A 98,073-nucleotide genomic window follows, 5' to 3' on the forward strand; every position below is an offset into this window, starting at 1 on the left:
CGATGGTAGTGTGGGGTCTCCCCATGCGAGAGTAGGGAACTGCCAGGCATCAAATAAGCAGAAGGCCATCCGGAAGGATGGCCTTTTTGCGTTGGTGCGAAAAAGCAACGCCGGATGGCGGCTGCGCCTTATCCGGCCTACAAAAGAACAATCCCCCACCGAATGACACGAACCCGTAGGCCCGGTAAGCGCAGCGCCACCGGGCAACACCGCGCGCACAACCCCCATCCCAAAATACTCCCGCTACAGCTAATCCTAATTTGTTACCTTGCTAACAAAAAACGTGATAGATATCGCAAAATAATTAATAACAATTATATAACATTTCGTTCACTGAAAAATTTATCTGCGTGACGAGTTACGCCCGGTAAGACAGATAAAACACCTGTAGCAGGAGCATAATTATAATGACCGAAACCAGCGTAGCCACCGAGCAGTCGCTCACCGATCATGATACCCGTCGCCGGGTTATGGCCATCGTCGGGGCTTCATCAGGGAACCTTGTCGAATGGTTTGATTTTTACGTCTATTCCTTCTGTTCTCTCTATTTTGCCCACATCTTTTTCCCAACCGGAAATACCACGACTCAGTTGTTACAAACGGCGGGTGTTTTTGCCGCAGGCTTTTTAATGCGTCCCATTGGCGGCTGGATGTTTGGCCGCATTGCGGATCGTCATGGGCGTAAAAAGTCGATGCTGATCTCAGTCTGCATGATGTGCTTCGGCTCTCTGGTCATTGCCTGCCTACCGGGATACGACACGATCGGGACCTGGGCTCCTGCGTTACTTCTGCTGGCACGGTTGTTCCAGGGGCTCTCTGTAGGCGGGGAGTACGGCACCAGCGCAACGTATATGAGTGAAGTCGCGGTAGAAGGACGTAAAGGATTCTATGCCTCATTCCAGTATGTCACGCTGATTGGTGGCCAACTGCTGGCGCTGCTGGTTGTCGTGCTTTTGCAGAATGTCCTGAGCAGCGAAGACCTGCACAGTTGGGGCTGGCGTATTCCATTCGCAATGGGGGCGGTGTTAGCGGTTGTGGCGCTGTGGCTGCGTCGTCAGCTGGATGAAACATCACATAAAGAAACGCGTACGCTGAAAGAAGCCGGTTCCTTCAAGGGCCTGTGGCGTAATCGTAAAGCCTTCGTCATGGTGCTCGGTTTTACTGCAGGTGGCTCGTTAATTTTCTACACCTTCACCACCTACATGCAGAAGTATCTGGTTAACACCGCCGGGATGGACCCGAAAGTTGCCAGCATCATTATGACTGCTGCACTGTTTGTCTACATGCTTGCCCAGCCGCTTTTCGGCCTGCTCTCTGACAAAATTGGTCGCCGCGCATCCATGCTCTGTTTTGGTTCACTGGCGACGCTGTTTACTGTACCGATTCTCTCCGCACTGCAAAACGTCACCTCCCCGTTTGCCGCTTTCGCACTGGTGATGTGCGCACTGTTGATAACCAGCTTCTATACCTCAATTAGCGGGATCCTGAAGGCTGAGATGTTCCCGGCGCAGGTTCGCGCGTTAGGGGTGGGGCTATCATATGCCGTAGCCAATGCCTTGTTTGGCGGTTCAGCGGAGTATGTTGCACTCTCACTGAAATCATTTGGCGTGGAGTCGGCCTTCTTCTGGTACGTCACCGCGATGACCGCGCTGGCTTTCCTGGTGTCACTGATGCTGCATCGCAAAGGAAAAGGATTACGCCTGTAGGCTTAATGTTGTGCCAGCTGCCACACCGTATAGCCGGTTGTGGCGCCGGCAACATCCCACGCAAAATCTTTCCAGCTCCAGCCGCTCCCTGCGGGGCGGCTATCCCACAGTTCTTTTGATGCCCCCAGACTCAATGAAAACATCACCCCTAATGCGGCGCTGCGATCGCGGTTAACGCCCTGGTGCTGGAAGTACTCATTGCCGGCAGCGGAAAGCATCGCTGAGCCAATAAAGTGTTGAGCTTTATCCTGCCCGCTCCAACTGTCGTTGGCCATATGGCTGCAACCGCACAGAGTGAAAAGGGCAATCAGAGAAAGGAGGGTTCGCATAAATCTCTCCTGAAAAAAAGCCCCGCACTGGACGGGGCTGATATTTAGAGGATACGGCTGATAAGGCGATCGATACGGATGCGGCGCAGACGGCGGATCAGCTTGCGCACTTTTACCGGATAATCAGCGATACTTTGCAGGTCGCGGTAGTGATTGACCACGGTAGTATGGGCGCGAATCAGCTTCAGCTCTTTCTCGCGTTTTTCCCGCAGTTTATGTTGCGGGTCATGGATAAGCACGGCGTTTTCGAGATCCAGACGCCAGGCGCGTGGATTAAGGTTGTTACCGGTCAGCAGCATCCACTCGTCATCCACCCACATCCCTTTCAGGTGATAGCTGTTATCGCCATCTTTCCACAGACGCACAACGAGCTGGTCTGTGTTGACGTAGTACTGTAAACGGCTCAGGAATCGACGCAGGTTGATTTCATACAGATACGGGAGCGCGCCGATAATTTTAAACGGTTCATTTTCCGGGATGAAGAAATCGTTCGCCGTTTTATCGCCAACGATAATTTCAACCTTTTTGCCTTCACGCAGCAGGCGAATGATATTGCGCACCAGTAGCGCAGGCAGGTTGAAATAAGGTGTGCAGATCGTCAGCTTGTGCTCTGCGCACGGCATCAGATGGAAAATGGTTTTATTCAGCAGGCTGGTTTTACCCAGACCAACCAGCGGCGTAACGGAGAGTTGTTCGTCGTCGGCGTTGCCCAGATAATGGTATCCCGTATCGCGCAGTTCCTGGCGATAGAGGCGAATATCGTTTTTAATTTCCGGGCTTTTCGGGCGGCAGCTATCATCGAGACGGTTAACGCCACGACCTTCCACTAAATTTTGCCCCACCCAGTCATACATGATGTCCGCCATCTGCGGGTTACGAATGCACTGATAGCGGTCGTAACGATATTTATCATGCTGATGGAGATAGACATCATTGATGCTCGCGCCGCTGTACAGCACGCTGTCATCAATAATAAAGCCTTTGAAATGGAGAACGCCCAACGCTTCGCGGGTATTGATTGGCACACCATACACCGGCACGTCCACACCCGGGTTTTCATGCGCCATGCGGCAGTACCAGTCGGCGTTAGTATTCGACGCCGCTGCGCCAATACGGCCACGCTGAGCGCGATGCCAGTCAACCAGTACTTTCACTTCCAGCTCAGGCCGTTGACGTTTTGCATCGTACAGCGCCTGTAAAATCGCCTTCCCGGCATCGTCCTGTTCCAGATACAGCGCGACGATGCAAATGCGTCGCGTAGCGCCGGCTATCTTTGCCAGCAGCGCTTCCCGAAAATCGGCAGGCGCGTAGAAAAACTCAATATCATCAACTGACTGAGAAAGCTTGGGTAGCTGGGCAAGGTGTTGTTGATGTTTATTACGCTTAAATTTTGACAACATCACAGTGCGTTTCTTCTCTGTTTTAGTGAAGGGTCCTCTGTACCAGGCAGACGACGTAAGCGGTCAATAATACCATCTCTGTCGGTCAAGGGTAGTATTTCCAGCAACTTAGTCATGACATAGCTTCAGAGAAAGGCTAACTATGCCATCTTCAAGTTGAATATCCACGTCAAAGCCCAGCTTCCGCGCCAGGGCTATCATCCCACGGTTGTTGGGCATAGTAATGCCGTTTAAGCGTTGCAGACCGTGATCGCGCGTATAGTTGATTAACTTTTCCAGCAACCGTCCACCCAGCCCTAATCCTTTCAGGTCAGAGCGCACCAGCACCGCAAATTCAGCATCGATATTGTCAGGATCGGAAATAGCGCGCGTTACGCCGAGGATCTCCGTCTGTTCAGCGGTAGTGTGTACCGCAACGAAAGCCATTTCACGATCGTAGTCGATCTGGGTCATATTCGCTAAATCATCGTGGGTAAATTCGTTGATCTCGCTAAAGTAGCGGTAATAAAGATCTTCCTTCGTTACCCGGGCGATGAACTGCTGCAAAAGCGGCTCATCTTCAGGAAGAATCGGGCGAAACAGACAACGTTCGCCATTTTTCATGGTGACCCATTCTTCAAGCTGCTGCGGATACGGCCTTACCGCCAGGCGGCTTTCGCTGTCGCCTTCATACGGCGCGATATCCAGCGTCACGTCCAGCGCGGTAAATTCATTACCTGTGGCCAGCAATGGGTGAATATCCAGCCGCTGAATTTCCGGGCAATCAACAATCAGGTTTGAGACCTGAACCAGCAAACGGCTCAAGCCGGGAATATCCAGCGGTCGCAGCGCGCTGCGCCCACGAATCTTTTTGCTCTTAATCGCCTGAATCACCAGATAGCGCGCCAGCGTCATATTCAGCGGCGGCAGAGCGACTACAGCCTGTTCTTCAGGTCGCCACTCCACGCCACCTTCACCCAACATAATCAGCGGGCCAAAGACCGGATCATGTTCCACCACCACGCGCAGTTCCTGTGCGCCTGCGCGGTTAGCCATACTTTGTACCAGCAGGCCGTCAATGCGCGCCTGTGGCCAGGTCATTTTAACGCGATCGAGAATCGCATCCGCCGCCTGTTGCACTTCCGCCGGGGTACGCAGATACAGCATCACCCCCTGAACTTCCGATTTATGTGGGATGTCCGGTGAGCGCAGTTTCAGCGCCACCGGATAACCAATTTGTTCGGCGATATGTACCGCTTCCGCGCTGTCAGCGGCGATCCAGGTGGGAAGCGTGTGCATGCCGTACGCCTGCAACACAGGACGCACTTCATGTGTATCCAGCGCGCGGATACCGCTATCGATAGCCTGCGCGAGCAGTTCGTGAACCTGCGCCGTGTTGGCCGTTAAATTCTGTGGCAGTGCGGGCGTTTCCCGCAGCTGTTTCTGGTTCCGGCGATATTCCACCATATGCATAAATGCCGTAATCGTGCCTTCCGGCGTACGATAGGTGGGGATGCCCGCGTCGCTGAAGAGGCGTCGCGCCTCGATAGAAGAGTACTCACCACACCAGTTGGTCAGCACGCTGATGTAGTGCCCACGTGGATGGTGTTTAATCGCGTCAATTAACGCTACGGCGCTTTCAGTGCCGGTTGCGGTGGCGCTGGGTGAGTGAATCACCAGCAGCGCATCCAGATCCGGGCTGTCGAGTAATGTGTTGACTGCAGCGATGTAGCTCTCGATGCTGGCATCATCACGCAGATCCAGCGGGTTTCCGGCCTGCACGGAATCCGGCAGTCGTTCAGTCAATCTGGCTCGCGTTTCATCGCTGAGGGTCGCCAGTTTGCCGTTGCGCGCCCACAGTTGATCGAGCGCCAGCGCGGCCGGGGCAGCACCGTTGCTGATAATCATTAAACGCTCGCCGCGCAAAGGGCGCATATGGCTTAAGGTTTCAACGGCGGAGAAAAGTTCGTGAGTATCGCGCACGCGCAGCAGACCGGCGCGCTGGATCGCGGCGTCCCAGGCGGGATCCAGACCCGCGTTGGCGTGAAGCAACCGCTGCGCCGCCGGGCTACGTCCGCTCTTAATCACAAGAATGGGTTTGTTACGTGAGGCGCTACGGGCGGCGGAAACAAAGCGTCGGGCGTCACTCAAATGCTCCAGATAGAGCAGAATGGCGCTGGTTTTGCTGTCGCGCGCGAGGAAATCGAGCAGGTCGTCCACATCGATATCCAGGCTATCACCGAGCGCAATAAAGTAGGAGAAGCCCATCTCGCGCTGCTGCGCCCAGTCAAGAATGGTATTGGAAACGGCCGCGGACTGCGAAATAAATGCCAGTTTGCCTTTGCGAATCGGCACCGGTGAAAAACTGGCGTTTAGCCCCTGCCAGGGCGCTAAAAGCCCCAGACTGTTTGGCCCTAAAATGCGCATTTGGTAGCGTGCCGCGCAAGCTGATAATTCGGCAAACTGTTCGGGCGGTGAAGAGAGAATAATGCAGGTTTTGCATCCTTTCTCGCCCAACGCTTCCAGCAGTTCCAGATTGCGTTTGGCATGTGTGCAGAGTACCGCGAGATCGGGGGAAAAGGGCAGGCTGGCGATGGTCGGCCAGGCCAGCACGCCGAGCACCGCTTTCCAGGAGGGCGTAACGGGCATAACAGGGCCGTTAAACCCACCCGCTAATAGATTTCGCATCATCAAAAAGCCGGCGCGCTGCGGCTTCATGGATGCGCCAATTACGGCAATCGATTTTGGTCGAAGAAGTGCTTCCAGCCCACGTTGACTCATTCCGGCTTCCCTCAGGTATAAGCATCCGTATGAGTCTAAACGCTTTCCTCGCGTTGTGCTGTGATGCTTCCCTTATGCTGGGTTTTTCCCGCCAGATAACGGGTACGAAAACGCGTAAAATGTTCGCCTAACGCGTGAGCGGCGTCGGTATCACCCGCCAGGTCGAGCAGCGCCATCGCCACTTCGGCGGTGCAGTACTGACCATCCGCGTGCGCTTCCCGCAGGCCATAGGCGGAAACGCGCGACAAATCGACCGAAATCACCGGGAAGTTATCCAGCCAGGGGCTCTTGCGAAACATTTTGCGCGCTTCGGTCCAGGTGCCGTCGAGCATAATAAACAGCGGCGGTTTGCCTGTTTTCGGCGCGGCGATCACTTCGCGATCTGTTCCGGCGTAGGATGCCGGGAAAACGACCATCGGCTGATAGGCGGGATCGCGTACCAACTCCAGCAGCGCGGAAGGCGGCTCGGTGCGTGACCACTGAAATGCGGCAGTATTCGGAAGAATGTCTGCTATCAGACGTCCCGTGTTACTGGGTTTCATGGGCTCAGTATCGAACATCACCAGACAAAAACGGCTGGTGGCGGAGCTGGGGTGCAGGGTTTCGCATAAACACTGTTTAAGCGGCAGCAGGCAACGTTGGCAGCGGCGAACACGATTGCCGCGGGCGAGGAAAGGGCGCGTGGCGCGGGCCAGGCGTTCAGCCCGGAGTTGCAGTACAGCGTTTGGAGTCATGGCAATAGCGTAGAAAAAGGCTATTGTCGCAGAGGTGAAAACGGGGCACAAGATGCGCCCCGTAGATGTTATGCTTCGAGGGCCTCGTTAAGCCAGCTCTCGAAAGGCGCTTTCGGTACTGCGCCATTGAGCATGTCGATCATTTCGCCATTTTTGAAGATCATAATGGTCGGGATGCTGCGAATGCGAAAACGGGCGCTGAGCTCGCGTTCGGCCTCAGTGTTCACTTTCACAAAGCGCATTTTGCCGCTGCGCTCTTCCGCCACATCTTCAAATATTGGCGCGAAATTGCGGCACGGGCCACACCATGGCGCCCAGAAATCAATAACGACAGGCAAATCGTCCTTCAGCAGCTTATCCAGCGTGGCGTCGGTGGCGTTGATCACATCGCCATCAAACAGATCATGACCACAGCGTCCACATTTCGCCGCATCGTTTACACGATCTTCAGGTATGCGGTTAAGAGCCTGACAGTGGGCACAAACGGTATTCATAACTAACCTCTGGGTAGTAGGGTTGCCGATCGGCGAGGTCGCCGGATGTTTCTGTAATGTTACATATTATCGATGAGACTGTTTTATTCGACAATGCGGTTTACTCAATGGGTACAATAGTCACCGTCTTTGATATGAAGTAATGGCTATGCGCTACTACATCAGGTAATCTGCGCGCTTCGCGCAGCGCAGGTGGAGAAAAATATGAGCGACGAACTGAAGAACAAAAACGGCAAAGTCAAAGTGATGTATGTCCGCAGTGACGATGACTCGGATAAACGCACCCATAATCCGCGTACAGGAAAAGGCGGTGGCCGTCCTGGTACACGTGCCGAAGGTGGTCGCCGTCCTGCCCGTGACGACAGAAAAGGCCCGAACCGCGAACGCAGTCGCGAACGTGACGATCGCGGAGAACGCGATAGCTCACCGTGGCGCACGGTTTCCCGCGCCCCGGGTGATGAGACCCCGGTAAAAGCCGATCACGGTGGCATTAGCGGTAAAAGCTTTATCGATCCGGAAGTCCTGCGTCGTCAGCGTGCGGAAGAGACGCGCGTGTACGGTGAAAACGCCTGCCAGGCGCTGTTCCAGAGCCGTCCGGACGCCATTGTACGCGCCTGGTTTATCCAGAGCGTAACGCCGCGCTTTAAAGAAGCGCTGCGCTGGATGGCGGCAAACCGCAAAGCTTACCACGTGGTCGATGAAGAAGAGCTGGCGAAAGCGTCCGGAACCGAACACCACGGCGGCGTATGCTTCCTGATCAAAAAACGCAGCGGCACGTCCGTACAGGATTGGGTCGCTAAAAGCGGCGATACCGATTGTGTGCTGGCCCTGGAAGATGTCGGCAACCCGCACAACCTGGGCGCGATGATGCGTAGCTGTGCGCATTTCGGTATTAAAGGCCTGCTGCTGCAGGATGCTGGTGTGCTGGAATCCGGCGCGGCAATCCGTACCGCAGAAGGCGGCGCTGAGCACGTTCAGCCGATCACCGGCGATAGCTTCATTGATGCGTTGGATGATTTCCGCAAAGCAGGTTACGCCATCGTGACCACCTCCAGCCACGCGGGTACGCCGCTGTTTAAAGCTGAGCTGCCGAAGAAAATGGTGCTGGTGTTAGGCCAGGAGCGCGATGGTCTGTCTGATGCAGCCCTGTCGAGCGCCGATCTGAGCATATCGATCGACGGTACCGGCGCGGTTGAAAGCCTGAACGTCTCCGTGGCAACCGGCGTACTGCTGAGTGAATGGTGGCGTCAGAATAAAGCCTGAGCGTAAGCCATAATAAAATGCCAGCATCGCGCTGGCATTTTTTTTACTCGCTTTCCGCCGGCAGCACCGGCATCCAGTCGATGGGCGCTTCACCGCGTTGTACCAGCCACTCGTTAGCCTGCACAAAGTGGTTGCAGCCAAAAAAGCCGCGATGGGCAGAAAGCGGTGACGGATGCGGGGCTTTCAGCACCCGATGACGCTGTGTATCGATAATCGCACCTTTCTTCTGGGCATGCGATCCCCACAGTAAAAAGACCACGCCTTCCCGATGTTCGTTAATCAGGCTGATCACTTTATCGGTAAAGGTTTCCCAGCCGAGGCTGGCGTGAGAATGCGCCTGACCTGCACGCACCGTCAGCACCGTGTTAAGCAACAGCACGCCCTGGCGCGCCCAGCTTTCCAGATAGCCATGCTGAGGGCGGGTAAAGCCCGGAATTGAACCTTCCAGCTCTTTATACATGTTCAGCAGCGACGGCGGCGTGGCAATACCTGGGCGAACAGAAAAGGCCAGCCCGTGCGCCTGACCCGGCCCGTGGTACGGGTCCTGACCTAAAATCACTACTTTTACATCGCTCAGTTCAGTGAAGCGAAAGGCGTTAAATACATCTTTCTGCGGCGGATAAATCGTTGTGCCTGCCTGGCGCTCATTCGCCACCGTTGCCAGTGTGTTCAAAAAATAGGGTTGTTGCTTCTCATCGGCCAGCACATCGTGCCAGGTTAAAGGGGCGCTCATCTCGCTCTCCTGGAAATTGTCATGGGGATAGCTTAACTGCTTCTTTCTCCATCACAAAATCGGTCAGTGGGAAAAGCATGCTCTCCCTAAAAAAAGTTGAAAATTTACTGATAAAATTTGGTATGGCAAGGTGGTGTAACTTGATATAAAACAAGTAAATTAGCGCATGACCACTTTTGTGGTGTGGTTTTTATTGATTTAAATCAAAGAATACGGGGTGTTTGAGGGGTATATATACACTCAAGCAACAATGGTTTTACCAATTGGCCGGGAACTGGCCGGTTAAAACGAATATGAATAGCCTAAGGGAGGCATCAAATGATTACTGGTATTCAGATTACTAAAGCCGCTAACGACGACCTGCTGAATTCTTTCTGGCTGCTGGATAGCGAAAAAGGTGAAGCTCGCTGCCTGGTTGCCAAAGGTGGTTATGCAGAAGATGAAGTGGTTGCTGTGAAAGCACTGGGCGACATCGAATATCGTGAAATTCCGGTTGAAGCGAAACCAGAAGTTCGCGTAGAAGGGGGCCAGCACCTGAACGTAAACGTTCTGCGTCGCGAAACCCTGCTCGACGCGGTTGAACATCCGGAAAAATATCCGCAGCTGACCATTCGTGTTTCAGGTTACGCAGTACGCTTTAACTCTCTGACGCCTGAACAGCAGCGCGACGTTATCGCCCGTACTTTCACGGAAAGCCTGTAAGTTTTCAGAGGCAGAAAATCAAAACGCCGGGGAGACCCGGCGTTTTTTTTACTCTTCTGTAGACTGAGGTGGCGTACCGCTTGGCTTACGACGCTTACCAACATTCTTCGCGTCGCGATGGCGTACTTTCACACGCGGTTTGTCTTTATCTTTCTCTTTTTTCTTCTCTGCACGTTTTGCCAGTACTTTCTTGGACGGCTTACCGGTCATTTTTTCGCTAGGTGCACGCGTCGTTGGGCGCAGTTCATCGATGACGCGCGCTTTCAGCGGCTCTTCAATGTAACGACCAATTTTCTGCAGCAGCAGGTGGTCATGCGCTTCAACCAGAGAAACCGCCGTACCTTTACGACCCGCGCGGCCAGTACGGCCAATGCGGTGAAGATAGGTATCGCCGGTGCGCGGCATATCGAAGTTAATCACGTGGCTGACATCCGGAATATCAATACCGCGAGCGGCAACGTCGGTCGCAACCAGCACGTTTACGCGGCCTTCCGTCAGACGCTTGATTCCTTCGGTACGCTTGATCTGCGCCATTTCGCCTTCGAGATAACAGTTGTTTATCCCGGCAGCACGCAGCATTTCGGCAAGTTCATGCACACGCTCACGTTTACGCACAAACACGATAGCGCGCGTCATATCTTCTTGTTTCAGAAGGTGCTTAAGCAGCTCAACTTTGTGCTCCAGGTTATCTGCCCGGTAGTACCACTGATGAATTTTTTTACGTTCACGCGTGGACGGGTTAGCAGAAACTTCTACCGGGTCTTCCAGCAGTCGCTCGGCAAAATCTTTAATCGCATCGCCTTCAAGCGTGGCGGAGAAGAGCAGCGTCTGCTTACGCCAGCGGGTTTCCCCGGCGATATGTTCGATATCCTGCGCAAAGCCGAGATCCAGCATACGGTCGGCTTCGTCAAGAATTAAGGTCTCGACGGCGCGGCAGTCAAAGTTCTCTTCTTTGATGTACTGCAACAGGCGACCGGTGGTGGCAACCACGATATCCTGGTTTTCGCTGAAGACTTCAGCGTGATTCATGTACGCGACACCGCCGGTAATGGTGGCAATATCGAGATGGGTATTTTTGGCCAGCTCGCGCGCGTGGTCGGCAACCTGCATCGCCAGTTCACGCGTTGGCGTCAGGATCAAGATGCGCGGCGGGCCGGATTTTTTGCGCGGGAAGTCGAGCAGATGCTGCAACGCAGGCAGCAGATACGCCGCTGTTTTACCGGTGCCGGTGGGCGCAGAACCCAAAACATCACGTCCATCGAGCGCAGGCGGAATGGCGGCAGCCTGGATGGCAGTCGGGCGTGTAAAGCCTTTGCTCTGGAGGGCGTCCAGCAGGCTTTCATCAAGTTCAAGTTCGGAAAAAGTCGTTACAGTCATTGTCTACCTCAGTGTGAGGCGGTGATTATAGACGTTACGGCTCTAATCTTCATCTGTTTGTATGGCTATCTGTTCTCAGGTATTGTGCTGAGCCAAAACCGAATACGTAAAATAACTATGTCTGACTCGAAACCCACGCTGCCTCGTAATGGATTTACCTTCAAAAAATTTTTTGTCGCGCATGACCGTTGTGCCATGAAAGTGGGCACGGACGGCATTTTGCTGGGCGCATGGGCGCCGATTGCCCATGTAACGCGCGTGCTGGATATTGGCACGGGAAGCGGATTGCTGGCGTTAATGCTGGCACAGCGCACCGAGGCGAATACGCTCATCGACGCCGTTGAGCTGGATGAAAATGCCGCAGAACAGGCGCGTGAGAACGTCGCGCAATCTCCGTGGCCGCAAAAAATTGCCGTCCACACGGCGGATATTCAGAGCTGGGTCGCGAGCGTTAGGAGTCGCTATGATCTGATCGTCAGCAATCCGCCTTACTATGAGCAGGGCGTCGAGTGCGCCACGCCGCAGCGTGAGCAGGCGCGCTACACCACATCCCTCGATCATCAAACGTTGCTGACCTGCGCGGCGGATGCCATTACGGAAGAGGGATTTTTCTGCGTCGTATTACCGGAAAACATCGGCCAGAGTTTTACCGAACTGGCTATGTCGATGGGCTGGCATTTACGTCTGCGCACGGATATCGCCGAATATGATACCCGCCCGCCGCATCGGGTCCTGCTGGCATTCTCGCCACAAAACGGTGAGGCCTTTAGCGACCGAATGGTGATTCGTGGGCCAGAGCAGCAATACTCCGAAGCGTATACCGCGCTGACCCAGGCATTTTATCTCTTTATGTGAGTGAGCGGCGAGAGCACGGATGGGCCGGAATCCTGCATGAGATCCGGGTAATCCAGCGTGTAGTGCAGGCCGCGACTCTCTTTACGCATCATCGCACAGCGGACAATCAGTTCCGCCACCTGTACCAGATTGCGCAGTTCCAGCAAATTATTAGACACGCGAAAGCGTGAATAGTACTCGTCGAGCTCCTGCTGAAGCATGGTAATGCGACGCAGGGCGCGCTCGAGCCGTTTCGTGGTGCGCACAATGCCGACGTAATCCCACATCAGCAAACGTAACTCATGCCAGTTGTGCTGAATCACCACTCGCTCGTCGGAATCATCCACCCGGCTTTCATCCCACGCAGGCAGATTTTCCACCTGACGTGTGCTGGCAATCCGTTTGTTGATATCTTCCGCCGCTGACCAGCCATAGACCAGACACTCCAGCAGGGAGTTAGAGGCCATACGGTTTGCACCATGCAGGCCGGTATAACTCACTTCGCCGATCGCATACAGGCCGTCAACGTCGCTGCGTCCGTTATCATCCACCATCACGCCGCCGCAGGTATAGTGCGCAGCCGGAACAACAGGCACAGGCTCTTTTGTCAGGTCGATACCCAGCCCAAGCAGTTTTTCATAAATCATCGGGAAATGGTGGCGGACAAATTCTTCGGGCTTATGGCTGATGTCCAGATACATACAATCCGCGCCGAGCCGTTTCATTTCATGATCGATAGCGCGCGCCACTACATCGCGCGGCGCAAGCTCGCCTCGTTCATCGAAATCAGGCATAAAGCGCGTCCCGTCCGGGCGCTTAAGCATAGCGCCTTCTCCACGCAGCGCTTCGGTAAGCAGGAAGTTGCGCGCCTGCGGGTGGAACAGGGCGGTGGGGTGGAACTGATTAAACTCCAGATTCGCCACGCGGCAGCCCGCACGCCAGGCCATGGCGATGCCGTCGCCCGATGAGATATCCGGGTTAGTGGTATACTGATAGACCTTGGATGCGCCGCCCGTCGCCAGCACCACCGATTTTGCTGCGCACGTTTCCACGCTCTCTTTATTACGGTTCCAGATCCACGCGCCCACAACGCGGCGCGTACCGGGCAGGCCAATCTTATCGGACATGATCAGGTCTACGGCATTGCAGCGCTCAATCACCCGAATATTGGGATGATTCAGCGCCTTGCTGACCAGCGTGTTTTCCACTTCTTTGCCGGTGGCATCGGCCGCATGCAGAATGCGGCGATGGCTGTGGCCGCCTTCGCGCGTCAGGTGATAGCTCGCTTCGCCGTTGCTTTGTAATTGCGTATCAAACAGCACGCCCTGGTCAATCAACCACTGGACGCAGTTTTTGGCATTGCTGGCCACGAACGACACGGCGTCGCGATCGCAGATCCCGGCGCCTGCGATGAGCGTGTCCTCAATATGAGATTCGATACTGTCGGTTTCATCAAAAACGGCTGCAATACCACCCTGTGCGTAGAAGGTTGAACCTTCGCTAATCGGGCCTTTACTGAGCACAATGACAGAATGCTGCTCGGCAACGCGCAGCGCGAGAGATAAACCGGCAGCACCGCTACCGATGATCAGGACATCACAGGAGAGATCTGGAAGAGTGTTCATGATGGTTTGTTTAATTTACTAAACACGGTTTGGTCAGCATAGCATCATAAAACGCGTTGGCGCACACATTTTTTTAGCGGAAGTTGTAACGGCTAAACATAACAACCTCGGAAGGGACTTTGTAAACGAAGGAAAATATTCGAATCTCTGACTCCGGAAACCCGTATTTATGGTGAAATAAAAGGCGCGTTACGTTACTCTTGCGAGAATTGCGTTTTTCTTTCGCAACTTAGACAACGTAGTGCATGCGTAGACTTATAATGAGAGACAATGAACGGTCTACAACTGACAAACAAAAAACAAAGGCGTAACGGAACTTTACAATCATCAGACACTCTAACCCTGTGCTTGCTCATAGTGCAGTAACGGAGTGGCGTTTTGATTACGCATTGGAATAGGGTTTGGGGAGACATTACCTCGGATGAGCGAGCAGTTAACGGACCAGGTCCTGGTTGAACGGGTCCAGAAAGGAGACCAGAAAGCTTTTAACCTACTGGTGGTGCGCTACCAGCATAAGGTGGCGAGCCTGGTTTCCCGATATGTGCCGTCAGGTGACGTTCCTGATGTGGTGCAAGAGTCTTTTATAAAGGCCTATCGTGCGCTGGATTCATTCCGGGGGGATAGCGCTTTCTATACGTGGCTGTACCGTATTGCTGTCAATACGGCAAAAAATTACCTGGTTGCTCAGGGGCGACGCCCACCGTCCAGCGATGTGGACGCAATGGAAGCAGAAAACTTCGAAAGTGGCGGCGCACTGAAAGAAATTTCGAACCCTGAGAACTTAATGTTGTCAGAAGAACTGAGACAAATTGTTTTTCGCACCATTGAAAGCCTTCCAGAAGATTTACGCATGGCAATTACCCTGCGAGAGCTGGATGGCCTAAGCTATGAAGAGATAGCTGCAATTATGGATTGCCCGGTTGGTACTGTTCGTTCCCGTATCTTCCGTGCGCGAGAAGCTATTGATAATAAAGTTCAACCGCTTATCAGGCGTTGACGGTAGCGGGATACTGGAAAAGGTATTAGGCATGCAGAAAGAAAAACTTTCCGCCTTAATGGATGGTGAAACGCTGGATAACGAGTTGCTTGTCGAATTAACTCGTTCGCCGGAAATGCAAAAAACCTGGGAGAGCTATCATCTCATCCGTGATTCGCTTCGCGGCGATACGTCGGATGTCCTTCATTTTGATATCTCTTCTCGCGTCATGGCTGCCATCGAAAATGAGTCCGCTGCTGCCCAGGCGACGCCGCTCATTCCTGAAGCCCAGCCAGCACCGCATCAATGGCAGAATATGCCATTCTGGAAAAAAGTCCGTCCGTGGGCGAGCTCACTTACCCAAATGGGCGTTGCGGCTTGCGTATCGCTTGCAGTTATTGTCGGTGTCCAGCACTATAATGGGCAATCAGATTCTACTCAGCAGCCCGAAACACCGGTTTTTAATACCTTACCGATGATGGGTAAAGCAAGTCCGGTTAGCCTGGGCGTGCCGTCTGATGCCACTGCGGGTACTGGTCAGCAACAGCAGGTTCAGGAACAACGCCGTCGCATCAACGCAATGTTGCAGGATTATGAATTGCAGCGCCGCCTGCATTCTGAGCAACTTCAGTTTGAACAGGCACAAACCCAGCAGGCTGCTGTTCAGGTGCCGGGCTATCAAACTTTAGGAACGCAATCGCAGTAATGAAGCAACTTTGGTGTGCCATGTCCCTTGTGGCTGGCAGCCTGTTCTTCTCTGTCAACGCCTCGGCTGATGTCTCGTCCGGGGCGTTGTTGCAGCAGATGAATCTGGCCAGTCAGTCCCTCAACTATGAGCTGTCATTCGTCAGCATCAATAAAGCCGGTGTCGAATCGCTACGCTATCGTCACGCGCGTTTGAATAATCAGGCGCTGGCGCAGCTTTTGCAGCTCGATGGTCCGCGTCGCGAAGTGGTGCAACGCGGCAATGAAATCAGCTATTTTGAGCCGGGCCTCGACCCGTTTACGCTCAATGGCGATTACATCGTCGATTCCCTGCCGTCGCTGGTCTATACCGACTTTAAACGCCTGGCGCCGTACTACGATTTTATCTCCGTTGGCCGCACCCGTATTGCCGATCGCTTATGCGAGGTGATCCGCGTTGTCGCACGCGATGGAACCCGTTATAGCTACATCGTCTGGATGGACTCTGAAAGCAAACTGCCGATGCGCGTTGACCTGCTCGATCGCGACGGCGAAACGCTGGAGCAGTTCCGCGTCATTGCGTTTAACGTGGGCGATCAAGTGGGTAGCAGCATGGATAAACTGGCGAAAGCCAGCCTGCCACCGCTGCTCTCCGTTCCGGCGGGCAGTAAAGTGAACTTCAACTGGTCGCCGACCTGGGTGCCTCAGGGCTTCAGCGAAGTCTCCAGCAGCCGCCGCACGTTACCTACTATTGATACCGCCGTGGAGTCTCGTCTCTTCTCGGACGGCCTGTTTAGTTTCTCCATCAACATCAGCCGGGCCACGGCCAACAGCAGCGAACAAATGCTGCGTACCGGTCGCCGCACGGTGAGCACCACCGTGCGCAACCAGGCTGAAATCACTATCGTCGGTGAACTGCCGCCGCCAACGGCGAAACGTATTGCCGACGGTATTAGCTTCAAGGGCGCACAATGATTAAAGAGTGGGCGACCGTTGTCTCCTGGGAGAACGGCGTAGCGAAAGTTCACTGTGACGTGAAAGCCTCATGCAGCAGCTGCGCGTCACGCGCGGGCTGCGGCAGTCGCGTGCTGAATAAGCTGGGGCCACAAACCAGCCACACCATTATCGTCCCCAGCGCCGAACCGTTGGTGGCAGGGCAAAAAGTGGAACTGGGAATCAGCGAAAGCAGCCTACTGGGCTCGGCTATGCTGGTTTACCTGTCACCGCTTGTAGGGCTGTTTATCATGGCCTCTCTGTTCCAGGTGTTGTTTGGCACAGATATCGCCGCCATGTGCGGGGCGCTGTTAGGCGGTGTGGGCGGCTTTTTGTTGGCGCGCGGTTTTTCGCCGACGCTTGCGAAACGCGAAACGTGGCAACCGGTCATTATTAGCGTTGGCCTGCCGCCAGATCTCCTGCGCACCTCAACTTCTTCTGAATTGAGCCAGTGATCGCACTGGCTTTATTTTTATTTACATCTGGTATGAGAAAGCCGTGAGCGGAACCGCTATGCTTGCTGGAAGAGCATTTCCTGGTTGCGCAGTTGTAGTGTAGAATGCGGCGTTTTCGAACGACACAAACGTCAGGCACAGAACAGCGGCCTCAAAGTATTCGTAAGGCATAATTATCTTAATATATGAAGAATATACGTAACTTTTCGATCATTGCACATATCGACCACGGTAAGTCGACGCTGTCTGACCGTATCATCCAGATTTGCGGTGGCCTTTCTGATCGTGAAATGGAAGCCCAGGTTCTCGACTCGATGGATCTGGAACGCGAACGCGGCATTACCATTAAAGCGCAGAGCGTCACCCTGGACTTTAAATCAGCTGATGGCGAAACCTATCAACTGAACTTTATCGACACCCCTGGTCACGTCGACTTCTCCTACGAAGTTTCCCGTTCTCTGGCTGCCTGTGAAGGCGCACTGCTGGTGGTTGACGCCGGGCAGGGCGTAGAGGCGCAAACCCTGGCGAACTGCTATACCGCCATGGAAATGGATCTGGAAGTGGTTCCGGTTCTGAACAAAATCGACCTCCCGGCAGCCGATCCTGAGCGTGTGGCGGAAGAAATTGAAGATATCGTCGGCATCGACGCGGCGGACGCTGTGCGCTGCTCTGCCAAAACCGGCGTCGGTGTCACCGACGTTCTGGAACGTCTGGTGCGCGATATTCCGCCGCCGGAAGGCGATCCGGAAGGCCCGCTGCAGGCACTGATCATCGACTCCTGGTTCGATAACTATCTGGGCGTAGTGTCGCTGGTGCGTATCAAAAACGGCACCATGCGTAAAGGCGACAAAATCAAAGTAATGAGCACCGGTCAGGTCTATAACGCTGACCGTCTGGGCATCTTCACACCGAAACAGGTTGACCGTACCGAGCTGAAATGCGGAGAGGTGGGTTGGCTGGTGTGCGCCATTAAAGACATTCTGGGCGCACCGGTTGGCGATACGCTGACTCAGGCGCGTAACCCGGCTGACAAAGCGCTGCCAGGCTTTAAAAAGGTTAAACCGCAGGTTTATGCGGGCCTGTTCCCGGTAAGCTCTGACGATTACGAAAACTTCCGCGATGCGCTGGGCAAACTGAGCCTGAACGACGCCTCCCTGTTCTATGAGCCGGAAAGCTCTACCGCGCTGGGCTTCGGCTTCCGCTGTGGCTTCCTCGGTCTGCTGCACATGGAGATCATCCAGGAACGTCTGGAACGTGAATACGATCTGGACCTCATCACCACCGCGCCGACCGTAGTGTACGAAGTAGAGACCACCAACAAAGAGGTCATCTACGTCGACAGCCCGTCCAAGCTGCCGCCGCTGAATAACATCGCGGAGCTGCGTGAGCCGATTGCCGAGTGTCATATGCTGTTGCCGCAGGAGTATCTCGGTAACGTTATCACTCTGTGCGTGGAAAAACGCGGTGTACAAACCAACATGGTTTACCACGGCAAACAGGTTGCGCTGACCTATGAAATCCCGATGGCGGAAGTGGTACTCGACTTCTTCGATCGTCTGAAGTCAACGTCCCGCGGTTATGCGTCGCTGGATTACAACTTCAAACGCTTCCAGGCGTCTAACATGGTGCGTGTTGACGTTCTTATTAACAGCGAACGTGTGGATGCGTTGGCGCTGATCACGCATAACGACAATGCCCCGTACCGTGGTCGTGAGCTGGTTGAGAAGATGAAAGAGCTGATCCCTCGTCAGCAGTTTGATATCGCGATTCAGGCGGCCATTGGCAACCACATCATCGCGCGTTCTACGGTGAAACAGTTGCGTAAAAACGTTCTGGCGAAATGCTATGGCGGTGACGTCAGCCGTAAGAAAAAGCTGCTGCAAAAACAGAAAGAGGGTAAAAAGCGTATGAAGCAGGTCGGTAACGTCGAACTGCCGCAGGAAGCTTTCCTCGCCATTCTGCACGTCGGAAAAGACGGTAAATAATCCTTAAGGAGTTGGCATGGCGAATATGTTTGCCCTGATTCTGGTGATTGCCACACTGGTCACGGGCCTTTTGTGGTGCGTTGATAAATTTATCTTCGCGCCCAAACGTCGGGAACGTCAGGCTGCGGCGCAGGTCGCAACCGGAGATGCGCTGGACAAAAAAACGCTGAAAAAAGTAGGCCCGAAACCGGGCTGGCTGGAAACGGGCGCGTCCGTATTTCCGGTGCTGGCGATTGTGCTCATCGTGCGTTCTTTTATTTATGAGCCGTTCCAGATCCCATCCGGTTCAATGATGCCGACGCTGTTAATTGGTGATTTTATCCTCGTGGAAAAATTCGCCTACGGCATTAAAGATCCTATTTACCAGAAAACGATTATCGAAACGGGTCACCCGAAACGTGGCGATATTGTGGTCTTTAAATATCCGGAAGACCCGCGCCTTGATTACATCAAACGTGCGGTAGGTCTGCCGGGTGATAAAGTCACTTACGATCCGATCAGCAAAGAAGTCACGATTCAACCGAACTGCAGTTCCGGCCAGGCTTGCGGTAACGCACTGCCGGTCACCTACTCGAACGTTGAACCGAGTGATTTCGTGCAGACCTTTGCCCGTCGTAACGGCGGCGAAGCGACCAGCGGTTTCTTTGAGTTGCCGAAAGGTGAAACCAAAGAAAATGGTATTCGCCTGACCGAACGTCAGGAGACGCTGGGCGAGGTGAATCACCGCATTCTGACCGTGCCAATCGCGCAGGATCAGGTCGGCATGTACTATCGCCAGTCGGGGTTACAGCCGGCTACGTGGATTGTGCCGCCGGGTCATTACTTCATGATGGGTGATAACCGCGATAACAGCGCCGATAGCCGTTACTGGGGCTTCGTGCCGGAAGCGAACCTGGTCGGGAAGGCGACGGCCATCTGGATGAGCTTCGAAAAACAGGAAGGTGAATGGCCGACCGGCGTACGTTTAAGCCGTATTGGCGGTATCCACTAATTCTTGTCAGACCGATGCGGGGGCATGAGTGCCTCCGCATAAATTATTTAGCAGTTAAATCTCTCCAAACTAACGACATCCCTTGTCGTTGCGTATAGAATATCCCCCCGAAGTTACACATGTCTTTCTTAATAGACACGGCACACGAAACCGTATTGGTGCTTTCAGATCTGTTTCGTGTGCTGAATTTTTGACGCATTCATTTATTGGTATCGCATGAACCCCATCGTAATTAATCGGCTTCAACGGAAGCTGGGCTACACTTTTGTTCATCAGGAGTTGTTGCAACAGGCATTAACCCATCGCAGTGCCAGCAGCAAACATAACGAGCGCTTAGAATTTCTGGGCGATTCCATTTTAAGCTACGTGATCGCGAACGCCCTTTATCACCGCTTCCCGCGTGTGGATGAAGGCGATATGAGCCGTATGCGCGCGACGCTGGTTCGCGGTAATACGCTGGCGGAAATCGCCCGTGAATTCGAACTGGGCGAATGTCTGCGTTTAGGGCCGGGCGAGCTGAAAAGTGGCGGCTTCCGCCGCGAATCTATCCTCGCGGATACGGTTGAAGCATTGATTGGCGGGGTGTTCCTCGACAGCGATATTCAGAATGTCGAGAAGTTAATCCTCTCCTGGTATCAAACGCGTCTGGACGAAATCAGCCCGGGCGATAAACAGAAAGATCCAAAAACACGCTTGCAGGAGTATCTGCAAGGCCGCCATCTGCCGCTGCCATCTTATCTGGTGGTGCAGGTGCGTGGGGAAGCACACGATCAGGAATTTACTATCCACTGCCAGGTTAGCGGCCTGAGTGAACCGGTGGTTGGCACAGGTTCCAGCCGTCGCAAGGCGGAGCAGGCTGCCGCCGAACAGGCGTTGAAAAAACTGGAGCTGGAATGAGCAACGACAAAACTTACTGCGGATTTATCGCCATCGTCGGTCGCCCGAACGTCGGCAAATCTACCCTGCTGAACAATCTGCTGGGGCAGAAAATTTCCATTACTTCGCGTAAAGCGCAGACCACCCGTCACCGCATTGTCGGTATTCATACGGAAGGTGCGTATCAGGCAATCTATGTCGATACCCCTGGCCTGCATATGGAAGAAAAACGCGCCATCAACCGCCTGATGAACAAAGCGGCAAGCAGCTCTATCGGTGATGTTGAACTGGTGATTTTTGTCGTGGAAGGCACGCGCTGGACGCCGGACGACGAAATGGTGCTGAACAAACTGCGCGAAGGCAAAGCGCCGGTGATTCTGGCCGTTAACAAAGTCGATAACGTGCAGGAAAAAGCAGATCTTCTGCCGCATCTGCAGTTCCTCGGCAGCCAGATGAACTTCCTCGACATCGTGCCGATGTCTGCGGAAACCGGGCTGAATGTCGACACCATCGCCGGGATCGTACGCAAACATCTGCCGGAAGCGATTCATCACTTCCCGGAAGATTACATCACCGATCGTTCTCAGCGTTTTATGGCGTCTGAAATCATTCGTGAAAAGCTGATGCGCTTCCTGGGCGAAGAACTGCCGTACTCCGTTACCGTGGAAATCGAACGTTTCGTGGCTAACGAGCGCGGCGGTTACGACATCAACGGCCTGATCCTCGTTGAGCGTGACGGGCAGAAAAAGATGGTGATTGGTAACAAAGGTTCCAAAATCAAAACTATCGGTATCGAAGCCCGTAAAGACATGCAGGAAATGTTCGAAGCCCCGGTTCACCTGGAACTGTGGGTGAAAGTGAAATCCGGCTGGGCCGATGACGAGCGCGCACTGCGTAGTCTTGGCTATGGCGATGATCTTTAAGTTTCTCATACCCTATGGCTTTCATGGTGCAGGAAGGCGGCAAGAGTGTGAATCTCCAGGTGCTTACATTAGTAAGTGACTGGGGTGAACAGTCGCAGCCAACGCACCTGCGGCTTGAAAGACGACGGGTATGATGGAAGGCTGGCAGCGCGCATTTGTCCTGCATAGTCGCCCCTGGAGCGAAACCAGCCTGATGCTGGACGTCTTCACGGAAGAGTCGGGCCGCGTGCGCCTTGTTGCCAAAGGCGCCCGTTCCAAACGTTCCAATCTAAAAGGCGCGCTTCAGCCTTTTACCCCCCTGTTAGTTCGCTTTGGCGGGCGCGGTGAAGTCAAAACCCTGCGCAGCGCGGAAGCCGTTTCGCTGGCGCTCCCCCTGAGCGGCATTACGCTTTACAGCGGCCTTTACGTTAACGAACTCATTTCCCGCGTGCTGGAGCACGAAACCCGTTTCTCTGAACTTTTCTTCGATTACCTGCACTGCATTCAGGCGCTGGCGGGAACCTCGGGTTCGCCTGAACCCGCGCTGCGTCGCTTTGAGCTGGCGCTGCTGGGGCATCTGGGATACGGCGTCGATTTCCTGCACTGCGCAGGAAGCGGCGATGAAGTGGATGACACCATGACCTATCGCTATCGTGAAGAAAAGGGCTTTATCGCCAGCGTCGTAATTGATAACTACACCTTTACCGGCCATCAGTTGAAAGCGCTGGCCAGCCGCGAGTTTCCGGATGTGGATTCGCTGCGAGCCGCAAAACGCTTTACCCGTATGGCGCTGAAGCCGTATCTTGGTGGCAAACCGCTAAAAAGCCGGGAATTATTCAGGCAGTTTTTGCCAAAGAAATAACCCCCCTGAACCAGCACAGTACTGAATATAGTGCATAAACGGTCCCCTCTCCCTCCGGGAGAGGGCCAGGGTGAGGGGAAAACGAATACCGAACTAAAAAACCGAGGATTGTCATGGCTGATTTACTGTTAGGCGTCAATATTGACCACATTGCCACCCTGCGTAACGCGCGCGGCACAGCGTATCCGGACCCGGTTCAGGCGGCGTTTATCGCCGAACAGGCTGGTGCGGACGGCATCACCGTTCACCTGCGGGAAGACCGTCGTCACATCACCGACCGCGACGTGCGTATCCTGCGTCAGACGCTCGATACGCGCATGAATCTGGAAATGGCGGTCACCGAAGAGATGCTGAACATTGCCGTCGAGACCAAACCGCATTTCTGTTGCCTGGTGCCGGAAAAGCGTCAGGAAGTGACCACTGAAGGCGGTCTCGACGTTGCTGGTCAGCGTGACAAAATGCGCGATGCCTGCAAACGCCTCGCCGACGCAGGTATTCTGGTATCCCTGTTTATCGATGCCGATAACGAGCAAATCAAAGCTGCGGCAGAAGTCGGTGCGCCTTATATCGAAATTCACACGGGTTGCTATGCCGATGCGGAAACCGACGCCGAGCAGGCGAAAGAACTGGCGCGTATCGCTCACGCGGCAACCTATGCCGCAAGCCTGGGGCTGAAAGTCAATGCCGGGCATGGCCTGACTTATCACAACGTGAAAGCTATCGCGGCGCTGCCAGAAATGCACGAACTGAATATCGGCCACGCCATCATTGGCCGCGCGGTGATGACCGGTCTGAAAGAGGCCGTTGCCGAAATGAAACGCCTGATGCTGGAAGCGCGTAAATAATGGCGATTCTTGGGCTCGGAACCGACATTGTCGAGATTACGCGTATCGACGAGGTGATTGCCCGCAGCGGCGATCGCCTCGCGCGTCGGGTATTAACCGACAATGAGTGGGCTATCTGGGAAACGCATCAACAACCGGTGCGTTTCCTGGCCAAGCGTTTCGCGGTGAAGGAAGCGGCAGCGAAAGCCTTTGGAACGGGCATTCGTAATGGCCTGGCGTTTAACCAGTTTGAAGTCTACAACGACGAAATGGGGAAACCGAAACTGCGCCTGTGGGGCGAAGCGCAGATTCTGGCGGAAAAAATGGGCGTGGTGCACATACACGTCACCCTGGCGGATGAACGTCGCTATGCCTGCGCGACGGTCATTCTGGAAAGCTAGATTTTGTCGGCGTGATGCAACGTCACAAATTTATCCCACAACTGTTCTTCGCTCTCGATGTGTGCCGGATCTTTTAAAATCGTATTCGGGATCGGGCACACTTTCTGACAGGTAGGCGTCTCGTAATGGCCGATGCACTCGGTGCAGCGATCGCTATTGATCTCATAGATGCTATCACCCATCGAAATGGCTTCGTTCGGACACTCCGGTTCGCACATATCGCAGTTGATGCATTTTTTGGTGATTAACAACGCCATCAGGAAACTCTCAGAAACAACCTATTCGGGCCGCGCATTATACGCGCATTTTCTGTGCAGACCATACTTTTTCCGGGGTAATCCGCTAAACCAACTTCTTCACCAGCGCTTCACTATGGCGAATGCGATCCGGCGCATTTTCCAGATCCTGCTGCACCAGCCCCATAAACAGCACATCCGCCAGCATCATCTGCGCGCTGGTTGAGGAAATCGCTGCGCTGCGCGTGGCCTGTTCTTCCGCAATGGTATAAAGGCAGTGCGTGGCGCGCTGCTGGAGCGCATTGGGTGAAAATCCGGTGATGGCGAGAATTTTGCCACCCGCGCGCAGGGTTTCATCCGCTGCCAGATTTATTTCGCGGCGCTCGCCGGAGTAGGAAATTGCTAACAGCAGGTCGCCTTCGCTCAGCGCCTGAACGCTGGCGAGCAGGGCGTGCATATCCAGCTCGGCGACGGCGTTAAGGCCAATTTTCATCAGTTTCCAGCTAAAGTTGCGCGCCACCAGGCCCGAGGCGCCAATCCCGGTCAGTACGATGCGCCGTGCGCCGCGCAGCATGTTCACGGCCTCCAACAGTTTCTCTTCGTCGTTGACGTCGAGTGAGGCATGCATTGCGGCAACGTTATCTTTAATGAGTTTTTCGCCCACCAGACGCAGTGGATCGTCACCGCGAATCTGGTTATGTACCGGAATAGAGTGCGGATTCGGATTGCTGGCCAGGGCTTCGCTCAGCGCCAGTTTCAGGGCCGGAAAACCTTTAAAGCCCAGTTTTTGCGCGAACTTCACCACGCTGGATTGGCTGACACCCGACTGGCTCGCCAGCTGCTGTGAGCTGAGATGACGCGCCAGGTCAGGCTGCGCCAGGATAAAATCGGCCAGTTTTTTATCACTTTGCGCCAGTTGTGGATATCGCTGGCGAATACGGATTAAACAATTCATACGCTCCTCAAGGGCAAAATTACGCTACCTCTCCCGACAACAATTCTGCTCGCCTGAAAGAATTATTATTCGATTATAACGGATTAACCTGAATTAAATATTCCATCTGGCGCAAAATATTGAACACTTTTTGCATCCCGCCGTTGAGGTGATGTTTCCAGAAATCACCCGCGCTATCTGTTACGCTTGTAATGAGTTAACGGAAATTCATTGCTTAAAGGAGTCTGGTTTGGCAAACGACCCCCGTCGAGTTATTTTTTTCGACCTGGATGGCACCCTGCATCAACAGGATATGTTCGGCACGTTTCTGCGCTATTTGCTGCGGCGACGGCCCCTCAACGCATTGCTGGTGCTGCCGCTGCTGCCGATTATCGGTATCGCGCTGCTGGTAAAAGGGCGCGCTGCGCGCTGGCCAATGAGTTTGCTGTTGTGGGGGTGTACCTTTGGACACAGCGAAGCCAGACTGCGCGCGCTGGAAGCGGATTTTTCCACGTGGTTTCGGGCGAATGTGGTGGCTTTCCCGGTGGTGCATAAGCGCCTGACCGAATACCTCATCAGCACCGATGCCGATGTATGGCTGATTACCGGCTCGCCGCAGTCGCTGGTGGAGAAAGTCTATTTTGATACGCCCTGGCTGCCGCGCGTGAATCTTATCGCCAGTCAGATAACCCGGGCTCATGGCGGCTGGGTGCTTTCGCTGCGCTGTCTGGGGCATGAAAAAGTCGTGCAACTGGAGCGCAAAATCGGTACGCCGCTGCGTCTGTTTAGCGGTTATAGCGACAGCAAGCAGGATAACCCGCTGCTCTATTTTTGCCAGCATCGCTGGCGGGTAACGCCGCGCGGTGAACTTCAGCGGCTGGAATAGTGGGTAATCTTATTCTCTCTATGTATAATGCGCCCCGATTTATCATCTGGAGTGCCCACTTTGTCCGACAATGAATTCAACCATGAATACTGGATGCGCCATGCGCTTACGCTTGCGCAGCGCGCCTGGGATGAAGGAGAAGTGCCGGTTGGCGCGGTGCTGGTGCTCGATAATCAGGTGATTGGTGAAGGCTGGAACCGCCCGATTGGTCGGCACGATCCGACGGCCCACGCCGAAATTATGGCGCTGCGTCAGGGCGGCATGGTGCTGCAAAACTACCGCCTGATTAACGCCACGCTGTACGTTACGCTGGAGCCGTGTGTGATGTGCGCAGGCGCAATGGTGCATAGCCGCATTGGACACGTCGTGTTTGGTGCGCACGATGCCAAAACCGGTGCTGCCGGGTCGTTAATGGATGTCCTGCATCATCCGGGAATGAATCACCGTGTCGAGGTTACGGCAGGCGTATTGCGCGATCAATGCGCTGGAATGCTAAGTGATTTTTTCCGCGAACGCCGGGAACAAATCAAGGCACTGCGCAAAGCGCAGAAAGCTGAAAATCAATGACGGGGATGTGCGGCATCGACCAGTTCGCTTGACGTCGATCCCTGCACGCTGTGCAGATAATCGCGTGGCGACAGGGAAATGAACGGTAAGAAGTCAGCATTGTTGCGGTTCAGTTCATCCATCGTTACCGCCGGGTAATCGGCGGCAATCGCTATCTCCTGAGCCACTTTCTTCTCTTTCTCCGCCAGATACCCCACCAGGCTAATTTGATACTTACGGATATTTTCGACATAGGCATAGGCCTCATGCCCGCGCGCATACCCGTAAGTAAGCTTGCTGTAATAAGGTTTTTGGCTGAGCAGCGGCAGGCGCTGTTTTACATCCGTCCAGCTGTCCGGGTTGCCTTTCTGCTTGACCGTTAACGCGCGGGCATCAAGCATATGCGCGTACCCCATATTATAAGCGGCGAGGGCAAACCAGATTTTCTCATCCTGCGGCACCGTATCCGGTACTTTCTCCATCATATCCAGCAGATATCGCATGCCGCCGCCAATGCTTTGTTCCGCATCGGTACGATCCGTCAGACCCAGGCTTTGGGCGGTATTTTTGGTGAGCATCATCAGGCCGCGCACGCCGGTGGGGGAGGTTGCCAGCGCATCCCAGTGCGACTCCTGATACGAGATAGCCGCCAGCAGTCGCCAGTCTATCTCTTTGGCGTATTTTTCAAACAGCGGCTGAAGGTCAGGCAATACGTTATCGACGGCGCGCAGGAACGACCGCGTATCGACATAATCGAAATCGCCGCCATGCCCCAGATATTTCTCTTCCAGGCGGGCGAGGGTGCCGTCTTCATTTATGCTGTTGAAATAGTCGAGCATCGCGGCGGAAAGCGTGTCGTCTTCGTCGTTAACGCTAAACCAGGTCACCGGCTGCTCGTCGGTGATATCGAGCGCCACGGCCAGTTCCGGGTGAACGCGCTGGAACAGACTGATGGCCACCGAATCTGCGATGGTGTAATTCAGGCGGCCCGCCAGTACATCTTCCATTAAGGCTTCGCTGCTGCGCTTTTCATCCACTTGCCAGCTGATATCGGGATACTTCGTCTCTTTCAGTGCCTGAAGGTCGTTGATCACCGCATGTCCTGGCGCAATGGAAAGATTATCGGCGTTCAGTTCTCCCAACGAGCGCGGGCGATAGCTGCCGACGCGATACACCACCTGCTGAGAAACGGAATAGTAGGCCGGGCCAGCGTGGTAGTTTTTGACGCGCTCGCTGTTATAAACCAGGCCTGCAGCCAGCAGGTCTGCTTTGCCATTGTCGAGATCGTCAAACAGTTCGCTGATATTCTGTCGCACGGTCACTTTCAGCTTAACACCGAGGTAATCGGCAAACTGTTCAGCAAGGGCGTAGTCGAGTCCGTACTCTTTATCGTCAACGCGAGAGTAGGTTAAAGGTGACACAATGGTACTGACGCGAAGTTCCCCCCGCGCCTGAATGGCGGCAATGCGATTGGCCGGTTGGTTGATCCATGTAATGGAGGGCCAAAGGGCTGCTGCTAACAGCAGTGCAACGATGCCGATCAGCAGATAATTAATCTTTAATTTTTTCAAATAGTTAATTCTCTGCGCTAACAAAATCACTGTGTGCAGTGACCATAAGAAGACTATGGTCTGGAACAGAATGAGCGGCATTTTGCTTAAGATTACGCCAGTTGGCAACTAATTCGAGAGATACGTCACATCTATTGGTAAAAGCAGGAAGTGATTTTATTTCTACGCAAACGGTTTCGTCAGGGCGCAGGATTAACTATAATAGCGCCCGTTTTCCCCCCTTGCGCACACTGAAAGCTTAGAAGACGAGAGACTTATGATGGAAATTCTGCGTGGTTCGCCTGCACTGTCTGCATTTCGTATTAACAAACTGCTGACGCGTTTTCAGGCAGCCAACCTCCCGGTAAGCAATATTTACGCTGAGTATGTCCATTTTGCCGATCTGGATGCTCCGCTTCACGACGAAGAGCACGCCAGACTTGAACGTCTGTTAAAGTATGGCCCGAGCCTCAGCAGCCATACGCCATCCGGTAAATTACTGCTCGTGACTCCCCGCCCTGGCACCATCTCCCCCTGGTCTTCAAAAGCAACCGACATCGCCCACAACTGCGGCCTGACTCAGGTTCTGCGCCTGGAACGCGGTGTGGCCTGGTATGTGGAAGCCTCTACGCTTACGGCGGAGCAGTGGCGTGACGTGCCGGCGATGCTGCACGATCGCATGATGGAAAGCGTCTTCGACTCGCTGCAGGATGCGGAAAAACTGTTTGCTCATCATCAACCCGCCCCCGTATCCAGCGTCGATCTGCTGGGCGAGGGGCGTCAGGCGCTCATCGACGCCAACCTGCGTCTGGGGCTGGCGCTGGCGGATGATGAAATCGACTATCTGCAGGATGCCTTTACTAAGCTTGGGCGCAACCCGAACGATATCGAACTCTATATGTTTGCGCAGGCTAACTCTGAGCACTGCCGACACAAAATTTTCAATGCCGACTGGATTATTGACGGTGAACAGCAGCCGAAATCGCTGTTCAAGATGATCAAAAACACCTTTGAGACCACGCCGGATCACGTACTGTCTGCCTATAAAGATAACGCCGCGGTGATGGAAGGGTCTGAAGTCGGCCGCTACTTTGCCGACCACGAAACGGGTCGCTACGACTTCCATCAGGAACCGGCGCATATCCTGATGAAAGTTGAAACCCACAACCACCCAACGGCAATTTCTCCGTGGCCGGGCGCGGCGACCGGTTCCGGCGGTGAAATTCGTGATGAAGGTGCCACCGGGCGCGGCGCAAAACCGAAGGCCGGTCTGGTCGGTTTCTCCGTTTCTAACTTGCGTATTCCGGGCTTTGAACAGCCGTGGGAAGAAGACTTCGGTAAGCCGGAGCGCATTGTTACCGCGCTGGACATCATGACCGATGGCCCGCTGGGCGGCGCGGCCTTTAACAACGAATTTGGTCGTCCGGCGCTGAACGGCTACTTCCGTACCTATGAAGAGAAAGTGAACAGCCACAACGGCGAGGAATTGCGCGGCTATCACAAACCGATCATGCTGGCAGGCGGGATCGGCAATATCCGCGCCGATCACGTGCAGAAGGGCGAGATCACCGTGGGTGCGAAACTGGTCGTCCTCGGCGGCCCGGCGATGAATATCGGCCTTGGCGGCGGTGCAGCCTCTTCCATGGCCTCCGGCCAGTCTGACGCGGATCTCGATTTCGCGTCCGTTCAGCGCGATAACCCGGAAATGGAACGTCGTTGCCAGGAAGTGATCGACCGCTGCTGGCAGCTTGGTGACGCGAACCCGATTCTGTTTATCCACGACGTCGGCGCAGGCGGTCTTTCTAACGCCATGCCGGAACTGGTCAGCGACGGTGGACGCGGCGGTAAATTCGAACTTCGCGACATCCTGAGCGACGAGCCGGGTATGAGCCCGCTGGAAATCTGGTGTAACGAATCGCAGGAACGTTACGTGCTGGCGGTTGCGCCTGAGCAGATGCCGCTGTTTGATGAACTCTGTCAGCGTGAACGCGCACCGTATGCGGTGATTGGCGAAGCGACTGAAGAACTGCACCTCAGTCTGAATGACAAGCACTTCGACAATCAGCCTATCGACCTGCCACTGGACGTGCTGCTGGGCAAAACGCCGAAGATGACCCGCGACGTCACCACCCTGAAAGCGAAGGGCGACGCGCTGGTTCGCGAAGGCATTACCCTTGCCGATGCGGTTAACCGCGTTCTGCACCTGCCGTCCGTGGCGGAAAAAACCTTCCTCGTCACCATCGGCGACCGTACCGTCACCGGCATGGTCGCGCGCGATCAGATGGTCGGCCCGTGGCAGATCCCGGTGGCTAACTGTGCGGTGACTACCGCCAGCCTCGATAGCTATTACGGTGAAGCGATGGCGATCGGTGAACGTTCTCCGGTTGCGCTCCTCGACTTCGCCGCGTCTGCCCGTCTGGCAGTCGGTGAGGCGCTGACCAACATTGCGGCGACGCAAATTGGCAATATCAAACACATTAAACTGTCGGCTAACTGGATGTCTGCCGCCGGTCACCCTGGCGAAGACGCCGGTCTGTATGAAGCAGTGAAAGCTGTGGGTGAAGAGCTTTGCCCGGCGCTGGGCCTGACGATTCCGGTGGGTAAAGACTCCATGTCGATGAAAACCCGCTGGCAGGAAGGTAACGAACAGCGTGAAATGACCTCGCCGTTGTCGCTGGTGATTTCCGCGTTTGCTCGCGTGGAAGATGTGCGTCATACCATTACGCCACAGCTTTCTACGGAAGATAACGCGCTGCTGCTGATTGACCTTGGGAAAGGCCATAACGCGCTGGGCGCCACCGCGCTGGCGCAGGTTTACCGTCAACTGGGCGACAAACCGGCCGATGTACGTGATGTCGCGCAGTTGAAAGGCTTCTACGACGCCATTCAGGCGCTGGTTGCAGAGCGTAAACTGCTGGCTTATCACGACCGTTCCGACGGCGGCCTGCTGGTGACGTTGGCGGAAATGGCCTTTGCCGGTCACTGCGGTGTTGAGGCGGATATTGCTTCACTTGGCGACGACCGTCTGGCTGCACTGTTCAACGAAGAGCTGGGGGCGGTGATTCAGGTTCGCGCGGCTGACCGTGAGGCGGTTGAAGCGCTACTGGCTAAACACGGCCTGGGCGATTGTGTACATTATCTGGGTAACGCCGTAACGGGCGACCGCTTTACGCTGACCGCCAACGGCCAGCCGGTCTTTAGCGAAAGCCGCACCACGCTTCGTATGTGGTGGGCGGAAACGACCTGGCAGATGCAGCGTCTGCGTGATAACCCGGAAAGCGCCGATCAGGAGCATAACGCGAAAGCCAACGATAACGATCCGGGTCTGAACGTTAAACTGACTTATGACATCAGCGAAGATATCGCTGCGCCGTACATTGCGAAGGGTGCACGTCCTCAGGTGGCGGTACTGCGTGAGCAGGGCGTTAACTCCCACGTTGAAATGGCGGCGGCGTTCCAGCGTGCGGGCTTCGATGCCATCGACGTGCACATGAGCGACCTGCTGGCCGGTCGCACCGGGCTGGCGCGTTTTGATGCGCTGGTTGCCTGTGGCGGTTTCTCTTACGGTGATGTGCTGGGCGCGGGTGAGGGCTGGGCGAAGTCCATCCTGTTCAACAATCGCGTGCGTGATGAATTCGAAACTTTCTTCCATCGTCCGCAAACGCTGGCGCTGGGCGTGTGTAACGGTTGCCAGATGATGTCTAATCTGCGCGAGCTGATCCCGGGCAGCGACCTGTGGCCGCGTTTTGTGCGTAACAACTCGGACCGTTTTGAAGCGCGTTTCAGCCTGGTCGAAGTGACGCAAAGCCCGTCGCTGCTGCTGCAGGGGATGGTGGGTTCACAGATGCCGATTGCCGTTTCTCACGGTGAGGGGCGTGTGGAAGTGCGTGATGCTGCGCATCTGGCGGCGCTGGAAAGCAAAGGGCTGGTGGCACTGCGCTACGTTGATAACTTCGGCAAGGTGACGGAAACCTATCCGGCGAACCCGAACGGTTCTCCGAACGGCATCACCGCGGTGACCAACGAAAGTGGTCGCGTCACCATCATGATGCCGCACCCGGAACGCGTCTTCCGTACCGTGGCGAACTCCTGGCACCCGGAAAACTGGGGCGAGGATGGTCCGTGGATGCGTATCTTCCGCAATGCGCGTAAGCAGTTAGGTTAAGAGACAGGGCCGCGAAAGCGGCCCTTTTTGTTGGATGACCGCAATCATTCGCATCGACGTGTAGGCCGGATAAGGCGCAGCCGCCATCCGGCGTTTTCAAGTGTCGTGAATGACAGACAATCCTTATTGTAGGTGTCTCTAAATGGCGACATCTAACTCATTGATTAAAATCTATTTTATTTAACGATGCATAAAGTGTTGCTAATCAGCGACGCAAAGAACAAAAAGTAATCATTTGCTCAAAGATTGATAAAATCAATATTATCTTTAATTATCATTAAGTTAACATTTTATCTTCCATGTTGGCACGCAACCTGCATTAATATGCTCAGTGGCTCATTCACCTTCTTATGTCAGCCCCTTCGGGACGTGCTACATAAACTTCGAATGACGCACAACAAGGTGCCTGCCGTCCAGCTTCTGATATCTTTGCATATCAACCATCGGGCGAAACGTTGAGTTAGGCACCGCCTTATTCCAGAACAAAGCCGGGTTTCGACCCGGCTTTGTTATTTCTGCCTTTCCCCGCGTCACTTCCTCAGTTAGCATCCCTACAGGTTGATTTTTTGGGAACTCCTTGTGAAACGCGTCTCTCTTTCTCCCCGTTCGCTGCGACAATTGGTTATGCTGGCCTTTCTGCTGATCCTGTTGCCGCTGTTGGTGCTGGCCTGGCAGGCATGGCAGAGCCTGAATGCGCTTAGTGCTCAGGCCGAAAAAACCAACCGTACCACCCTGATTGACGCGCGCCGCAGTGAAGCAATGACCAACATTGCGCTGGAAATGGAGCGGAGTTATCGCCAGTACTGTGTGCTTGATGACCCGACCCTGGCGCGGGTTTACCAGAGTCAACGTAAGCGCTACAGCGATATGCTCGACGCGCATGCGGGCGTGCTGCCTGATGAAAAACTGTATCAGGCATTAAGACAAGATCTTAACGATCTGGCCCAGTTACAGTGTCTCAATAGTGGCCCGGAAAAGCTGGCGGCAGCCAGGCTGGAAGCTTTTGCCAGTGCCAATACCGAAATGGTCCAGGCGACGCGTACGGTGGTCTTCTCGCGCGGTCAACAGCTACAGCAGGAAATCGCCGAACGCGGCCAGTTCTTCGGCTGGCAGGCGCTGGTGTTGTTTCTTGTCAGCCTGGCGATGGTGCTGCTGTTTACGCGCATGATTATCGGCCCGGTCAAAGGCATTGAGAGTATGATTAATCGCCTGGGCGAGGGGGAAACCCTCAAAGAGGGCGTCACGTTCCGTGGCCCGCGTGAACTGCGATCCGTCGGCCAGCGTATCGTCTGGTTGAGCGAGCGGCTCTCCTGGCTGGAATCGCAGCGCCACCAGTTTTTGCGCCATCTCTCCCACGAACTCAAAACGCCGCTCGCCAGTATGCGTGAAGGGACTGAATTGCTGGCGGACCAGGTTGTCGGCCCACTCACGCCGGAGCAAAAAGAGGTGGTGGATATCCTTGATGATAGCAGCCGCAATTTGCAAAAGCTGATTGAGCAACTGCTGGATTACAACCGTAAACTGAGCGATGGCGCGGTACCCATGAGCCGCGTCGAGCTGGCCCCGATGGTGGAAACCGTTGTTTCTGCGCACAGTTTGCCGGCGCGAGCTAAAATGATGCATACCCGGGTTTCTCTGGAAGCCCCGGCATGCCTGGCCGAATCGACGCTATTGATGAGCGCGCTGGATAATCTCTACTCCAATGCGGTGCACTATGGTACTGAATCCGGTAACATTTATATCCGTAGCCACGTCTTCAGCGGGCGAATCGCTATTGATGTGGCCAACACAGGGACGCCGATCCCGGATGCCGAAAAGGCAATGATTTTTGAGCCCTTTTTCCAGGGCAGTCGCCAGCGAAAAGGGGCCGTAAAGGGCAGTGGTCTGGGGTTGAGTATTGCCCGCGATTGTGTGCGCAAGATGCACGGCGAGCTTCATCTTATTGACGATAGTGCGGGCGATATCTGTTTTCGCATTGAACTCCCTGTCCCCGGGCCGGATAAAACAAACTCATGACTACATATCGGGTGCATATGTCCCACTTTTTAAGTACGCGCGTCGTACAGGGCGCCCGCCGTTTCTGGCTGTCGGGCTTATCCTGTTTGGCGCTCGTTGGCTGTAGCGCTGGCCTCACGCCTCATATTGGCGTCAGCGAAGAGAAAATTCCCCACGAACAGGTGGCGGATTACCTTTCCACCACCTGTGACGAACTCTGGACGCTTGACGGCTCCATTGCGGAGAACAATCCGTTGTACTGGCTGCGCGGCATGGATTGTGCCGACCGTCTAACGCCTGCACAGGCGCGGGCGCAGGCTAACCAGTTGGGCGATGCGAGCTGGTCTGATGCCTTCAAGCGCGGTGTGCTGCTGGCGAATGCGAAAATCACGCCCCCCGAACGTCAACTGATTGTTTCGCGTCTTGATGCGCATAGTGCGCAAATTCCGTCACGTATTCGCCCGCTGTATCAGGTGTGGCGCGATAACCAGATGCTCCAGCTAAAACTCTCTGATGAGCGCACGCGCTACAGCAAGCTACAGGAGTCGAGCGATGCCGCGATGGATGAACTGCGTCAGCAGCAGCAGGCGCTAAAGGGCGAACTTGATCTGACAACCCGCAAGCTGCAAAACCTGACCGATATTGAGCGGCAGCTCTCCAGCCGTAAACCCTCGTCCGGCTTTAACCCGGACAGTACACACGGCACGGATGCGCCTGCTGACACGGAGGATAAACAATGACACCACGGAAAACGGCCCGCCTGTTGCTGGTGGATGACGACCCGGGGCTACTGAAACTATTGGGTATGCGCCTGACCAGCGAAGGCTATCAGGTGGATACCGCAGAGAGCGGGCAGCAGGGGCTGCGTGTACTGGCAAAAGAGCGTATCGACCTGGTTATCAGCGACCTGCGGATGGATGAAATGGACGGTTTGCAGCTGTTCAGTGAGATCCAGAAAGTGCAGCCGGGGATGCCGGTGATTATCCTCACCGCCCATGGTTCGATTCCTGACGCGGTCGCCGCGACACAACAGGGCGTGTTTAGTTTCCTGACCAAACCGGTCGACAAAGACGCGCTCTATAAAGCCATCGATGAAGCGCTGGCGCGAACAGCTCCGGCGGTAGATGAGCGCTGGCGGGAATCGATTGTGACCCGTAGCCCCATTATGTTACGGCTGCTGGAGCAGGCGCAGATGGTGGCGCAATCAGACGTGAGTGTGCTGATTAATGGCCAGAGCGGCACCGGGAAAGAGATTCTGGCGCAGGCGATTCACAACGCCAGCCCGCGCAACAGTAAGCCATTTGTGGCGATAAACTGTGGCGCGCTGCCGGAACAGTTGCTGGAATCAGAACTCTTCGGCCACGCGCGCGGGGCCTTTACCGGCGCGGTAAGCAACCGGGAAGGGCTGTTTCAGGCGGCGGAAGGTGGCACGCTGTTCCTGGATGAAATCGGTGATATGCCTGCCCCGCTGCAGGTCAAACTTCTGCGTGTTTTACAGGAGCGCAAGGTGCGCCCGCTGGGCAGCAACCGCGATCTCGACATTAATGTGCGGATTATCTCCGCGACCCACCGCGATTTACCGAAAGCGATGGCGCGCGGTGAGTTTCGTGAAGATCTCTTCTATCGCCTTAACGTGGTAAACCTCAAAATTCCAACGCTTGCCGAGCGCACGGAAGACATTCCGCTGCTGGCAAACCATCTGCTGCGTCAGTCCGCCGACCGACACAAACCGTTCGTACGCGCGTTTTCTACCGATGCGATGAAGCGATTAATGGCGGCCAACTGGCCGGGAAACGTGCGACAACTGGTGAACGTGATTGAACAGTGCGTGGCGCTGACCTCGTCGCCGGTGATCAGCGACGCGCTGGTCGAACAGGCGCTGGAAGGTGAGAACACCGCGCTGCCAACCTTTGTGGAAGCGCGTAATCAGTTTGAACTTAACTACCTGCGCAAGCTGCTGCAAATTACCAAAGGGAATGTGACGCATGCGGCGAGAATGGCGGGGCGTAACCGCACGGAGTTTTACAAGCTACTTTCACGCCACGAACTGGATGCAAATGATTTTAAAGAGTAGCACCGTACTTTTGCGTGATTTATGATACGGTGAGCAACCGGTTACGCGACTGAAAAACAGGAACACCATGAAAAAAATTGATGCGATTATTAAACCCTTCAAACTGGATGATGTACGTGAAGCGCTGGCGGAAGTCGGTATTACCGGGATGACGGTAACGGAAGTGAAAGGCTTTGGGCGTCAGAAAGGCCACACCGAGCTCTATCGCGGTGCGGAATACATGGTGGACTTCCTGCCGAAGGTCAAAATTGAAATCGTGGTCAGCGACGATATCGTTGATACCTGCGTGGATACTATTATCCGCACGGCGCAAACGGGTAAAATCGGCGACGGCAAAATCTTCGTCTTTGACGTGGCGCGCGTGATCCGTATTCGTACGGGTGAAGAGGACGACGCGGCGATTTAACGCCGCATCTCCCTCACCCTAACCCTCTCCCGCAGGGAGAGGGAATGGTTTGTGCAGGCGTCAATTCTTGCGCTGGTTTTCTCCCTCTCCCTGTGGGAGAGGGCGGGGTGAAGGCAAAATTACAGCACCTTATGCGGCCCGAAGCACTCGTAATGAATGCTTTCCGGCTTCACGCCCAGCTCAACCAACTGCTTCGCGGCGAATTGCATAAAGCCGACCGGGCCACAGAGATAAAACTGCATCGCCGGGTCGCTGAACGCCCCTTCCATCGCGCTTAAATCCATCAATCCTTCGCTGTCAAACGCGGACGCCTGACGATCTGCCTGGGTCGGTTGGCGATACCAGGTGTGCGCGGTAAAGCGCGGCAGGCTGGAACCCAGGGTTTTCACTTCGTCGGCAAAGGCATGCACATCGCCATTTTCCGCCGCGTGGAACCAGTTTACCTGGGCGGTATGGCTGGATTTCGCCAGCGTGTCGAGCATCGCCAGCATCGGAGTCTGACCGACACCGGCGGAGATGAGCGTCACCGGGGTGTTGTTTTCCACGGACATAAAGAAATCGCCCGCAGGCGCCGCCAGATGCACCACATCGCCGACATTCGCAGCGTTGTGCAGCCAGTTTGAAACCTGACCGCCGTCTTCGCGTTTCACCGCAATACGGTAACCTTTGCCATCGGCTTTACGGGTAAGAGAGTACTGACGAATCTCCTGATGCGGGAAGCCTTCCGGTTTCAGCCACACGGCCAGATACTGGCCTGGCTGATAATCCGCGACTGCGCCGCCGTCCACCGGTTCAAATTCAAAGCTGGTGATGAGGGCGCTACGCGGCGTTTTCGCCTCAATATGGAACGGGCGCGTGCCTTCCCAGCCGCCGGTTTTGTTCGCATTCTGCTGGTAGATTTCCGCTTCACGGTTGATAAATACCCCCGCCAGCACGCCGTAGGCTTTACCCCATGCGTCAAGCACGTCCTGACCCGGGCTGAACATTTCGTCAAGCGTCGCCAGCAGGTGCGCCCCCACGATGTCGTACTGCTCAGGCTTAATCTGGAAGCTGGTGTGTTTCTGCGCGATTTTCTCAACCGCAGGCAGCAGGGCCGGCAGGTTTTCAATATTGCTGGCATACGCGGCAATGGCATTGAACAGCGCCTCGCGCTGGTCGCCGTTGCGCTGGTTGCTCATATTGAAAATCTCTTTCAGTTCCGGGTTGTGGGTAAACATCCGGTCATAAAAGTGGGCGGTGAGTTTGGGGCCGGTTTCAACCAGTAGGGGAATGGTAGCTTTGACGGTAGCAATGGTTTGAGCATCTAGCATGGCAGGCTTCCTTTTAGGATTATCTATTGTTGCATGTTAAATGCATCTTATAAAAATACCCCTGCAATGTAAATGGTTCTTTGTAACAATGCATCACGATAGTTACAACGTGAAGAATTTGCATCACAAACCTGAAAAGATATCCGTTGAAATTTGGCGAACCTTTATTCCTCAAGCCCTTGTGTGGCGTGGAGGAAAACGTTTGCGTAAAAACGTTTGTCAAGACCTGTTATCGCAGAACTAATCAGTTATACTGTTGGCCGTTGTCCATCAGGGCTTAAAAAATTTACTGTTAGCTGAGTCAGGAGATGCGGATGTTAAAGCGTGAAATGAACATTGCCGATTATGATGCCGAACTGTGGCAGGCTATGGAGCAGGAAAAAGTACGTCAGGAAGAGCACATCGAACTGATCGCCTCCGAAAACTACACCAGCCCGCGTGTTATGCAGGCACAGGGTTCTCAGCTGACCAACAAATACGCTGAAGGTTATCCGGGCAAACGCTACTACGGCGGTTGCGAGTATGTGGATATCGTTGAGCAACTGGCTATCGACCGCGCGAAAGAGTTGTTTGGCGCCGATTACGCTAACGTTCAGCCGCACTCTGGCTCTCAGGCTAACTTTGCGGTCTACACCGCTCTGCTGCAGCCGGGCGATACCGTTCTGGGTATGAACCTGGCGCAGGGCGGTCACCTGACTCACGGCTCCCCGGTAAACTTCTCCGGCAAATTGTACAACATCATCCCTTACGGTATTGATGAGTCCGGTAAAATTGACTACGAAGACATGGCGAAGCAGGCCAAAGAGCATAAACCGAAGATAATCATCGGTGGCTTCTCGGCTTACTCCGGTATCGTTGATTGGGCAAAAATGCGTGAAATCGCTGACAGCATCGGCGCATACCTGTTTGTCGATATGGCGCACGTTGCGGGTCTGATTGCCGCGGGCGTTTATCCGAACCCGGTTCCTCATGCGCACGTCGTGACCACCACCACCCATAAAACCCTGGCGGGTCCGCGTGGCGGCCTTATCCTGGCGAAAGGCGGTGACGAAGAGCTGTACAAAAAACTGAACTCCGCTGTCTTCCCAAATGCGCAGGGCGGCCCGCTGATGCATGTGATTGCCGGTAAAGCGGTAGCATTGAAAGAAGCGATGGAGCCTGAGTTCAAAGTTTACCAGCAGCAGGTTGCGAAAAACGCCAAAGCGATGGTTGAAGTGTTCCTGAACCGTGGCTACAAAGTGGTTTCCGGCGGTACTGAAAACCACCTGTTCCTGCTTGATCTGGTGGACAAAAACCTGACCGGCAAAGAAGCTGACGCCGCCCTGGGCCGCGCCAACATCACCGTCAACAAAAACAGCGTGCCGAACGATCCGAAGAGCCCGTTCGTGACCTCCGGTATCCGTATCGGTTCTCCGGCAATCACCCGCCGTGGCTTCAAAGAAGCGGAAGCGAAGGAACTGGCTGGCTGGATGTGTGACGTTCTGGACAACATCAATGATGAAGCGGTTATCGAGCGCATCAAAGGTAAAGTTCTGGATATCTGCGCACGCTTCCCGGTTTACGCATAATTCTGTTTTGCCGAATAAGAAAAGGCCGCGCAAGCGGCCTTTTTTGTGCCCGTCATTTTGCCGGATGGTGGCGTAAACGCCTTATCCGGCCTACAAATGAGCGCGTAGGCCTGATAAGCGCAGCGCCATCAGGCATTTATCTACCGGCGATCCAGCGAAATCGCGCCCGGCCCGGTCATCGCCAGCAGCAGGAAACCGCCCGCAATACTGACGTTTTTCCAGAAGTTAATCATATTCGGTACCACCGCATCACCCGTCATATCCCAGTAATGGTGGCCAATCACCGCCGTACCCAGCGTATAGAAAATAAAAATAACCGCCAGCGGGCGCGTGAAGAAGCCCAATACAATCAGAATGGCGACCGGCACTTCCATAATGATGGCGATAATTGCTGACAGGGTTGGCACTGGCGCGCCCGAGGACGCCATATATTGAACCGTGCCGTCGAAACCCAGCATTTTCGGATAACCGAAAAGGATAAACAGCAGTACGAGAGCGATGCGCGCGATAAGCAGCATCAGCGAACGCGATGAGCCAAAGTCGAAATAACGTAGCGTGTTCATAGTCTTCCATTGTGTTAAGACGTGTTCTTAAAACGTAATACACAATGCGACACTCTGCCACGCGACGCGCCGTTATGTTTACTGACTTACAGCGACTTAAGTGCAATGCTCTCATTGATTAAGGCATCAATCGAAAGCGATTTCCCTGACTGAATCAATTTGCGCAGTACGCGTACTTCGCGCCCCTGATTAAGCGCCACAGCCCCAACCAGCGCCCCATCGCGCAGTTGGAACCAGATAGCTTTTCGCTCATCCGGGTTACCGCGACAGATCCAGTTTTCGCTCTGCATCTCGCCCACAAATTGCAGGTTATCGCTGAATTGATCGGTCCAGAACCAGCCCGGCGTGGCGACGGGAAGCGGCTGATCCAGCATCGCTGCCGCAGCAGTTTGCGCCTGAAAGTTGGCATTTTCCCAGCTTTCAATGCGATGCAGGGAACCGTCCGGTTGACGCGTTATCGCTACGTCACCCGCGGCGAAAATAGCGGGATCGGACGTCATACCGCGAGTATCCACCACGATACCGTTGGCCGTTTCCAGCCCGGCATCGCGGGCAAGAGCGTCGTTCGCCACAATACCGACGCCGTAAATCACCGCATCGGCCTGAAGCTGTTCGCCGCTCTGTAATGTCAGGGTCAGCGTATCGCCTGCATCTACGTGTTCAATCGCGCTGTTGAGCAGCAAACGTACACCCGCCTGCTGATGGCGATGAATCAGATAATCGCGTACCGGCGGCGGGGCGTTTCGGCCCATCACGGTAGCCGCAAGCTCGACGACTGTAACCTGACAACCGCGCTGGGTGGCGCTAGCCGCCAGCTCAAGGCCAATGGTTCCCGCGCCGACAATCACCAGTGATTTTTCGGCGTCCAATACCGGGCGCAGACGTTCAGCATCCCCGGCATGACGCAGCGTAAAGCAGCGCTCGCCCAGCGCATCCAGCATCGGCAGAGGACGCGCCGCCGCCCCGGTGGCTATCAGCAATTTCGTCCAGCGGTAGCGTTGACCGTCCGCCAGTACCACCGTTTTAGCCTGACGATCGAGCTGGCGGATTGTCACGCCCAGATGCAACTGCACATTATTTGCCAGCCACCAGTCGGCGGCGAGGACCGGCTGCAACTGCGGGTTATCGTCAAGCAGCATCGCTTTCGACAGCGGTGGGCGTTCATAGGGCAGTTGTGGTTCATCGGAGAAAAGGTGTATTTCGCCGCCAAAACCCAGCTGGCGCAGCGAGGCAGCCGCCATTGCCGCTGCCTGACCACCACCGATAATGGCAATAATTTCGTTATTCATGGCGGCTCCTTAGAGATCGAGTCCGGCGGCAACGTGGCGAATGCCGCGAATGCCCAGGCCCGCGTCGGCGTTAATCATCACGCCACTCAGTGCCCGATTATTACGCCGTGACGCCAGCATCACGTAGGGCCCGGTGAAGTCCGCCGGGTCGGGGAAGAATTGCAGCGGCAGAATAGCGGCGATTTTTTCCGGCGTCAGCGACTGCATAATCGAGGTATCGCTTTGCCCCAGCGCCTGCGGGCCGCGCAGGTCGCTCGCCATCCCGCAAGGGCCGACGCCGTTGACACGTACCTTTGGTGCCAGTTCATAGGCCAACTGACGAATTAAGCCCGTCGCCGCGTGTTTGCTGGCGGTATACAGCGGGCCACCGCCGCCCGGATACCAGGCAGCGTTGGAGAGCGTGAAAATGATGCTGCCTTCGCTGGCGATCAGCGCCGAAGCGCAGGCTTTCGCACCCAGCAGATAACCGAGCACGTTTACGTTAAACAGCTCGTGGAAGCCGCTCTCCAGCGCGTCGGCAGACGTATTCACCAGCGAGGCGTTATGATCCCAGATGCCTGCGTTGCCAATAAAACAGTCCAGCTTGCCAAACTGCGTCAGCGTCTGGTCAACCGCACGCTGATAATCCGCGTAACAGGTGACGTTACCCTCAACCGCCAGCACATGCTCGCCAAAACGCTGGCGCAGGCTGGCCACTTTGGCGCCTGACAGTTCGAGTGTGGCAACCTTCGCGCCCTCTTCAATAAAGCGCTCGACCAGCGCCAGCCCCAGGCCGGAGCCGCCACCGGTGATGAAAACCACCTCATCTTTTAAATCACTCATGATGCCTCCTGCGGAATATCAACAAACACGTCGTCGCCTTCCACATACACCGGATAGGTGGCGATGGCATCGGTTGCGGGCAGACACAGCGCTTTTCCGGTTTTCAGGCAGAAACTTGCGGCATGAAGCGGGCATTCTACGGTGGCATCGTCTTCCAGATACCCTTCAGACATTGACGCGTTACCGTGGCTGCAACGGTCGTTAATGGCATAAAACTCCCCGCCGACGTGAAACAGGGCGATAACGGGGGATGTTTCCAGCCGGAGCGCTTCGCCCTCCGGCAGCTCCGCAGTGGAGCAGGCAAATACACGGCTCATCAGAACAATACACTCAGGTTGTGGGAGGTGATCACCGCCTGGTCAAGCACGATTTCGCGTGCCAGCAGACGCCACTGTTCGCCATCCAGGCGGCGCACTTTGTCAAAGCGCGTTCCGATGTAAAAGGTTTCATCGCGCTCTTTTTGCGCGCGATAAAGCAAATAATTCACGCGTACAGCAAACACATCCGGCTGCTCTGTTTCGCTCACCTGGATATTGCTAACCATATGGCGCGTGCGTGACGGCGGCTCCTCGGCCCAGGCCATGCCGGTTTCCAGACGGGCGATCCGGCGCTCAAGCTGATCTTTGTTATCGTTGAAGATCCAGGTGGTTGGCGGCTGTTTACCTTTACGGCGATCGCGAGTTTGCGCGTTGACCGTGGTACGCATGGTGTAGACGATCTCTTCATCAAGCTGTTCCAGCCAGTCGCGGAAACGCCAGTCGTCGAGAAGTGAGGCTTCCAGATAGAGAAACTGGGCGATGCGATGATGCAGTTCTAAAGAGACGGGATTGCTCATTTCATCACCTCCTGCTGGTAGGCAGCGGTTTTCTCATTCACTTCCTGCCAGCTTTCGCTGGCGAGGAGATCGGCCCAGCGCTGATACATCCCGCGCGCGGCGGTTTCTGAGAAGATGTAGTTGGTAATGCCCGGAATACCGTCTTCGCGACGTTTTTCCTGGCCCAGCCCCATTTGCAGACAAAGCTGGCTATTACGCGCTTTGTTACCCTTAAGCAGCTTCTGGATTTCACACCAGTTTTCCGAGTCATCCTGTTCCAGGAAGCCTGCGGGACCGAAGGCGCGGGTGGCGCTGTTTTCAAAGGCCGCTTTCACCTCATCAGAGGCGGCTTTGTCGGTGATACAGAAGGCCCATACTTCCACCTGATCCGGGCCGCGAGGGTGCCAGACGCGCAATGTGGCGGTGCCGTTCAGCCAGGAGAGCGTCGGGAAAATATTGTTATGACCAGCCAGGCGCAGGGCGCGCACTTTGCCCAGCCGTTGTTCGGCTTCGTCGTAGGTTTCGCGGTAATAGCTGGAGACTGCGCCATCCACCCAGACGTTGGCGTCTGGTTTTTCGGTGAAGAAAAAGCCGCTGCCGTGCCCGTCCTGGCCGAACTGTAAGGCATCTTTCGCCGTTTCCCACACCGGGCGGGCGGTCTGGCCGTCGCCAAGATGTTTATCACTGCCGTCATCTTTCGCCCCCAGCACCTGTACGGCGGAGGCGTGGCTGAAGAGGGCGTGATACTGGTCGCTGGCGAACTGTTCGGCCGGGAATTTCCAGTTACAGTTGATCACCCATTTCTGCACGCCGCCGACAATTTCGGTGCCGCCTTCCCGACGATCCAGCATGCCGTCGAGATACCACTTCATGTCGCCCAGATAATCCAGCAGCGGCGGAGCGGAGGAATCCCAGTTGGCAAAAATGAGCCCCTTGTAGCTTTCTACACAGGGCACTTCGTTTAACCCCCAATGGGATTTACACAAACCCTGCGGATAGGCGCGTGGCTCCAGCGGTACATCAATCAGCTCGCCGTTAATGCCGTAAGACCAGCCGTGGTAGGGGCAGGTGAACGCTTTGGTATTGCCGCAATCGGCATAGCTCACGCGCATGGCGCGGTGACGGCACTGGTTCAAAAAGGCTTTGATGCTGCCGTCTTTCTGGCGCACGACAACGACCGCGTCTTCGCCCATATAGGTATTAAAAAAGTCGCCCGCTTTCGGGATCTGGCTTTCGTGCGCCAGAAACAGCCAGCAGCGGCCAAAAATGCGTTCAAGCTCCAGTTGATAGATGTCAGGATCGGTGTAAATGCGCGGGGTGACGCTCCCGTTGTGGGTGTCGATCAGAGAGTAGATGTCTACAGGTGTTTTCGTGGTCATATCGTTATCTCGTGGGTAAGAGGTATTGACCTTCTGGTTTTTGTGTCTTTACTATGTTGCTAATTGGTTGTTGTTATGTGAAATACTTAATTTCTACTGACTGAGACGTTTTATCTATGACAGGGAAAAGGGCATGGAACTGAGACACCTTCGCTACTTTGTAGCGGTTGCGCAGGAGCTGAACTTCACGCGTGCGGCGGAAAAACTGCATACCTCGCAGCCGTCGCTCAGTAGTCAGATTCGCGACCTGGAGCAGTGCGTGGGCGTCTCGCTGCTGGAAAGAGATAAACGCAAAGTGACGCTGACCACGGCCGGTGAATGCTTTCTTACCGATGCGCTGGCGATCCTTGACCAGGCGGAGCAGGCGAAAGCCCGCGCGCGTAACGCCGCGCTTCTGGGGAATCATCTGGTGATTGGTTTTGTGCCCTCGGCGGAAGTGAATTTGTTGCCGAAGGTGATGCCGCTGCTGCGCTTGCGTCAACCCGAAACGCAAATTGAACTGGTGAGCCTGATAACCACTCAGCAGGAAGAAAAATTGCGCAGCGGCGAGCTGGATGTCGGCCTGATGCGCCATCCCATCTACAACCCGGAAATTGATTATCTGGAGCTGTTCCATGAACCGCTGGCAGTGGTGATGCCCGCCACGCATCCGCTGGCGCGTGAGCGCAAAATTAGCGCGGCACAGCTGAACGGTGTCGATTTTATCAGTACCGATCCCGCCTATTCCGGCGCGCTGGCGTCGATCGTCGATAAATGGCTTACCGATCAGCAGTGTCAGCCGAAGATTGTGCAGATGGCGACCAATATTCTGGTCACCATGAATCTGGTGGGCATGGGGCTCGGGGTGTCGCTGATCCCCGGTTACATGCAGAGCTTCAACACCGGGCAGGTGGTGTTTCGCCCGCTGGCTGATGATGCGCCGACCATTGCCCTACTGATGGCGTGGAAAAAAGGCGAGCTGAAACCCGCGCTGCGCGATTTTATCGATATTGTGAAGACGCGGTGTGAGTTGCTGTAGCTCTCACATTTTTGTGAATCCGGTGTGCGATCATCGAAAATAGGTGATGGAGATCACGATTTTTAACCCGTATTCGCGCCAGGCAAACGTTTTACCGCCAGACTGTCGCCTCCATTCTGGAGGAAATCATGGTCTTGCACTCAACGCGTTGGCTGGCGCTCAGTTACTTCACCTACTTTTTCAGCTACGGTATTTTTCTGCCCTTCTGGAGCGTCTGGCTCAAGGGCGCGGGGCTAACGCCTGAAACTATCGGCGTTCTGCTTGGCGCGGGGCTGGTGGCGCGTTTTCTTGGCAGCCTGCTGATTGCGCCGCGCGTCAGCGATCCCTCCCGATTAATTAGCGTGTTGCGCATTCTGGCGCTGTTAACCCTTCTGTTTGCGATGGCCTTCTGGGCCGGTAGCCACGTTGCCTGGCTGATGGCGGTAATGATTGGCTTTAACCTCTTTTTCTCACCGCTGGTACCGCTGACTGATGCGCTCGCCAATACCTGGCAAAAGCAAATCACCATGGATTATGGCCGGGTGCGCCTGTGGGGCTCGATTGCCTTTGTGATTGGCTCGGCGCTGACGGGCAAACTGGTGAGCTTGTTTGATTATCATGCCATCCTTGTACTGCTGAGCTTAGGGATAGCTTCAATGCTGCTCGGTATGCTGCTGCGACCATCGGTAATGCCGCAGGGTGAATCACGTCATCAGGAAGCGGCGGGGTGGCCAGCATGGCGAGCGCTGGTGCTGCAGAGCTGGCGCTTCCTCGCCTGCGTGTGCCTGTTGCAGGGCGCGCATGCGGCCTACTATGGTTTCAGCGCCATCTACTGGCAGGGCGCGGGCTATTCGGCATCGGCTGTGGGATATCTCTGGTCGCTCGGCGTGGTGGCGGAAGTGGTGATTTTTGCTCTGAGCAAGAAAGTCTTCCGTCGCTTTAGTGCGCGCGACCTCCTGTTGTTGTCAGCGGTATGCGGCGTGATCCGCTGGGGGATCATGGGCTGGACCACGGAACTGCCGTGGCTGATTGTTGCGCAAATTCTGCACTGTGGCACCTTCACCGTTTGCCATCTGGCGGCCATGCGCTATATCGCCGCGCGTCAGGGGAGCGAGGTGATTCGATTGCAGGCGGTGTACTCTGCGGTAGCGATGGGCGGCAGTATCGCGGTGATGACCGTGTTTGCCGGTTTCCTGTACCAGCATTTGCACCAGGGCGTATTCTGGGTGATGGCGCTGGTCGCGTTGCCGGCGTTGATCCTGCGTCCGAAAGCGGTAGCCGCTTAAGCGTCGAGGACCTTGCTGATGTGCTGCCGCTGATGATCGCTTAATGGCCGATCGGCATGGATCAGCGGCGGTGAAAAGAGCGGCAGGGCGACAGCATAAGGCGACACCACCAGGCTGACGCTTTTCGGCGCGCCCTCTTTCTGGAAGGTTCGCGCCGCCAGATATTTTACATTGAGCGGCAGCAACGTGAGCTCCCGAAGCTGCTGCTCAATTTCCTGCTCCAGCGCCGGATTATCGCCCGTCAGCAACACCACTTCTTTCTCATGTAACTCGCTCTCCTGCATGAGCCCCGCGCCAAAAATAATGGCAATCAACGCCGCTTCTTCATGGCTGAATTGCAGGGTATAACGCGTCTCAAAATCGACCAGCGCTTCGCGTGTGGTGCGCATTAAGCGCGGATAGAGTCGATAAATCTCTTCAGTAAGTTGGCTATCAATACCGATGCCGAAAATACAGCGATTCAGCGCCTGCGCCAGGTGAATATAGAGCTGATCGCGCAGGCTTTGCTCATTACCCAGTTGTCGGCCTGCCAGTTGCTGGAAGCGGTCGATTAGTTGATCAATGGCCAGGTGTAACTGACGGTCCTGCGCATGACCATCGTAAACGGGGTTTGGCGTGCGCATCAGCATAAACAGCAGCGCCAGAAATTGTTGTTCGCTGCAGTGAGGCTGCTGGTGAATGCGACGCTGCCAGTGGCGAACAATCTCGGCGGCTACCTGAAACTCCTGGGTGGTACGGGTCCAGGTACTTTGCAGCGAGTTGAAGGAGGGGCTCTCTCCCTGATGATGCTGAAGCAGGCAGTATTGCAGATAGAGGCGCAAAAACTGCGTGTCGCGGCACTCGAACTGGCGTTGCAGGCTGCGCCCGCAGCGGTTTACCAGCGCTTGCAAATTGGTGTCGTCATACAGCGTGCGGGCAATGCCCTGCTGTTTAAGGTACGTTTTAAGCGCCGGAGTAAAATGCTGGCTAACAAAATGTGGGCATAAACGGAAGGCACGCCGCAGCCAGTGCAGCAAGCACAGACGTAAATCGAGCGTGGTGCCTTCAATCCGATAGCTGCCGTCCGCTCCGCTGGCAATCGCCAGACGATGGTAACGCTGGATCTCCTCCTCCGTCTCGGCTATATCTTGCCGGGCAGTTGTTGCATCAACACCATTCACCTTGCCAATGAATTCGGGCGTAATGGTGTGGCCGGGGAGGTAGAACATCAGCAGCACCTGGCAGCGGCGCTGTGGACTGGAAAGCACAGATGGAGGTTCCATGAGCGTCATCATCTGAAAGATTCCAGTTTGCGTTTTTGATAAGAATAGCTAAAGGATAGTCTTTCGTCGGCGTGCTCAGCCTGTTTACGTAAGGAATATCGGCGTCGGTCACAGAATTTTTCACTGAGGAACGGATGAAGAGAGTGAAACAAAGCGTAAGTCTGGTATTTTTCGCGGTTTTATCGCTTAGCGTCCAGGCGCACCCGCACAGTTTTATCACCCTGACGACGGACGTTGTGGCGCAGGATGGGCAGATAAGCGGGCTGAAAATGCGCTGGGTAATGGATGAATTAACATCAGCAGACCTGTTATATGACGCCGGAAAGGCTAAACCGGGTGACGAAGTGTGGAAAAAGCTGGCGGCGGAGGTGATGGCCAACGTGCTGGGGCAGCATTACTTCACTGAGTTCTGGCACAACGGTAAAAAGGTGAAATTTGATAATCTGCCCGCTGATTATGGCCTTGCGCGGGAGGGGCATCAGGCGGTACTGACGTTCACACTGCCGCTGGCGAATCCGCAGAAGTTAGCGGGGCAGACCTACACCTTCTCGACGTTTGACCCGACCTATTATGTCGATATGCACTATGAGAATGACGGTGATGTCTCGTTACCCGCGAGTTTGAAATCCACCTGCAAACTGGCGGTGCATACGCCGCAGCCCAGTGACGAAATGATGTCTTATGCGTTGTCGCTTGATAAAGAAGACGCACCGGATGAAGACATGGATCTCGGTAAACAATTTGCCCAGAAGGTGACGTTAACATGTCAGTGAACGCTCTGGTAAAACGCCCGTCACGCCGTTGGCTGGCGCTCTGGCCGCTGGCCATTTTTCTGCTACTGAGCGTGCTGGCGGGTCTGTGGCTGTGGCAGGCATGGCCGCAAGTGATGATAAAAAGCATCATCTGGCAGCGCGATGTGAATCAGCAGATGAGCGGCCTGCTCAAATCGGTGGCCGAAAATCCGACGCATGCAGGCGGTTCGTTGCTACTGTTTAGCTTTCTTTACGGCGTGCTGCATGCGCTGGGCCCAGGGCACGGTAAAGTCGTGATAGCTACCTGGCTGGCTACGCATCCTTCAAAGCTCAAATCAAGTATCGGGCTGACGCTGGCCTCGTCACTGTTACAGGGACTGGTGGCGATTGGCCTGGTGGTGGTCGTGCTTCTGTTGTTGCAACTCCCCGCAAGACAATTGCACGTTAGCGGATTCTGGATGGAGAAAGCGAGCTACGCGCTGGTGGGGATTCTGGGCCTCATGCTTTGCTGGCGGGCGCTAAAAAAATTGCGCCTTCTGATGCGCAAGCCTGCGTTTACGGCCTTTAAGCCTGTTCATGTCCATGATGAACACTGCGGCTGTGGGCACAAGCATCTGCCCGATCCGGAGCAAATTCGCAGCGGTGATGACTGGCGCGCGCGCCTGATGGTGGTGCTCTCGATGGGGTTACGCCCCTGCTCCGGTGCGATTATGGTTTTGCTGTTCAGCAAAGTGATTGGCGTATTTGTCTGGGGAATGGCGTCGGCGCTGGCGATGGCGGCGGGCACGTCACTGACTATCTCTTCGCTTGCGCTGTTGGTGCACAGTTTCCGTCAACTGGCGGTGCGGCTAAGTGGAAATCGTGCGCCGGTATTGTGGCGGCAGGTAGGCTGGACCACGCTGGCATTGGCTGGTGGCGCGCTATTGATTATTGCTGCGGTGGTGATGTGGGTGAGCGCGGTGCCGGTGGGGCGGGGAATGCGTCCGTTTTAAAAGTCGGATGACGGATAGTCAGGCAATGATGCGGTATTTTTTGTAGGCCCGGTAAGCGTGAGCGCCACCGGGCACAACAATCGCTTAGCGCTTCAGCGCTTCGCTCAACTGGTCACGCATGTTCGCCAGCATCGCTTTCACGACGCGCGCGTTACCCGCAACCACGTTGCCGGTCATCATGTAGTTGTGACCACCGGTGAAGTCGCACACCAGAGCACCCGCTTCACGCGCCAGCAGTTCACCTGCGGCGAAGTCCCACGGCTTCAGACCGATTTCGAAGAAACCGTCTACGCGGCCTGCGGCAACGTAAGCCAGATCCAGTGCAGCGGAACCGGTGCGGCGGAAATCGGCACATTCGGTGAACAGGTTACCGAGAATGTTCATGTACGCCGGGGCGTGTTGTTTGGCTTTGAACGGGAAACCGGTCGCCAGGATGGTGCCATCGAGGTCACGCGCAGTGCTGCAGCGCAGGCGGTAGCCGTTCAGCTGTGCGCCCTGACCACGGGTAGCGGTAAAGAGTTCGTTACGCATTGGATCATAAACCACCGCAACTTCAGTACGGCCTTTGATGCGTACAGCGATGGAGACCGCGAAGTGCGGCAGACGTTTAACGAAGTTGGTGGTGCCATCCAGTGGATCGATAACCCATTGTACATCCAGATCTTCGCCAACATGTTCACCGGTTTCCTCGGTGATGATGGTGTGCTGCGGGTAAGATTTGCGAATGGTTTCGATGATAATGGCTTCAGCCGCTTTATCAACGTTGGTCACGAAATCGTTGCTGCCTTTCTGGCTGGTTTCAACAGAATCTGGCGTTTCGTAATGTTTGGCAATCAGGTTACCCGCCTTGCGCGCTGCGCGCACGGCGATGTTCAGCATCGGATGCATCAGGTTACTCTCACTGGATGTTAAAGAACGGGGAAAAACGGCGCATATCATAACAGCGAATTCGGACTCTGTCTTCGGTTTATGGTAATATGGCCGAATAATCTTTAGACGAAGAAAGACAATGCTGCAAAATATTCGAATTGTGCTGGTTGAAACCTCTCACACCGGCAACATGGGCTCAGTGGCCCGTGCGATGAAAACCATGGGCTTAACCAACCTTTGGCTAGTGAATCCATTGGTAAAACCTGACTCCCAGGCCATCGCCCTGGCCGCCGGAGCCAGCGATGTTATCGGTAGCGCCAATATCGTCGATACGCTCGATGAAGCACTGGCGGGTTGCAGCCTGGTGGTGGGCACCAGCGCGCGTTCGCGCACGCTGCCATGGCCGATGCTCGACCCGCGCGAGTGCGGGCTGAAAAGCGTTGCTGAAGCAGAACACGCCCCGGTGGCGCTGGTGTTTGGTCGTGAGCGCGTGGGCCTGACTAACGAAGAATTGCAAAAGTGCCATTATCACGTCGCAATCGCCGCTAACCCGGAATACAGTTCGCTGAACCTGGCGATGGCGGTGCAGGTTATCTCTTATGAGGTCCGCATGGCATGGCTGGCGGCCCAGGAAAGCGGCGAAGCAAAAGTTGAGCACGACGAAACGCCATATCCGCTGGTTGATGACCTGGAGCGTTTCTATGGTCACCTGGAACAAACGCTGCTGAGTACCGGTTTTATCCGCGAGAACCATCCGGGGCAGGTAATGAACAAACTGCGTCGTCTGTTCACGCGCGCGCGCCCGGAAAGCCAGGAGTTGAACATCCTGCGCGGGATTCTGGCGTCGATTGAGCAGCAGAATAAGAAGTCATAAGGGCCACCCTCACCCTAACCCTCTCCCTGAGGGAGAGGGGACAGACTGTGCATCGTGTTCTCCCTCTCCCTGTGGGAGAGGGCCGGGGTGAGGGCATCAGACCGCACTGAATGTTAAATACCTGACTAAATTACTCAAGTAAATAGTTGACCATTTTACTCGGGAATGTCAGACTTGGTCCTGCTATGCAATACCCACACATATATTATTAAAAACCCCGGGCAGGGGCGAGTTTGAGGTTAAGTAAGACATGAGACTGACATCTAAAGGGCGTTACGCCGTGACCGCGATGCTGGACGTTGCACTCAACTCCGAAGCGGGCCCGGTGCCGTTGGCCGATATTTCAGAACGACAGGGAATTTCACTTTCCTACCTGGAGCAACTGTTCTCCCGTCTGCGTAAAAATGGTCTGGTATCCAGCGTTCGCGGTCCTGGCGGCGGTTATCTGCTGGGTAAAGAAGCTAACCATATCGCGGTTGGCGAAGTCATCAGCGCGGTTGACGAATCCGTCGACGCGACCCGTTGCCAGGGTAAAGGTGGTTGTCAGGGCGGTGATAAATGCCTGACTCACGCGCTGTGGCGTGACCTGAGCGATCGCCTGACCGGCTTCCTGAATAATATTACGCTGGGCGAACTGGTGAATAATCAGGAAGTGCTGGATGTGTCTGGTCGTCAGCACACCCATGAAACAACGCGCAACACCCGTGCGCAAGACGCCATCGACGTCAAACTGCGCGCGTAATATAAATATCCGCGCGACGGATAATAAAGAGATTTCAGAATCAGGCCGGAGCGTACCGCGCTCCGTCTCCTCGGTCGTACATCCAGCCGATAGCCTGATTCCTTGCATTGAAGCGATGTACGGAGTTTAAGAGCAATGAAATTACCGATTTATCTCGATTACTCCGCAACCACGCCGGTGGACCCGCGTGTTGCCGAGAAAATGATGCAGTTTTTAACCCTGGACGGAACCTTTGGTAACCCGGCCTCCCGTTCTCACCGTTTTGGCTGGCAGGCTGAAGAAGCGGTAGATATCGCCCGTAATCAGATTGCCGATCTGGTTGGTGCGGATCCGCGCGAAATTGTCTTCACCTCCGGTGCAACGGAATCTGACAACCTGGCAATTAAAGGTGCAGCCAACTTTTATCAGAAAAAAGGCAAGCACATTATTACCAGCAAAACCGAACACAAAGCTGTGCTGGACACCTGCCGTCAGCTTGAGCGTGAAGGTTTTGAAGTCACCTACCTTGCCCCTCAGCGCAACGGTATCATTGACCTGAAAGAACTCGAAGCGGCGATGCGTGATGACACCATCCTCGTTTCCATCATGCACGTGAACAACGAGATCGGTGTGGTACAGGATATCGCGACCATCGGCGAAATGTGCCGTGCGCGCGGTATTGTTTACCACGTTGATGCGACCCAGAGCGTGGGCAAACTGCCTATCGACCTGAGCCAGCTGAAAGTTGACCTGATGTCCTTCTCCGGCCACAAAATCTATGGCCCGAAAGGCATTGGCGCGCTGTACGTGCGTCGTAAACCGCGTATCCGCATCGAAGCACAGATGCACGGCGGCGGTCACGAGCGCGGCATGCGTTCCGGTACTCTGCCTGTTCACCAGATCGTCGGCATGGGCGAAGCTTACCGTATCGCGAAAGAAGAGATGGAAACCGAAATGGCCCGTCTGCGCGGTCTGCGTAACCGTCTGTGGAACGGCGTGAAGGATATGGAAGAAGTTTACCTGAACGGTGACCTTGAGCAGGGCGCGCCAAACATTCTTAACGTCAGCTTCAACTTTGTTGAAGGTGAATCGCTGATTATGGCCCTGAAAGACCTGGCCGTTTCTTCCGGTTCTGCCTGTACGTCTGCAAGCCTCGAGCCATCCTACGTGCTGCGTGCGCTGGGCATGACCGACGAGCTGGCACACAGCTCTATCCGTTTCTCTTTAGGTCGTTTTACTACCGAAGAAGAGATTGACTACACCATTCAACTGGTTCGTAACTCCATTGGCCGTCTGCGCGACCTTTCTCCGCTGTGGGAAATGTTCAAACAGGGCGTGGATCTGAACAGCATCGAATGGTCACATCACTAATCGGTAGATAAGAGGAATTCAATCATGGCATACAGCGAAAAAGTTATTGATCATTACGAGAACCCACGCAACGTTGGCTCCTTCGACAACAGCGATGAGAGCGTAGGTAGCGGCATGGTTGGCGCGCCAGCGTGTGGCGACGTGATGAAGTTGCAGATCAAAGTCAACAATGAAGGTATCATTGAAGACGCGCGTTTCAAGACCTACGGCTGCGGTTCTGCCATTGCGTCCAGCTCGCTGGTTACCGAATGGGTAAAAGGCAAGTCTCTGGACGAAGCTCAGGCAATTAAAAACACCGACATCGCAGACGAGCTTGAACTGCCGCCAGTGAAAATTCACTGCTCTATCCTGGCAGAAGACGCGATCAAAGCCGCCATTGCGGATTACAAAAGCAAACGTGAAGCAAAATAAGAATTGAGGTTTTGTTATGTCGATTACATTGAGCGACAGTGCAGCAGCGCGAGTCAATACCTTCCTGGCCAACCGCGGTAAAGGGTTTGGTCTGCGTCTGGGCGTGAGAACTTCCGGCTGCTCGGGTATGGCGTATGTACTGGAATTTGTTGATGAACCTGCGGCAGAAGATACCGTGTTCGAAGACAAAGGCGTGAAGGTGGTGATCGACGGTAAAAGCCTGCAATTCCTCGACGGCACTCAACTGGACTTCGTCAAAGAAGGCCTGAACGAAGGGTTTAAATTTACCAACCCGAACGTCAAAGATGAGTGCGGTTGCGGCGAAAGCTTTAACGTGTAACTGAACGTCACCAACCCCACCGCAGGCCTTCTGTGGGTGGGGTTTTGTTTTATTTACCCTGAGATTGTTATGGATTACTTCAGCCTCTTCGGGTTACCCGCCCACTATCACGTCGATACTCAGGCCCTTGCGACCCGTTTTCAGGATCTGCAACGTCAGAACCATCCCGACAAATTCGCCAGCGCCAGCGCAGCCGAGCAATTGGCCGCGGTGCAACGTTCCGCAACCATTAATCAGGCCTGGCAAACGCTACGCCATCCGCTGCCGCGCGCAGAATATCTGTTGTCGCTGCACGGTTTTGATTTAGCCAGCGAGCAGCACACGGTGCGCGATACCGCTTTTCTGATGGAACAACTGGAACTGCGCGAAGAGCTGGACGAGATTGAACAGGCGAAGGATGAAGCACGTCTGGAAGGGTTCATTAAACGCGTCAAAGCAGTGTTCGACACCCGCCATCAACAGATGGTGAAAGAATTAGACGATGAAGCGTGGGAGACGGCGGCGGATACCGTGCGTAAACTGCGTTTTCTCGATAAACTGCGCAGCAGTGCTGAACAACTCGAAGAAAAACTGCTCGACTATTAATTTCGGAAGCTCAATATGGCCTTATTACAAATTAGTGAGCCTGGTCTGAGTGCCGCGCCGCATCAGCGTCGTCTGGCGGTTGGCATCGATTTAGGCACCACCAATTCTCTGGTTGCGACGGTCCGTAGCGGTCAGGCGGAAACACTGGCTGACAGCCAGGGTCGTCACCTGCTGCCCTCTGTTGTCCATTACCAGGCGCAGGGCCACGTCGTGGGTCATGACGCGCGCGCCAATGCCGCGCAGGATCCTGCTAACACCATCAGTTCCGTCAAACGCCTGATGGGCCGCTCGCTGGCCGACATTCAGGCGCGTTACCCGCATCTGCCGTACCAGTTTGAGGCGAGCGAAAATGGCCTGCCGATGCTGGTTACTGAGGCCGGTGTGCTGAACCCGATTCGCGTCTCGGCCGATATCCTCAAAGCGCTGGCGGCGCGGGCGACTGAATCGCTCGCCGGTGAACTCGACGGCGTAGTGATCACCGTTCCGGCTTACTTTGACGATGCACAGCGTCAGGGCACCAAAGACGCCGCGCGTCTGGCGGGCCTGCATGTGCTGCGTCTGCTTAACGAACCGACCGCTGCGGCAATTGCCTACGGGCTGGATTCCGGCCAGGAAGGCGTAATTGCCGTCTATGACCTGGGCGGCGGGACGTTTGATATCTCTATTCTGCGCTTAAGCCGCGGTGTGTTTGAAGTGCTAGCCACCGGCGGCGATTCTGCGCTCGGCGGCGATGACTTCGACCATTTGCTGGCGGACTATATTCGCGAACAGGCAGGTATTCCCGATCGCAGCGACAACCGCGTTCAGCGTGAACTGCTGGATGCCGCTATCGCCGCTAAAATCGCCCTGAGTGATGCTCAGAGCGTGACGGTTGACGTTGCAGGCTGGAAAGGCGATATCACCCGCGAACAGTTTAACGACCTTATTTCCTCACTGGTTAAACGCACCCTGATGGCCTGCCGCCGCGCGCTGAAAGATGCGGGCGTGGAAGCGGAGGACGTGCTGGAAGTGGTGATGGTTGGTGGTTCAACGCGTGTTCCGCTGGTGCGTGAACGCGTGGGTGAATTCTTTGGCCGCACGCCGCTCACCTCTATCGACCCGGATAAAGTTGTTGCTATTGGCGCGGCGATTCAGGCCGATATTCTGGTGGGTAACAAGCCAGACAGTGAAATGCTGTTGCTGGATGTTATCCCGCTGTCGCTCGGTCTGGAGACCATGGGCGGCCTGGTGGAGAAAGTCATTCCGCGTAACACCACCATTCCGGTGGCGCGCGCGCAGGAGTTTACCACCTTCAAAGATGGTCAGACGGCGATGTCTATTCACGTGATGCAGGGCGAACGCGAACTGGTGCAGGATTGCCGCTCGCTGGCGCGCTTTGCGTTACGGGGTATTCCGGCGCTGCCGGCGGGTGGGGCGCATATTCGCGTTACCTTCCAGGTGGATGCCGACGGGCTGTTAAGCGTGACCGCGATGGAGAAATCCACCGGGGTGGAATCTTCGATTCAGGTTAAACCGTCCTACGGTCTGACCGATGGTGAAATCGCCACCATGATTCAGGATTCCATGAGCTACGCCGAGCACGATGTTAAAGCCCGTATGCTCGCGGAGCAAAAAGTAGAAGCAGCACGCGTACTGGAGAGTTTGACCGGTGCTCTGGCCGCCGATGCCGCGCTGTTAAGCGCCGCAGAACGTCAGGTCATTAACGAAGCCGCTGCGCATCTGAGCGCGGTTGCGGAAGGCAATGACACTGACGCCATAGAACAAGCCATTAAAAACGTTGATAAACAAACCCAGGAATTCGCCGCTCGCCGTATGGACAAATCAGTCCGTGCTGCGCTGAAAGGCCAATCCGTGGACGAGGTTTAATATGCCAAAGATTGTTTTTCTGCCCCACCAGGACCTGTGTCCGGATGGTGTAGTTGTGGAAGCTGAGACCGGTGAAACCATTCTGAATGCGGCGCTGCGCAGCGGTATCGAGATTGAACACGCCTGCGAAAAATCCTGTGCCTGCACCACCTGCCACTGCATCGTGCGTGAGGGTTTCGATTCTCTGCCAGAAAGCACTGAAGATGAAGACGATATGCTGGATAAAGCCTGGGGGCTGGAGCCGGATAGCCGTCTGAGCTGTCAGGCGCGCGTCACCGACGAAGATCTGGTAGTCGAAATTCCGCGTTACACAATTAACCACGCACGCGAGCACTAACAGAGGATAGTATGGGACTGAAGTGGACTGACAGCCGTGAAATCGGCGAAGCGCTTTACGACACCTTCCCGGATACCGATCCGAAGACCGTGCGCTTTACTGACCTGCACCAATGGATTTGCGACCTTGAGGATTTTGATGATGACCCTCAGGCATCAAATGAAAAAATCCTTGAGGCAATTCTGCTAGTCTGGTTAGACGAAGCTGAATAAGTCACATATCGGGCTGCCTTCGGGTGGCCCGTTTACTAATAAGGATAACTAAAATGACCGAAGCGATGAATATTACGCTTACCACGCAGCCAGCCGATGCGCGCTGGGGCGAAAAAGCGACTTATAGCATTAATGATAATGGAATCTCTCTGCACCTGACCGGTAAGGACGACCTTGGCCTGATTCAGCGCGCGGCGCGTAAAATTGATGGTCTGGGCATTAAACACGTGGCGCTGACCGGCGAAGGCTGGAGCGCCGATAGCGCGTGGGCTTTCTGGGCCGGTTATAAAGGGCCGAAAGGCACGCGTAAAGTGGAATGGCCAGAACTGGATGACGCGCAGCGTCAGGAGCTGGATAACCGCCTGACCATCATCGACTGGGTGCGTGATACCATCAACGCCCCGGCGGAAGACGTCGGCCCGTCACAGTTGGCGCAGCGTGCGGTCGATCTGCTGTGCAGCGTGGCTTGCGATCAGGTCTCTTATCGTATCACCAAAGGTGAAGATCTGCGCGAGCAGAACTACATGGGGATTCACACCGTAGGCCGTGGCTCCGAGCGCGCGCCGGTACTGCTGGCGCTGGACTACAACCCAACCGGCGATAAAGACGCACCGGTCTATGCCTGCCTGGTCGGCAAAGGCATCACCTTCGATTCCGGCGGTTATAGCCTGAAGCAAAGCGCGTTCATGGACTCGATGAAGTCTGACATGGGCGGTGCGGCGATGGTTACCGGTGCGCTGGCGTTTGCTATCACTCGTGGCCTGAACAAACGTGTGAAACTATACCTGTGCTGCGCCGATAACATGGTGAGCGGCAACGCTTTCAAACTGGGCGATATCATTCACTATCGTAACGGTAAAAACGTTGAAGTGATGAACACTGATGCAGAAGGGCGTCTGGTGCTGGCCGATGGCCTGATTGACGCGTCTGCGCAGAAACCAGAGCTGATTATTGATGCGGCGACCCTCACCGGTGCGGCGAAAACCGCGCTGGGTAACGATTATCACGCGCTGTTCAGCTTCGATGATGGCCTGGTCAATCGCATGATGGCGAGTGCGGCTGCGGAAAACGAACCGTTCTGGCGCCTGCCGCTGGCGGAGTTCCACCGCAACCAGTTGCCGTCCAACTTTGCTGAACTGAACAACACCGCGAACGCCACTTATCCGGCGGGTGCTAGCACGGCGGCGGGCTTCCTGTCTCACTTCGTTGAAAACTATCACCAGGGCTGGCTGCATATTGACTGCTCCGCTACTTATCGCAAAGGCGCGGTAGAGCAGTGGGCCGCCGGCGCGACCGGGCTGGGCGTGCGTACGATTGCGAATCTGCTGACCGCTGAATAATCTTTGTGGCTCCTCACCCTAACCCTCTCCCTCAGGGAGAGGGGAGTGCTCTGTGCGGTTTTCTCCCTCTCCCTGAGGGAGAGGGCCGGGGTGAGGGGGAAACCGACATTCTGGAACCCACTATGTCCGAAACCAAAAACGAATTAGAAACCCTGCTTGAGCAGGCGGCGACCGAACCGGCACATCGCCCGGCGTTTTTCCGCACGCTGCTGGAATCCACCGTGTGGGTGCCTGGTACAGCGGCTAAAGGCGAACAAATTGTGGAAGACAGCGCACTCGATTTACAGCACTGGGAAAAGGATGACGGCACTTCCGTTATTCCCTTTTTCACCTCGCTGGAAGCCTTGCAGCAAGCCGTTGAAGAGGAACAGGCGTTCGTGGTCATGCCCGTTCGCACATTGTTTGAAATGACCCTCGGCGAAACGCTGTTCCTCAATGCCAAACTGCCGACCGGAAAAGAGTTCACCCCGCGCGAAATCAGCCATCTGATTGGTGAAGAGGGAAACCCGCTCAGTACCCAGGAAGTGCTGGAAGGCGGCGAATCGCTGATCCTCTCCGAAGTGGCGGAGCCGCCTGCCCAAATGGTGGATTCGCTCACCACGCTGTTTAAAACCATCAAACCGGTGAAACGCGCGTTTATCTGTTCAATCAAAGAGAGTGCAGAAGGCGAGGCGAACCTGCTGATTGGTATCGAAGCAGACGGTGATATTGAAGAGATTATTCACGCCGCAGGCAGCGTGGCGACCGATACGCTACCGGGCGATGAACCGATTGATATCTGCCAGGTGGTAAAAGGGGAAAAGGGAATCAGCCACTTTATTACCGAACATATCACGCCGTTCTACGAACGCCGCTGGGGCGGCTTCCTGCGTGATTTTAAACAGAATCGGATTATCTAAGTTCGAGGAAGGCCGCCCCGCAGGGCGGCATCCTGGCTTACCTGCCCATTACATTGATTGCGTTGCGAAAAGCGTAGCCTGAAAGATCCCAGTCTTCGTTAACGTGAGCAAACAGCGTGCTGGTTACAATAAGCACGATACAAACGTATCGTTTCATTGCGCGGTCCATGCAAAGACCGCATCACGGCAGCACCACTGGCGATAATGACGCGATAGCAAGTACCGGATAGTACCTGCGCTTACGGCCACGGAACATCCTCTCCAGAAGCCAGTGCCCGTTTGCGAGACGGCGGAAAGGGCCGTTTAAATAATACCCTCTTTTTGCAAGGTTAATCCATAAGTGGACTTGACTTCAGCGCTCTGAAAACGGATTATTTCGTTACCGGGTAGTACCTGCGTTGCTTTCGCAACACAACCCGCTGGAAAGGCCGCGAACCAGACCAGCAATAAAAAAACCGCCTTTTTATGGGCGGTTTTTTTATTGCTGCAATGCGCGTTACTTCACCGGCTCAACCGGCAAGTCATCGCGTGCGCCCCATTCGCTCCAGGCACCGTCATACAACGTCACATCATCGGCTTCTAGCGTCGCCAGCGCCAGCACAACCACTGCTGCCGTTACGCCAGAACCGCAACTGGCAACGATTGGACGGTTGAGGTCAACGCCTGCGCGATCAAAAATCGCGGTTAATTCATCAACGGTTTTCAGCTCACCGTTGAAGACTAAGTCGCCCCACGGCACGTTACGCGCCCCAGGAATGTGCCCACGACGTAAGCCCGGGCGTGGCTCGTCAACTTCGGCGTTAAAGCGTGGTGCCGGGCGGGCGTCGACGATTTGCGCAGTGCCTTCGTGGCTAATTAGCAGCACGTCGGTCAGGCGCTTGATCTTCTGAGCATCGAATTTCACCTCGAAGTCGCCTTCGACCATATCGACATTACCCTGCTCAAGCAGGTAATCATCGCGTTGCCAGCCCGCTAATCCGCCAGCCAGAATTGAGACTTTTTCAGCGCCAAATGTACGCAGCATCCACCAGGCGCGCGGCGCGGAGAAGAGATTACCCTCATCGTACACCACCAGATGTTTATCGCTGCTGACGCCCAGTTCACGCATAGCAACTGCGAAGGCTTCCGGGCGCGGCATCATGTGCGGGAGCGGGGTGGTATGGTCTGAAAGCGCTTCAATATCAAAGAAAAGGGCATCAGGGAGATGACCGTCGCGGTACTCTGCGGCCATATCACGATGTTCCTGCCCCGGCGGCGCCATGCGGGCATCGATAATCTGCACTTCCGGGTCATTAATGTGTTCTGCCAGCCAGTCGGCGGCGACAAAGAAAGAGGTGCTCATATGGGCCTCCATTTATCAGTTGTAAACGAATTGTCGGCGTTTTGCCCGGCAGTGACAAGTTAATGACTCCTGGTATGTGATAACACCGAATAAGTTACTGAATAAATAATTCGAAAAAAGACCACAATTTAAACGTCCCGAGAGGTGGTAAAACGCTGTTCACGCGTAATACTATTGAGCATTCATGACAAACAGGCTCCAGAGCCAGAGGTTCTAAGGATGAAACCCTTCCGTTTGGCGGCACTTGCGCTGCTTGCCGCATCGACGCTTGCCGGCTGTGATAATAACGATAAAGAGAAAACCGGTGCGCCTGCTCCCGCAGCCACAACGGCTACCCCGGCGATGCCTGCTCCTGCAAAACCTGATAGCGCGACGTTAGCCAAACTGGCTCAACAGAGCGAAGGAAAGGCCTTAACCCTGCTGGATGCCTCGGAAGTGCAGCTTGAAGGCGCCTCTGCGCTGGTGCTCACGTTCTCAGTGCCGCTCGATCCCAATCAGGATTTCGCCAAAACCGTGCATGCCGTCGATAAAAAGAGCGGCAAGATTGACGGTGCCTGGGAGCTTGCACCGAATTTGAAAGAGTTACGTCTGCGGCATCTGGAGCCAAAACGCGAACTGATTGTGACCATTGATCCTGAACTGGTCGCGGTGAATAAAGAGACGCTGGGCAAAGGCGTCGAAAAAACAATATCAACCCGTGATATTGCGCCAACGGTCGGCTTTGCCAGCCGTGGCTCGCTGCTGCCGGGTAAAGTGGTGGAAGGGCTGCCGGTGATGGCGCTCAACGTCAACAACGTCGATGTTAACTTCTACCGCGTGAAGCCGGAGTCGCTGGCGTCGTTTGTCAGTTCGTGGGAATACCGTAATTCGCTAAGTAACTGGGAATCTGACGAACTGCTGAAGATGGCTGATTTAGTCTACACCGGGCGCTTCGATCTCAACCCGGAACGTAACACCCGCGAGAAACTGCTGCTGCCGCTGAAAGATATCAAACCCCTGCAACAGTCCGGTGTTTATATCGCGGTGATGAATCAGGCAGGACACTATAACTACAGCAATGCCGCCACGCTCTTTACCCTGAGCGATATCGGCCTTTCTGCGCACCGCTATCACAATCGACTGGACGTCTTTACCCAAAGTCTGGAAAACGGCGCGGCGCAGGCGGCGGTCGATGTCCAACTGCTGAACGAAAAAGGGCAAACTCTGGCGCAAGCGAACAGTGATGCGCAGGGCCACGCCACGCTGCAAACCGATAAAGAAGCGGCGCTGGTGCTGGCGCGTAAAGATGGACAAACCACGCTGCTCGATCTCAAACTCCCGGCGCTCGATCTCGCTGAATTCGCCATTGCCGGCGCGCCTGGCTACAGCAAACAGTTCTTCATGTTTGGCCCGCGCGATCTCTATCGTCCTGGTGAAACCGTCATCCTGAACGGACTGCTGCGCGATGGCGATGGCAAACCACTGGCGGAACAACCGGTCAAAATCGACGTGGTGAAACCCGACGGCCAGGTGGTTCGCAGCGTGGTCAGCAAACCGGTGAACGGTCTGTATCAGTTCACCTATCCGCTCGACAGCGGGGCCGCGACCGGAATGTGGCATATTCGCGCCAACACCGGTGATAACCAGCGTCAGGAGTGGGATTTCCACGTTGAAGATTTCATGCCAGAACGCCTGGCGCTTAACCTGAGCGCCCAGAAAACCCCGCTGGCACCAGAAGATGATGTGAAGTTTGGCGTTGTCGGTTACTACCTCTATGGCGCACCGGCCAATGGCAACACCTTACAGGGCAAGCTGTTCCTGCGTCCGCTTCGTGATGCGGTGGCTGCCCTGCCGGGTTTCCAGTTCGGCGATATAGCTGAAGAGAATCTCTCGCGCAGTCTGGATGAAGCCAGCCTGACGCTGGATGAAAAAGGGCGCGGGGAAGTGACTACCTCCAGCCAGTGGCAGGAAGCACATTCTCCGTTGCAGGTCATTTTACAGGCCAGCTTGCTGGAATCCGGTGGCCGCCCGGTGACGCGTCGTGCCGAACAGGCTATCTGGCCTGCGCCGGAACTGCCGGGTATTCGACCGCAGTTCGCCAGCAAAGCGGTGTATGACTATCGCACCGACACCACGGTGAATCAGCCGATTGTCGACGAAGACAGCCAGGCGGCATTTGATATCGTTTATGCCAATGCTCAGGGCGAGCGCAAAGCGGTAGAAGGCTTGCAGGTGCGTCTTATTCGTGAACGCCGCGACTACTACTGGAACTGGTCAGAAGACGAGGGCTGGAAATCCCAGTTTGACCAGAAAGACCTGGTGGAAGGCGAAGAGAGCCTTAACCTGAAAGCAGATGAAACTGGTAAGGTCAGTTTCCCGGTCGAGTGGGGCGCTTATCGTCTGGAAGTCAAAGGGCCGAACGACACCATCAGTAGTGTTCGTTTCTGGGCCGGTTACAGTTGGCAGGATAACAGCGACGGCAGCGGCGCGGCGCGTCCGGATCGCGTGACCATGAAGCTGGATAAACCGTCTTATAAACCGGGCGATACCATCAAGCTGCACGTAGCTGCCCCGGCGGCGGGCAAAGGCTATGCAATGGTGGAATCGAGCGAAGGCCCGTTGTGGTGGCAGGAAATCACCGTTCCGGCGGAAGGGCTGGATCTCTCCATTCCGGTGGATAAAAGCTGGAATCGTCATGACCTCTATTTGAGTTCGCTGGTGGTGCGTCCGGGTGACAAATCCCGTTCCGCCACGCCAAAACGCGCGGTCGGTGTACTGCATCTGCCGCTCGGCGATGAGAACCGTCGTCTGAATATCGCTCTTGATGCGCCTGCGAAAATGCGCCCGAATCAGCCGTTGACGGTAAAAGTGAAAGTTGACCGCAAAGAGGGCGCGGCGCCGAAACAGGTGAATGTGCTGCTTTCGGCGGTGGATAGCGGCGTCCTGAACATTACTGATTACACCACGCCCGATCCGTGGCAGGGCTTCTTTGGTCAGAAACGCTATGGTGCGGATATTTATGATATCTACGGCCAGGTGATTGAAGGGCAGGGGCGACTGGCGAGCCTGCGTTTTGGTGGTGATGGCGACGAACTGAAACGCGGCGGTAAACCGCCGGTAAACCACGTCACCATTATCGCGCAACAGGCCCAGCCGGTAACGCTCGATGAAAACGGTGAAGGCACCGTCACGCTGCCGATTGGCGATTTCAACGGCGAGCTGCGCGTGATGGCGCAGGCGTGGACCGATGAAGATTTTGGCAGTAGCGAAGATAAAGTGGTGGTTGCCGCGCCGGTCATTGCTGAACTGAACATGCCGCGCTTCCTGGCGGGTGGCGATACCGCGCGTCTGACGCTGGATCTCACTAACCTGACGGATAAACCGCAAACGTTGAACGTACAGCTGGCGGCGAGCGGGTTGATTCAGCTGCAAGGCGCGCAGCCTGCGCCGATTACGTTACAGCCGGGTGTGCGCAATATTCAGTTTGTGCCGGTAAGCGCCAAAGAGGGGTTTGGTGACGGTCAGGTGGATATCACGGTCAGTGGCCTGACATTACCGGGTGAAACGCTGCCACCGATGAGTAAATCCTGGAAACTGGGCGTGCGCCCGGCCTTCCCGGCGCAGACGGTGAACAGTGGTGTGGCGTTGCAGCCGGGTGAAAGCTGGAGTGTGCCGCAGGGCTATCTGGCGAATTTCTCCCCGGCAACGGTGCAGGGGCAACTGCTGCTGAGCGGTAAGCCGCCGCTGAACCTGGCGCGCTATATCCGCGAGTTGAAAGCGTATCCGTATGGTTGCCTTGAACAGACTGCCAGCGGGCTTTTCCCATCGCTCTATACCAATGCTGCACAACTGAAAACGCTCGGCATTACCGGCGACAGCGATGAGAAACGTCGCGCGGCGGTGGATGTAGGAATTTCACGGATGCTGCAAATGCAGCGTCAGGATGGCGGTTTCGCCCTGTGGGATAAAGAAGGCCCGGAAGAGTACTGGCTGACCGCCTACGCGATGGACTTCCTGGTGCGCGCAGGCGAGCAGGGTTACAGCGTACCGGCAGACGCCATCAACAAAGGCAATAACCGCCTGTTGCGTTACTTGCAGGAGCCGGGGCTGATGACGATTCGCTACAGCGATGATACCGCCGCCAGCCGCTTTGCTGTGCAGGCTTATGCCGCGCTGGTGCTGGCGCGTCAGCAGAAAGCGCCGCTCGGCGCGCTGCGTGAAATTTGGGAGCGTCACGCGCAGGCGAAATCGGGCCTGTCGCTGATGCAACTGGGCGTGGCATTGAAAGCGATGGGCGACGCGCCGCGTAGCGAAGAAGCTATTCAACTGGCGCTGAAAACGCCGCGCGCAGAGACGCCGCGCTGGATTGGCGATTACGGCAGTGCGCTGCGTGATAACGCGCTGATGCTGGCGTTGATGGAAGAGAATAAATTACTGCCGGATGCGCAAAATACGTTGTTGCAAACGCTCTCAGAACAGGCGTTTGGCGAGCGTTGGTTATCCACGCAGGAGAGCAATTCGCTCTTCCTCGCTGGTCGCGGCCTTGCTGATTTGCCGGGCAACTGGCAGGCACAAACGTCGCTGGAAGCCGCACCGCTGCAGAGTGATAAAGCACAAACCCGTAATCTGGATGCGGATCAACTGGCCGCATTGCAGGTCACGAACAACGGCACCCAGCCGCTGTGGTTACGCCTCGATGCTACCGGGTATCCGGAGTATTCCCCGGAGCCGGTCAGCAACGTGTTGCAGATTGAGCGCCAGATCCTTGGCACTGATGGGAAACCGAAAGCCATCTCTTCACTGCGCAGCGGCGACCTGGTACTGGTGCGCCTTGAGGTCAACGCCAGCCAGAACGTACCGGACGCGCTGGTCGTTGATATGTTGCCCGCCGGGCTCGAACTGGAAAATCAGAACCTGGCAAACAGCAGTGCCAGCCTTGCGGATAACGCAGGCGAAGCGCAGAACCTGATCAACCAGATGCAACAGGCGGATATTCAGCATATGGAATTCCGCGACGATCGCTTTGTGGCGGCCGTTGCCGTCAATGAGAATCAGCCAGTCACGCTGGTTTATCTGGCGCGGGCGGTGATGCCGGGAACTTACCAGTTGCCGCAGCCGCAGGTGGAATCGATGTATGTACCGCAGTGGCGCGCGACCGGCCAGGCGGATGGCCCGCTGATCGTCACGCCGTAAGATGCGGTTGTTGTCTGCGTTTAAACGCCGCTGGCTTTGGCTGGCGGCGAGCGCGGTTGTGGTGTGGCTGGCGGTACTGGGGGCCGATCGCCTCTGGCCGCTGCCGTTACGTGAAGTGACGCCCGCTCGCGTGGTGGTCGCTCAGGATGGCACACCGCTGTGGCGCTTTGCTGACGCCGAAGGGATCTGGCGTTATCCGGTCACCATCGAAGAGGTGTCACCGCGCTATCTTGATGCGCTGATCCAGTATGAAGATCGCTGGTTCTGGGATCATCCCGGCGTTAACCCGCTGTCGATCCTGCGTGCGGCCTGGCAGGATCTTACTTCCGGGCGCGTGATCTCCGGCGGCAGTACGCTTACTATGCAAGTGGCCCGTCTGCTTGATCCTCATCCTCGCACTTTTGGCGGTAAATTCCGTCAGCTCTGGCGCGCGTTACAGCTGGAGTGGCACCTTTCAAAACGCGATATTCTCACCCTTTATCTCAATCGCGCACCTTTCGGCGGCACGTTACAGGGCGTGGGCGCGGCAAGCTGGGCCTATCTGGGTAAACCGCCCGCACAATTGAGCTATGCCGATGCAGCCTTGCTGGCCGTGCTGCCGCAGGCGCCGAGTCGTTTACGCCCGGATCGCTGGCCAGAACGCGCGCAGGCGGCACGCAACAAAGTGCTGGCCCGCATGCAAACCCAACAGGTGTGGCCGGCGAAGGTGGTGAAAGAGGCCAGCGAAGAGCCTGTCTGGTTGTTCCCACGGCAGATGCCGCAGCTGGCGCCGCTCTTTTCGCGCAAAGTGCTGGCGATGAGCAAAGCGGAAAAAATCACCACCACGCTGGATGCCGGATTGCAACGCCAGCTTGAAGAGATGGCACTCAACTGGAAATCGCGCTTGCCGCCGCGCAGTTCGCTGGCGATGATCGTCGTGGATAACAGTACGATGCAGGTACGCGGCTGGGTGGGATCGGCGGACATTGGTGATGACAGTCGATTTGGGCATATCGACATGGTGTCGGCGATCCGATCGCCGGGATCGGTATTGAAACCGTTTGTGTATGGCATGGCGATGGATGAAGGATTGATCCATCCCGCCTCGCTGCTCCAGGACGTGCCGCGCCGGGTGGGGGATTACCGACCTGGAAACTTTGATAGCGGCTTCCACGGCCCGGTGAGCATGAGCGAGGCGCTGGTGCGATCGCTGAATCTTCCCGCTGTACAGGTTCTGGAGGCTTACGGCTCGAAACAATTTGCCGCGCGCCTGCGTAACGCCGGTTTACCGTTGATATTGCCCACAGGCGCGGAGCCTAATTTATCGTTGATCCTCGGTGGGGCGGGCGCGAGGCTGGCTGATATCACTGCCGCCTATAGCGCGTTTGCACGTCATGGTAAAGCAGGGCGCTTACGTTTACTTGCTGACGATCCGCTGGTGGAGCGCCCGCTCTTGTCGCCGGGATCGGCGTGGATCATTCGCCGTATTCTGGCCGGGGAAGATCAGCCGATGGCAGATGATATGCAGCCACAAGTCGTACCGCTGGCATGGAAAACCGGCACCAGCTATGGCTATCGTGATGCGTGGGCAATTGGGCTGAATGCGCGATACAGCATTGGCATCTGGACCGGCAGGCCAGACGGCACGCCCGTCGCCGGGCAGTTTGGTTTTGCCAGCGCGGTGCCGCTACTGAATCAGGTCAGCAATCTGTTGCTTTCCCACGCCAGTGCGGGAAAAAACGGATTACCCTCCGATCCACGTCCTGCTTCGGTAAGCGGCGGCACGATATGCTGGCCTGGTGGGCAGTCGCTGTCGGAGGGCGATGCGAACTGCCGCCGCCGTCTGGCGACATGGCTTTTGGATAACAGCCAGCCACCCACGCTACTGCTGCCGGGTCAGGAAGGTATTCGCGGTATTCGGTTCCCGGTTTGGCTGGATGCACAGGGAAAACGCGTTGCAGCTGATTGCCCGGAGGCGAGGCAAACCACCCTGGATGTCTGGCCGCTACCGCTTGAGCCCTGGCTTCCCGCCAGCGAGCGACGCGCTGCCAGGCTTCCTGCCGCCTCAACCGTATGCCCGCCACAAATATTGCAGGACGCGCCGCCATTAGTGCTTTCTGGCGTGCGAGAAGGCGCGGTGATCCAGCGTGCTCCCGGCGAGTCGCAGGTGACGATTGCGCTACAAACCAGCGGCGGAGAAGGGCGACGCTGGTGGTTTCTGAATGGTGAGACGCAGGAAAGTGCGGGAAAAAATCTGACGCTTACGTTACAAAAAGCGGCAGAATATCAACTGGTGGTAATGGATGAAGGTGGGCAGATAGCGACGGTGAATTTTACCTTTCGCTAAGATTTTTGCGCCAGGTAGCGTAAGAATGTTGCTAAAGCTAATTTTATTTTAAAAAAATGTTATCTTCGTCCATAGGCAAGGCGAGCTTGTCTCATTATAATCCGCGCCAGGTCATACGATGTATGCATAACAACAGAACACATTTCAGAGGTAATCATGGCTATTGAACGTACTTTTTCCATCATCAAGCCAAACGCGGTGGCAAAAAACGTTATTGGAAGCATCTTTGCACGTTTTGAAGCGGCAGGGTTCAAAATCGTCGGCACCAAAATGCTGCATCTGACCGTTGAGCAGGCGCGTGGATTCTACGCTGAGCATGATGGTAAGCCGTTCTTCGACGGTCTGGTTGAATTCATGACCTCTGGCCCGATCGTGGTTTCCGTTCTGGAAAGCGAGAACGCGGTACAGCGTCACCGCGATCTGCTGGGTGCGACCAACCCGGCTAACGCCCTGGCGGGTACCCTGCGCGCAGACTATGCTGACAGCTTCACCGAAAACGGCACTCACGGTTCCGATTCTGTTGAATCTGCACAGCGCGAAATCGCATACTTCTTCGGTGAAGGCGAAGTCTGCCCGCGCACTCGCTAATTATTGTGCCTGTGGGCCGGATGAAGCGTACTCTCCCTCCGGCAGTTTCATCGCATGTTGCCTGATGACGCTTCGCTTATCAGGCTTACGGTTGAGACAGGTATGATTATTTTTACGAATGTCACGTGCAGACGTGGCGTCCGTGCGCCAGAATTTGTACAATGCAACGCCCCCGGACGAGCAGACCGCTCTCCCGGGGCGTTTCTTTTTATTAACCCTCCAGGGGCCATAACGTGTAACAACGAGGCCGGTAAAGATTATGTCTGAACAAATTGTCACGCCTGAGAGCGCCATCCCGGCGGTTCCCAATAAAGATGGAAAAATTAACCTGCTGGATCTCAACCGTCAGCAGATGCGCGAGTTTTTTAAAGACTTAGGCGAGAAACCCTTCCGTGCCGATCAGGTCATGAAGTGGATGTATCACTACTGCAGCGATAACTTTGATGATATGACCGATATCAACAAGGTTCTGCGTAATAAGCTTAAAGAGGTCGCTGAAATTCGTGCGCCGGAAGTGGTTGAAGAGCAACGTTCTTCCGATGGCACCATCAAATGGGCGATTGCGGTTGGCGATCAGCGCGTCGAAACGGTTTATATCCCGGAAGACGATCGGGCGACCCTGTGTGTTTCCTCACAGGTTGGCTGTGCGTTAGAGTGTAAATTCTGTTCTACGGCGCAGCAGGGCTTTAACCGTAACCTGCGCGTTTCGGAAATTATTGGCCAGGTCTGGCGTGCGGCGAAAATCGTTGGCGCGGCAAAAATCACCGGTCAACGTCCTATCACCAACGTGGTGATGATGGGCATGGGCGAACCGTTGCTGAACCTGACTAACGTGGTTCCGGCAATGGAAATCATGCTTGATGATTTCGGTTTTGGCCTGTCCAAACGTCGTGTCACCTTGTCTACCTCTGGCGTCGTTCCGGCACTGGATAAACTGGGCGATATGATTGACGTTGCGCTGGCTATCTCCCTGCATGCGCCAAACGATGAAATCCGTGACGAAATTGTACCGATTAACAAAAAGTACAATATCGAAACCTTCCTTGGGGCGGTGCGCCGTTATCTGGAAAAGTCTAACGCCAATCAGGGCCGTGTGACCATTGAGTACGTGATGCTTGACCATGTCAACGACGGTACTGAACACGCGCATCAGCTGGCCAAATTGCTGAAAGATACGCCGTGCAAAATCAACCTGATTCCGTGGAACCCGTTCCCGGGCGCGCCGTATGGCCGTAGCTCAAATAGCCGTATCGACCGTTTCTCGAAAGTACTGATGGAATACGGTTTCACCACTATTGTGCGTAAAACGCGCGGTGATGATATCGATGCCGCATGCGGCCAACTGGCCGGTGACGTTATCGACCGTACCAAACGTACCCTGCGTAAGCGTATGCAGGGCGAAGCTATCGACGTAAAAACCGTGTAATCATGCCTTCGCGCACGGCAGAAATGGCGTGCGCGACGTTAAATGGGCAAGGATTAGGCGAAACGTACTGATCTGGTTAATAATTACGGTGCGTTTCCGCCAGTATTGAGGCAGTATGTAGCGCAGGAATGACAGTGCCGCTACCGTCTCTGGTGCTGTTTTGAGGTCGCTAATCGGGCAGCTTATACTGTCTGTTCGAAGTCAACGATCGGATGTTTCGCGGTGTAGGCGTAGTCTGCATCAGAGTCTTAATTTCACGAACCAGCAGTTGTAGCGAATGAATACTGAAACCAACCCAGATCAACAAGAAGCACGCACCACGGGCTCCCGTTTACGCAATGCCCGTGAACAACTCGGACTCAGCCAGCAGGCGGTTGCTGAACGGTTATGCCTGAAGGTTTCCACCGTTCGCGATATTGAAGAAGATAAAGCGCCCGCTGAACTCGCTTCAACATTCCTGCGTGGTTATATCCGCTCTTACGCTCGCCTCGTTCATATTCCTGAAGAAGAACTGCTTCCGATGATGGAAAAGCAGGCGCCGGTTCGTGCTGCGAAAGTCGCGCCGATGCAGAGCTTCTCGCTGGGTAAACGTCGTAAAAAACGCGACGGCTGGCTGATGAGCTTCACCTGGCTGGTGCTGTTTGTGGTCGTCGGTCTGACGGTGGCGTGGTGGTGGCAAAACCACAAAGCGCAGCAGGAAGAGATCACCACCATGGCGGATCAATCCTCCGTGGAACTCAATAACAGCAGCAATACCGGTTCTCAGGATGTGCCATTAGATACCGGTGCAACCAGCGCACCTGCTACAACGGATAACACCGCGCCAGCAACGACGCCAGCAGAGACTGCAGCGACGCAAACGCCAGCGGCGACAGCGACGCCAGCGCCTGCAACCGACGCGCAGAATAACACTGTTGTTGCGCCGTCCCAGGCGAATGTTGATCCGGCAGCCACCGCGCAGACCACGGCGCCGGTAGCCACTGCCCTGCCAACCGATCCAGCTCAGCCTGCTACGCCTGCTGCTGATCCGAATGCGCTGGTGATGAACTTTACCGCCGATTGCTGGCTGGAAGTCACCGATGCGACTGGTAAAAAACTGTTCAGCGGTTTGCAGCGTAAAGATGGTAACTTGAATCTCGTAGGCCAGGCGCCGTACAAACTGAAAATTGGCGCACCGGCTGCAGTACAGATCCAGTATCAGGGTAAACCTGTCGATCTGAGCCGTTTTATCAGAACTAACCAGGTTGCGCGTCTGACCGTGAATGCCGAACAATCACCGGCACAGTAACAGACGGGCAACGCGGGAGATTTTTCATGCACAACCAGGCTCCAATTCAACGTAGAAAATCGAAACGCATTTACGTTGGGAACGTGCCGATTGGCGATGGGGCTCCCATCGCCGTACAGTCGATGACCAACACGCGCACCACCGATGTGGAAGCAACGGTCAATCAGATTAAAGCGTTAGAACGCGTCGGGGCGGATATCGTTCGTGTTTCCGTGCCGACGATGGACGCGGCAGAAGCGTTCAAACTCATCAAGCAGCAGGTCAGCGTGCCGCTGGTGGCTGATATTCACTTCGACTACCGTATTGCGCTAAAAGTAGCGGAATACGGCGTCGATTGTTTGCGTATCAACCCCGGCAACATCGGAAACGAAGAACGTATCCGAATGGTAGTGGATTGTGCGCGTGACAAAAATATCCCTATCCGCATTGGCGTTAACGCCGGTTCTCTGGAGAAAGATCTCCAGGAGAAATATGGCGAACCGACGCCTCAGGCGCTGCTGGAATCCGCGATGCGCCATGTCGATCACCTCGATCGTCTGAACTTTGATCAGTTCAAAGTCAGCGTGAAAGCTTCTGATGTTTTCCTCGCCGTTGAGTCGTATCGTCTGCTGGCGAAGCAGATCGATCAGCCGCTGCATCTTGGGATCACCGAAGCGGGCGGCGCGCGCAGTGGCGCGGTGAAATCGGCGATCGGATTAGGGTTGTTGCTCTCGGAAGGGATCGGCGACACCCTGCGTGTTTCGCTGGCGGCAGATCCGGTCGAAGAGATCAAAGTCGGTTTCGACATTCTGAAATCTCTGCGTATTCGCGCACGCGGCATCAACTTCATTGCCTGCCCGACCTGTTCACGTCAGGAATTCGACGTTATCGGTACGGTCAATGCACTGGAACAGCGCCTGGAAGATATCATCACGCCAATGGACGTTTCCATCATCGGTTGCGTGGTGAATGGTCCTGGTGAAGCGCTAGTGTCAACGCTGGGCGTGACGGGCGGTAACAAGAAAAGCGGCCTGTACGAAGATGGCGTGCGTAAAGACCGTCTGGATAACAACGATATGATTGACCAGCTGGAAGCTCGCATTCGTGCGAAAGCAACCATTCTGGATGAAGCCAATCGTATCGATGTTCAGCAGGTCGAAAAATAACAAGATGGGAAGTTCGCGTTCTCGAGGTATACACAAAATCATTCAGGTTGCGTCAAGGCGGCAAGCGAGTGAATCCCGATGAGCTTACCAGGGTAAGTGATTCGGGTGAACGAGCGCAGCCAACGCAGAGGCAACTTGAAGGATGAAGTGTATATGACGACCCGAACTTCCCGTGTATGATTGAACCCCTGCGGGAAATCCGCTGAGGGTTCATTTTTATATTTATAAAGAGAATAAACGTGGCAAAAAACATTCAAGCCATCCGCGGCATGAACGATTATCTGCCTGGCGAGACCGCCATCTGGCAGCGCATTGAAGGCACACTCAAAAACGTGCTCGGCAGCTACGGTTACAGTGAAATCCGTTTGCCGATTGTAGAGCAGACCCCGTTATTCAAGCGCGCGATTGGTGAAGTGACCGACGTGGTTGAAAAAGAGATGTATACCTTTGAGGACCGCAATGGCGATAGCCTGACCCTGCGTCCGGAAGGTACTGCGGGCTGCGTACGCGCCGGCATCGAGCATGGTCTTCTGTACAATCAGGAGCAGCGTCTGTGGTATATCGGGCCGATGTTCCGTCACGAACGTCCGCAGAAAGGCCGCTACCGCCAGTTCCATCAACTGGGTTGTGAAGTGTTTGGTCTGCAAGGGCCGGATATCGATGCCGAGCTGATTATGCTTACCGCTCGCTGGTGGCGTGCGCTGGGTATTTCCGAGCACGTTGCGCTGGAGCTGAACTCTATCGGTTCCCTGGAAGCGCGTGCGAACTATCGTGATGCGCTGATTGCCTTCCTCGAACAGCATAAAGAGAAGCTGGACGAAGATTGCAAACGTCGTATGTACAGCAACCCGCTGCGCGTGCTGGATTCAAAAAATCCGGACGTTCAGGCGCTGCTGAACGACGCGCCTGCGCTGGGGGACTATCTCGACGATGAGTCTCGCGAACACTTTGCCGGGCTGTGCGCTCAGTTGGATGCGGCTGGCATTGCCTACACCGTCAACCAGCGTCTGGTGCGCGGTCTGGACTATTACAACCGTACCGTGTTTGAGTGGGTGACCAACAGCCTGGGCTCGCAGGGTACCGTTTGCGCCGGTGGGCGTTATGACGGTCTGGTTGAGCAATTGGGCGGTCGCGCAACACCAGCGGTGGGCTTCGCGATGGGGCTCGAACGACTTGTTTTGTTAGTTCAGGCAGTTAATCCGGAATTTAAAGCCGATCCTGTTGTCGATATATACCTGGTAGCCTCAGGTGCCGATACTCAGTCCGCCGCAATGCGTCTGGCTGAAGCGGTTCGTGATGCAATTCCAGGTGTGAAACTGATGACTAACCACGGCGGCGGCAACTTCAAGAAACAGTTTGCCCGTGCGGACAAATGGGGTGCGCGCGTTGCTCTGGTGTTGGGTGAGTCTGAAGTCGCACAAGCGAATGTGGTTGTGAAGGATTTACGTTCTGGCGAGCAGACAACCGTAACGCAGGACGGCGTTGCTGCGCATTTGCGCACTATTCTGGGTTAATCTCCCGGACATTTTTATCAGGAGAAGGACTGCGTGGAAATGTACAATAACGATAACGACCAGGTTGACGCGCTTAAGCGTTTCTTTGCCGAAAACGGCAAAGCGCTGGCCGTTGGGGTCATTTTAGGGATTGGTGCGCTGGTTGGCTGGCGTTACTGGACGTCCCATCAGTTGAATACGGCACGTGAATCTTCACAGGCCTATGAAAATGCCGTTTCTTCTCTTAGTTCAGGGAAACCGGAAGCGTTGGCCGGGGCGGAGAAATTCGCCGCCGAATCGAAAAACACCTACGGTGCTTTCGCGTCGCTGGAACTGGCTCAGCAATACGTAGACAAAAATGAACTGGATAAAGCGGAAAAACAGCTTAACCAGGGCTTAGCTGCGGCTTCTGATGAGAATCTGAAATCGGTTATCAGCATGCGTCTGGCGCGCGTTCAACTGCAAATGAAGCAGCCGGATGCGGCGTTGAAGACCATTGAAAGCATTAAAGGCGAAGGCTGGACGGCTATCGTCGCCGATTTGCGCGGGGAAATTCTGCTCAGCAAAGGTGACAAACAAGGCGCTCGCGCGGCCTGGGAAGCAGGGGCGAAAAGCGATGCTTCTCCTGCGCTCAGCGAAATGATGCGCATGAAAATTAATAATTTGTCCATCTGAGAGGGACCCGATGCAATTGCGTAAATTACTTTTGCCAGGACTGCTTTCTGTCACTCTGTTGAGTGGTTGTTCCTGGTTTAGCGGCGAAGAAGATATCGTAAAAATGTCCCCGCTACCGACGGTTGAAAACCAGTTCACGCCTTCTACCGCATGGGATGTGTCGGTCGGTAACGGAATTGGCAACTTCTATTCCAACCTGCATCCGGCCTATGCGGACAGCGTGGTTTATGCGGCAGATCGTCGTGGCACCGTTAAAGCCGTGAACGCGGATGACGGTAAAGAAGTCTGGTCTGTCGACCTGGCGGAAAAAGATGGCTGGCTGTCACGTAAACCGGCGCTGCTTTCCGGCGGCCTGACCGTTTCTGGCGGCCACGTGTATGTCGGCAGTGAAAAAGCGAAAGTGTACTCCCTGGATGCAGGCGATGGTTCCATCACCTGGCAGACCGCAATGGCAGGTGAGGTACTGTCTCGTCCAGTGGTCAGCGACGGCCTGGTGCTGGTTCATACCAGCAATGGTCAGTTGCAGGCGCTGAACGAAGCTGATGGCGCGATCAAGTGGACCGTCAACCTGGATATGCCAGCGTTGTCCCTGCGCGGTGAATCCGCTCCGGCTGTTGCTTACGGCGCAGCGATTGTGGGTGGTGATAACGGACGCGTCAGCGCCGTGCTGATGCAGCAGGGCCAGCTGATTTGGCAGCAACGTATTTCTCAGGCAACGGGTAACACCGAAATTGACCGTCTGAGCGATGTCGATACCACGCCGGTTATCGCCAATGGCGTCGTTTACGCGCTGGCATACAACGGTAACCTGACCGCGCTAGACCTGCGCAGTGGCCAGATCCTGTGGAAACGTGAGCTGGGTTCGGTGAATGATTTCATCGTCGATGGCAACCGTATTTACATGGTCGATCAAAATGACCGCCTGCTGGCGCTCACCACTGATGGCGGCGTGACGTTGTGGACGCAAAGCGATCTGCTGCACCGTCTGCTGACGGCACCTGCGCTGTATAACGGCAACCTGGTGGTTGGCGATAGCGAAGGTTACATGCACTGGATTAACACTGAAGATGGCCGCTTTGTTGCACAGCAAAAAGTGGACAGCTCTGGCTTCCTGACTGAACCCGTTGTTGCCGATGGCAAACTGCTGATTCAGGCAAAAGACGGTACGCTGTACGCGATTACGCGTTAAAATAGTGCGGTGATTCAGTGAATAACGGCTCCTGTTAAATCAGGGGCCGTTTGCTATTTTTATTATTATTGTTTTTGTGCCTGATGGCGATGCGCCACCCGGCAAACCAAATATTGAGTTAATGAGGCTTTAACATGATTCCTGTGGTCGCGCTTGTCGGGCGCCCTAACGTTGGAAAATCCACGCTATTTAACCGCCTGACGCGCACTCGTGATGCGCTGGTCGCGGATTTCCCGGGTCTGACTCGTGACCGTAAATACGGTCGTGCTGAAGTGGAAGGCCGTGAGTTCATCTGTATCGATACTGGCGGTATCGACGGTACAGAAGAGGGTGTGGAAACCCGCATGGCGGAACAATCGTTGCTGGCGATTGAAGAGGCCGATGTGGTGCTGTTTATGGTTGATGCGCGTGCCGGGCTGATGCCTGCGGATAAAGCGATCGCCAAACATTTGCGCTCTCGTGAAAAACCGACCTTCCTGGTAGCGAACAAAACCGACGGTGTTGATGCCGATCAGGCCATCGCTGATTTCTGGTCGCTTGGCCTGGGTGATATCTACCCAATCGCCGCCTCTCACGGTCGCGGCGTGACCAGCCTGCTGGAACACGTGCTGCTGCCGTTTGTTGATGACGTTAATCCGCCGGAAGAAGTAGACGAAGACGCGGAGTATTGGGCGAAATTTGAAGCTGAGCAGAACGGCGAAGAGCTTGAAGAGCCGGAAGATGATTTCGACCCGACCACGCTGCCTATCAAGCTGGCCATCGTCGGTCGTCCGAACGTAGGTAAGTCTACACTTACTAACCGTATTCTCGGCGAAGACCGCGTTGTGGTCTACGACATGCCGGGGACGACGCGTGACAGTATCTACATTCCGATGCAACGTGATGAACGTGAATACGTGCTCATCGATACCGCCGGTGTGCGTAAGCGCGGTAAAATTACCGATGTGGTCGAGAAATTCTCTGTCATCAAGACGTTACAGGCGATTGAAGACGCTAACGTAGTCCTGCTGGTGATTGATGCCCGTGAAGGCATCTCCGATCAGGATCTGTCTCTGCTGGGCTTCATCCTGAACAGTGGGCGCTCACTTGTTATTGTGGTCAACAAATGGGATGGCCTGAGTAATGAAGTCAGAGAGCAGGTGAAAGAGACGCTGGACTATCGTCTGGGCTTTATTGACTTCGCGCGCGTGCACTTTATCTCTGCGCTGCACGGCAGCGGCGTCGGCAACCTGTTTGAATCCGTACGCGAAGCCTATGACAGCTCGACCCGCCGCGTGGGTACCGCCATGCTGACCCGTATCATGACGATGGCGGCGGAAGATCATCAGCCGCCACTGGTACGTGGCCGTCGCGTGAAGCTGAAATATGCACACGCCGGGGGTTATAACCCGCCAATTGTGGTGATTCACGGTAACCAGGTGAAAGACCTGCCGGATTCCTACAAACGTTATCTGATGAACTACTTCCGCAAGTCGCTGGATGTAATGGGGACACCGATTCGCATTCAGTTCAAGGAAGGGGAAAACCCGTATGCGAACAAGCGCAATACGCTGACCCCGACCCAGATGCGTAAGCGTAAACGTCTGATTAAGCATATTAAGAAAAGTAAGTAATCACTAATCAATGGCCTCGTTAAGAGGCCATTGTCATTAAGGAGCCACTATGGAACTGCTTTGTCCTCAATGTCAGCACCCTCTGGAACAGGATGGCGCACATGCACACTGCCCATCCTGCGGTAATGATGTAGAACTGCTGGCTTGCTGCCCGGAGTGCCATCAGCCTTTACAGGTGCTAAAAGCGTGCGGTGCGGTTGATTATTTCTGCCAGAACGGGCACGGGTTGATTTCGCGTAAGCGCGTAGAGTTTGTTATTCCCGCTTAAATTAATAGCTCTGGTAGTGGGTGATATGCCAGAGCATAATTATAATGAATGTTTAACCAAATTTTATTTAACATTAATATTATTTGAGTGGCGTGTATTTTGTGGTTGTCACAAATTGTATATTTTAGGATTTTATTTAGCCGTTATTTTATTTTTTTTATTCCGGCGGATGGTTAAACTGGCAGGATAATTTCTTCCTGGAAGATATATCGTGCAAAGGATGCTTTTATTGATGCTCATGATTTTATCAGGCTCGGTTTTTGCCGAGCCTGAGTTTTCTGCATCTGCTAAAAAGCCCTCTCTCGAATCTACGCTCCCCGATCTTGGCAGTCAGGCTGCGCAGCAGGAAGAAACAGACAACAAGAGCAAATCCCTCAAGGAGCAAGGGGCGGATTATTTTATCAACTCGGCGACACAAGGGTTTGATAACCTGACGCCAGAGGCATTGCAGTCGCAGGCCAGGAGCTATGTTCAGGGGCAGGTGACGTCCGGGGCGCAGTCACTTGTCGAAGATGCGCTATCGCCTTTTGGCAAAGTGAGAACCCATCTCTCGCTTGGAGAGGGGGGCGATCTTGATGGCAGTTCGCTAGATTATTTTGTTCCCTTATATGATAACCAAACGACCTTATTTTTTAGTCAATTATCGACGCAACGAAAAGAGGAAAGAACAATAGGTAATCTGGGAATAGGCGTAAGGCATAATACTGAGAAATGGTTGTTGGGTGGAAATATATTTTATGATTATGATTTTACCCGTGGGCATCGCCGTTTAGGTTTAGGTGCCGAAGCGTGGACTGATTATTTAAAATTCTCTGGCAACTATTATCATCCGCTTTCTGACTGGAAAGACTCCGAAGATTTCGATTTTTATGAGGAGCGTCCTGCGCGCGGTTGGGATATTCGCGCCGAAGCCTGGCTACCCGCTTACCCGCAGCTTGGCGGTAAAATCGTTTTCGAACAGTATTACGGTGATGAAGTCGCGCTTTTTGGCACCGATAATCTGGAGAAAGATCCCTTCGCCGTCACGCTGGGTGTGAAATACCAGCCCGTACCGCTCATTGCCGTAGGAACGGATTTCAAAGCCGGCACTGGCGATAATACCGATCTTTCTGTTAACGCAACGCTGAACTACCAGTTTGGCGTCCCGCTCAAAGACCAGCTTGATCCTAACAAAGTAAGCGCGGCTCACTCGCTCATGGGCAGCCGTCACGACTTTGTTGAACGTAACAACTTTATTGTTCTGGAATACAAAGAGAAAGATCCCCTCGATGTCACTTTGTGGCTGAAAGCTGATGCGACGAATGAACATCCCGAGTGCGTGATTAAAGATACGCCAGAAGCAGCCATCGGGCTGGAAAAATGTAAGTGGACCATTAACGCGCTCATTAATCATCATTACAAAATCGTTGCTGCCTCCTGGCAGGCGAAAAACAATGCTGCACGTACGCTGGTGATGCCGGTTATCAAAGAAAATACGCTTACCGAAGGGAACAACAATCACTGGAATCTGGTGCTGCCTGCCTGGCAGTACAGCTCTGATAAAGCCGACCAGGAAAAACTCAATACCTGGCGGGTACGCCTGGCGCTGGAAGATGAAAAAGGCAATCGGCAGAACTCCGGAGTGGTGGAAATCACCGTTCAGCAGGATCGTAAAATTGAGCTCATCGTTAACAACATCGCCAATGTACCGGATGAGAACAATCACAGCCACGAAGCCAGCGCGCAAGCGGATGGTGTAGATGGTGTCGTCATGGATCTCGACATTACCGATAGCTTTGGCGACAACACTGACCGTAACGGTAATGTCTTGCCGCAGGATAATCTCAGCCCGCAGCTGTTTGATGCCAACGATAAAAAAGTGACGCTGACGAATAAACCCTGCACCACTGAAGTGCCGTGCGTTTTTATCGCCAAACAAGATAAAGAAAAGGGGACCGTTACGCTCTCCAGTACGTTGCCCGGTACTTTCCGCTGGAAGGCGAAAGCCGCCCCTTATGATGACAGTAACTATGTTGACGTAACGTTCCTGGGTTCTGACATCGGCGGGCTGAATGCTTTTATCTACCGCGTTGGTGCAGCTAAGCCCGTCAATCTTATCGGCAACAAAGAACCGTTGCCTCTCAATAGCCGCTATCGCTTTGTGCTGTGGCGCGACGCTAACAAAGACGGCGTGTTCCAGCTTTCTGAGAAGCTCACTGACGACGAGATGAAACAGTATGACTATCAGTGGGAATTCACGGGGAATAGCGTAAATGGCAATACCGGTGCGCAAACCAATACCACGAACGTCGATATAGAGATTCCGGCAACCAACAAGGACGCGGCAGCAAAGTTTAGTGCCCAGGTAACCGATGGCGTGCAGGGATACGGTTTGCAGGTCAATTACAGCAAGAAATAGGGTCGGCGCCATGGCTGATCGGGCCACCGCTGAATATTAATCAAGGAGAGTGTTTATGAAACCTGATATGAAACGTGGCCTGACAAAAGTCGCGCTCGCGTTGATGCTGGCTGGATACTGTGCCGTACCAGCCGCTATGGCGGAAGATGCCGCCTGGGTCGCCAGTGGAACGACCGCTGAATTCGAGGGGACTATACCCTGGCTCTATCGCGAAGGGGGGAATGCCACGATTAACTCGGAAGATGCGGATCACATTAAAGTGACGTCTGATGGTAAAGGGACCCGTCCTGAAGGTAGCGAGACGGATAAACGCCTTTACTCAGGGGATACCATCACGCTGGGTTGGGATATCGGCGATACCGAAGGGGATATTGATGATGGTCCCGCAGGCATTGATGCGAAAACGACAGCCACTATCAAATGGTACAGCTACAGCGATAATGCGGGTGGCGGTAAAACGGAGCTGACCGCAGCGGCGGGTAAGACGAGTTATAAACTCACTGATGACGAACGTGGGCGTTATATCGGTGTTGAAATCCAGCCCATCACCCAGACCGGTAATCCTTTCCAGGGAACGTCGCTGACTCTGCTGGATATTTCAACGGCCAGCGGTGGCGGCAGCGATACGGACAATGTCGATCCCGGCCCGGTTGTGAACCAGAATCTGAAAGTTGCCATCTTCGAGAAAGGCACCACTACCAACCTTATCGGTGGTAATACGGCCATTGCGCTTAACAAAACGTATGTGGCCAAACTGTACTCGGATGAAAACCAGAACGGTAAATACGACGCAGGTACGGATATGGACGTTACCGCTAACTATGACTTTGCATGGGTCTTTAACGGTAACAGTAAACAACTCGGTGCGGCGGGCGGTATTGCTAATGCCAGCTTCGATAACAATGACATTGTTATCCCGCAAACTAACGAAGAAGCAAGAACCAGCCTTAACGGTAGTGACCGTAATGGTAAGAGTGGTCTTGCGATCCCGGCAAACGGCGACGGCGTTCAGGGCTATACGCTGTCAATTATTTACAAACACCACTAATGCGCACAACAGCATTCCCATACGGGGATGCTGTTTTCCGCCTGTTTTGCTTAGCGACGCGTTAAGCAAAACAGGTTGATGTTTTGTTTATCATGCTGGAGTTTTCTACATGTCGGTATGTTTGAAACCAGGGAAAATCATTATGCTTCTGGGCATGTTGGCAGCTTTTATGCTGTCTGACTTTGCACGGGCAGGGGCGGAATGGCAGACATATCCTGATTCTACAGGCGAGTTTAACGGAACCGTTCCTTTTGCCGACAGCGCCAGCGTACCCGTCTATCAGGGCAGTGTTCAGCTTAATCCTGCTGAATCTCATGATGTCGGGTTTTCTGCTAAACCGAATGAATTTAGCGTTGACGATGACGCTGCTAACCTGATTGTCGCTAATCCTCAGGACAATGAAGGCGACCAGTTTTCCACACCACCTGCGCTGCGCTGGGAAAATCAAACACCCCCTACCGTCAGCCTGGTGTGGGCCGATGCCGCCACGCCCGATGTGCCCCTTAACCCACAACCTATTGCTAACCGTAGCTTTTGCGCTCAGGGGCTGGCCGGACGCTCGCTGGTGGCCTGGCCACAGATTGATGCGCAGCAAACCCTCCCAATGCTCTACCTGCTGACCTCGACCGGGTATCCCTATGCGGGGACGGTGGCGTTGGTGGATCAGAAAGTGACCCTGAACATCGCGCCCGCGCAGGGCGATTTAATCTCGGTGAGCGCCAGCGGTTATAACGAAACGATCGCGGCGGCAAAAACCACCGTTGGCGACACCATCACGCTCACCGTCACCACTAAAGATTGTCAGGGCAACGTCGCGGGTAATATTCCGTTTATTATCAAACGTAAAGATGCTGAAAATCGCCAGGGGGCGGTGAATAATAGTGCGCCAGTGGTACTGGATAGCACCGAGTTAACGACGACGGATACCGAATACCATGGCACTTCTGATGCCAACGGCACGGCCACCATCACGGTGAGCCAACCGAATGGCCCTGGCGTCAAAACGCCATTGGTGGTCAGCATCTCCGGTTTTGCGCAAACCAGCGAAACCGCGGTGATTTTTACGGTACTCACCAGCCCGGACGTGGCGCAGGCTACGATGTGGGGCCATATGGCGGAGACGGTAGAAGCCCACGGTTACACCTTCAGTCGACCAAAGCTGGCGGCAGAAGTCAGCAATGAAAGCGCCACGGTCGTCGATCATAACGAAACCTGGTCCACCTTCACCTGGAGCGGCGCAGATAGCCACTGCACCGTGCTGCCCGGCATGCGCCACTTCGGCGCGCTGGCGACCGTTATCCCCACGTCGGTGCAGACAGTCCTTGGCTGGCCGATGCAGGGGGATTATTACTGGTCATCGCTGGCGGGCACCACCGGGCAGCACCATGCGGCGGATGTCTCTAACCGTGGTGAAACGCAAAAGCCGGATAGCACCCCGTTTCTTGTGAGCTGCGTGGATAAACCCGCGCCTGACGTCGAACCGAAAATCGTCCTTACGCCCGAAAACTATGATGATACGGCACAGGCGATGAAAGCGAAGGTGGGTGAAGACGCCTCGATGCGTCTGACAATCACCGACAATAAAAATAACGATCAACCGCTGGCGTATTACTACTTCTCGCTGCATCTGGATGACGGTGTTAACCGCAAAAATCAAACCGATCCTGCCTGGGAAGCCCATCCGGTGCAGATTACTGGTGGTTCGAATTTGCAACAGGTTGATGCTCACACCTATGAAGGCATGACCGATGTCAACGGTCAGGCTTCGCTAACCCTGAGCCAGCCCGACGGCGCAGGCGTGAAAACCCATATCACGGCGAAAATGCGCAGCAATTTTACGGCCACGGATGCCAAAGACGTGATTTTTACTGTGATCACCAGTCCGGACAGCGACAAAGCGCGGATGTGGGGCCACATGCGCGGCATTGTTGAATCTGGCAGTCTGTTCAAACGCCCAGTGCTGGCGGATGAAACTGAGCATGAACTGGGATCGGTGCGGGAAAATAACGAAGACTGGGCGCTGTTCGATCAAGACACCAGTATGCAGGCAGAATGCGGTGTGGGCCATATACCCCGGCAGAGTTCGCTGGAAGGCTTATTTACTGCCCATCCAGGCAACGCCATCGGCACGGAATATGGCTGGCCCACCGCACAACAGAGCTACTTAAGCGCGGCGGAGCAAACCACGCATTCATCGGTGAATTTGGGGAACGGGAGCGTCGACAGCTACTCCGGCTTTAAGCGAAATTATCTCTCCTGTTCGGGCAATGAGATGGTAGCGAACGTTGAAGTCAGCACCGATCACGATATTACTCTCGGCAGCAAAGCACAGGCCAAAGTGGGAGACACCATCGTGATGACCGTGCGTACGATTAACGCGCTCAATCATACTCCTGTTCCCTTTACAGCCTTCACCATCACTAAAGGCATGGGGTATAACCGAGCGGGGCAGGTGAGCGGGTTTGATGACCCGAGCAGCGGCGCAATCACGATGAATGGCACGCAATACGGCACATCGCAGCCCTCTATGGTCTACACGGGTACGACAGATGCACAAGGTGTAGCAACGGTCGAAATAGAGCAACCCCAAGGGGTGGGGTTAAGAACCGTGCTGAGCATTACGCCCGTAAATTCCCATTTACCAAATGCCATTAATTACAATGTTATTTTTACCACCCCAACCAGCCCGGATGTTAGTGGGGCGCAGATGTGGGGCCATATGGATGAAACGATTACCGTTGATTCATTAACCTTTACCCGGCCTAAGCTGGCAGCAGAAATCACCAGTCCGGATGGCACACTAACGGAAAAAAACGAAGTCTGGGCGCGTGTTAGCCAGGCCAGTACGGCCATTACCAGTAAAGGCGGTTGCGGAGCCAATATGCTGCCGCGCCGCTCACAGCTCAGTGCGCTCTATGACGCTAATAACGGCAATGCGGTGCAAACCACACACGGCTGGCCGACGCAGCGTCAGCCCTACTGGAGCAGTTCCCCCGCGGATGTAACGCCGCACTATTACACCATTGCCCTGGATAACGGCGCACAGGCTATCGGCGGCGATACGCCGGTTTACGTCAGTTGCCTGACGACGGCGAACAAACCGGCCAGCAGCATTACGTTGGATGTGGTTGATAACGCACAGTGGGCTGCCGGAAATAACGCGGCGAAGCTGAAAAAAGGCGAAACGCTACGGGTTAAGGTAACGGTAAAAGATGCGCAGGGTAATCCGCTCACGGATATGCCATTTACACTCAGTCGCGGAGACGGTTATACCCGCACGGGCGAAAAACATATTGCCGGTAGTGGCGATGCGCTGGTGGCCCCGGTGGTGATTAACAGTGGGCTGGCGGATGAAACGACGTTGAACGACACCGCGGGATTTTATACTGCCATGACCAGTAGCGACGGCAGCAAAATCCTCAATATTACACGCCCGGATACTCACGGCACCAAAACGGCGCTGACGGCGACGCTTTACTCTGATGCGACGAAAAAAGACAGCCTGGATACGATCTTTACTGTGGTCACCAGCCCGGATAGTAGCAAAGCGAAAATGTGGGGCCATATGCCGGAAACCTTAACGGCGGCAGATGGTACCGTTTTTAAACGCCCATTGCTGTTAAAGGAACTGTCAAGTCAGACCGGGCGAACATCAATATTCGAAGACAATGAAAACTGGGCGCTGTTTACCCAAACCCAGGCGAACTCAACCAGTAGCGGCTGCGGCGCTAGCTATGTTCCCACTCAGGCTGGGTTGTTGTCGTTGTTTGATAATCACGCCGGCAATACCATAAAAACCGTCCAGGGCTGGCCGGTTGTAACGCGTTATTTATCCAGCACGCCCGACAACACTGGCATGGAACAGCGTAACTACAAAGCGGTGGATCTCGGTAATGGCACCAGTGCCATGGTGTCAACGTCGACACTGGATCTACTGACCTGTCAAACCACGCCGGTCACCACGGTGACCCAGATTCTACTGGAAGCGGCAGATCCTGCGGCTCTGGTTTATGTTGACGATACACTGAGTGTAGTTAAAGCCAAAAAAGGCGAAGAGTCGGTAGTGCGCGTCACCACGAAAGATGCGCAAGGTAACCCGGTTGGCAATGCGGCGTTTATTCTGAAACGTGCCACCAGCATAAACCGGAGGTATACATCAGCGACAGCGAGTGCAGGTGCGCTGACCGTAGCCGATGCCTGGGGAAATACGCGGAGTAATTTTCAGGCAACAACTGAAATGATCTATGGCGTGACGGGGGCTGACGGGGCGACAACCTTTACGCTGAAACAGGATAACAGTACCGGGTTAAGAACCGATCTCACGGCATCACTGGATGGCGTCAGCGGCGTTCAGGCGACCCTCCCGGTGGTCTTTACCGTGGTAACCAGCCCAGATTCTCCTAAAGCGAATTTTTGGGGGCACATGCCTGAAACGGTAACGGCCTCTGATGGCATGACGTATAAGCGACCATTACTGTTTAAAGAACTTACCAATAACTATGCACGCTATAGCACTTTTGAGAATGGTGAAGATTGGGCAAGATTCAGTGTGGTTCAGTCAAATAACACCGATATGGATGGATGCGGTGCAGAGTATATGCCGACACTGGATGGCCTGCAGTCTTTGTACAGTGCCAATAGTGGTAATGCGATGGGTACAGTGCAGGGATGGCCGGTAGCAACCAGTTATCTCACCAATACACCGAGTGATACGCAATTAAGTAACCGTTATTACAATGTGGTGCAGCTGAATTCTGGCGCGGTTTCTCAAATCGTGACCACCGTGCTGGTATTACAAACCTGTCGCACAACACCTGCGGCTGTTGCCAGCCAGGTGTCTCTGGAGCCTGCGGACGCCACGCAATTCGTTAAGGTTGACGATAATCTGAGCGCCATTAAAGTGAAAAAAGGCGATGAGGTTGTTATTCGCGTCACGACCAAAGATGCGCAAGGAAACCCGGTGGGTAATACGCCGTTTACACTGAAGCGCAGCAGTTCTTTCAATCGCCAGAATGTATTAGTGACGATGCAGACGGTTTCGGTGACACCCGCAGCGGCCAGTACAGTTGATACCAATGCATCGGCCACCGTGTATGGCGTGACCGGGCCAGACGGAACCACCACGATAACACTCCGACAGGATGCGTCCACCGGACTTAAAACCGACTTTTATGCCCTGTTGAATGATACCGGGGTGTCGTCGAACACCTTGCCAGTGATCTTCACCGTCGTCACCAGCCCGGATACACCGCTGGCGGCCAACTGGGGGCATATGGCGGAAACCTTTACCAGCAGCGAAGGCGTCACCTTCAAACGGCCTTTCCTCAAAGCTGAACTTTCTGGTGGTACGGCGGTTACGACTAATAATGAAGTCTGGTCGCGTCTGACAGCAACGGAGAAAATGGATGCCAGCAAGGCTGGATGTGATGAGAGTTATCAACCGCTGATGACTGACATGCAGGGGTTGTATGCGGATTACCCTAACAACCAGTTGGGCACGGTGCTCGGCTTGCCGACTTCCGCCGGGTATATGTGGGCCTACGACATGATGACGGTTTCTGGCAGCAGCTGGAGCAACCAGGCATATTCGCTCGTTAATGGTCAGATAGTTCAGGCATCGTCCAGTTATACGGCGGTAGTGATGTGCCTGGTGGAACCGCATACCGTTCCGGCGACGATAGCGATCACTTCAACAGCGCAGGATGTGGCAAAAACGGCCAGCAATGGTGGTCGACCGAGCGCCGTGGCGAAGAAAGGTGAGACGATTCCGCTGACGGTGACCGTACGTGATAGCGCCGGGAACCCGGTGCCCTACGCCGACTTTACCCTCACGCGTGAAACGACGCTGGATCGCTCGAAAGCAACCGTTAACTCAAATGCGGACGATCTTACCGTGAAGTCATTGATACCTGTGAACAGCGACGCTGGGCTGACGGCAAATGGGTCAAAAGTGCTCAGAACAACGGGCAGTGATGGCACAGCCACCTTTGAAGTGAGTCAGAATGCCACGACCGGTCTGGCGACACCGATAACCGTCACGCTGGCGCGCGATACAACCAAAACCGCCACGCTGGATGTTATCTACACGGTGATAACCAGCCCGGACTCACCGAGCGCGAAATTCTGGGGGCACATGCCGGACACCTTTACCAGTTCGGCAGGCGTCACCTTCAGACGACCGCTGCTGAAAGCCGAAGCGACTTCAGGGTCATCGATTAGCACTAACGGCAATGGTGAAGTGTGGTCGTATATGAGCAACTTTCAAAATTTAACATCGACAGATTGTCCGCTGGAGAATCAACCGCGCAGTAATGAATTGTTGGATTTGTATAATGATCATCCCAACGGTGCGATAAAGACTGACCTGGGGCTGCCGATATATGCAGGCAAGTGGTGGGCTTATGATATGGTCATGCCGGATTTATATACGTGGCAGTATCAAACTGTCAGCCTGAGCGCAGGAGATATCGCGAAGAGCTCGTCAACCAACGCGCTGATGCTTTGCCTGACGAAGCCGCATCCGGCAGGCGTCAGCGTAATGTTGACGTCATCCGCAATGGATAACGCCAGAACCCTCAGTAATGGCGGGCGACCCAGCGCGTCAGTGAAAAAAGGTAACCCACTGCCAATTGTGGTGACGGTCAAAGATCGTGATGGTAACCCGCTGGCGGGAGAGGCCGTGACGCTCAGGCGTGGTTCAGCGATGAGTCGTTCAGGAGCAGGAGTGAACACGACGGCAAATGCAATGACGTTGACAGAATTGACACCTGTGTCGGCGGAGTTTTCTCTGGCCGCACACGATACGCAATGGCAAGGTTTCACCGGCAGTGATGGTACGGCCACTTTCAATGTTGAACAGCCTGAGACCATCGGCCTGGCCATTCCATTCACCGCTATACTGGCGCGAGATGTCGCAACTACCAGCGTTCTTGATGCGATCTTTACCGTCGTCACCAGCCCGGATTCCGCAATGGCGACCTACTGGGGCCATATGCCAGATACGGTAACGGCGGAAAACGGCGTGGTCTTTGAACGGCCTAAATTGTTGAAAGAGCTGCCGTCGAGCGCTGGAGTCAGTCAGGTGACGGATAACAATGAAGTGTGGCCGTTGTTTAACGCAACGCAAAGGGTAGACGGCAACCTCAGCCCATGTGAATCGGCGCGTCGCCCATTGAGCGATGATTTATCATCTCTCTATGCGCGTTATCCGGGGAACACGCTGACGACTCAAATCGGTTGGTCTACGAAGTATGCATGGTGGGCACTGGATAACAGGCAGGGGAATGCCCTGGTTGTCAGTCTGAGTAATGGTTTGGAGTCGTCGACGGCGAGTACGGCGTATCAGGGATGTCTGGTCAATCCTCGCGCGACCGTCTCCAGCGTCACGCTGACATCGACCGCGATGGATGCCATTACTCAGGCGGCGAAGGTAAAAAAAGGTGAAGCCATGCCCATTGTCGTTACCGTAAAAGACAGCACCGGGAAGCCGGTACCGAATGTCGCGTTCACCTTAAAACGTGGTGATGCCGTGCCGCGTAACAGCGGGGCGACGTTGTATGGTAATGTTGCGGCGATGGATGATATGACGGTACAACCTGCCAGCGGGACGGTGGTAACGCTGGTTGACAGTGGGAATACGATTGACGGTGTGACAGGGGCGGACGGTACGGCAAGTTTTACTGTTCGTCAGGATAATACGCCAGGATATAAAACACCGTTGACGGTGACGCTGACGGATAACGCCACAATAACGGCGACGCTGGACACAATTTTCACCGTGCCGACCAGCCCGAATGTCGCCACGGCGTATTTCTGGGGGCATATGGCGGATACCGCCACAGTAAGTGGCAAGACGTTACATCGCCCGCTATTGAAATCAGAGCTGCCGTCAGGGGCTACAGCGGCAGTGGCGCCAACGGTGAATAATGAAATCTGGGCGCTGGCACATGTGATCGATGCTCAAAAATGGGATGTTGCAAAGCAGTGCGGTGACTTTAGTAAAGCACCGAGCTATACCGATTTACAGTCATTACATAGCAGCTTTAGCGCGCTGGGATGGCCATCATCGATAAGCTTCCCCTATTTCTCTACCGATCGGGCCGGTTCGTTCTATTGTGGCATGGATGAAGGGGCGGGGACACAAAACTGCGGTATTCAGGCATCCAGTACTGCGGGGTTTGCGACTTGTTTCCAGTAGTCTTATCGGGTCTGTAAATGGGGGAAAGTCTGGTACGCAATGCGTCATCAGGTTTTCTTGCGAGGCTTGCGGATTTTCGTCACAGCACTCACTTCACTGAGCACTACGCCATCGCCCAGGCGAGTGGTCAGTGTCTCACCCACTTTCACCTGCTTAACCTGTTTCAGCACCGCGCCATCAGTGGCGCTGGTAACGCTATAACCACGCGCGAGTGTGGACAGTGGACTCACCGCTTCGAGGTGCGTCACTGTGTTACCAAAGCGTTCGCGCATGGCGCTAAGCTGCGCGCGCAAGTTTTCCGCTAAACGATATTCCAGTTGCTGAACCCGTGTTTGTGCGCGATGAATCTTCGGTTGCGGGTTTTGCTGATTCAGCCGCTGTGTTAATCGCTGCTGTTGCTGACCGGCGCGTTTAAGCTGATTCTCCAGCGCAAAGCTCATCCGCTTTTGCAGACGCTCAAGGGTGGTTTGCTGACGCGCCAGCCGGAGCTGTGGATGCTGTTGCTGCAAGCGGTGATGGATCTGCGTAAAACGTCGCGTGCGGTTGGCGAGGTAGTAATCCATCGCCATTTCCAGCCGTTGCTGGGCTGAATGCACCTGGCGCAGTAACTCTTGTTGATTGCGGCTCACCACTTCGGCGGCAGCTGACGGCGTTGGTGCACGTAGATCAGCAACAAAGTCGGCAATCGTCACATCGGTTTCATGCCCAACGGCGCTAACCACCGGAATGCGGCTGGCAAAAATCGCCCGCGCCACGCGCTCGTCATTAAAACTCCATAAATCTTCCAGCGAACCGCCGCCACGCCCAACAATCAACACGTCACATTCGTTGCGAAGATTCGCCAGCTCAATGGCACGAACGATATGCCCTGGTGCGTCATCTCCCTGAACGGCGGTGGGGTAGATGATCACCGGCAGAAACGGATCGCGGCGTTTCAACACATGCAATATATCGTGCAGTGCAGCACCGGTCTTTGAGGTGATAACGCCCACGCAGTGCGCAGGTGACGGTAGCGGATTCTTGAATTGCTGGTCGAATAACCCCTCAGCCTGCAACTTCGCTTTAAGCTGTTCGTACTTCTGTTGCAGCAAACCTTCACCGGCGGGCTGCATACTTTCGACAATAATTTGATAATCGCCGCGCGGTTCATACAGCGTAATGTTGGCGCGAACTAAAACCTGCTGCCCATGCTGTGGGCGAAAAGTCACCCGGCGATTGCTGTTACGGAACATCGCACAGCGCACCTGGGCGGTATCGTCTTTGAGGGTGAAGTACCAGTGCCCGGAAGAGGGCTGGCTAAAGTTAGAAATTTCGCCGCTGATCCACACTTGCCCCATCTCCTGCTCAAGCAGCAAACGGACGGTCTGATTCAGGCGACTAACCGTAAAAATTGCGGGGGATTGAGATGATAACATGTGAGCAAGATCAAATTTTAAATCAGCAGGTTATTCAATCGATAGTAACGTGTTGACCGGGGAGCGCAAGCATTATTTGCAAAAAAAGGTGGATGCAACCGATTACGCTCTGTATAATGCCACGGCAATATTTATTAACCACTCTGGTCGAGATATTGCCCATGCTACGTATCGCTAAAGAAGCTCTGACGTTTGACGACGTCCTCCTTGTTCCCGCTCATTCCACCGTTCTGCCGAATACTGCTGACCTCAGCACCCAACTGACGAAAACCATTCGCCTGAACATTCCTATGCTCTCTGCGGCAATGGATACCGTGACTGAAGCACGCCTGGCTATCGCGCTGGCGCAGGAAGGCGGCATCGGCTTTATCCATAAAAACATGTCTATCGAGCGCCAGGCTGAAGAAGTGAAGCGCGTGAAGAAACATGAATCCGGTATCGTCACCGACCCGCAGACTGTTCTGCCAACCACGACGCTTCGCGAAGTGAAAGAACTGACCGAGCGTAACGGTTTCGCAGGCTACCCGGTTGTCACCGAAGATTATGAGCTGGTGGGTATCATTACCGGTCGTGACGTGCGTTTCGTCACTGACCTCAGCCAGCCGGTTAGCGTATATATGACGCCGAAAGAGCGTCTGGTTACCGTGCGTGAAGGCGAAACCCGCGAAGTGGTTCTGGCCAAAATGCACGAAAAACGCGTTGAAAAAGCGCTGGTTGTTGACGACAGCTTCCATCTGCGCGGCATGATCACCGTTAAAGATTTCCAGAAAGCAGAACGTAAACCGAACGCCTGTAAAGATGAGCATGGCCGTCTGCGCGTAGGTGCTGCGGTAGGCGCGGGTGCGGGCAACGAAGAGCGTGTTGATGCGCTGGTTGCCGCGGGCGTTGACGTCCTGCTGATTGACTCCTCACATGGTCACTCCGAAGGCGTTCTGCAACGTATTCGTGAAACCCGTGCGAAATATCCTGATCTGCAAATTATTGGCGGTAACGTCGCAACGGGCGCAGGCGCTCGTGCGCTGGCAGAAGCCGGTTGCAGCGCGGTTAAAGTGGGTATTGGTCCGGGCTCTATCTGTACTACCCGTATCGTAACCGGTGTCGGTGTTCCGCAGATCACTGCTGTTTCCGACGCGGTTGAAGCGCTGGAAGGGATGGGCATTCCGGTTATCGCCGACGGCGGTATCCGTTTCTCCGGTGATATCGCGAAAGCCATCGCTGCTGGTGCAAGCGCGGTAATGGTGGGTTCCATGCTGGCCGGTACTGAAGAATCTCCGGGTGAAATTGAACTCTACCAAGGCCGTTCTTACAAGTCTTACCGTGGCATGGGTTCCCTGGGCGCGATGTCCAAAGGTTCCTCTGACCGTTACTTCCAGAGTGATAACGCCGCCGACAAACTGGTGCCGGAAGGTATCGAAGGCCGCGTCGCTTACAAAGGTCGCCTGAAAGAGATCATTCACCAGCAGATGGGCGGCCTGCGCTCCTGTATGGGTCTGACCGGTTGTGGTACGATTGACCTCCTGCGTACTAAAGCTGAATTCGTACGCATCAGCGGTGCGGGCATTCAGGAAAGCCACGTTCACGACGTGACCATCACCAAAGAATCCCCGAACTACCGTCTGGGTTCCTGATTTTCTTCGCCCGACTCCGCGTCGGGCGATTTATTTACCCTGTTTCACTTGCCTCGGAACAATCGTCAAATGACAGACAATATTCATAAGCATCGCATTCTTATTCTCGATTTCGGTTCTCAGTACACCCAACTGGTTGCACGTCGCGTACGTGAGCTGGGCGTTTACTGCGAACTGTGGGCGTGGGATGTTACTGAAGCACAAATCCGTGAGTTTAATCCAAGCGGCATCATCCTTTCCGGTGGCCCGGAAAGCACCACTGAAGAAAACAGCCCGCGCGCGCCGCAGTATGTCTTTGAAGCAGGCGTACCGGTATTTGGCGTGTGCTATGGCATGCAAACCATGGCCATGCAGCTTGGCGGCCACGTGGAAGGCTCTTCTGAGCGTGAATTCGGCTACGCACAGGTTGAAGTCCTGACCGACAGCGCGCTGGTTCGCGGTATCGAAGATTCCCTGACGCCGGAAGGCAAACCGCTGCTGGACGTCTGGATGAGCCACGGCGACAAAGTCACTGCAATCCCGTCCGATTTCGTTACCGTTGCCAGCACCGAAACCTGCCCGTTCGCGATTATGGCGAACGAAGAAAAACGCTTCTATGGCGTGCAGTTCCACCCGGAAGTGACCCATACCCGTCAGGGCATGCGCATGCTGGAACGTTTTGTACTGGATATCTGCCAGTGTGAAGCGCTGTGGACGCCGGCGAAAATTATCGACGACGCTGTAGCTCGTATTCGTGAACAGGTTGGCGACGATAAAGTGATCCTCGGCCTCTCTGGTGGCGTGGATTCCTCCGTGACTGCAATGCTGCTGCACCGCGCAATCGGCAAAAACCTGACCTGCGTATTCGTCGACAACGGCCTGCTGCGTCTGAATGAAGCTCAGCAAGTCATGGACATGTTTGGCGATCACTTCGGTCTGAACATTGTTCACGTAGAAGGTGAAAAACGCTTCCTCGATGCGCTGGCGGGTGAAAACGACCCGGAAGCGAAACGTAAAATCATTGGTCGTGTTTTTGTTGAAGTATTCGACGAAGAAGCGCTGAAGCTGGAAGATGTGAAATGGCTGGCACAGGGCACTATCTATCCGGACGTTATTGAATCTGCGGCTTCCGCTACCGGTAAAGCGCACGTCATCAAATCTCACCACAACGTGGGCGGCCTGCCGAAAGAGATGAAGATGGGCCTGGTTGAACCGCTGCGTGAGCTGTTCAAAGATGAAGTGCGTAAAATTGGTCTGGAACTTGGCCTGCCGTACGACATGCTCTACCGTCACCCGTTCCCGGGGCCAGGCCTCGGCGTTCGCGTGCTGGGCGAAGTGAAGAAAGAGTACTGCGACCTGCTGCGTCGCGCTGATGCCATCTTCATCGAAGAGCTGCACAAAGCTGACCTGTACAACAAAGTGAGCCAGGCGTTCACCGTGTTCCTGCCGGTGCGTTCCGTTGGCGTAATGGGCGATGGCCGTAAGTACGATTGGGTTGTTTCCCTCCGAGCCGTCGAAACTATCGACTTTATGACCGCACACTGGGCACACCTGCCGTACGATTTCCTGGGCCGTGTCTCTAACCGCATTATCAATGAAGTGAACGGTATTTCCCGCGTGGTGTATGACATCAGCGGTAAACCACCAGCAACGATTGAGTGGGAGTGATCCCGCGTCCGGCACAGACTGGCACCAAGAAGCATTAAAACACCCCTAAGCCCGCGTAATTGCGGGCTTTTTTCGTTCTTGGCGTAGCACTGTCTGGCAAATTTTCGCATCGCCAAGCACACCGTTTCTATGGCATGGTAGATGGTACGATTTGAACCTGATGCCATGTTCGGCACTCGATACCATGCCGCCTCTGATGGGGTGTTCATGGTATCGAATTTAGGTAACGCATTGTCCTTAAAGAAGTTTTTTGAGGATTTGTGGGGCTTTTTGAGCATGGTATTTTTGAGAGGAAACCCAACCCGACCATGCTGACTGATACCAAGCTGCGCAACCTCAAGCCAAAGGACAAGCTCTACAAAGTGAATGACCGTGACGGCCTCTACGTGGCCATCACCCCTGCGGGTTCGATTTCGTTCCGCTACAACTACTCGATCCACGGCAGGCAAGAGACCATCACCTTCGGCCGCTATGGTGTCGGAGGGATCACGCTAGCGGAAGCTCGCGAACGGCTGGGCGAAGCCAAGAAGATGATCGCCGCAGGGAAATCTCCAGCCAAGGAGAAAGCGCGGGACAAAGCCCGCATCAAGGATGCTGAGACATTCGGCGCGTGGGCCGAGAAGTGGTTGCGCGGCTATCAAATGGCAGATTCCACCCGCGACATGCGCCGTGGAACATACGAGCGAGAGCTAAAGCCGAAATTCAGCAACAGGAAACTGATAGAAATTACCCACGAGGACTTGCGGGCGCTGACTGATGCCATCGTGGAACAAGGCAGGCCATCAACGGCCGTGCTTTGCCGCGAAATTATGATGCAGGTCTTCCGCTGGGCTATCGAACGCGGACAGAAGGTTGAGAACCCGGCCGATTTGGTGCGCCCGTCAACTATCGCCAAGTTTGAGCCGCGAGATCGAGCACTGACGCCCGAGGAAATTGGCTTGATGTACCAGTACATGGAGCGTATCGGCACCACACCTTCAATTCGAGCGGCTGCCAAGCTGCTGTTGCTAACGATGGTTCGCAAAAGCGAACTGACCAACGCAACGTGGAACGAAATCAATTTCACCGACGCGCTCTGGACAATCCCCAAGGAGCGGATGAAGCGCCGCAATCCCCATTTGGTGTTCCTGTCGAGGCAGGCGCTGGATATTTTCATCGCGCTGAAGACCTTCGCCGGCGGTTCGGAATACATTCTGCCATCACGTTATGACTCAGACTTGCCGATGAGCAGCGCAACGCTCAATCAGGTGCTTACCCTTACCTATCGGCTGGCCCAGAAGGAAGGGCAGTCACTTGGCAAGTTTGGACCGCACGACTTGCGGCGCACAGCCAGCACGCTGTTGCATGAGGCGGGCTATAACACCGACTGGATCGAGAAGTGCCTTGCGCACGAACAGAAGGGCGTTCGTGCCATCTACAACAAGGCCGAGTACCGCGATCAGCGCCGGGCGATGCTCCAAGATTGGGCCGACATGATCGACGAGTGGACAATCAGGAAGACCCGCCTCAAGGACTGATTCGGAGCCTAGAGACCTGCATTCTGTAGCGAAATGCCCACTTCGGTGGGCTTTTTTTTGTCCGAAAAACGATGAATTTCCGGACGCGATAAATTGGGTTTAAGTGCCTATTGCAAACCTAATTAAAACAGCGGTTTGCGTTATCAAGATTGTCCGTCAAACGTTGAATTTACGGAAACTAAGCTATTGATTTAATTGAAAAATATGATCGTAGATGCTGGAATTTTCCGGAATTGTGTAGCAATAATTAAACCTCGGATGATGACAAAACGAGGTATTCGGTGTGGAAAAAGAATTAAGGAGAGCAAGTAAAGTTCTCATTAGCAAAAAGCAGCTGCTGGAGATGATTCCGCTGTGCGAGCGCACGATCTACAACTTTGAAAAGCAGGGGAAATTTCCTCAGCGCATTGCGCTCAGTAGCCGCAAGGTCGTGTGGGATTTGGCGGAGGTCGAGGCATGGATTGATGCGTGCAAACATTCCAGCCCGGCCCCTCGTCCCGGAATGGGGGCCTGAATTGTGGCGGCCAACTTGCAGGCGACATTTACGAGTAGACCGCTTGTACTGGGCTTAATACAGCTCCGGTTGGGCCGTGCATGAGTAGCCGAAACAGCGGTCTTAAGCCCATAGGCGCGGTAATAGGCGACTCTGGCGGGCTACTGGAACGCCTTGAAAATATCAGGAAGCGGAACAGTGACCGAACTCCGGCTGCTGAACGCGGTAGACCGTCTAACGTCTCGACCGTGCATGAACAGATGGAAAGGGCAAAAGAGCGGGACAAAGCGTTGTCACTTGTCCGCAAGCCTCCACAAGGCGACGCTCAGCCAGATTTTTTTGCGCCCAGCCTTTATGACGTGGGCGGCCGCGACAATCGCAGCGTCATGGATGTGGCCGTGTTCCGTTTATCCAAGAAGGACAAGCGAGCCGGAGAACTGATCCGCTACGACCTGCCGGATGGATACGTGGAAGTGTCCGCAGGAGCGCACGGAATGGCCTCCATTTGGGACTACGACATTGTGCTGATGATGGTGTCTCACTTGACCGAAGCTATGAACCGCTATCGAGAAGGAAAGGGTGGCAAGCCGGGGAGAGTGTTTCGGCTGCATGTTAGCGACATCCTCAGATTTGCCCGACGTGGTAACGGTAGTAGCCAGGTTAAGGGAGTGGAAGCCGCGCTAGATCGGTTGCGAGGTACTACCATCAAGACAGTGCGCGAAAGCGGCAAGTTCCGGACAACCGAAGCCGAGGGGCTGATCGCGCGCTATCGTGTTCTGTCACGCACGGACACCAAGAAGATAAGTTCTGTCGAGATTGAAGCCCCGGAGTGGATTTATCGAGAAGTCACCGAGGGCAAGCGGCCGGAGGTACTTACAGTACACCGGGACTACTTTCTGATCGAGCCGGGCATAGGACGCTTTATCTACCGACTGGCTCGCCGTGCCGCAGGCAGGGATAGCGCTAAATGGGCTTTCAAGACCCTTTACGAACGCAGTGGAAGCGGTGGCTCGTTCAAAAAATTCTGTTTCTTCCTTCGCGGGATCATCAAAGCCGATGACCTGCCTGAATATGCCTTGTGCGAAGAAGCGGGGAAGGATGGCCCTCTACTGGTCATGAGGCACCGCAATTCCTCGTCGGAACCGCTGGGCGGTTCCTAATAGACGGTGAGTGAGATCGCAAAAGAGCCCCGTTGCGGGCTTTTTTCATTTTGATTGACGGACAGTTGGCGGACAAAGTGGGAACAACCCGCCACGCTGTGGATAGAGTGTCTATTAGGAACCTGAAACCGTCTATTAGGAACCGTTTCGCCGTCTATTAGGAACCGGTATCCGTCTATTAGGAACCGGGCGCGCGCGTAATCAATTGAATTAAAAGATTAAATTTCCTTCTTTTTACGCTAAATCTTTTAAAACTATATATAAAACTGTTTAAAACCCTTTTGCCTGTGCATAAGTCGATGGCCCCCATCCGTTAGTTCGGAACTCCTATTCGTGCGAAATCGCGCCACGATCCAAAAGCGTGGCCCCTTGCGGGGTTCCCACCGCTTCGCGGCAGCTCCCCTCCCTCATGAAAGGCGTTCGCTCCGCCCCAAGGCGCTGGCCGAGCTTGCTGCCGTGGGTTGGAGGCTGGACGAGTACGCTAAGG

At 54.8% G+C, this 98,073-nt stretch carries 80 protein-coding genes; 58 read left to right on the forward strand and 22 right to left on the reverse strand.

Annotated elements, in window-relative coordinates; genetic code table 11:
* The first annotated feature begins 407 nt into the window (after nt 1–407).
* Nucleotides 408–1,706 carry an MFS family transporter gene (locus NMC31_RS17815; RefSeq protein ID WP_253898690.1) on the forward strand — a complete coding sequence of 433 codons (1,299 nt, stop codon included), beginning with the start codon at nt 408–410 and terminating at the stop codon, nt 1,704–1,706.
* Nucleotides 1,707–1,708: 2 nt separating this feature from the next.
* Here NMC31_RS17815 and NMC31_RS17820 read toward each other — a convergent pair whose 3' ends face one another.
* The 5 genes from NMC31_RS17820 to trxC form a co-directional block, all read right to left on the reverse strand.
* Entirely contained in the window at nt 1,709–2,035 is a 327-nt protein-coding gene (locus NMC31_RS17820) for a YfiM family lipoprotein (RefSeq protein WP_253898691.1), read from the reverse strand.
* A gap of 44 nt (nt 2,036–2,079) precedes the next feature.
* A complete protein-coding gene (pssA, locus tag NMC31_RS17825) occupies nt 2,080–3,435 on the reverse strand; it encodes a CDP-diacylglycerol--serine O-phosphatidyltransferase (protein ID WP_149464848.1) in 1,356 nt (451 codons plus the stop codon).
* Nucleotides 3,436–3,543: 108 nt separating this feature from the next.
* The gene (locus NMC31_RS17830) at nt 3,544–6,195 is read right to left on the reverse strand and encodes a bifunctional acetate--CoA ligase family protein/GNAT family N-acetyltransferase (protein WP_253898692.1); all 2,652 of its coding nucleotides are present in this window, start codon (nt 6,193–6,195) and stop codon (nt 3,544–3,546) included.
* 35 nt (nt 6,196–6,230) lie between these two features.
* Entirely contained in the window at nt 6,231–6,929 is a 699-nt protein-coding gene (gene tapT, locus NMC31_RS17835) for a tRNA-uridine aminocarboxypropyltransferase (RefSeq protein WP_253898693.1), read from the reverse strand.
* Nucleotides 6,930–6,997: 68 nt separating this feature from the next.
* Nucleotides 6,998–7,423 (reverse strand): thioredoxin TrxC, encoded by a 426-nt coding sequence (trxC, locus tag NMC31_RS17840; protein WP_149464839.1) that lies wholly within the window; start codon nt 7,421–7,423, stop codon nt 6,998–7,000.
* 204 nt (nt 7,424–7,627) lie between these two features.
* On the opposite strand from trxC, the gene NMC31_RS17845 reads away from it, so the two are divergent.
* Entirely contained in the window at nt 7,628–8,686 is a 1,059-nt protein-coding gene (locus NMC31_RS17845) for a tRNA/rRNA methyltransferase (protein WP_253898694.1), read from the forward strand.
* Between the two features lie 43 nt (nt 8,687–8,729).
* Here the strand turns inward: NMC31_RS17845 and ung are convergent, their stop codons facing one another.
* Nucleotides 8,730–9,419 carry a uracil-DNA glycosylase gene (ung, locus tag NMC31_RS17850; protein ID WP_253898695.1) on the reverse strand — a complete coding sequence of 230 codons (690 nt, stop codon included), beginning with the start codon at nt 9,417–9,419 and terminating at the stop codon, nt 8,730–8,732.
* Nucleotides 9,420–9,737: 318 nt separating this feature from the next.
* Here ung and grcA point away from each other — a divergent pair, with 318 nt between their 5' ends.
* A complete protein-coding gene (grcA, locus tag NMC31_RS17855) occupies nt 9,738–10,121 on the forward strand; it encodes an autonomous glycyl radical cofactor GrcA (RefSeq protein ID WP_015963383.1) in 384 nt (127 codons plus the stop codon).
* A gap of 48 nt (nt 10,122–10,169) precedes the next feature.
* Here grcA and srmB read toward each other — a convergent pair whose 3' ends face one another.
* Complete coding sequence (gene srmB / locus NMC31_RS17860) at nt 10,170–11,498, reverse strand: ATP-dependent RNA helicase SrmB (protein WP_253898696.1); 1,329 nt, start codon at nt 11,496–11,498, stop codon at nt 10,170–10,172.
* A gap of 117 nt (nt 11,499–11,615) precedes the next feature.
* Between srmB and trmN the strand changes: the two genes are divergently transcribed.
* A complete protein-coding gene (trmN, locus tag NMC31_RS17865) occupies nt 11,616–12,353 on the forward strand; it encodes a tRNA(1)(Val) (adenine(37)-N(6))-methyltransferase TrmN (protein ID WP_253898697.1) in 738 nt (245 codons plus the stop codon).
* Here trmN and nadB read toward each other — a convergent pair.
* The gene (nadB, locus tag NMC31_RS17870) at nt 12,338–13,957 is read right to left on the reverse strand and encodes an L-aspartate oxidase (RefSeq protein WP_253898698.1); all 1,620 of its coding nucleotides are present in this window, start codon (nt 13,955–13,957) and stop codon (nt 12,338–12,340) included. The two genes, trmN and nadB, sit on opposite strands and share 16 nt — an antisense overlap.
* Before the next feature lie 270 nt (nt 13,958–14,227).
* Here nadB and rseD point away from each other — a divergent pair, with 270 nt between their 5' ends.
* The 12 genes from rseD (at nt 14,228) to acpS (ending at nt 23,906) form a co-directional block, all read left to right on the forward strand.
* Entirely contained in the window at nt 14,228–14,323 is a 96-nt protein-coding gene (gene rseD, locus NMC31_RS26185; RefSeq protein ID WP_144052231.1) for a rpoE leader peptide RseD, read from the forward strand.
* Nucleotides 14,324–14,378: 55 nt separating this feature from the next.
* Nucleotides 14,379–14,954: an RNA polymerase sigma factor RpoE gene (gene rpoE, locus NMC31_RS17875; RefSeq protein WP_015963387.1), complete on the forward strand. Its 576-nt coding sequence runs from the start codon at nt 14,379–14,381 to the stop codon at nt 14,952–14,954.
* A gap of 31 nt (nt 14,955–14,985) precedes the next feature.
* Nucleotides 14,986–15,639 (forward strand): anti-sigma-E factor RseA, encoded by a 654-nt coding sequence (gene rseA / locus NMC31_RS17880; protein ID WP_253898699.1) that lies wholly within the window; start codon nt 14,986–14,988, stop codon nt 15,637–15,639.
* Nucleotides 15,639–16,592 carry a sigma-E factor regulatory protein RseB gene (rseB, locus tag NMC31_RS17885; RefSeq protein WP_015963389.1) on the forward strand — a complete coding sequence of 318 codons (954 nt, stop codon included), beginning with the start codon at nt 15,639–15,641 and terminating at the stop codon, nt 16,590–16,592. The genes rseA and rseB overlap by 1 nt, the downstream gene beginning before the upstream one ends.
* Nucleotides 16,589–17,065, forward strand: coding sequence for a SoxR-reducing system protein RseC (gene rseC / locus NMC31_RS17890; RefSeq protein ID WP_253898700.1), 477 nt, complete (start codon nt 16,589–16,591; stop codon nt 17,063–17,065). Before rseB ends, rseC begins: the two co-directional genes overlap by 4 nt.
* A 185-nt stretch (nt 17,066–17,250) precedes the next feature.
* Entirely contained in the window at nt 17,251–19,050 is a 1,800-nt protein-coding gene (gene lepA, locus NMC31_RS17895) for a translation elongation factor 4 (RefSeq protein WP_149464831.1), read from the forward strand.
* A 16-nt stretch (nt 19,051–19,066) separates the two neighbouring features.
* Nucleotides 19,067–20,041 (forward strand): signal peptidase I, encoded by a 975-nt coding sequence (gene lepB, locus NMC31_RS17900; RefSeq protein WP_149464830.1) that lies wholly within the window; start codon nt 19,067–19,069, stop codon nt 20,039–20,041.
* Between the two features lie 216 nt (nt 20,042–20,257).
* Entirely contained in the window at nt 20,258–20,938 is a 681-nt protein-coding gene (gene rnc / locus NMC31_RS17905) for a ribonuclease III (RefSeq protein WP_015963393.1), read from the forward strand.
* Nucleotides 20,935–21,840: a GTPase Era gene (era, locus tag NMC31_RS17910; RefSeq protein WP_253898701.1), complete on the forward strand. Its 906-nt coding sequence runs from the start codon at nt 20,935–20,937 to the stop codon at nt 21,838–21,840. Before rnc ends, era begins: the two co-directional genes overlap by 4 nt.
* A 133-nt stretch (nt 21,841–21,973) precedes the next feature.
* Nucleotides 21,974–22,681 carry a DNA repair protein RecO gene (gene recO / locus NMC31_RS17915; protein WP_149464847.1) on the forward strand — a complete coding sequence of 236 codons (708 nt, stop codon included), beginning with the start codon at nt 21,974–21,976 and terminating at the stop codon, nt 22,679–22,681.
* A gap of 113 nt (nt 22,682–22,794) precedes the next feature.
* Entirely contained in the window at nt 22,795–23,526 is a 732-nt protein-coding gene (pdxJ, locus tag NMC31_RS17920; protein ID WP_253898702.1) for a pyridoxine 5'-phosphate synthase, read from the forward strand.
* On the forward strand, nt 23,526–23,906 hold the full coding sequence (acpS, locus tag NMC31_RS17925) for a holo-ACP synthase (RefSeq protein ID WP_253898703.1): 381 nt from the start codon (nt 23,526–23,528) through the stop codon (nt 23,904–23,906). Before pdxJ ends, acpS begins: the two co-directional genes overlap by 1 nt.
* Here acpS and NMC31_RS17930 read toward each other — a convergent pair.
* Nucleotides 23,903–24,163: a YfhL family 4Fe-4S dicluster ferredoxin gene (locus tag NMC31_RS17930; RefSeq protein WP_253898704.1), complete on the reverse strand. Its 261-nt coding sequence runs from the start codon at nt 24,161–24,163 to the stop codon at nt 23,903–23,905. The genes acpS and NMC31_RS17930 overlap by 4 nt on opposite strands.
* Nucleotides 24,164–24,248: 85 nt before the next feature.
* Complete coding sequence (locus tag NMC31_RS17935) at nt 24,249–25,097, reverse strand: MurR/RpiR family transcriptional regulator (RefSeq protein ID WP_149464823.1); 849 nt, start codon at nt 25,095–25,097, stop codon at nt 24,249–24,251.
* Between the two features lie 229 nt (nt 25,098–25,326).
* Between NMC31_RS17935 and yfhb the strand changes: the two genes are divergently transcribed.
* Together yfhb and tadA are read left to right on the forward strand one after the other, a co-directional pair.
* On the forward strand, nt 25,327–25,962 hold the full coding sequence (gene yfhb / locus NMC31_RS17940; RefSeq protein WP_253898705.1) for a phosphatidylglycerophosphatase C: 636 nt from the start codon (nt 25,327–25,329) through the stop codon (nt 25,960–25,962).
* 27 nt (nt 25,963–25,989) lie between these two features.
* The gene (tadA, locus tag NMC31_RS17945; protein WP_253898706.1) at nt 25,990–26,529 is read left to right on the forward strand and encodes a tRNA adenosine(34) deaminase TadA; all 540 of its coding nucleotides are present in this window, start codon (nt 25,990–25,992) and stop codon (nt 26,527–26,529) included.
* Here the strand turns inward: tadA and mltF are convergent.
* Complete coding sequence (mltF, locus tag NMC31_RS17950) at nt 26,523–28,079, reverse strand: membrane-bound lytic murein transglycosylase MltF (protein WP_253898707.1); 1,557 nt, start codon at nt 28,077–28,079, stop codon at nt 26,523–26,525. The two genes, tadA and mltF, sit on opposite strands and share 7 nt — an antisense overlap.
* Before the next feature lie 256 nt (nt 28,080–28,335).
* Here mltF and purL point away from each other — a divergent pair, with 256 nt between their 5' ends.
* From purL to glnB, 5 genes are all read left to right on the forward strand, one after another.
* Complete coding sequence (gene purL / locus NMC31_RS17955; protein WP_253898708.1) at nt 28,336–32,223, forward strand: phosphoribosylformylglycinamidine synthase; 3,888 nt, start codon at nt 28,336–28,338, stop codon at nt 32,221–32,223.
* 624 nt (nt 32,224–32,847) lie between these two features.
* Nucleotides 32,848–34,239 carry a two component system sensor histidine kinase QseE/GlrK gene (qseE, locus tag NMC31_RS17960; protein WP_436650661.1) on the forward strand — a complete coding sequence of 464 codons (1,392 nt, stop codon included), beginning with the start codon at nt 32,848–32,850 and terminating at the stop codon, nt 34,237–34,239.
* Nucleotides 34,236–34,958: a two-component system QseEF-associated lipoprotein QseG gene (gene qseG, locus NMC31_RS17965; protein WP_253898710.1), complete on the forward strand. Its 723-nt coding sequence runs from the start codon at nt 34,236–34,238 to the stop codon at nt 34,956–34,958. Before qseE ends, qseG begins: the two co-directional genes overlap by 4 nt.
* Nucleotides 34,955–36,292: a two-component system response regulator GlrR gene (glrR, locus tag NMC31_RS17970; protein ID WP_149464817.1), complete on the forward strand. Its 1,338-nt coding sequence runs from the start codon at nt 34,955–34,957 to the stop codon at nt 36,290–36,292. Before qseG ends, glrR begins: the two co-directional genes overlap by 4 nt.
* Before the next feature lie 67 nt (nt 36,293–36,359).
* The gene (gene glnB, locus NMC31_RS17975; RefSeq protein ID WP_003860685.1) at nt 36,360–36,698 is read left to right on the forward strand and encodes a nitrogen regulatory protein P-II; all 339 of its coding nucleotides are present in this window, start codon (nt 36,360–36,362) and stop codon (nt 36,696–36,698) included.
* Nucleotides 36,699–36,817: 119 nt separating this feature from the next.
* Here the strand turns inward: glnB and hmpA are convergent, their stop codons facing one another.
* Nucleotides 36,818–38,008 carry an NO-inducible flavohemoprotein gene (hmpA, locus tag NMC31_RS17980; RefSeq protein WP_253898711.1) on the reverse strand — a complete coding sequence of 397 codons (1,191 nt, stop codon included), beginning with the start codon at nt 38,006–38,008 and terminating at the stop codon, nt 36,818–36,820.
* A gap of 314 nt (nt 38,009–38,322) precedes the next feature.
* On the opposite strand from hmpA, the gene glyA reads away from it, so the two are divergent.
* Nucleotides 38,323–39,576, forward strand: coding sequence for a serine hydroxymethyltransferase (gene glyA, locus NMC31_RS17985; RefSeq protein WP_253898712.1), 1,254 nt, complete (start codon nt 38,323–38,325; stop codon nt 39,574–39,576).
* 140 nt (nt 39,577–39,716) lie between these two features.
* Here glyA and NMC31_RS17990 read toward each other — a convergent pair whose 3' ends face one another.
* The 6 genes from NMC31_RS17990 to hcaE form a co-directional block, all read right to left on the reverse strand.
* The gene (locus tag NMC31_RS17990; protein ID WP_149464815.1) at nt 39,717–40,139 is read right to left on the reverse strand and encodes a DoxX family protein; all 423 of its coding nucleotides are present in this window, start codon (nt 40,137–40,139) and stop codon (nt 39,717–39,719) included.
* An 86-nt stretch (nt 40,140–40,225) separates the two neighbouring features.
* Entirely contained in the window at nt 40,226–41,428 is a 1,203-nt protein-coding gene (gene hcaD, locus NMC31_RS17995) for a phenylpropionate dioxygenase ferredoxin reductase subunit (RefSeq protein ID WP_253898713.1), read from the reverse strand.
* Nucleotides 41,429–41,437: 9 nt separating this feature from the next.
* A complete protein-coding gene (hcaB, locus tag NMC31_RS18000) occupies nt 41,438–42,250 on the reverse strand; it encodes a 3-phenylpropionate-dihydrodiol/cinnamic acid-dihydrodiol dehydrogenase (protein ID WP_253898714.1) in 813 nt (270 codons plus the stop codon).
* A complete protein-coding gene (hcaC, locus tag NMC31_RS18005; protein WP_253898715.1) occupies nt 42,247–42,567 on the reverse strand; it encodes a 3-phenylpropionate/cinnamic acid dioxygenase ferredoxin subunit in 321 nt (106 codons plus the stop codon). The genes hcaB and hcaC overlap by 4 nt, the downstream gene beginning before the upstream one ends.
* Nucleotides 42,567–43,085, reverse strand: a complete 519-nt coding sequence (gene hcaF, locus NMC31_RS18010; RefSeq protein ID WP_253898716.1) for a 3-phenylpropionate/cinnamic acid dioxygenase subunit beta — start codon at nt 43,083–43,085, stop codon at nt 42,567–42,569. Before hcaF ends, hcaC begins: the two co-directional genes overlap by 1 nt.
* The gene (gene hcaE / locus NMC31_RS18015; protein ID WP_253898717.1) at nt 43,082–44,443 is read right to left on the reverse strand and encodes a 3-phenylpropionate/cinnamic acid dioxygenase subunit alpha; all 1,362 of its coding nucleotides are present in this window, start codon (nt 44,441–44,443) and stop codon (nt 43,082–43,084) included. The genes hcaF and hcaE overlap by 4 nt, the downstream gene beginning before the upstream one ends.
* A gap of 133 nt (nt 44,444–44,576) precedes the next feature.
* Between hcaE and hcaR the strand changes: the two genes are divergently transcribed.
* Entirely contained in the window at nt 44,577–45,461 is an 885-nt protein-coding gene (gene hcaR / locus NMC31_RS18020) for a DNA-binding transcriptional regulator HcaR (RefSeq protein ID WP_253898718.1), read from the forward strand.
* A 128-nt stretch (nt 45,462–45,589) separates the two neighbouring features.
* Nucleotides 45,590–46,726 (forward strand): 3-phenylpropionate MFS transporter, encoded by a 1,137-nt coding sequence (locus NMC31_RS18025; RefSeq protein WP_253898719.1) that lies wholly within the window; start codon nt 45,590–45,592, stop codon nt 46,724–46,726.
* Here NMC31_RS18025 and csiE read toward each other — a convergent pair.
* Nucleotides 46,723–48,000, reverse strand: coding sequence for a stationary phase inducible protein CsiE (gene csiE, locus NMC31_RS18030; protein ID WP_253898720.1), 1,278 nt, complete (start codon nt 47,998–48,000; stop codon nt 46,723–46,725). The two genes, NMC31_RS18025 and csiE, sit on opposite strands and share 4 nt — an antisense overlap.
* Nucleotides 48,001–48,122: 122 nt before the next feature.
* Between csiE and NMC31_RS18035 the strand changes: the two genes are divergently transcribed.
* A complete protein-coding gene (locus tag NMC31_RS18035; RefSeq protein WP_253898721.1) occupies nt 48,123–48,761 on the forward strand; it encodes a DUF1007 family protein in 639 nt (212 codons plus the stop codon).
* Nucleotides 48,752–49,732, forward strand: a complete 981-nt coding sequence (locus NMC31_RS18040; protein WP_253898722.1) for a nickel/cobalt transporter — start codon at nt 48,752–48,754, stop codon at nt 49,730–49,732. Before NMC31_RS18035 ends, NMC31_RS18040 begins: the two co-directional genes overlap by 10 nt.
* 84 nt (nt 49,733–49,816) lie before the next feature.
* Here NMC31_RS18040 and suhB read toward each other — a convergent pair whose 3' ends face one another.
* Nucleotides 49,817–50,620, reverse strand: a complete 804-nt coding sequence (suhB, locus tag NMC31_RS18045; protein ID WP_149464804.1) for an inositol-1-monophosphatase — start codon at nt 50,618–50,620, stop codon at nt 49,817–49,819.
* A gap of 121 nt (nt 50,621–50,741) precedes the next feature.
* Between suhB and trmJ the strand changes: the two genes are divergently transcribed.
* The 11 genes from trmJ (at nt 50,742) to sseB (ending at nt 59,558) form a co-directional block, all read left to right on the forward strand.
* Nucleotides 50,742–51,476 carry a tRNA (cytosine(32)/uridine(32)-2'-O)-methyltransferase TrmJ gene (gene trmJ / locus NMC31_RS18050; protein ID WP_149464803.1) on the forward strand — a complete coding sequence of 245 codons (735 nt, stop codon included), beginning with the start codon at nt 50,742–50,744 and terminating at the stop codon, nt 51,474–51,476.
* Nucleotides 51,477–51,726: 250 nt separating this feature from the next.
* Complete coding sequence (iscR, locus tag NMC31_RS18055) at nt 51,727–52,218, forward strand: Fe-S cluster assembly transcriptional regulator IscR (protein WP_149464802.1); 492 nt, start codon at nt 51,727–51,729, stop codon at nt 52,216–52,218.
* Between the two features lie 135 nt (nt 52,219–52,353).
* Nucleotides 52,354–53,568 (forward strand): cysteine desulfurase, encoded by a 1,215-nt coding sequence (gene iscS / locus NMC31_RS18060; RefSeq protein WP_015963424.1) that lies wholly within the window; start codon nt 52,354–52,356, stop codon nt 53,566–53,568.
* 24 nt (nt 53,569–53,592) lie between these two features.
* Nucleotides 53,593–53,979: a Fe-S cluster assembly scaffold IscU gene (iscU, locus tag NMC31_RS18065; RefSeq protein ID WP_005120408.1), complete on the forward strand. Its 387-nt coding sequence runs from the start codon at nt 53,593–53,595 to the stop codon at nt 53,977–53,979.
* Between the two features lie 16 nt (nt 53,980–53,995).
* Nucleotides 53,996–54,319: an iron-sulfur cluster assembly protein IscA gene (iscA, locus tag NMC31_RS18070; protein WP_004104506.1), complete on the forward strand. Its 324-nt coding sequence runs from the start codon at nt 53,996–53,998 to the stop codon at nt 54,317–54,319.
* A 69-nt stretch (nt 54,320–54,388) separates the two neighbouring features.
* Nucleotides 54,389–54,904, forward strand: a complete 516-nt coding sequence (gene hscB, locus NMC31_RS18075; RefSeq protein ID WP_015963425.1) for a co-chaperone HscB — start codon at nt 54,389–54,391, stop codon at nt 54,902–54,904.
* A gap of 15 nt (nt 54,905–54,919) precedes the next feature.
* Nucleotides 54,920–56,770: a Fe-S protein assembly chaperone HscA gene (hscA, locus tag NMC31_RS18080; protein WP_253898723.1), complete on the forward strand. Its 1,851-nt coding sequence runs from the start codon at nt 54,920–54,922 to the stop codon at nt 56,768–56,770.
* 1 nt (nt 56,771) lies between these two features.
* Nucleotides 56,772–57,107, forward strand: a complete 336-nt coding sequence (gene fdx / locus NMC31_RS18085; protein WP_253898724.1) for an ISC system 2Fe-2S type ferredoxin — start codon at nt 56,772–56,774, stop codon at nt 57,105–57,107.
* An 11-nt stretch (nt 57,108–57,118) separates the two neighbouring features.
* Nucleotides 57,119–57,319 (forward strand): Fe-S cluster assembly protein IscX, encoded by a 201-nt coding sequence (gene iscX, locus NMC31_RS18090; protein WP_015963428.1) that lies wholly within the window; start codon nt 57,119–57,121, stop codon nt 57,317–57,319.
* Nucleotides 57,320–57,372: 53 nt separating this feature from the next.
* Entirely contained in the window at nt 57,373–58,659 is a 1,287-nt protein-coding gene (gene pepB, locus NMC31_RS18095) for an aminopeptidase PepB (protein ID WP_253898725.1), read from the forward strand.
* A 122-nt stretch (nt 58,660–58,781) separates the two neighbouring features.
* Nucleotides 58,782–59,558: an enhanced serine sensitivity protein SseB gene (gene sseB, locus NMC31_RS18100; RefSeq protein ID WP_253898726.1), complete on the forward strand. Its 777-nt coding sequence runs from the start codon at nt 58,782–58,784 to the stop codon at nt 59,556–59,558.
* A 496-nt stretch (nt 59,559–60,054) separates the two neighbouring features.
* Here the strand turns inward: sseB and sseA are convergent, their stop codons facing one another.
* Nucleotides 60,055–60,900, reverse strand: coding sequence for a 3-mercaptopyruvate sulfurtransferase (gene sseA / locus NMC31_RS18105; RefSeq protein ID WP_253898727.1), 846 nt, complete (start codon nt 60,898–60,900; stop codon nt 60,055–60,057).
* Nucleotides 60,901–61,119: 219 nt separating this feature from the next.
* Between sseA and NMC31_RS18110 the strand changes: the two genes are divergently transcribed.
* The 14 genes from NMC31_RS18110 (at nt 61,120) to NMC31_RS18175 (ending at nt 89,726) form a co-directional block, all read left to right on the forward strand.
* Entirely contained in the window at nt 61,120–66,072 is a 4,953-nt protein-coding gene (locus tag NMC31_RS18110) for an alpha-2-macroglobulin family protein (RefSeq protein ID WP_253898728.1), read from the forward strand.
* Between the two features lies 1 nt (nt 66,073).
* Nucleotides 66,074–68,398, forward strand: coding sequence for a peptidoglycan glycosyltransferase PbpC (pbpC, locus tag NMC31_RS18115; RefSeq protein ID WP_253898729.1), 2,325 nt, complete (start codon nt 66,074–66,076; stop codon nt 68,396–68,398).
* Between the two features lie 156 nt (nt 68,399–68,554).
* Entirely contained in the window at nt 68,555–68,986 is a 432-nt protein-coding gene (ndk, locus tag NMC31_RS18120) for a nucleoside-diphosphate kinase (RefSeq protein WP_015963434.1), read from the forward strand.
* A gap of 259 nt (nt 68,987–69,245) precedes the next feature.
* A complete protein-coding gene (gene rlmN, locus NMC31_RS18125) occupies nt 69,246–70,412 on the forward strand; it encodes a dual-specificity RNA methyltransferase RlmN (protein WP_253898730.1) in 1,167 nt (388 codons plus the stop codon).
* Between the two features lie 277 nt (nt 70,413–70,689).
* Entirely contained in the window at nt 70,690–71,700 is a 1,011-nt protein-coding gene (rodZ, locus tag NMC31_RS18130) for a cytoskeleton protein RodZ (RefSeq protein ID WP_253898731.1), read from the forward strand.
* A gap of 26 nt (nt 71,701–71,726) precedes the next feature.
* Entirely contained in the window at nt 71,727–72,845 is a 1,119-nt protein-coding gene (ispG, locus tag NMC31_RS18135) for a flavodoxin-dependent (E)-4-hydroxy-3-methylbut-2-enyl-diphosphate synthase (protein ID WP_015963437.1), read from the forward strand.
* A 239-nt stretch (nt 72,846–73,084) separates the two neighbouring features.
* Nucleotides 73,085–74,359, forward strand: coding sequence for a histidine--tRNA ligase (hisS, locus tag NMC31_RS18140; protein WP_149464791.1), 1,275 nt, complete (start codon nt 73,085–73,087; stop codon nt 74,357–74,359).
* 33 nt (nt 74,360–74,392) lie between these two features.
* Entirely contained in the window at nt 74,393–75,013 is a 621-nt protein-coding gene (locus tag NMC31_RS18145; protein WP_149464790.1) for a YfgM family protein, read from the forward strand.
* 10 nt (nt 75,014–75,023) lie between these two features.
* Nucleotides 75,024–76,202 carry an outer membrane protein assembly factor BamB gene (bamB, locus tag NMC31_RS18150; RefSeq protein ID WP_108473402.1) on the forward strand — a complete coding sequence of 393 codons (1,179 nt, stop codon included), beginning with the start codon at nt 75,024–75,026 and terminating at the stop codon, nt 76,200–76,202.
* 134 nt (nt 76,203–76,336) lie between these two features.
* Nucleotides 76,337–77,815 carry a ribosome biogenesis GTPase Der gene (gene der, locus NMC31_RS18155; RefSeq protein WP_253898732.1) on the forward strand — a complete coding sequence of 493 codons (1,479 nt, stop codon included), beginning with the start codon at nt 76,337–76,339 and terminating at the stop codon, nt 77,813–77,815.
* A 49-nt stretch (nt 77,816–77,864) separates the two neighbouring features.
* Entirely contained in the window at nt 77,865–78,083 is a 219-nt protein-coding gene (locus NMC31_RS18160) for a zinc ribbon domain-containing protein (protein ID WP_253898733.1), read from the forward strand.
* A 220-nt stretch (nt 78,084–78,303) separates the two neighbouring features.
* Nucleotides 78,304–80,481 (forward strand): intimin-like inverse autotransporter SinH, encoded by a 2,178-nt coding sequence (gene sinH / locus NMC31_RS18165; RefSeq protein ID WP_253898736.1) that lies wholly within the window; start codon nt 78,304–78,306, stop codon nt 80,479–80,481.
* Nucleotides 80,482–80,536: 55 nt separating this feature from the next.
* Nucleotides 80,537–81,529 carry a SinI family autotransporter-associated protein gene (locus NMC31_RS18170; protein WP_000801438.1) on the forward strand — a complete coding sequence of 331 codons (993 nt, stop codon included), beginning with the start codon at nt 80,537–80,539 and terminating at the stop codon, nt 81,527–81,529.
* 109 nt (nt 81,530–81,638) lie between these two features.
* A complete protein-coding gene (locus NMC31_RS18175) occupies nt 81,639–89,726 on the forward strand; it encodes an adhesion domain-containing protein (protein WP_253898734.1) in 8,088 nt (2,695 codons plus the stop codon).
* Nucleotides 89,727–89,773: 47 nt separating this feature from the next.
* Here the strand turns inward: NMC31_RS18175 and xseA are convergent, their stop codons facing one another.
* Nucleotides 89,774–91,141 carry an exodeoxyribonuclease VII large subunit gene (gene xseA / locus NMC31_RS18180; protein ID WP_253898735.1) on the reverse strand — a complete coding sequence of 456 codons (1,368 nt, stop codon included), beginning with the start codon at nt 91,139–91,141 and terminating at the stop codon, nt 89,774–89,776.
* A 161-nt stretch (nt 91,142–91,302) separates the two neighbouring features.
* Between xseA and guaB the strand changes: the two genes are divergently transcribed.
* From guaB to NMC31_RS18205, 5 genes are all read left to right on the forward strand, one after another.
* Nucleotides 91,303–92,769 (forward strand): IMP dehydrogenase, encoded by a 1,467-nt coding sequence (gene guaB / locus NMC31_RS18185; protein WP_149464784.1) that lies wholly within the window; start codon nt 91,303–91,305, stop codon nt 92,767–92,769.
* A gap of 69 nt (nt 92,770–92,838) precedes the next feature.
* Complete coding sequence (gene guaA, locus NMC31_RS18190; protein ID WP_149464783.1) at nt 92,839–94,416, forward strand: glutamine-hydrolyzing GMP synthase; 1,578 nt, start codon at nt 92,839–92,841, stop codon at nt 94,414–94,416.
* A gap of 308 nt (nt 94,417–94,724) precedes the next feature.
* Nucleotides 94,725–95,933, forward strand: coding sequence for a tyrosine-type recombinase/integrase (locus NMC31_RS18195; protein ID WP_032195657.1), 1,209 nt, complete (start codon nt 94,725–94,727; stop codon nt 95,931–95,933).
* 283 nt (nt 95,934–96,216) lie between these two features.
* A complete protein-coding gene (locus NMC31_RS18200) occupies nt 96,217–96,447 on the forward strand; it encodes a helix-turn-helix transcriptional regulator (RefSeq protein WP_000410046.1) in 231 nt (76 codons plus the stop codon).
* 80 nt (nt 96,448–96,527) lie between these two features.
* Nucleotides 96,528–97,586: a replication initiator protein A gene (locus tag NMC31_RS18205; protein ID WP_021577798.1), complete on the forward strand. Its 1,059-nt coding sequence runs from the start codon at nt 96,528–96,530 to the stop codon at nt 97,584–97,586.
* The last annotated feature ends 487 nt before the right edge of the window (nt 97,587–98,073 follow it).

Origin of the sequence: Pseudocitrobacter vendiensis, from assembly GCF_943590815.1 — a bacterium.
Classification (GTDB): Bacteria; Pseudomonadota; Gammaproteobacteria; order Enterobacterales; family Enterobacteriaceae; genus Pseudocitrobacter; species Pseudocitrobacter vendiensis.

What these genes read in the sequence shown, in the direction of transcription:
- NMC31_RS17815 (WP_253898690.1), top strand. Translation starts at nt 408, where the DNA reads ATGACCGAAACCAGCGTAGCCACCGAGCAGTCGCTCACCGATCATGAT.
- NMC31_RS17820 (WP_253898691.1), bottom strand. Translation starts at nt 2,035, where the DNA reads ATGCGAACCCTCCTTTCTCTGATTGCCCTTTTCACTCTGTGCGGTTGC.
- pssA (WP_149464848.1), bottom strand. Translation starts at nt 3,435, where the DNA reads ATGTTGTCAAAATTTAAGCGTAATAAACATCAACAACACCTTGCCCAG.
- NMC31_RS17830 (WP_253898692.1), bottom strand. Translation starts at nt 6,195, where the DNA reads ATGAGTCAACGTGGGCTGGAAGCACTTCTTCGACCAAAATCGATTGCC.
- tapT (WP_253898693.1), bottom strand. Translation starts at nt 6,929, where the DNA reads ATGACTCCAAACGCTGTACTGCAACTCCGGGCTGAACGCCTGGCCCGC.
- trxC (WP_149464839.1), bottom strand. Translation starts at nt 7,423, where the DNA reads ATGAATACCGTTTGTGCCCACTGTCAGGCTCTTAACCGCATACCTGAA.
- NMC31_RS17845 (WP_253898694.1), top strand. Translation starts at nt 7,628, where the DNA reads ATGAGCGACGAACTGAAGAACAAAAACGGCAAAGTCAAAGTGATGTAT.
- ung (WP_253898695.1), bottom strand. Translation starts at nt 9,419, where the DNA reads ATGAGCGCCCCTTTAACCTGGCACGATGTGCTGGCCGATGAGAAGCAA.
- grcA (WP_015963383.1), top strand. Translation starts at nt 9,738, where the DNA reads ATGATTACTGGTATTCAGATTACTAAAGCCGCTAACGACGACCTGCTG.
- srmB (WP_253898696.1), bottom strand. Translation starts at nt 11,498, where the DNA reads ATGACTGTAACGACTTTTTCCGAACTTGAACTTGATGAAAGCCTGCTG.
- trmN (WP_253898697.1), top strand. Translation starts at nt 11,616, where the DNA reads ATGTCTGACTCGAAACCCACGCTGCCTCGTAATGGATTTACCTTCAAA.
- nadB (WP_253898698.1), bottom strand. Translation starts at nt 13,957, where the DNA reads ATGAACACTCTTCCAGATCTCTCCTGTGATGTCCTGATCATCGGTAGC.
- rseD (WP_144052231.1), top strand. Translation starts at nt 14,228, where the DNA reads ATGAACGGTCTACAACTGACAAACAAAAAACAAAGGCGTAACGGAACT.
- rpoE (WP_015963387.1), top strand. Translation starts at nt 14,379, where the DNA reads ATGAGCGAGCAGTTAACGGACCAGGTCCTGGTTGAACGGGTCCAGAAA.
- rseA (WP_253898699.1), top strand. Translation starts at nt 14,986, where the DNA reads ATGCAGAAAGAAAAACTTTCCGCCTTAATGGATGGTGAAACGCTGGAT.
- rseB (WP_015963389.1), top strand. Translation starts at nt 15,639, where the DNA reads ATGAAGCAACTTTGGTGTGCCATGTCCCTTGTGGCTGGCAGCCTGTTC.
- rseC (WP_253898700.1), top strand. Translation starts at nt 16,589, where the DNA reads ATGATTAAAGAGTGGGCGACCGTTGTCTCCTGGGAGAACGGCGTAGCG.
- lepA (WP_149464831.1), top strand. Translation starts at nt 17,251, where the DNA reads ATGAAGAATATACGTAACTTTTCGATCATTGCACATATCGACCACGGT.
- lepB (WP_149464830.1), top strand. Translation starts at nt 19,067, where the DNA reads ATGGCGAATATGTTTGCCCTGATTCTGGTGATTGCCACACTGGTCACG.
- rnc (WP_015963393.1), top strand. Translation starts at nt 20,258, where the DNA reads ATGAACCCCATCGTAATTAATCGGCTTCAACGGAAGCTGGGCTACACT.
- era (WP_253898701.1), top strand. Translation starts at nt 20,935, where the DNA reads ATGAGCAACGACAAAACTTACTGCGGATTTATCGCCATCGTCGGTCGC.
- recO (WP_149464847.1), top strand. Translation starts at nt 21,974, where the DNA reads ATGGAAGGCTGGCAGCGCGCATTTGTCCTGCATAGTCGCCCCTGGAGC.
- pdxJ (WP_253898702.1), top strand. Translation starts at nt 22,795, where the DNA reads ATGGCTGATTTACTGTTAGGCGTCAATATTGACCACATTGCCACCCTG.
- acpS (WP_253898703.1), top strand. Translation starts at nt 23,526, where the DNA reads ATGGCGATTCTTGGGCTCGGAACCGACATTGTCGAGATTACGCGTATC.
- NMC31_RS17930 (WP_253898704.1), bottom strand. Translation starts at nt 24,163, where the DNA reads ATGGCGTTGTTAATCACCAAAAAATGCATCAACTGCGATATGTGCGAA.
- NMC31_RS17935 (WP_149464823.1), bottom strand. Translation starts at nt 25,097, where the DNA reads ATGAATTGTTTAATCCGTATTCGCCAGCGATATCCACAACTGGCGCAA.
- tadA (WP_253898706.1), top strand. Translation starts at nt 25,990, where the DNA reads ATGCGCCCCGATTTATCATCTGGAGTGCCCACTTTGTCCGACAATGAA.
- purL (WP_253898708.1), top strand. Translation starts at nt 28,336, where the DNA reads ATGATGGAAATTCTGCGTGGTTCGCCTGCACTGTCTGCATTTCGTATT.
- qseE (WP_436650661.1), top strand. Translation starts at nt 32,848, where the DNA reads ATGCTGGCCTTTCTGCTGATCCTGTTGCCGCTGTTGGTGCTGGCCTGG.
- qseG (WP_253898710.1), top strand. Translation starts at nt 34,236, where the DNA reads ATGACTACATATCGGGTGCATATGTCCCACTTTTTAAGTACGCGCGTC.
- glrR (WP_149464817.1), top strand. Translation starts at nt 34,955, where the DNA reads ATGACACCACGGAAAACGGCCCGCCTGTTGCTGGTGGATGACGACCCG.
- glnB (WP_003860685.1), top strand. Translation starts at nt 36,360, where the DNA reads ATGAAAAAAATTGATGCGATTATTAAACCCTTCAAACTGGATGATGTA.
- hmpA (WP_253898711.1), bottom strand. Translation starts at nt 38,008, where the DNA reads ATGCTAGATGCTCAAACCATTGCTACCGTCAAAGCTACCATTCCCCTA.
- glyA (WP_253898712.1), top strand. Translation starts at nt 38,323, where the DNA reads ATGTTAAAGCGTGAAATGAACATTGCCGATTATGATGCCGAACTGTGG.
- NMC31_RS17990 (WP_149464815.1), bottom strand. Translation starts at nt 40,139, where the DNA reads ATGAACACGCTACGTTATTTCGACTTTGGCTCATCGCGTTCGCTGATG.
- hcaD (WP_253898713.1), bottom strand. Translation starts at nt 41,428, where the DNA reads ATGAATAACGAAATTATTGCCATTATCGGTGGTGGTCAGGCAGCGGCA.
- hcaB (WP_253898714.1), bottom strand. Translation starts at nt 42,250, where the DNA reads ATGAGTGATTTAAAAGATGAGGTGGTTTTCATCACCGGTGGCGGCTCC.
- hcaC (WP_253898715.1), bottom strand. Translation starts at nt 42,567, where the DNA reads ATGAGCCGTGTATTTGCCTGCTCCACTGCGGAGCTGCCGGAGGGCGAA.
- hcaF (WP_253898716.1), bottom strand. Translation starts at nt 43,085, where the DNA reads ATGAGCAATCCCGTCTCTTTAGAACTGCATCATCGCATCGCCCAGTTT.
- hcaE (WP_253898717.1), bottom strand. Translation starts at nt 44,443, where the DNA reads ATGACCACGAAAACACCTGTAGACATCTACTCTCTGATCGACACCCAC.
- hcaR (WP_253898718.1), top strand. Translation starts at nt 44,577, where the DNA reads ATGGAACTGAGACACCTTCGCTACTTTGTAGCGGTTGCGCAGGAGCTG.
- NMC31_RS18025 (WP_253898719.1), top strand. Translation starts at nt 45,590, where the DNA reads ATGGTCTTGCACTCAACGCGTTGGCTGGCGCTCAGTTACTTCACCTAC.
- csiE (WP_253898720.1), bottom strand. Translation starts at nt 48,000, where the DNA reads ATGATGACGCTCATGGAACCTCCATCTGTGCTTTCCAGTCCACAGCGC.
- NMC31_RS18035 (WP_253898721.1), top strand. Translation starts at nt 48,123, where the DNA reads ATGAAGAGAGTGAAACAAAGCGTAAGTCTGGTATTTTTCGCGGTTTTA.
- NMC31_RS18040 (WP_253898722.1), top strand. Translation starts at nt 48,752, where the DNA reads ATGTCAGTGAACGCTCTGGTAAAACGCCCGTCACGCCGTTGGCTGGCG.
- suhB (WP_149464804.1), bottom strand. Translation starts at nt 50,620, where the DNA reads ATGCATCCGATGCTGAACATCGCCGTGCGCGCAGCGCGCAAGGCGGGT.
- trmJ (WP_149464803.1), top strand. Translation starts at nt 50,742, where the DNA reads ATGCTGCAAAATATTCGAATTGTGCTGGTTGAAACCTCTCACACCGGC.
- iscR (WP_149464802.1), top strand. Translation starts at nt 51,727, where the DNA reads ATGAGACTGACATCTAAAGGGCGTTACGCCGTGACCGCGATGCTGGAC.
- iscS (WP_015963424.1), top strand. Translation starts at nt 52,354, where the DNA reads ATGAAATTACCGATTTATCTCGATTACTCCGCAACCACGCCGGTGGAC.
- iscU (WP_005120408.1), top strand. Translation starts at nt 53,593, where the DNA reads ATGGCATACAGCGAAAAAGTTATTGATCATTACGAGAACCCACGCAAC.
- iscA (WP_004104506.1), top strand. Translation starts at nt 53,996, where the DNA reads ATGTCGATTACATTGAGCGACAGTGCAGCAGCGCGAGTCAATACCTTC.
- hscB (WP_015963425.1), top strand. Translation starts at nt 54,389, where the DNA reads ATGGATTACTTCAGCCTCTTCGGGTTACCCGCCCACTATCACGTCGAT.
- hscA (WP_253898723.1), top strand. Translation starts at nt 54,920, where the DNA reads ATGGCCTTATTACAAATTAGTGAGCCTGGTCTGAGTGCCGCGCCGCAT.
- fdx (WP_253898724.1), top strand. Translation starts at nt 56,772, where the DNA reads ATGCCAAAGATTGTTTTTCTGCCCCACCAGGACCTGTGTCCGGATGGT.
- iscX (WP_015963428.1), top strand. Translation starts at nt 57,119, where the DNA reads ATGGGACTGAAGTGGACTGACAGCCGTGAAATCGGCGAAGCGCTTTAC.
- pepB (WP_253898725.1), top strand. Translation starts at nt 57,373, where the DNA reads ATGACCGAAGCGATGAATATTACGCTTACCACGCAGCCAGCCGATGCG.
- sseB (WP_253898726.1), top strand. Translation starts at nt 58,782, where the DNA reads ATGTCCGAAACCAAAAACGAATTAGAAACCCTGCTTGAGCAGGCGGCG.
- sseA (WP_253898727.1), bottom strand. Translation starts at nt 60,900, where the DNA reads ATGAGCACCTCTTTCTTTGTCGCCGCCGACTGGCTGGCAGAACACATT.
- NMC31_RS18110 (WP_253898728.1), top strand. Translation starts at nt 61,120, where the DNA reads ATGAAACCCTTCCGTTTGGCGGCACTTGCGCTGCTTGCCGCATCGACG.
- pbpC (WP_253898729.1), top strand. Translation starts at nt 66,074, where the DNA reads ATGCGGTTGTTGTCTGCGTTTAAACGCCGCTGGCTTTGGCTGGCGGCG.
- ndk (WP_015963434.1), top strand. Translation starts at nt 68,555, where the DNA reads ATGGCTATTGAACGTACTTTTTCCATCATCAAGCCAAACGCGGTGGCA.
- rlmN (WP_253898730.1), top strand. Translation starts at nt 69,246, where the DNA reads ATGTCTGAACAAATTGTCACGCCTGAGAGCGCCATCCCGGCGGTTCCC.
- rodZ (WP_253898731.1), top strand. Translation starts at nt 70,690, where the DNA reads ATGAATACTGAAACCAACCCAGATCAACAAGAAGCACGCACCACGGGC.
- ispG (WP_015963437.1), top strand. Translation starts at nt 71,727, where the DNA reads ATGCACAACCAGGCTCCAATTCAACGTAGAAAATCGAAACGCATTTAC.
- bamB (WP_108473402.1), top strand. Translation starts at nt 75,024, where the DNA reads ATGCAATTGCGTAAATTACTTTTGCCAGGACTGCTTTCTGTCACTCTG.
- der (WP_253898732.1), top strand. Translation starts at nt 76,337, where the DNA reads ATGATTCCTGTGGTCGCGCTTGTCGGGCGCCCTAACGTTGGAAAATCC.
- NMC31_RS18160 (WP_253898733.1), top strand. Translation starts at nt 77,865, where the DNA reads ATGGAACTGCTTTGTCCTCAATGTCAGCACCCTCTGGAACAGGATGGC.
- sinH (WP_253898736.1), top strand. Translation starts at nt 78,304, where the DNA reads ATGCTTTTATTGATGCTCATGATTTTATCAGGCTCGGTTTTTGCCGAG.
- NMC31_RS18170 (WP_000801438.1), top strand. Translation starts at nt 80,537, where the DNA reads ATGAAACCTGATATGAAACGTGGCCTGACAAAAGTCGCGCTCGCGTTG.
- NMC31_RS18175 (WP_253898734.1), top strand. Translation starts at nt 81,639, where the DNA reads ATGTCGGTATGTTTGAAACCAGGGAAAATCATTATGCTTCTGGGCATG.
- xseA (WP_253898735.1), bottom strand. Translation starts at nt 91,141, where the DNA reads ATGTTATCATCTCAATCCCCCGCAATTTTTACGGTTAGTCGCCTGAAT.
- guaB (WP_149464784.1), top strand. Translation starts at nt 91,303, where the DNA reads ATGCTACGTATCGCTAAAGAAGCTCTGACGTTTGACGACGTCCTCCTT.
- guaA (WP_149464783.1), top strand. Translation starts at nt 92,839, where the DNA reads ATGACAGACAATATTCATAAGCATCGCATTCTTATTCTCGATTTCGGT.
- NMC31_RS18195 (WP_032195657.1), top strand. Translation starts at nt 94,725, where the DNA reads ATGCTGACTGATACCAAGCTGCGCAACCTCAAGCCAAAGGACAAGCTC.
- NMC31_RS18205 (WP_021577798.1), top strand. Translation starts at nt 96,528, where the DNA reads ATGAGTAGCCGAAACAGCGGTCTTAAGCCCATAGGCGCGGTAATAGGC.